Origin of the sequence: Hyunsoonleella sp. 2307UL5-6, from assembly GCF_047345485.1 — a bacterium.
Classification (GTDB): domain Bacteria; phylum Bacteroidota; class Bacteroidia; order Flavobacteriales; family Flavobacteriaceae; genus Jejuia.
The window spans coordinates 8698-124040 of sequence record NZ_JBLFEN010000002.1 but is presented as its reverse complement, the minus strand read 5'-3'; the positions used below and the strand labels follow the sequence as shown (position 1 = coordinate 124040).

Below are 115343 nucleotides of genomic sequence, written 5' to 3'. Positions count from 1 at the left end.
TTTGCGCATTGATAAGTATTTGATGAATTATATTGAAAATATTGCCCGTAGCAAAATACAAAATGCAGCTAAAAGTGACGGTGTTTTGGTTAACGGCGTACCTGTAAAATCTAATTATAAGGTTAGACCAAATGACGAGATACGCGTATTATTTACTCACCCAACGTACGAGGCATTATTGGTTGGTGAAGATATTCCATTGGATATTGTTTTTGAAGACGACCACTTACTTGTAGTTAATAAACCTGCTGGTATGGTAGTGCATCCAGGGCATGGTAATTACTCTGGTACTTTAATAAATGGTTTGATATATAGGTTTGATAATTTGCCAAATAACTCTAGCGAACGTCCTGGACTGGTGCATCGTATAGATAAAGATACCAGCGGTTTATTGGTAGTTGCCAAAACGGAACAAGCTATGGCACACCTGTCTTTACAGTTTGCTGAAAAAACGAGTGAACGCGAATATTTGGCTATTGTTTGGGGGAATGTTGAAGCCGAAGAAGGTACCATAGAAGGAAACATTGGTCGCCATCCTAAAAACCGATTGCAAAATACAGTATTTCTTGATGATGAGGCGGAAAAAGGCAAACCTGCTGTTACGCATTATAAAGTATTAGAGCGTTTGGGCTACGTTACCTTGGTGTCCTGCAAGTTAGAAACAGGGCGTACGCATCAAATACGTGTGCACATGAAACACATTGGACATACGCTTTTTAATGACGAACGTTATGGCGGTAACACTATATTAAAAGGCACCACATTTACCAAGTACAAACAGTTTGTAGATAATTGTTTTAAGGTGCTGCCAAGGCAGGCGTTGCATGCTAAAACTTTGGGTTTTGTACACCCAAAAACGAGTGAGTTTATGCGTTTTGAAACACCTGTACCTAATGATATTGTGCAATGTCTCGAAAAGTGGCGTAACTACTCCAAGCATCAAGAACTTTAGGGTATTTAAATAAATTTAATATCGTAATAAATCGTATCACTTAGTGCGATTTTATTTTTGATGAATCATTCAAAGCTATCTATCTTATTAAAGCAATTTTATTAAGTAATTGTAGCTATTATTAATTCTTATACTCATAACCACGGCCAGGTGTATAAGGCGCACCTGCTTTAACAAGTTTTTCTTCTAATTGCTTAATATCTGAATTAAAAATAACCTCTACGTTTCGTTTTAGTGCTGTAATCGCCGTTTCTGCAATAGTATAACTATCTCTGTGTGTTTTTGTGGGTGCTGATGTTGAATATTTTTGCTCACGAGTTATTTTTCCAATTCGTGTTGCTGGACTTACAGGTTGAGCTATATCTAGTCTACTTTTTACTGGATCTCCATAAAGAGATATGTTGATAGATTTAAGTTTACGTTCAATATTCAACACTTGTTTTGAAAGTTCAGCATAAGGTAACTCAGATCGTTTAATGGCCGCTTTTATATATTTTAATTTTGTATTGGCTTCACTTATAATTTGCTCGCATGCTTTTAAATCAGCTCCAAGTTGCGCTACCTTTTTTTGAAACGCTACTTTTTCAGCTCTATTTTCAGCAGGCATTACCGTATTTTTTAAGCTTTCAACTTCAAATGAAACTGAGCTTGCTAATGTGCTTAGTTCCCCATTTTTAAATATAGCCATTTCTACAGTATAGGTTCCAGGTTCTACGAGTGTTCCTTCATCTTTAGAGGACCATGGGTTATAGAATTTTGATGTATTTAAGTTGATTGGGTTTTGAAGGGTGTATCGTAAATTCCAATGGAATCGTTGTAGCCCTTTTTTAGGTGTTTTAAATACTTTTTTAACGACTTGTCCGTCGCTATTTTTAATAGTAAAAACTAATGAAGGTGCTTGTTCGTCCTTTTCAGATTTTAAAGTATCATAATCAGGATAAGACACGTTTTTTCTGTTTTCAATAAGTGCTTTTTCTTCTTTCGTTCGTTTTTCTTTTAAAGATGTATACGTGTCATTGAAGTAATACGTAATCATAGCTTCGGGGCCTAAATTTGTGGCAGAATAAAAATTATCACCTTGAAAGGCTTTTCCTGGTAATCCTAGTGGTAAACTTTTTTCCCAGGATAAAGCTTTACGAATAGGATATATTTTAGCTACTTGTAATGGCGCTTCATTTTCAATCTCACGAAGAGAAGAGTAATCATCCAAAATATAAAATCCTCTACCAAAAGTACCAAGTACTAAATCATTTTCTCGTTCTTGTATTGCAATATCCCTAACCGCTATAGTTGGTAAGCCTGCACCTAATTTTTTCCAGCGTTGGCCTTTATTAGGAGAGAAGAACGCGCCATATTCGGTGCCACAGAATATTAAATTCTTATCAACATGATCTTCTTCAATAGCATAAATACTTCCCTTTTCGGGAAGATTAGAGCTTATAGACTTCCATGTTTTTCCTTTATCACTCGATTTAAAAATATAAGGCTTAAAATCGCCATATTTATGATGATTAAATGCCACATACATTACATTAACATCATGTTTAGAAAGGTATACGCTATTTACATAAGATTGTTCAGGTGCACCAGAAATATTAGTTATGGCTCGCCAAGTGGTTCCGCCATTTTCGGTAATTTGTATTAAGCCATCATCCGTACCAATAGCAATAAGATTTTCATCAATTGGCGATTCAGATAAGGCTACAATAGTGCCATAAAGCGATGTAGAACCGTTTTTTGCAACAGCATCCACACTAAGAATACGATCAAAAACTTTAAGTGTATTCCTGTCAATTTGTTGGGTTAAATCATCACTAATCACCTGCCAACTATTACCATAATCATCAGATTTAAATACTTTATTTGCCGCAAAATATAAACGTCCTGTAGCATGTTTGCTCACCGCTAAAGGCGCATCCCAATTAAAACGATAGCTATTTTCATTCTCGCGTTCAGTAGGTTGAATACCCACTTTTTCACCGCTTTTTTTATCGTAGCGCACTAAAAATCCATATTGCGATTGTGCATACACTATATTCGGATTTTCAGGGTCAACCTGCGATTCAAACCCATCACCACCGTTAGTAATAAACCAATCAGCATTTGTAATGCCATGTCCTGTAAGCACTCTTGAGGGACCACCAATACTAAAATTGTCTTGTGTACCGCCGTATATGTTGTAAAACGGATAATCATTATCTACAGCTACTTTGTAAAATTGTGTTATCGGAATATTTTCTTTAAAATCCCATGATTTGGCAGCATCAAAAGTTTCATACATGCCACCATCGCAACCCACCAGCCAATGCTTATTATTGGTTGGGTCTATCCACATACAGTGATTATCTACGTGCTTAGTAACTTCGCCCACTTTATTAAAAGTTTTACCACCATCATGGCTTACAGACATCCATGTATCCATAGAATAAATGGTGTTTTCATCTACTGGGTCTGCTATAATTTCTTGGTAGTAATTGCCACTCGTTATGTGTTTTCCTCTTTTTTCCCAACTAGCACCTCTATTTGTCGATGCAAAAAAACCGCCCTTCCCATCAGCTGCTTCTACAATGGCGTATATAATTTCTGGATTTGCAGGCGAAATTGCTAGCCCAATGCGTCCTAATTCGGTTTTTGGTAATCCAGAATTAATGGCCATCCATGTAGCACCACCATCGGTGCTTTTGTGCATTCCAGAACCTGGGCCACCGCCAACATAGGTAAACACATGCCTTCTACGTTGCAGTGTTGATGCATAAAGTATGTCAGGATTTCTAGGATCCATTTGTATGTCGTTAACGCCAGTGTGTTCATCTACAGTAAGTATAGCATTCCATGTTTTGCCACCATCTGTAGTTTTATACAAACCTCGTTCTCCTCCTTTATTCCACAAAGGGCCAATAGCTGCAACATAAACAATGTTAGAATCCTCTGGGTGTACAATAATACGCCCTATATGTTCAGACGTTTTTAGCCCCATGTTTTGCCATGTTTTACCGCCATCTAGAGACTTGTAAATGCCATCACCATAAGACACAGAACGTTGATTGTTGTTTTCTCCAGTGCCTACCCAAATCACATTAGAATTGTTGGGGTCCATAGTAATACAACCAATGGAGTAGGAGCCTTCACCATCAAAAATTGGAGTGTATTCCACACCAGAATTTATAGTTTTCCAAACACCTCCCGCGGAAGACGCTACGTAATATTCAAATGGATTATTCGGATTTACAGCAATATCTGAAATTCTACCCGAAGTAAATGCAGGTCCAATACTGCGCCATTTAAGCCCATCAATAGAAATGTTATCTAAAGGCTGCTTATCCTCTTCTTTGTTTTTCTGAGCTTGACCATACTGCAATCCAAATAATACGAATGCAAATACTAGAACATTTAGGTTTTTCATTGAAGTGTTTTTTGTTTTCTGTGAAGTATTTAGGCGTTAAAATCAACATTAATAGTGTGATTTTAGTTTTCGTAACATTTTAAATATTCCACAAAATTGAGAAATTATTCGATTTTGATGAACTATCATCAACGATAAGGCGAATTTCGTTAATTTTTATGATAATGCCAAGGGTTTGCAAGAATACAAAATCTGTTTTATTGAAGAAAATCAGAAGAACTTTAACTCAAGATACTTTTACCACTATTACATATGTTACTTAGAATTTAAACTTTATAATCTATACTTTGAGTAGGTCTTTTTTACGCTCATCTAGTTTTGTTATTTTACAGAGTGTAATTTTTTTTAGAATTAAATGTTAATGCAGCATTTTTGGAATCGAACTAAAAAAGTATTTCATTGAAAACCTAAAAGATGTGAATTGTTATTTTTTATTTAAAACAATACAGGCTTTTTTAAGAAAATCCAGTTCATTTGCAATCTTTTTCCTGTTTGTGAGGTATACCAAGTAAATCTAGGTGCTAAAAATGCGACTATTACACTACAAATCAAGCCTTTTGTTAGGCTGTCTAAATTTGGAAAGAATACATTTAAAATAATTCGAAATATTAAAAATAATATTAGGAATATACCATAGCTCAAAAGTCTGTCTTTAATTCGTATATTTAATTTTATCATATTTTCTAATATAAAAAATTCAAAATTTTTTAAAAAAAATATGACTTCAAAAATCCACTTAAAATTTGAACGTATAAATTTTAGGTGGATGTATAAGTATTCAGTTTGCCTAATACAACTACTATTTGTTTTTTATTGGGCAAGTATTTAATCCAAAAATGGAGTAAATAGGGCAAAAACTAATCAGACTTGTTACTACAAATATTACTGATAATGCCAATAAAACAATACCAAGAGTTCCAGAGATAACATTTGTAAAATATAAAATTCCCACGATTACTGCGATTAGTATTCTAACAATTTTGTCGGTATTTCCCATGTTTTTTTTCATAGCTATAAATTTTATGATTTAATAGTGATGTGTTCAAAAAGTAATACAATACCATAAACTATGGCTAAACATAATATACATGCTCCAAAAAGTTTATAATACTGCACTTTTTTCATTTCATAACAAAATTAGCTACTCTAATACTTGTGTGCAGTGACCCAAGTCACAATCATAGAATTTTTATGCCATCTGTATTTTGAGAAATCTTTCCTTCGTTTTCCAGTTTTTTTATCACTCTACTAATTACCTCTCTAGCAGTACCTAATTCGTTAGCTATTTGGCCATGGGTAATTTTTATAACGCTATTGTGTTTTAATTTGGCTTTTCGTATTAAATGTTCATAAAGTCTTTTATCCATTTTATCTACAAGTACATGCTGTATAGTATCTAATAAATCGGTGTATCTTAAGTCGTATTGATTGTAAAATAAATCGTTTAATTCCGTATATTCTTTTAACCATTTTGGTAAACTTTCAACCGGTATTAAAAGTATTTTAGAGTCTTCTTCTGTTATAGCAAAAATTTTACTTGGTGTGTTTTTTAATGATGCTGAAAAAGACATGATACAGCTTTGTTGTGGTTGTATGTAATAGAGTAACAACTCCTTTTCATCAAATTTTGAAAACACTTTTACAAGCCCACTGATAATTATTGGTATTACTTTAATGTATTGCTCTTCTCTTATAATTTGTGTGCCTTTTGGGATATCTTTCACCGTAGACTTAGAGAGTAACTCATCTACAAGTTGTGGACTTAAAAAAGATAAGAAGTGTCGTATCGTTTCCATACAGTATTCAGTATTATAAAATTTGTATTGTTTTCAAAAGTTCTTGAATCCCAAACTCAGGACTAGTAAACACTTCCTTTTTAAAATCGGTTAAATAATCTTTAGCACCTTCCATAGAAGCCTGTGCTAAAAACATCACATCAACTTGCGATTCTAATTTTGAGATGTTTTTAGCTATGTTTTTAGTGTAGTCTTCAAAATTGCTAGCTTCAAAATAAGGCCAGAACTCAGAACAATCACAATCAATTATATCAATAGATTTTTGTTTTTCCAGCGCTATTTTCAACAATAAATCCTCACTCACAACTTTTGTTGAATTTGCGGTAAAGGCAAGACCTATTTTGGTGTAATTCTCAACTAAATGCGTAATTATGGGTTTGTCAATTCTTTGTACATCAGTATGCTTATCACTCTCACTACCAAAAGTTGAACAAGTACAAATGATTAATGAAGGATTAGTTTGTCTTATTGCTTCTATTTCTTTATTAAACTGCGTAGTGTTCGTCTTTCCAGTTGAAAGCGCGTCATCTAAAATGGTCTTGTTTACAAAATGTTTAGTCTCAATATTAGGGTTGAATTGTTTTACTAAGGCTTCAAAACGTTCTATATGAACTTTATTAGTGTGTAAAAATGCAATCATAATAATAGTATGTTTTGTAATAGTTAAAAATGATGTAAATACAAATAGTTATAAGTTTGGATTATATCTTCATTATAAATAATAGTAGACTAACATCATAATTACTAAAAATGAGTTGTAAATTTGTGTTCGTATTGAATTAACGTAAATTAAATAAAAAATAAAATGAAGTTAGTTATTTCTCCTGCAAAATCTTTAGACTTTGATACAGAATTGCCAACATCACAACATACAACGCCCAAGTTTTTAAAACAATCAGCGCGTTTAAATACCTTGCTTAAAAAAAAATCTGCTAAAAATTTATCACAACTTATGAGTATTTCCGATGCTTTGGGGCAGTTAAATTATGAGCGCAATCAATCGTGGGAATTGCCTTTTACAGCTGATAATGCAAGACCAGCAGTTTATGCTTTTAATGGTGATGTTTACAGAGGTTTGGACGCTTACACTATTCCAGAAGATAAATTAGATACTTTGCAAAATACGGTTCGTATACTTTCAGGTTTATATGGTATTTTAAAACCAACAGATTTAATACAGCCTTATCGCTTAGAAATGGGAACAAAGTTGCCTGTTGGTACTAAAAAGAATTTGTATGAGTTTTGGAAAAACGATATTACTAAAGCTTTGAATGAAGAACTTAAAGATGATGAGTTGTTTTTAAATTTAGCGAGTAATGAGTATTTTAAAGCTATAGATAAAAAAGTACTAAAAGTACCAATTATTACTGCCAATTTTAAAGATTTTAAAAATGGGAAGTATAAGGTGATTTCATTTTTTGCTAAAGCTGCTCGCGGCGCAATGGCGCGATACATTATTGATACTAACGCACAAACGATTGAAGATTTAAAAGGTTTTAACTATATGGATTATGGTTTTAGTGAAGAAATGTCTACAGAAACAGATTTAGTTTTTACAAGATAAACCATTAAATAGTAATAAAAATAAAAATCACACCATTGGTGTGATTTTTTTTAGGGTAATTAAACTTATGCCTAGTTTTTAGTTTGCTGACTTTTTATAGTTTTTTTACCGATATCAAAGTTATTAGTGATAATATCTGTTTTTCCAGTAGGGTTTGTTGGATTTGTTTGTTCCTTAGTTATTTTAAATTTCTTTTTGTCTTTAATAATTCCCATATTTTTATTTTATCATAATATAACAAATAGTAAGAGGTTTTTATATTAATACTTTCTTAAAGTATTTTAATAAAATCTTAATGTTTATAATAAACTAGAATATCATGCTCAATTAAGTCTTAAAGTACCTTATTTTTAATTAAGTTTATGTTTCTAATAAAAAAAAATAAAATATGTGGTATTACATTGTCATTGCATTACAAGGATTTTGCATTTATCATGCTATAAAAAACAGACGTCCGTACTACTGGATTTTTATTATATTTTTCTTGTCGCTTTTGGGTTGTATTATCTATTTTATTACTCAGGTATATAATAAACGCGATGCCGAAAAAATTACTTCAGAACTTACCAACATTATTAATCCTACAAAAAAGATTAAAGATTTAGAGAAACAGTTAGCGTTTACAGATACCTATCAAAACAGAGTTAATCTTGCAGATGCACATTTAGAAAATAAAGATTATCAAAATGCCATACTACATTATAAAGAGGCTTTAGATGGTAATTTTCAAAATGATTTTTATGTGATTAAAAATATGATTGAAGCGTATCACTTTATAACGGATTATAAAAGTGTTGTGATTTATGGAGAACAAATAGTATCGCATCCAGAATTTAAAAAATCAAGAACACAATTTTTATACGGATTAGCACTCGAAAAAGAAGGTGATTTGGTAGAAGCTGAAAACCATTTAAGAGCTATAGATATCAGGTTTTCATTTTATGAAGAACGTTTAACTTTTGCTAAGTTCTTATTAAATATCAACAAGAAAGAAGAAGCAAAAGAAATTTTAGAAGCCTTAATTTCAGAAGGAGCGCACATGACAAAACCAAATAAAAAGCTGTATGGTAATACTATTGTAGACGCTAAAAAACAATTAGAAACGTTATAATTATTTTACTTTAGCCTTTTTATCTACACTTATTTTTTGCTCAACACTTGGTTTCTTTTTAATGCGTGGGCGTCTTGTACCAAAAGTACCTCTGTTAATTTTGCCTCGTTTTGTTTTTTTATCACCTTTTCCCATTATTTCTTTTTACATTTAAATATTAAATTTAATATACCTTTTTTATTACTAAAAATCAAGTTTTTTGTTCAAACATAAACACCCGTTTCCACCATTCATTCAAAAGGACACTAGAAAATTAATCGTCGGTACATTACCACCTCCAAGATTTTCAACAGGAGAACTTTTGGAGAAAGACGTTAATTTTTGCTATGGTAGTTGTTACAATTCCCTTTGGTTATTTATTGATAAAATTCACAACCTAAACTTGCACTATGATAATTCTGATGAAGCCATTGAAGAGCGAAAGTCATTTTTAATTAAAAATAAAATAGGAGTTTGTGATATAGTAGATAGTTGTGAGCGCAATAAAATTGATGCTTCCGATTTAGGAATGAAAAACATCATACTCAGAGACATAATTAATTATTTAAAACAATATCCCAATATAGATACACTTTTATTTACTGGTGGTAATAGCAAAAACGGACCAGAATATTTCTTTAGAAAACATCTTAAAACCTATAATTTAAAGTTGCAACTAGTTTCGAATGAAGTTCCTAGAGTTCATAAATTTCACTTAGATGATAGGATTATAAAAACAGTATCCTTAACCTCACCATCTAGCTCTGCCAACAGAGCTATAGGAAGTAATCCATTATACAAACAATTAAAAGCGAATAATTCAGACTTTAATACGTTTGATTTTCGTGTAATGCAGTATCGAGAATTCTTTTAATGAAATTGATGAGTTACTAACTTTCTAGTAAACACCTCTAATATGTTCATGAACTTTTTCATCATAAAAACGTTTTAAATCTTGTACTAACTGTTCCGGAAGTGCTGGTAAACTGCTTGTTTTAGCGTTTTGAATCACATGTTTTGTAGCGCTAGCCCCAGGAATAATAGTTGTTACTTCTTTATGGTCTAAAATCCATAGAAGTGATAATTCAGCTAAAGACATACCATCGGGACAAAAGGTTTTTAATTCTTCAGATAATGCAACGCCCCTTTCAAAAGGTAAGCCTGCAAACGTTTCACCTACATTAAAGGCGTCTCCATCTTTGTTGTAATTTCTATGATCATCTTCTGGAAATTGCGTATTAGCATTAAATTTGCCACTAAGTAAACCACTAGCAAGGGGCAATCTCACAATAATACCAACTCCTTTTTCAGCCGCTTGTGGTAATAATTCCTCAACTAATTTTTGTCTAAAAATATTAAAGATAACTTGTAGAGATTGCAGTTCCTCTTGTTCTAAACAGATAAGGCCTTGGTCTACACTTTCTACACTTGCTCCAAAATGCGCTATTTTGCCTTCTTGTTTTAGCGTTCTTAACCAATCAAAAATAGCACCGTTTTTAAGTACTTCGGTAGGTATACAATGTAATTGCAACAAATCCAAACAATCTACACCTAATCTTTTAAGTGATTTTTCTACGCAGCTTTTTAATGTGTCTTCTGTGTAGTTATTGGGATAAACATTGCCAGTTCTTCCAAACTTTGTAGCTACTTTTACATTATGAGACGATGCTTTTAAAAAGTCGCCAATTAAGGTTTCACTTCTGCCATCTCCATATACATCAGCTGTGTCAAAAAAATCAATTCCATGAGTTACAGCTTCATCAAGAATATCAAATGCTTTTGTTTTATCTATTTCTTTGCCCCAATCTGCGCCTAATTGCCAACATCCTAAACCAACTTCGCTTATTTTAAATCCGTTATTCCCTAATAATCTGTGTTTCATAATGTGTTTTTGTTTTTACAAATTTAAGTATTCAAAAAATAATCTTAAAATTAGATGTACCTTCGTGCCTTAATAGAAGAAAGAGGTAAAATACAATATGTTTTGTTATCTCAAACGTCCCATACGGATCTTCGTAAACAAAATATATGTCATTTCAATCTTTAGGCTTATCCGAAGCCTTACTAAAAGCGGTTAGCAAAAAAGGATATACAACCCCAAGTCCTATTCAACAAAAAGCAATTCCACCAGTTTTAGAAGGTAAAGATGTGTTAGCATCAGCCCAAACCGGTACAGGGAAAACAGCAGGGTTTACATTACCTTTATTGCATTTACTTTCTGAAAACCCAAAAGAAAAGTATAGACCTATTCGTGCATTAATTTTAACGCCAACTCGGGAGTTAGCGGCACAGGTTTACGCCAATGTTAGGGAGTATAGTGAGTTTTTAAATTTACGTTCGGCGGTTATTTTTGGTGGTGTAAACCAAAAACCACAGGTAGCAACTCTACGACAAGGTATTGATGTTTTAGTGGCCACACCAGGGCGATTATTAGATTTACAAAACCAAGGACTACTATCTATAAAACGCGTAGAAATTTTTGTTTTAGATGAAGCAGATCGTATGCTAGATATGGGTTTTCTTAGGGATATTCAAAAGGTGATTAAATCTATGCCTGATAAACGTCAAAATTTGATGTTTTCAGCTACTTTTTCAAAAGACATAAAAAAGTTGGCACATGGTATTTTAAACCACCCAGTTCAAGTAGAAGCTACTCCAGAGAATACTACTGTTGAGGCGATTTCTCAAAAAGTATATCGTGTAGCTAAAGCTAAAAAAACGGGTTTAATTATAAAGTTAATTTCAGAAGGTAATTGGAAACAAGTTTTAGTATTTACACGTACAAAACATGGTGCTAATAGGCTTTGCGAAAAAATGGTAAAATCTGGTATTACAGCAGCTGCCATTCATGGTAATAAAAGTCAGGGTGCTAGAACAAAGGCTTTGGCAGGTTTTAAAAGTGGAAACATTAGAGTTTTAGTTGCTACTGATATTGCAGCAAGAGGTATAGATATTCCATTATTACCACATGTTATTAATTTTGAATTGCCTAATATTTCTGAGGATTATGTACACAGAATTGGTAGAACTGGTAGGGCAGGAGCTAATGGACAAGCTTTATCTTTAGTAACTGCTGATGAAACCTCTTTTTTGAGAGGTATTGAAAAACTGATAGGTGAAAAAATTGAAGTAGAGATTGTTGAAGGTTTTGAACCCGATCCAAATGCATCTACCGAACCCATTAAGCAGGGTCAAGGCCGTAATAGACGAAATTCAAGAAATTCTAATAGAAATTCGAATAACTCTAAACGCCCTAAACGTAATAACAATAGGCGCAATTAAGTGGTATGCAGAAGCTTTTAAAAGAAAAAATTATTGACGTTTGTAATAAAAAAATTGCTGCAAAGGGCGAAAATGTAGGACTCTCATTTTACGCCTTTTTTAAAAACAAGAATGACAATCCAGAATTATTAATGGAAGTTGCTGCGTGGTGGATTAAAACACACAAATTAAATCATTTTGAAAAGGCTATAAAAATAAAAAACCTAGTTGAACAACTATAATGGAAACACAACCAAATAATCCATTACATGGCATTAAGTTAGAGCAAATAATTAACGACTTGGTGGCACATTATGGTTGGGAATATATGGGCTATATCATAAAAATCAAGTGTTTTACTGATAATCCATCTGTAAAATCAAGTTTAAAATTTCTACGACGCACACCTTGGGCAAGAACCAAGGTAGAAACAATGTATTTAAAAATGTTGAAAAGTAAAAAAGCTTAAACCAATATTAAAGTGATACAGGCTTAATGTTTTTAACTAAAAATACATAATCTTGATAATCGCCGTTTTTAGCTTCCTCAAAACAAACTAAGTATTGGTTTTCAACTAGATTACCTTCAACATCTTTTACAGCATAAATTCTACATGCGTGAGCAGCATGTTTTTTGAATAATTTCTTATTCCAGATATCTTCAGAATAGGCATCATGCGACGGACTTGTGGTGTAAAATCCAAATGCTATATCCTTTGGATCAAACGTTTTGTTACCGCTTTTAAGTGCAGGAAATAAGGTTTGGTGTTCAGGATATAATTTTGAATTTGCTAGTATATCAACTTCATACTTTACAGGTAAAGTATCTGTAATTATGTAATACCCATAAGGCAATTCAAAAGGAGGACTGTATCTTGCCACAGGTATCACTTCAACTAAACCAGAATTAGCTTTTCTAAAAAGTGTTTGTGGTATTTCATCACCTTGTAGTTCAGGTTTTATGTTGTTTGCCAGCGTTGTCCAGCCTAAATTTATATCAAAATTTAATGTTTTCACCACATCAAAAAGGGGTGGTTCATTTTTACCTTCTAATGCTTTAGTACTTAAACCTCTTAACGGAAATATAATTTTTGATTTAGAATTATGATGAACGATAAGGTCCGCTTCGGCAATACCAATAAAATTTTCATCAGGCACAAAATGTAGTAAAATTTTAGGATTTGAATCTTTCTCAATAGTTTCTGGTAGTGTAGTTTCAACTTTAAAAAAGGTTTTATTAACTCCCGTTATTTCTAATGAAACCTCATTTAGTTTATCGGTTGGGTTACTCAAAATGATAGATTGTGCTTTGCTCTTTTGTCCTTTAATAGCCGAAAAAACAGCACCATCATTTTTTATAATTATAGTACCTTTTTCACTTTTGTTGCAGGCAAATAAAATAATGGCGAATAGCCCAAATACTAACTCTTTTGGCAGTTTCATAAATGTGTCTTATTAATTAAGATTAAGATTACAATGAAAGTAAATTTAAAAATTAGAAATTACTACCAGAAAAGACTTTTATTTTAAAATGATAAAAATTATTTACAAAATAGATTGTATAGATATTGCGATAATATCAATCTAATAATGGTTTTCCTATATCATCAATTTCATTATCCAATTCAGGATTTTTAGGATCTGAACCGTATTTGTTTGAGCCAACATCACCATTTTGAACAGTAAATACTATAAGAATAATCCCTCCAATGTAGGGAATTAAAGAGAGTAGATAATACCACCCACTTTTACCTGTATCATGAAGTCTTCTAACAGTAACGCCAAGTGCAGGTATAAATGTTGCTAGTACATATATAATCAAAGGAATAATTCCGAAACCAGAATCTAACTCAGCACCCAACATGCCACCTATAAACGCTAGTATGAATATGATAATAATATGAAAAAGATTGAACATCCAGTACTCCTGTCGTCTTGCTCTACCGCTAAAATTTGCATAATTGTCTTTAATTACTTTTAAATACCAATTCATGAGTTAAAGTTTGTTTTAAAATTTACAAGCAATAAATATCTATTTAATAATTGAATCAACAAAACCGTTTATCGATTTCACACCATGTTTTGTTACATGTTTCACAAAAGCACTCCCAATAATAGCACCTTTAGCATATTTCGTTGCCTGCGTAAACGTCTCATTATTACTAATCCCAAAGCCAATAACTTGTGGGTTTTTTAAGCCCATATTGCCTATGCGTTCAAAATATGCAGTTTGCTCATCACCAAAGCCAGATTTTGCACCCGTAGTACTAGCGCTACTCACCATATATATAAATCCGTTTGATATAGAATCAATATATCTAATGCGCTCATCACTCGTCTGTGGCGTAATTAAAAACACATTAATTAAACCATATTTTTCAAAAATAGCTTGATATTCATTGTGATACACATCCACAGGTAAATCCGGAATAATCAACCCATCAATACCCAATTCTTTGCATTTTTTACAAAACGCCTCCATGCCATATTGAAACATCGGGTTAAAATACCCCATAATAATTAACGGAATAGAAACCGTTTCTCTAATTCCTTCCAATTGCGTGAACAATACTTCGGTTGTCATCCCATTTTTTAAAGCCGCCGTAGAACTATCCTGTATGGTTGGGCCATCTGCCAATGGGTCGCTAAAAGGTAAGCCTATTTCAATCATATCCACACCGTTTGTTTCTAAATTTTTTATGGTAACAACGGTATCATCAATGTTTGGGTAACCCGCTGTAAAGTAGATTGACAATAGTTTTTTGTCTTCATTAAGTTTTTCAACAATTCTATTCATTTTTTTTAGTTTTTATGGCGTTCCCTTCGCTTCATACCTACAAGGTTTTTTAATGAAACCTTGCAGGAAACGCTTCGGTCGGGCTATCCGCTATATCTTTTTATCGTGCCTCAAAAAAGGATGCCGCTTCTATCCCTAACGCGCCACTGTTATGTGCTTAATCGTATGTTAAAAAAAAGACCTCACAGGTTTTTAAAACCTGTGAGGTCTAAAAAATTAAATTTTAAAATAATCAATATAATTCTGTAAATCCTTATCACCACGACCCGATAAACTCATTACCACCACGTCGTCTGGCTTAAAGGTTTTATGCTTAAAAATGGCAAAGGCATGCGAGGTTTCAATCGCAGGAATTATACCTTCTAATTTCGATAATTCTAAGCCAGCTTCCATGGCATCACTATCGGTAATAGACAAAAATTCTGCGCGCCCCGTTTTTGATAAATGCGCGTGCATAGGGCCAACACCAGGATAATCTAAACCTGCCGAAATAGAGTAAGGCTCTGTAATTTGTCCGTCTTTTGTTTGCATTAATAGGGTTTTACAACCATGGATAATACCTTCTTTGCCTAAAACAGAAGTTGCTGCACTTTCACCAGAATCTATACCTAATCCTGCAGCTTCAACTGCAATAATACCTACATCTGGTTCGTGTAAATAGTGATAATACGTACCCGCGGCATTACTACCACCACCAATACATGCCACAACATAATCTGGGTTTTCACGTCCTTCTTGTTCTTTTAATTGCCATTTAATTTCTTCTGAAATTACTGCCTGAAAACGCGTTACCATATCAGGGTACGGGTGTGGTCCAATAGCAGAACCAATAATATAATGTGTGTCTACTGGATTATTAATCCAATCGCGAATAGCTTCGTTTGTAGCGTCTTTTAGTGTACGGCTCCCAGATAATGCGGGTACAACTTTAGCACCCAACATTTTCATTCTGGCTACGTTTGGTGCTTGTCGTGCAATATCAATTTCGCCCATGTACACAATACATTCCATACCCATTAAAGCACAAACAGTTGCTGTGGCTACACCGTGTTGTCCTGCTCCAGTTTCGGCAATAATTCTCGTTTTACCTAAACGTTGCGCCATTAAAATTTGCCCTATCGTGTTGTTAATTTTATGAGCGCCCGTATGGTTTAAATCTTCGCGTTTTAAGTAAATTTTAGTATTGTATTTTTCTGATAGGCGCTTCGCAAAATACAATGGTGAAGGTCTGCCTACATAATCTTTTAATAGCTGATCGAATTCCTTTTGAAAATCGGGTTCTGCCATCACTTTTAAATAGTTTTGGCGTAACTCTTCTACATTAGGGTATAACATTTCTGGGATAAATGCACCACCAAATTCGCCATAATAGCCTTTGTCGTCTACATTATAATTCATCGTTTTTTTATTATGTAATTTATTAATGAATTCTCTTAAAATCGAACTGTTTTTTAATCCAGGTTCTGTTTCAAATTTACTATTTACATCAATAGCATAACAGTATTTTGAAGCATTACTGTCTTTAAATTTTTTAATAGCATCCATTTGGTCTAGCCCTATACCGCCGCTTAAAAAAAATGGTTTTGTTGATGGGTAATCGTTTAAAAGACTCCAATCAAACGTATAACCATTACCACCAGGAAGCTTGCCTTTTGTGTCGAATAAATAGTAGTCACATACGTTTTCAAAGGGCTCTAAAACCTCAAAATTAAAGCCTTCTTTAACTGAAAACACTTTAATAATTTCAATAGGTCTAGAAATTAAACTCGTAGATTTTAGTATGCTACAAAAATAAGGAGCTTCTTCGCCATGTAGTTGTACGGCGTCTAGTTTAAATTCGTTTACCTTTTTAACAATGGTGTTTATGTCAGCATTAACAAAAACCCCTGTTTTCTTTATGTGTTCTGGAATCTCAGGAATTTTAGTATCAAAGTGCCTTGGTGTTTTTTCGTAGAATATAAAACCAAGATAATCAGGTTGCAATCCTGCAATAGTCTCAATATTGTCTTGGTATTTCATACCACAAACTTTAAGTCGAAGTCCTTTAGAAGGCTTCTCTGATGGAGCGGTAATTGTTTGTGTACTTTTTTTTTCTTCGTTTTTCATAGTCTTTGCTTTTTACATGTTGAGTAAAAGTGCACCTTCTTTGAAGGTGCTATATGAGGTCTTTTATAAACGCTGTTGCACTTGCTCCTGGGTTTTCAGTTTTCATAAAGTTTTCTCCAATTAAAAAACCTTGATAGCCGTATGGTTGTAATACTTTAATAGCTTCAATACTACTTATGCCACTTTCAGACACTTTTACAAAATCATCAGGAATTAGTTTGCTTAAACTTTTACTAGTTTCTAAACTCACTTCAAAGGTTTTTAAATTTCTGTTGTTTACACCCAGCATGTCTAAACTTGGCATTACCGATTTATGTAATTCGTCTTCGTTATGAACTTCTAACAATACATCTAAATTTAGGGTTTTAGCAAATTCAGAAAATTGTTTTATTTCGTCTCTAGTTAGTATCGTAGCAATTAGAAGAATAACGTCGGCGCCATACGCTTTTGCTTCTAAGATTTGATATTCGTCAATAATAAATTCTTTTCTTAAAAGTGGTAAGTTACAGCTTGCCCTTGCGGTTAATACATCGTCAAGAGAACCTCCAAAATATTTGCCATCTGTTAAAACAGACATACCGCAAACACCTGCATTTTCATAACCTTTGGCAACATCTTGAACATTTAACCCGTTGTTGATTACCGATTTTGAAGGGGAACGTCTTTTGTGTTCTGCAATAATTCCGGATGTGCTGTTGCGTAAGTTGTTGGCTAAAGAAATAGTTGGTCTTTCAAATAAAACAGATTGTTCTAATTGAGATACAGGGATTAGACTTTTTCTGAGTTCAACTTCCTTCCGTTTATCTAATGTTATTTTATCTAAAATATTCATTTTTTTATATTTATATCAGTAAGCAACTGAAAACTGCGACTGTGACTGTCAACTCTTTTTTATTTACTCAATTCAATCAACGTGTCTAAACTCGTTTTAGCTTTTCCAGAAAATAAACTGTCTTTTGCTAATTCAAAACCTTCTTGATGTGAAATTTCTTTTGAAGTAGCAATCGCTAGTCCTGCATTGGCACAAACCACATTATTTTGTGCTTCTGTACCTTTTCCACTAATAATATCAACAAATATTTTGGCTGCATCTTCAACAGTATCACCTCCAAAAATAGCGTCTTGTTTTATTGTGTTTAAACCTAAATCTTCTGGGGAAAATAATTTTTCAGAATGATTGGATACAATTTTTGCTTTTCCTGTTAATGATATTTCGTCATAACCATCTAAGGCATAAACAATGCTATAATTATGTCCTGAATTTTGGTGAATGAAACTGTAAAGTCTTAAAACCTCTAAATTAAAGACACCATGTACATGATGTTTTGGAAATGAAGGATTAACTAAAGGACCCAACATATTGAAAAAAGTCTTTACGCCTAATTCTCTTCTAATAGGCGCAACGTTTTTCATGGCAGGATGAAATAATGGCGCATGTAATATGCAAATCCCTGCTTCGTCTAAACAGCGTTTCAAAAAGTTCTCATCGTTGGAGAATTTTACCCCTAAATTTTCCATAACATTAGAAGATCCAGAAGTAGAGGAGACCCCATAATTTCCGTGCTTGGAGACATGTACTCCCGCACCTGCTGTGATAAACGAAGATAGTGTTGATATATTAAAGGTGTTTTTACCATCACCACCAGTACCTACAATGTCTACAGCGTTAAAATCACTTAAATCTATTGGTAAACAAAGTTCTAAAAGGGCATTTCTAAAGCCTGTTAGTTCTTCAATGGTAATACTACGCATCATGTATACAGAAAGGAAACATGCTATTTGACTTGGATTGTACATATCGTTTGATATGTTAACAATTACTTGTTTAGCTTCCTCAGTTGAGATGGTTTCGTGATTTATTAATCTGTTTAAAATGTCTTTCATATCCTCTCGCAACCCTCTCCAAAGGAGAGGGTTTTTTTATTCACAATTATTTTAAGCCCCTTTAGGGTTTGGGGAATTCACCCAATTCTCCAAAATCTTTTTACCATCTGGTGTTAAAACAGATTCAGGGTGATATTGTACACCTCTAACGTCATATTCTTTGTGTCTTAAAGACATCACTTGCCCGTTTGCATCAAAAGATGTTGCCTCCAAACTTTCGGGTAAATTTGGGTTGACGACCCAAGAATGGTAACGCCCCACTTCAATATTTTTTTGTAAATCTTTAAAAATATATTCATCATTAACACTAATGGTAACATTTGTTGCAACACCATGATACACATCGTTAAGATTTACTAAGGTACCACCAAACACTTCGCCAATGGCTTGCTGCCCTAAGCAAACCCCAAAAATACTTTTGGTAGCTGCGTATTTTTTAATGATGGCTTTTAATAAACCTGCTTCATCTGGAATGCCTGGTCCTGGTGATAATACAATTTTATCAAAAGGCTCAACATCTTCCAACGTTAATTTATCGTTTCTGTAAACGGTTACATCACAGTTTAAATCTTCTAAATAATGTACAAGATTGTATGTAAAACTGTCGTAATTGTCTATAACTAATACTTTTTTCATATTTCTGTTCCTGCGAAAGCAGGAATCTTTTTAAGTTACACGTTCTTTTTTATTCTTGTTCATTTTGTCTTGATACATTGCTGAGTTTAAAGCATGCTTTAAACGAAAGTAGCAAGCGAAGCTGAACCAAAAAATCATATCAATCTGAGGAAATTGCTAAAGCACCATTCGCTCTCGAAACTACATACCTGATGCTGCGTATCGCACTTCCGTTTCTTCGCTCATTATTTCTGCAGATTGATGATTCCGATTCTATCGGAATTCAGGACTTGACCTTTTGCTATGTTCTTTTTTATTTCCAAATTATTTTTATTTTTCCTAACTCCTAACTCCTAACTCCTAACTCCTAACTCCTAACTCCTAACTCCTAACTCCTAACTCCTAACTCCTACATCAAAAAAGTAAGAGTAGAGTTCCTCCCCTTTGGGAAGAATAGGAGGGGCTGTTCTTTATATGTCTTCTGCTAATTTAATAGCCTTCGTTAATGCGCCTAACTTATTATAAACTTCTTGTAATTCGTTTTCTTTATTAGATTTTGAAACTAAACCAGCACCTGCTTGCCAGAAAAGTTTGTAATCTTTACTTAAGAACGTGCGAATCATAATAGCGTGATTAAAATTACCCTCAAAATCCATAAAGCCAATGGCACCTCCGTAAAATGCGCGACTTGTTTTTTCGTAATCTTCTATAAGTTGCATTGCTCTGTGTTTTGGAGCGCCGCTCAATGTACCCGCAGGAAAAGTGTCTGCCACCACTTGCATGGTTGAGGTTGTATCGTGTTTTTGTCCTGTTACCTTACTCACTAAATGGATAACATGTGAAAAGAACTGCACCTCTCTATAAGTTACTACTTTTACATCGCTTCCATGACGACTTAAATCATTACGTGCTAAGTCAACCAGCATTACATGTTCGGCATTTTCTTTGTCGTCATTTTTTAGTTTTTCAGCTAAAATTTCGTCTTTATCTTCATCGCCTGTTCGTTTAAATGTTCCAGCAATTGGGTGAATTTCTGCCAAACCTTCATCTACAATAAGTTGTGCTTCAGGTGAACTTCCAAAGATTTTAAAATCGCCATAATCAAAATAAAATAAATAAGGCGATGGGTTTATGCTTCTTAAAGCGCGATAGATATTAAAATCGTCTCCAGTAAATTCTTGAGAAAATCGTCGAGATAACACTAACTGGAAAACATCTCCACGTTGGCAATGTTTTTTAGCTACATCTACATTTGCTCTAAATTCATCATCTGTTAAATTAGACATGATGTCTCCTTTAGCATTGAATTTATAAGATGCAAAGTTTTGAACATTAATCAGTTTATCAATTTCATGAATATTATTTTTTACACCTTCAAAACAATGGGCAAAAATATAGGCTTCGTTTTTAAAATGATTGATGGCGATGATATTTTGATACACCGCATAATACATATCTGGAATAACAACAGAATCGTCTTTCTTACTTATTTGAATATCTTCAAAATAGCGCACCGCATCATAAGCTGTGTAACCAAAAATTCCATTATTAATAAATTTGAAATTTTCTTCAGATTTGGTATCGAATTTTTTAGTGAAATTATAAATTTCATCTACAACATTTACACTATCTGTTATTGCAATAGATGTTGTACTACCGTCAGGAAAAGTCTCAGAAATCACTTCATTTTCAACCTTAATAGTAGCAATAGGATTGAAACAGATGTATGAGAAGTTTTTTTGACTTTTATGATAATCGCCACTCTCTAACAAAATACTGTTGGGGTATTTGTCACGTATTTTGTAATACACCGTAACAGGAGTAATAGTATCTGTTAAAATACGTTTGTGGTGTGTATAAAGGCTAAATTTTTTCATTTGTTTTATATAGAAAAAGGCTTGTCGTGAATGACAAGCCTTTTTGATATTTTAAGTTTTAAATATACTAGGATTTTACTTCACGAATGTTAGTTTCGAAAGCACCACCACCAAGTATTGTTTAAAATTGTTTTCATTTTTACTTTTATAATGCCAAATATAAAAATGAAAATATAATTACGCAATTGTTTACTGATTTTTTTACACAAAAAAACTACCATAAAAATATGGTAGCTTTTTGCAATTATTGAATAGTGAGAGAGTTAGTCTGCTATTAACCGTAATTTACTCAATAATCTAATCAGTTCGGTAGCCTCTTTATCAGATAAAGCACTAACCATTTCTACTTCTTTATTTTCAATCAATATATCGATATCACTTAAGAAGCTTAATCCCTCAGCTGTTATGCTGATATCGATTTTTCTTTTATTTTTTTTGTTAATTTGTTTTTCAACTAATCCTTTTTTTATAAGCTTATCAACTAATCTGGTAGTGTTACTCATCTTAGTAATCATTCTTTCCTGAACATCACTTAAAGAAGCTGCAACACCGTTTTGTCCTCTCAATATTCTCAATACATTAAATTGTTGTAATGAAACATCGCTAGGTTTTAGTGCTTTGTTTAATTCGGCATTTATAAGTCCGTTTGTATATAATACATTAACAATAACACTTTTAGGTAATGAAATATTAGCATTTATTTTTAAAATATCTTCTATGCGCATCACCACTGTTGTATATACAAATGTATGTAAAAGAAATGACTTCAGCTTGTTTTGTTTAAAAATTTGTTAAACAGTATTTTACTAAAGGTGTAATGTTTATTTTAGATTATAATTTTAATAATTATGAAATTACAAATCATATTATTAGCGTTTGTATTTATTACTGCTTGTAAAGACAATAAGGCACATATACAAGATAAAACTACGCTAGTTGAAGAACAACATCATCAAAATGATACTGTAGATTTAGAAATTTACGATTTTGAGGGTTTCAAAACATTCTTAGATAAAAAAGATAATAAAACTTATGTTATTAATTTTTGGGCCACATGGTGCGGTCCCTGTGTAAAAGAATTGCCTTATTTTGAGAAACTAAATAAAGATTATAAGAATGAAGGTGTTGAGGTTATTTTAGTAAGTTTAGATTTTCCACATGTATATGACTCAAAACTAAAGCCATTTATTGTAAAGAAAAATTTAAAAAGTAAAGTGATTGTTTTAAATGATGATAACGAAAATAAGTGGATAAATGAAATTGATAAATCTTGGTCTGGCTCAATACCAGCTACAATTATTTATAATAAAAACGAGCGCAAATTCTTTGAAAGATCTTTTACTTTTGAAGAGCTAGAAGCTGAAGTTAAACAATTAAAATAAAACGTAATGAAAAAAGTATTTAAATTAATTCCGTTGGTTGCATTAGTAATTTTTGTTAGTGCTTTTTCAAATATTTATGAAACACATGGTCATGGTTATGATGTAGGTGATGTTATTGAAGATTTTAAGTTAAAAAATATTGATGGTAAAATGGTCTCATTATCAAATTATAATGATGCTAAAGGTTTTATTATCACTTTCACATGCAATACTTGTCCGTTTTCTATAGCCTATGAAGATAGAATTACAGCACTAGATAAAAAATATGCACCATTAGGGTATCCTGTAATCGCTATTAATCCGAATAATCCAGATACTAAACCAGGCGATAGTTTTGGGGCAATGCAACAAAGAGCAAAAGAAAAAGGATTCACATTTCCGTATTTGGTAGATGAAGGTCAAAAAATATATCCGAAATTCGGAGCAACTAAAACACCTCATAATTATGTTATACAAAACACTAACAAAGGTATGGTTGTAAAATATATAGGTGCTATTGATGATAGTTCTAGAAATCCTAATGCGGTATCAGAAACATATCTAGAAGACGCAGTTGATGCTTTATTAGAAGAAAAAGACATAAAACTTACCAAAACAAAAGCCATTGGATGCTCTATTAAAGTATAGTGTTATTTAAATTATAGATTAAATCCGAAGTTGTAATACTTCGGATTTTTTTTCGTCTATATTTTAAGATGTTTAACTTTGCAATAAATTATATAATAAAATGGAAGATTTAGCACAAGACGATTGGGTACAACAATTAGAAAATGATAATAATGCAATAGTATTAGATGTAAGAACTGATGATGAGGTTGCAGATGGTATTATTCCTAATGCAATTCATTTAGATATTTATAAAGGACAAGAGTTTATTGATGCTTTAGAAGATCTAGATAAATCTAAAAGTTATTATGTATACTGTCGTTCTGGTAACCGTAGCGGACAAGCATGCCAGATTATGGAAGAATTAGGTTTTGAAAAGGCTTATAATTTAGAAGGCGGTATGTTGCAATGGACAGGTGATGTGGTTGACCTTTAATAGAAATAAATTTATGAAAAAGCTTCTTCTCTGTTTTGTAATTGGCATAACTGCTGTTGCTTGCGCAGGATATACCAATACGTATTCTACTAAACTAACACCAAAAATTTTTAACGAAAAAATAAGTAATGATACTGTACAATTAGTTGATGTAAGAACACCAGAGGAGTACAAAGAAAATCATATTCCAAGTGCAACAAACATCAATTATTTATCTGAAAATTTTAATAACAGTTTTAGTGTTTTAGATAAAACTAAACCCGTTTTTATTTATTGTCGTTCAGGAAAACGAAGTAATAAGAGTGCTGCAAAACTAAAAAAAGCTGGTTTTACAACTATTTATGAATTAGAAGGCGGTATATTGAATTGGACACGGCAAGGACTAGAAGTAAATAACTAAAACGGTTTTTTAAAATAGCTTAATTTATACATTTACAGTTTAATAATTATAATACAATACTTGTTGCTAAATAAATAAGATTAGGAGTAATTGAGTCTATAATTTTAAACTCTATTGTTTAAATCTGCTAATGTTTTTCTTTTGTCTTGTTTTTGGGTAATTCACCTTTTTTATTTTTTGAAGTATTCTTTATTCTTTAATTTTATACAAAGTTTTGAATAATCGTTTTTACGAATTTAAAATTTCATATAATTCTACCCTCAAAATTAAGAAAAATGGAAAATGGTTTACTCGTTTTAGGATTAATAGGAAGCCTCTTTCTATGTATTTATGGCTACGCATATGGATCTGTAGCTATAGAAAACATAAGATTAAAAAAGAAACAGCAAGAACTTGAGCATATTGAAAAATTAAATAAAGAAGAACGTTTAAAAAGACAAAAAGCTAGAGAAGAAAAGTTGTTAAAACTTAATAAGCGCAGTGAAGAAATAAGATTAGAACTTAATAGGTTAGAAAAAGTAAACTTACAAAGAGCGACTAAAGATCAACACAAAGTTGAATTGATGAAAGAGCGCATTATGAGCAAAAAACAAAAAGTTAGCTAAGGGTTAAATTCATAGTAGAATAAAAAATATAATAAAAAAACACTTCATTTGAAGTGTTTTTTGCGTTAAAACCTTTTTGAGGAAGCTCTTACAATTAGTTCTGGCTTTAAAATCATTTTGTTTAAAGTTACCTCTTTTTCAGGGTTTGCAATACGTTCTAAGAATGTTTTTGCAGCTAGTTCTCCTATTTTTTCACTGTGTTGTTCTATAGAAGAAATACCAGGATTAACAATAGCAGAAAATGGTTCGTTGCTAAAACCAACCAATGCTATGTCTTCCGGCACCCTAATATTCTCATCTTTTAAAACTTCTAAAGCGCCAAGAGCAGCATAATCGCTTGATACAAATACACCATCTGGTTTAAGAGGTAGATTTAATATTTTTTTCATGATCTCTTTGCCCTCTCGCTTACTTAATTTGCATTCGTAAATCAGTTCATCTTCTACATTTAGGTTGTGTTTTTTTAATGCATCAACATAACCTCTAATTCTGTTTTTGTATATTCTAGTATGACTAAATCCACTTATATGAGCTATACGTTTACAACCCTGTTCCACTAAATGATCAATAACAATTTGGCTACTCATATAATCATCAATTCCAACGTAATCAACATTTAAATCATTTTCACCTCTATCAAACATTACTAACGGAATACCTTTTTGTTTAATTTTATTGTAGTAATTTAATTTTATAGTTTCATTAGCCATTGATGCTATGATACCATCTACTTGAGTAAAAAGAAGTGCATCAATACTACGGCATTCTTTTTCAAAAGATTCGTTTGATTGAGAGATAATTACATTGTAACCTTCTACATTTAATATGTCTTCTATTTTTTCAATTATAGAAGAGAAAAAATTACTGTTAGCTCGGGGGATAATAACGCCAACAAGATTACTTTTTCCTTTTCTTAGGGCACTTGCTAAATGGTTAGGCTGGTAGTTTAAATTTTCAGCAACTTGTATAACTGCGTCTTTTGTTTGTTGGCTTATTCTAGGGTGGTTATTTAAAGCTTTAGAAACAGCAGAGGGTGTAATACCCAAAACGTTGGCAATATCTTTAATAGTTGTTTTTTTTTTATTTCCCAATTTTTATATATTTTTGTTCCAACGTTTGAACAAATATACTATATTTGTCCGAATTTAAAATAATACCAACTAAAAACACTTCGATTTACTCTGTATTTATTTGATTTATTTAGACTTATTTTTTAATTCTTTAAATAAGAGTTTGCAGTGTATATTTAGTTTTAATATGTTCAATCGATGGAACATTTAAAAAAAAGACAACTAATTTTAATTTAAAAAAATGGCACAAGTAGTAACATTTGGAGAAATTATGCTAAGATTAGCTCCACAAGGATTTTTAAGATTTTCACAAGCAAATAACTTTGATGTTGTTTACGGGGGTGGAGAATCTAACGTTGCAGTTTCTTTAGCAAATTATGGCGTAAATGTAGATTTTGTAACACGTTTACCAAAAAATGATATTGGTGAATGCGCTATGATGGAAATGCGTAAAAGAGGCGTTGGTGTAGATAAAATTGTTTATGGAGGCGATCGTTTAGGTATTTATTTTTTAGAAACAGGTGCTGTATCTAGAGGCTCAAAAGTAGTTTATGATCGTGCGCACTCTGCAATGGCAGAAATTGAGTCTGGAATGATAGATTGGGATAAAGTTTTTGATGGTGCTGAGTGGTTTCATTGGACGGGGATTACTCCAGCCATTTCGCAAGGGTCTGCAGATGTTTGTCTTGAAGCTGTTAAAGCAGCAAGCGCAAAGGGGCTTACAATTTCTACCGATTTAAATTATCGTGCTAAGCTTTGGAAATATTGTGACGATGCACATAGAGAAGCTGTTATGACCGAGTTAACCTCTTATTGTGATATAGTACTTGGGAATGAAGAAGATGCCGAAATGCATTTTGGAATTAAACCAGAAGGTATTAGTGTACAAACTGAAGGGCATAACGTAAAAGCAGAAGCTTTTTTATCAGTATGTGAGCAAATGATGAAAAAATTCCCTAGAGCTAAAAAGGTAATTACAACGTTAAGAGGTTCTATTTCAGCATCTCATAATACATGGGCAGGTGTTTTATACGATGGAAAAACATTGTTTCAAACTCGCCAATACCAAATAACTGATATTGTTGACCGCGTAGGCGGTGGAGATTCTTTTATGGGAGGTCTAATTTATGGATTGTTAGAATATCCAGATGACGATCAAAATGCTTTAGATTTTGCAGTAGCTGCATCTTGTTTAAAGCATACTATAAAAGGTGATGCTAATTTAGCAACCATAGATGAAGTTAAAAAATTAATGGGTGGAGACGCCTCTGGTAGAGTAGCAAGATAAATTAATGTTTATGCGTTTAACCGTTGAGTTGTTTATTCGACGCAACGATTAAACTAATAAACATATTAACATTTTATATAATGGCACAATTTACAAGATTAGAAGTTGCAGCAGCAATGAAAGAAACAGGTATGATTCCTTTATTCTTTAATCAAGATATAGAATTAAGTAAAAACGTTTTAAAAGCATGTTATGATGGTGGTGCGCGCCTTATGGAGTTTACAGCTCGTGGTGATTTTGCTCATGAAGTTTTTGGAGAATTAACAAAATATGCAATTGCAGAATTACCGGGTATGATAATGGGGGTTGGCTCTGTTACTGATGCGGGACAAGCATCGTTGTTTATGTCTTTAGGTGCTAATTTTGTTGTTACACCTGTATTAAGAGAGGACATAGCTATAGCGTGTAATAGAAAAAAAGTATTATGGTCTCCTGGTTGTGGTACATTAACCGAAATTACTAGAGCGGAAGAATTAGGGTGTGAAATTGTTAAATTATTTCCTGGAGATATTTACGGGCCTCAATTTGTTAAAGGCGTTAAAGGGCCTCAACCATGGACTTCTATCATGCCAACTGGTGGTGTTTCTCCTACTGAAGAAAACTTAAAAGGATGGTTTGATGCAGGAGTTACGTGTGTTGGTATGGGATCTAAATTAATTTCAAAAGAAATTATAGCAAATAAAGATTATACTAAATTAGAGCAAGATGTTAAAGCTGCTCTTGCCATAGTAAAAATGGTTAGAAAATAAATTTAGAATATAATATTTTCTTGATTTTTATAAAAAAAGAGCTATTGGTCACTATAAAAAAGTGGTTAATAGCTTTTTTTTGTATTACAAATGAAACTTTTCTATTTTGTGATCCTAATTTGTACTCTTTTAGAGTGCCTTTTATTTTAATTAAATCCCAAATTTAAAAAAAGTGAAACATTTTATATTCCTATTTGTATTATCCCTGATTTCTACGTTTTCTTTTTCTCAAGACGAAGTCGTTAAAACTAAATTTATAGAAAATGGACGCATCCGTAAGAGTATGGCTGCAAACTCCCAAGCAATTTTACCATTCAAAAGAAATCAAAAGTGTATAGTTTTAGAATATTCTGGTCAAAATACTTATAAAATTAAGTATGATGAAACATCTGGTTATGTAGGTGATGAATTTCTGGATATTACAGAAGATATGATGGATTTATTTTACGATTTTGAGGAACGTGAAATGGAAAAATTAATAGCTGAGGAAGAAATCCGAAAGCAAAAAATTCAAAGTATCATTAATAAAAAGGAAATAGGGAAGCAGGATTCAATTGCTAAAATTGAAGAAGCTAAACTGCAAAAAAAAATAGAATTACAGCGCGTAAAGGAGCTGAAAGAGAAGATGGTTAGAGATTCTATTGCTAAAATAGAAAATGAAAAAAAACTAAGAACATTAAAGCGTAAGCAGGACTCTATAGCCCAATTAGCAGCGATTAAAGCCAAAGCATTAGCGTTACAGCAGGACAAAGAGCGAGAGGGATTACTCGCGTTGGTAAACAAACGCAAACAAGATTCTATAGCAGATGCTGAGGTTAGAGTTCGAAAAGAATTGGAACGACAAAAAGAAATAGAGCGTAAACAATTAGAAGCTATTAAGGTACAGCGTAAGCAAGATTCATTAAAAAATGTTAAAGCCAATATAGTAAGGAAATTAGCAAATCAAAAAGAGTTAGAACGTAAGCGTTTAGAAGCATTAGTAGCGCAACGTAAACAAGACTCTATTTTAGAGTTTAAAGCAGCAGAAGCTAAAGTATTAGCACTTAAACAAGCGCAAGAGCAAAAAAGAATAATGGACCTTACAAACAAACGTAATCAAGATTCTATTGCAGTAGTCAAAGAAGCTGCAATAAATGAACTGGCGCGTAAACAAGAGTTAGAGGCTAAACGTAAGCAAGACTCTATACTACAATTAAAAGTTGCTAAAACCAAAGCACTGGGTCGCCAACAAGCCCTAAAAGAAAAGCGCAAACAAGACTCAATTAATAGTCAAAAACTAGAGGTAGAAGCTAAACGCAAGGTTGCATTAGAAAATGCTTTAGAAAAACAAAAACAAGAAGCTTTAATTGTTAAGAGAAAATTAGATTCAGTTTCAAAAGCTACAGCAAGAGAACAACAACTACTTGCTCGTAAATTAGAGTTAGCTAGACAGCAGCTATTAGAATTAAAAGAAAAAGGGAAAAAAGACTCAATTGCTAGAATAGAAGCCGGTAAGATGCGTGAGCAAAATACCGAATCCAACAAAAATAAAATAGTATCTGAAAATGAGGAACAAACAAAGAGCAAGATAACTATAAAAGAACAACTTAAATATAAAGATAGTTGTTATTATCAAATAAACGATTTTGATAAATTTTACAACGTTACTACCGTAAGAACCAATGAGTATGAAGTTGGCGCTAATTTTACAATAGAACTCTATAAACAAGCAGCAAGAAAAAATGTGTTTTTTAATCTTTCTAGAAGTTTGGGTTGTGCTAGTTACTTGCCAAATAAGCGTTCTAGTGTAACAATTACTTTAGAAAACGGGAAAACGGTGTCGTTTTATCATTCCTGGGATATTGATTGTGGTGATTTTAGTTTAAAAGCCAAATTAAATACTTCTAAAATATCAATTTTAAAGAGCTCTCCAATACAATCAATATCAATGAAAGGTACAGAAGGAACTTGGGAAATATTAAACGTGACCTATAAGGAGTTTTTTATAGATAGATTACAATGTATCGACTAGCAAGTTGCTCTTATATAACATGAAAAACCCTCAACTATTTTTTTATTTGGTTGAGGGTTCTTATTCAAAAATTATTTTGAAACTAATCTAAAATTTTAGGAACACCAGCATCTAATAATTTTTTTTCAAGTCTAGGAATTTCTGTTTCGATAAGCTTTATAAGCCGTGGCTTAATTTTATTAAAAAGTGTTTTAGCCATTTCTAAACTTTGCATTTGTGTTTTAGTAGGGCCGTAAGTAGTGGTAAAACCTCGTCCCGCTACAGATAATCGTGAGGCTATAGATTTTACGTCTTTTTCTTTTATTTCCTTTTTTGAAGCATTGCCATAAAGTAACTGCTTTAGTGTATAAACTTCTTGTTTTAGTTTATAAATATCAGTTTCTAAAGTACCAGGGTTTGTTTTAGCATATATAGTTGCTTTATTATAGGCATCTAGCTTTTTAGCTACTATATTAAATTTATTTAATTGTACCTCAAAATCTGTTTTAAAAGTTTTGTAGGCATCTGCATACGCCTCAATTTTGTGTTGATTTGGATTATTAAGGATATTTTGTCTAATTCTTACCACCTCAAAAGTTTGTGAGGTTGCTAAAGATTTAACAGCACCGTTTATTTTAGTATACATAGACACTGAATAAGTGCCTTCACTCGCAAATTGATTAAAATAGTAGTCGTTAGGGTTTTCTGGAATTTTATTCAATTCAACCGAAGATATATTAGGTGTTTTTAAGTTCCAAGCTACTCTATTAAACCCTTTTTTATATGGTGCGTTAATTTTTGTAATAAAATTATCATTACTATCCCTAACAACTAAAATAATTGAAGCACCTTCTTCATTAAGCTCTTCATCTAAAGCATTCCACCCCTGAAAAGGAATATTCTTATCTTCTTTTTTTAGTGCTTTTTCTAATTTTTGGCGTTTAGCTTTTAAGCTTAAAAAATTATCTGGTAAGTAATAAGTAAAAATAGCACCATATTCTGGGTTTTTTGATGTAAAAAAGGAACTGCCTTGGCTAGAAGTGCCACCACTTATAGGTTTGTATTGTAATGCTTTTTTAGGTTTGAATAAAGTTGCTTTTGATAATGCATCTGAATCTAAATTTCTAAGAGGACTGTAGTCGTCTAGAATGTAAAAACCACGTCCAAAAGAAGCAACTACCAAATCATTTTCTCGTTTTTGAATCGCTAAATCTCTAAATGAAATGGTTGGTAATCCTTCTGAAAACTTAGTCCATTTTTCGCCTTGATTTAAACTTACATAAATGCCATACTCAGTAGCCAAAAACATTAAATTTGGATCGATATGGTCTTGTACAATGCGCCAAACCATAGTGTTTTTAAGAATACCGTTTGTGATGGATTTCCAAGATTTTCCACCATTAGTAGTTTTAAGTAAATAAGGTGTGTAGTCTCCAAATTTATGGTTGTCTAATGCAATATATGCTGTGTTTAAATCGTATAAATCAGCTTTGATATCGTTAACAAAAGCAGATTGTGGTACGTTTGGCATACTATCAACCATAAGTTTTGTCCAGTTTACTCCACCGTTTTTAGTGTATTGAACTATACCATCATCTGTACCTGCGTATATTACATTTTCATCTAAAGGCGATTCTGCAAGCGAGGTAATAGTATTGTAGGTAGACATGGCATAAACATCCCAAGCAGCATCCCAGCTTTGTTGCTTACCCATAATAGGTAAGGCTAATCGTTCTTCATTTTTTGTTAGATCTTTTGAGATAGGTGTCCAGCTATCGCCTCTATCATCTGATCTCCAAACGCGTTGTGTACCAAAATATAGGCGTTTAGGGTTGTGGCTACTTACTAAAATTGGAGAGTCCCAATTATTACGTTCATAGGGTTCGTCAATACCTTCTTGCGGTTTTATATACACAGCCTCACCAGTTGTTCTATCTACTCTATGTAAATTACCTTGTTGAGATTGCGCATAAACAATATTAGGATTTCCTGATTCTGTTGCAGGTTGATGACCATCGCCTCCTAAAAGTACAAACCAATCAGAATTTGAAATTCCATTTGTTTTAAATGTTCTAGAGGGGCCACCTTGCGTATTGTTGTCTTGAGTACCACCAAAAATATTGTAAAAAGGCTCAGCATCATCTACAGCTAATTTATAAAATTGAGTTAATGGTAGGTTGTTTACAAATTTCCAAGATTTAGAATTATCAAACGATTCATATATGCCACCGTCTGTACCAATAAGCATATAATTTGGATCATCAGTTTTAAAAGTCAATGAATGATTATCTGAATGTTTGTCAGATTCATTCATAATATAAAATGTTTTACCGCCATCCTCAGAAACTTGTGCTCTTACATCCATTAAATAAAGTTTGTCAAAAATATGTGGAGATGCAATTAATTCTTGGTAGTAATGCGGCCCTGTAGCACCAGAAACTGTGTTAGACATTTTTGTCCAGCTTGCCCCCTTGTTACTTGACCTGTATATGCCACCAGTGCGTCTTTCTAATTCTATAGCAGCATAAATAACATCAGGATTTATTGGTGAAATGGCTAAACCAATTTTACCCATATCAGTTTTAGGAAGTCCTGTTTTTAATTTAGTCCAAGTTTCGCCACCGTCTATACTTTTATGAATGGCAGATCCTGAGCCTCCACCAAGATAAGCTGCAACATTTCTATGGCGCTGCCATGTAGCCGCATAAAGTGTTTTCTCGTCTCTAGGGTCTATAATCACATCTGTTACGCCTGTCCATTCATTATCACTTAAAACAAGCTTCCAAGTATCACCACCATCAATTGTTTTGTATAAGCCACGTTCACCACCAGAACTCCAAAGCGGTCCTTGAGCTGCAACCCAAATTTCATTAGAGTTTTTAGGGTTTACAATAATTTTAGAAATATGTTCAGATTTTTTTAAACCTTTGTTTTGCCAGGTTTTTCCACCATCTTTACTTGCGTAAATACCATGGCCAATACCAATATGTCTTCCACCAACATTTTCTCCCGTGCCAACCCATATAAAGTTTGAGTTGTTGGGGTCTATTGTTATACAGCCAGTTGAATAAAATGATTCTTTATCAGTAAGTGGTATCCAAGTGGTTCCAGAGTTTTCAGTTTTCCATACACCACCAGAGCCCACTGCAATATACCAATTACTAGTGTTATTGGGGTCTATAGCAATATCTGCAATACGACCCGACATAAAAGCGGGACCAATACTTCTAAATTTTAATCCTGATAACGTAGAATCTATTTTAGTTTCTGAAGTTTTTTGAGCAGTTACAGTAAAAGAAGCGCATAACATTAGTAGTAAAGTAATGCATAGTTTTGAATTAGTCATGTTTTGATTTTTTATCAAATTTAACTATTGACCTAAAATAACTTTCAATGTTTAATAAAAAAATAACATTTTGAAAGGACAATATTAAATTTTAAAGTAAACCTGTTAGTATATAGTTAAGAAGAGTGGCAAACTATTGTAATGAATTTTTATGATCCTTTTTAATTAAGTTAAAAGTTGTAGTATTTGCTTACTATATGGATGATTTACTGTTACTATGAAGTGAATTATTAAACTTATAAAGAAAGAGTATTAAATTTTTAATCTGTTTATATCAGATTTTATTGTATTTTCGAGTAATAATTTTTGTAAAAAAATATTTTAAATATAATGTTTTTTTCTTTCAAAAAAATATATAAATTTTCATTTGACGGTTTATTTTTGATTTAATCGATTATTTAATTTCAGAACTAATTTGTTTATTCAATAGATAACCGATTTTTTATTTTAGATAATTAAAATATTTCATAAAATATTTCTTTCAATAATTTCTTTGATTTTTATTTTAAAATACATAGCACATAAATTTTTTTATATGAATAATAATTACCTTTCAAAAAAAATAATTGATTTAAAGAGTTTAAGTTTTTTTTTAATAATCGTAGCCTTTTTATTTCAAGGAATCTCTGCAAAAGCTCAAAACTGTTCTCCTAATGCGGGGCCAGATTTAATTATTTGTGCATCAGATGCTTTAATCCTTTCAGGTTCTGTTTCTAGTCCTGGAGGTAGTCCTTTTACAGGATCTCAATGGGTGCAAATTAGCGGGCCTTCTGTTATTATTGATAATCCTAATGCGCTTACTACAACAGTTACAGGTTATATAGGTGGTAATACTTACGGATTTAGATTAATTGGTAATTGTGCTATAGGTGGCGATAATCAAGATGATATGTTGGCTACTGTACGACCTTTAACTGAAGCTACTATAAGTAATGGAGATATAATTTCTTGTCCATCTAACGGAACCATAGTTTTAAATGGTAGTGCCCCTCAATTCGGAGAAAGTGTTAGTTGGACTACATCTGGAGCTGCAGGTGTTATTTTTAGTGTAGATGATCAAAATGTAACATCTATTACATTACCAGAAACCAGTTGTGGTGTATCTACAGTAAGATATACTATAACTAACGAGGATGCTTTGGGGCCTAACCTAGATTGTGTTTCTTTTGCAGAAATTACAGTTACTAATAGTGGCGGAGAACAAGTTGTAGACGCTGGTCCAGATCAAAATTTAAACCAATGTTACACAGCTACGCAGTCAACAAACCTTTCTGGAAGTTCTGGAGGATGCGGCTTAAACGGCCAACAAGGTACTTGGTCATTTGTAAGTGGCCCATCATCTCCTACCATAGCATCACCAAACAATGCAAATACTTCTGTGTCGCCATTGCAGGCAGGAACATATCAGTTTAGATGGAGTGTAAGTGGGCCATGTGTTAATGGTAGTGATACGGTAACAATAGTTGTACCAGATCCTACACAAGATGTTACCCAATCTAATATAAGTAATAATAATATAGTTTTTTGTGATCCTACCATATCGCAAACCACTTTAGTTGGTCCAGAACCTACATTTGCAGGAGAAGAAGTTTTATGGGAGTACAATGGATCAGATCTAGATATTGTTCTAGATGATCCTACAAACCCAACAACTTTGGTCTCAGGTCTAGATAATGGAAACGACCCATATACGTTTACATATACCATTACAAACCCGAATACATCAACAGTTGATATGCCGGCATGTAATTCAGTTGGATCAGTAACGGTTAGATATAGTAATGCTACTCCATCTATAACGGCAAATATGGGTGATGATATTATTGGGGAGTGTAATGTGTTTCAAATACCAATACCAATTCAAACTTCGGGAGGTACTAGTACAGTTTACAGTATAGTTAGTGGTCCTGTAGACAATTTAAATGCGCCTCAAGAGGTTACCTACCCAACGGCTTTCCAAGGTTTTGATTTTGGAAGCTTTTCTGGTGGTGTTTTTACTTTAGATTTTTTAGACCATTTTGGCTTAACGAGCGTAGCTCAACTTCCTACAGGTACTTATACGATAGCTTTTAGAAGAGAAACTACAGGTAATTTGCTAACTGAATGTACAGACGCGACTAGCACTATTAATGTTACTATAACACGAAGTGCCACCTCACCATCTGCTGGAGGAGATGTTGTTTTAGATTGTAATTATGATGATACTTTAGGTGCCAATTTATCAGGTAACCCAATAACCGTAGGAACATCTATTTGGTCGCAAATTGGAGGGCCTGCAACGACAACTATTAGTGACCCTTTTGCGCAAAGTATAAATATTACTGGTATTACAGTTCCTGGTTTATATACATATAGGTATAATGTAACAGGTGGTCCTTCTGTAGGATGTCAAGCAACACCAGATGATGTCACCATTAGGCTTAACGCAACAACTATTGATACACCTGCAATAAGTACACCAACTCCAGCGAATATCTGTTTTGGTTCAAGTTTTCAAGTTGATGCCAATACGCCTTCTGCTGGTCAAATAGGAACTTGGTCAATTAGTCCTGCTGGTCCTACTTTTATTGATGTTAATGATCCTAGTACCCAAATAGAAAATTTAGCAGCAAATGAAACATATACCGTAACGTGGACAATTGCTTTAGAAAACGCTGTGGGCGCAACGTGTCCTACACCAGAAAGTACAACGATTACTATAAATACTAATAATACGCAGGGGCCGCAAAATGTAGATGCAGGAGCAGATGATTGTCAGGATGCTAGTAGTTTATCTTATGTCTTATCAGGTAGTCTTCCTGTAGCACCAGATGAAACTGGTGTTTGGTCAAGTCCTGATGCAGGTGTAGTCTTTACACCATCAGCAAATAGTAATGATGCAACAGTAACAGTACCATCAGTAGGTTCATATGTTTTAACTTGGACAGTAACTAATGGTGTTAATGGATGCCAATCTGTTTCTGATACTGTAGAAATAACTATAGCAGATAATCCAATATCAAACGCAGGACCAGATCAAACAGATTGTGCTTCGACATTTACAATGGATGCTAATGATCCACTTCCTTCGGGAACAACAGGGCAATGGATTTTAAATGAAGGTCCAGGTGGATTTACCTTTGTAGATGATACTGATCCTGATACTGATGTGACTTTTACATTTTCAGGAACTTATGTTTTTGATTGGGTAGTAACTCGTGGAAGTGGAAACTGTCCTAGTGGAACGGCAACTAGTAGTGTTACTTTAAATGTTGGTATCCCTACAAGTATTCCAAATGTTTTAGAAGATGATATAAATGTATGTAATGCAACTACAACAATACTTCAAGCAGACCCAGTAGGCAATCCTGCTGAAGAAATAGGGTATTGGACTGTAGAGTCAGGGTCACCTAGTGTTCCAACGTTTTCAGATGTAAATAGTCCAACAGTGACTGTTTCTAATTTAGTAACTGGTACGTATAATTTTAAATGGAATATAGTGGGGAGTCCACTTTGTGCTCCACCTTTATCTGCCGACGTAGAAGTAGAAGTGGCAGCTCCAGCAACAGCAGGAATGGACCAGCAATTATGTGCAGCTACAAGTGTTTTATTAGAAGGAACAACAGGTTCTACAGGAACTTGGACACAAACCTCTACTACTGGTACAAATTCTATAATAACAACTACAGGTCCAAATACAGCAAACGCTACTATAACACCCGGAACAGAGTATGTTTTTCAATATGAACCAGATGATGTTACTTTTAATACCAACACAGGATCTGGACCGGCATCCTGTGATCCTGGAGTAAGCTCAGTAACTATAGGTACAATTCCTCAACCACCAGAACCTAATGCAGGTCCAGATCAACAAAAATGTTTAGACGATCCTGTCGCTAATGAGGTTAGTCTTGCAGGGTCAGATCCTTCTTTAATTCCTGGAACTCCTGCAGTTACTGGTCGATGGGAAATTGTATTTCCTGTTGGCGGAGGAGGTGCAAGTTTAACAGATGATACGCAGTTTGACACTACTATGAATATTGTAAATCCAGGATTGTATATACTAGAATGGACTTATACTAGAGGGGCTTGTATAAAGTTAGCCGATGTAGTTAGGATTGAAGCTTTTGAAGCACCAAGTGATGCTATTGCAGGAGCAGACCAACCAAATGCATGTCAGTTTGATGCCCAGTTAAATGCAACACCACCAGCAATAGGAATTGGGGAATGGTCTTTTGCAAATCCAGGTGATGATCCATCTGGAGGTGTTATTGTAATTGATAGTCCTAATTCTCCAACAACAACATTGTCAAATGCACCTGATAATATTAACACACCCTATATACTTACATGGACAGTGTCTAACGGAGGGCCTTTCCCATTAAGCCCAGGTTCACTTTGTGACCCCAAAATGGATACAGTAGAAATTACGTTTCCTGATGCAAGACCTTCGCCGGCAATAGCAGGATTAGATCAAGATATTTGTGCAAGTCAAACAACAATGAATGCATCGCCACTAGCCGAAGGCACCGGGACTTGGAGTCAAGTTTCAGGCCCGAGCGCTGCAACCATACTGTCACCAAATTTTGAAAATACTACCATAACAAATTTAATTATGGGAGCTTATGTTTTTGAATGGTCTGTAACAAATGGAGGTTGTACGTTAACAGATACAGTAAGAGTTGTTGTTAATGAGCAATTAGTAAATGTAGATGCTGGACCAGATCAGCAAGTTGCAGTATCAAGCTCTGTTAGTATGAATGCAACTCCAGCAGGATCTGGAGTTACTGGAACTTGGAGTCAGGTTTCAGGGCCATCAACAGCAAATTTTATCGATCCAAATTCTGAGACTACGCAAGTATCAGGCTTAACTCTAGGAACTTACGAATTTCAATGGACACTTTCAAACGGTGTCTGTACTGATATTGCCGATACTATGATTTTAGAAGTTGTTGGTATTTCAGATTTAGAACTTACTAAAACAGTAACACCGGCATCAGTTAATGTTGGTGATACAGTAACATTTCAAATCGATATTTTTAATAATGATGCGGATCCTTTAAATATGGATGCCACAGGTGTTACAATTGAAGATGTATTACCAACAGGTTATAGTTTAGTGCCAGGTACAGTTTCTAATTCAGGCAGTTTTGATGCTGGTACGCAAACCTTAACTTGGTCTAATTTAAATATATCTAATGGTGCTACTTTAAGTTTAACATTTGATGCTACAGTTAATGCTTCAGGGTCTTACTTAAATACATCACAGATTACAGATAGTACTAATATTGATCCAGATAGTGATACTGATAATGACGATGGCGACCAAAGTGAAGATGATGAAGATAGTGCTACAATAACAGTACAATCAGCAGATTTATCGGTTCAAAAAGTAGTGTCACCAACCAACGTTAGTATTGGTGATACAGTTACTTTCACAATAACCGTGTCTAACGCAGGAGCAGATACCGCTACAAATGTTGAGGTGTTAGATCAATTACCTAGCGGATATACATATCAAAGTGATGATGCTGGTGGAAATTATAATCCAACTACTGGAGTTTGGACAACCGGGTCAGTTACAACTGCTACAGATCAAGTGCTAAATATAACAGCAATAGTAAATGCCCCAACAGGTACTTCAAATGAATATTTAAATACAGCTGAAATTACAAATAGTGACCAAGCAGATCCAAACAGTACACCAAATAATGATAATGGAGATCAAAGTGAAGATGATGAGGATAATGCTGAAATAATATTAGAGCTTGCAGATTTACAGATAACAAAATCTGTTTTACCTCTTTCAGGTTCAGTAGGCGACACAGTTACATTCTCAATTTTCTTAGAGAATTTTGGTCCTGGTGACGCTACTGGTGTTGCTATTGAAGATTTGCTACCATCAGGTTTTGATTTAGTTCCAGGAACAATTTCAAATTCTGGGGTATTTGTTGTAGGTAATAATTCTATAGTTTGGAATGACTTAGCTTTAGGTAATGGTTTATCTAGAACATTAACTTATGATGCGGTTGTAAATGATACAGGAAATTATACAAATAGTGTTCAAATTACGGCGAGTGATTTAGATGATCCAGACAGTGATCCAACAACAGATGATACAGTGGATGAAGATAATGATGATGGTGATAACGACCCAACAACAGGAGGTGATGATGACGATGAAGACACAGTAACATTTGTAATTGAAGAAGCGGATTTAAACTTGGTTAAAACCATAGCACCTACAAGCGCAACTGTTGGGGATACAGTAACGTTTACGATTACAGTTGATAACGATGGCGGGAATGATGCTACCAATGTAGAAGTTGTAGATCAATTACCAGCTGGTTTTACTTATATAAGCGATGATGCTTTAGGTGATTATGATTCAGCCACAGGTTTATGGACTATTGCCACTATTGGAAACGGTAGTGCAGCAACACTAAACATTACAGCTACAGTTAATGCACCAACAGGAACGGTTGGTGAATACAATAATAGTGCTGAAATAACTTCTAGTGATCAATCCGATCCTGATAGTACACCAGACAATGATGATGGTGACCAAAGTGAAGATGATGAGGATAATGCAGAACTTACTATTGATACGGCCGACTTAAGCATCTCCAAAGCAGTAAGCAACGCCACACCAAATGTAGGCGATGTAGTGACGTTCACGATTACATTAAGCAATGCAGGCACAGTAACAGCTACAGGCGTAGCAGTACAAGATGTGGTGCCAGCAGGTTACAGTGCGATAGCAAACATTAGTGGCGCAGGTACAGAAACAGTAACGAACCAAGTAGATTGGTCGGGATTAACCGTATCAGTAGGAGTAGATACGTTAACCTTGACTTTTGATGCTACAGTAGATGCCCCAACAGGCGCAGCGAACGAGTACATTAATGGTGTAGAGATTACGGCATCAGACCAGTTTGATCCAGACAGTGATCCAACAAGCGATGCAGATACGGACGACAATGGCGATGGCATCCCAGACGATGACGAAGCCGAAGTAGGCGTAACGATTCAACAGGCCGATTTAAGCATAGCCAAAGCGATAGATAACACCAGTCCAAACGTAGGCGATACGGTAACCTTCACATTAACGGTTACCAATGCAGGCCCAGATATAGCCACAGGTGTAGCGATAGAAGATATCTTACCAAACGGATACACCTTAGTAACAGTAAACGATGGCGGCGTGCAATCAGGTAACACCGCAACCTGGACAGGTTTAACCGTAGCAGCAAATAACGGCACTACAGTAGTAACGTACGAAGCCACAATAAACGCCCCAGGCGCAGGTATAAGCTATACAAATAGCACGCAGATTACGGCCTCAGATCAATATGATCCAGACAGTGATCCAACCACAGATAACACAGTAGATGAAGACGGTGATGGCAATGGTGATGACGATGATGAAGATACATTGACTATAGCCCCAGTACAAGCCGATTTAAGTATAGCAAAAGGTTTAGCCTCAGGTAGTGCCACACCAAACGTAGGAGATACTCTAGTGTTTGAATTAGTAATTACTAACGAGGGGCCAGATGCAGCCACAGGCGTATCAGTAGAAGATGTATTACCAATCGGTTACACTTTAGGCACTGTAAATAATGCAGGAACAGGCGTAGGCAATACAGCCACATGGACAGGATTAAGTGTGCCATCAAACGGGAGTATCACGGTAACTTACGAAGCTACAGTGAATGCCCCAACAGGAGCAGTAGACGAGTACCTTAATAGTGTACAGATTACTGCAAGCGATCAGTTCGATCCAGACAGTGATCCAACCTCGGATAATACAATAGATGAAGATGGTGATTTAGATGGCGATGACGATGATGAAGATACCTTCAATATTACGCCACAAACAGCAGACCTATCACTAGACAAAACAGTAGCCGATACCAACGGTGCACCAGTAAACGTAGGCGATGTACTTACGTTCAGTATCGCAATAAGCAATGCAGGAACAACAGCAGCCACAGGCGTAAGCATTGACGATGTATTACCAATAGGTTACAGCTTAGTAGCTGGTAGTATCGACAATGGCGGTGTGTTCAATACAGGAGCAACCACCATCACATGGAGCGGACTTAACGTACCATTAGCAGGCACAACAGTAAGCTACCAAGTTACAGTCAATGCCCCAACAGGAGCAGCGGGCGAATACAGAAACGTAGCAGAAGTCACTGATAGCGATCAATTTGATCCAAATAGTGATCCAGACAATGATGATGGCGACCAGAGTGAAGATGATGAAGATGCAGAAGAAGTAACTCCAGCACAAGCCGATTTAGTATTAGCTAAAGGCATAGCGGCAACAAGCAGTGCGACACCAAATGTAGGAGATACAGTAACATTTGAAGTAACGCTAACTAATAACGGACCAGACGAAGCGACCAATGTAAGCGCCAGTGATGTTGTACCATCAGGTTACAGTAGTATTACTAATATAGACAACGGCGGCATAGCGACAGGCAACCAGATCGATTGGACGATAGCAAGTATCGCAAACGGCACAAGCATCACCTTAAGTTACGAGGTAACGGTAAATGCCCCAACAGGAGCAGCAGGTGAGTACAGTAATGTGGCAGAAGTTACAGGTAGCGATCAGTTCGATCCAACCAGTACGCCAGATAATGATGATGGTGACCAGAGTGAAGATGACGAAGATAGTTTCACTATCACACCACAAACCTCAGACTTAAGCATCTCCAAAGCAGTAAGCAACGCCACACCAAATGTAGGCGATGTAGTGACGTTCACAATCACATTAAGCAATGCAGGCACAGTAACAGCTACAGGCGTAGCAGTACAAGATGTGGTGCCAGCAGGTTACAGTGCGATAGCAAACATTAGCGGAACAGGGACAGAAACAGTAACGAACCAATTAGATTGGGCGGGACTAACCGTACCAGTAGGCACAGATACGCTAACCTTAACCTTTGATGCTACAGTAGACGCCCCAACGGGAGCAGCGAACGAGTACATTAATGGTGTAGAGATTACGGCATCAGACCAGTTTGATCCAGACAGTGATCCAACAAGCGATGCAGATACGGACGACAATGGCGATGGCATTCCAGACGATGACGAAGCTGAAGTAGGCGTAACGATTCAACAGGCCGATTTAAGCATAGCCAAAGCAATAGATAACACCAGTCCAAACGTAGGCGATACGGTAACCTTCACATTAACGGTTACCAATGCAGGCCCAGATATAGCCACAGGTGTAGCGATAGAAGATATCTTACCAAACGGATACACCTTAGTAACAGTAAACGATGGCGGCGTGCAATCAGGTAACACCGCAACCTGGACAGGTTTAACCGTAGCAGCAAATAACGGCACTACAGTAGTAACGTACGAAGCCACAATAAACGCCCCAGGCGCAGGTATAAGCTATACAAATAGCACGCAGATTACGGCCTCAGATCAATATGATCCAGACAGTGATCCAACCACAGATAACACAGTAGATGAAGACGGTGATGGCAATGGTGATGACGATGATGAAGATGAATTAACCATAGTCCCAGCACAAGCCGATTTAAGTATCGCCAAAGGTTTAGCCTCAGGTAGTGCCACGCCAAACGTAGGAGATACTCTAGTGTTTGAATTAGTAATTACTAATGACGGACCAGATGCAGCCACAGGCGTATCAGTAGAAGATATATTACCAATCGGTTACACTTTAGGTACTGTAAATAATGCAGGCACAGGCGCAGGCAATACAGCCACATGGACAGGATTAAGTGTACCATCAAACGGTAGCATCACGGTAACTTACGAAGCTACAGTAAACGCCCCAACGGGAGCAGCAGACGAGTACCTTAATAGTGTACAGATTACCGGTAGCGATCAGTTTGATCCAGACAGTGATCCAACGACAAATAATACAATAGATGAAGATGGTGATTTAGATGGCGATGACGATGATGAAGATACCTTCAACATTACGCCACAAACAGCAGACCTATCACTAGACAAAACAGTAGCCGATACCAACGGTGCACCAGTAAACGTAGGCGATGTACTTACGTTCAGCATCGCAATAAGCAATGCCGGAACAACAGCAGCCACAGGTGTAAGCATTGACGATATATTACCAATAGGTTACAGCTTAGTAGCTGGTAGTATCGACAATGGCGGAGTGTTCAATACAGGAGCAACCACTATCACATGGAGCGGACTTAACGTACCATTAGCAGGCACAACAGTAAGCTACCAAGTTACAGTCAATGCCCCAACAGGAGCAGCAGGCGAATACAGAAACGTAGCAGAAGTAACAGCAAGCGATCAGTTCGATCCAAACAGTGATCCAGACAATGATGATGGCGACCAGAGTGAAGATGATGAAGATGCAGAAGAAGTAACCCCAGCACAAGCCGATTTAGTATTAGCTAAAGGTATAGCAGCAACAAGTAGTGCGACACCAAATGTAGGAGATACAGTAACCTTTGAAGTAACGCTAACTAACAATGGTCCAGACGAAGCGACCAATGTAAGCGCCAGTGATGTTGTACCATCAGGTTACAGCAGTATTACTAATATAGACAACGGCGGCGTAGCAACAGGCAACCAGATCGATTGGACGATAGCAAGTATCGCAAACGGCACAAGCATCACCTTAAGTTACGAGGTAACTGTTAATGCCCCAACAGGAGCAGCAGGCGAGTACAGTAATGTAGCAGAAGTTACAGGCAGCGATCAGTTCGATCCAACCAGTACCCCAGATAATGATGATGGTGACCAGAGTGAAGATGACGAAGATAGTTTCACTATCACACCACAAACCTCAGACTTAAGTATCTCAAAAGCAGTAAGCAACGCCACGCCAAATGTAGGCGATGTAGTGACGTTCACAATCACATTAAGCAATGCGGGAACAGTAACAGCCACAGGCGTAGCAGTACAAGATGTGGTGCCAGCAGGTTACAGTGCGATAACAAACATAAGCAGTACAGGGACAGAAACAGTAACGAACCAAGTAGATTGGACGGGATTAACCGTACCAGTAGGAGTAGATACGTTAACCTTGACTTTTGATGCTACGGTAGATGCCCCAACTGGAGCAGCGAACGAGTATATCAATGGTGTAGAGATCACGTCCTCAGACCAGTTTGATCCAGACAGTGATCCAACAAGCGATGCAGATACGGACGATAATGGCGATGGCATCCCAGACGATGACGAAGCCGAAGTAGGCGTAACGATTCAACAGGCCGATTTAAGCATAGCCAAAGCGATAGATAACACCAGTCCAAACGTAGGCGATACAGTAACGTTCACGTTAACAGTAACCAACGCAGGTCCAGATATAGCCACAGGTGTAGCGATAGAAGATATCCTACCAAACGGTTACACCTTAGTAACAGTAAACGATGGCGGCGTGCAATCAGGTAACACCGCAACCTGGACAGGTTTAACCGTAGCAGCCAACAACGGCACTACAGTAGTAACGTATGAAGCCACAGTAAACGCCCCAGGGGCAGGTATAAGCTATACAAATAGCACGCAGATTACGGCCTCAGATCAATATGATCCAGATAGTGATCCAACCACAGACAACACAGTAGATGAAGACGGTGATGGCAATGGTGATGACGATGATGAAGATGAATTAACCATAGTCCCAGCACAGGCTGATTTATCATTAACTAAAATAGTTGTTGATGGCGATACTACGCCACTAGTAGGCTCTGAAATCACATTTGAAATTAGAGTGTTTAACGATGGTCCTCAAGACGCTACAGGAGTTGAAGTACTAGATTTATTACCATCAGGTTACGACTTTGTATTGTATAGTTCTACATCAGGAGTATATGATGAAACGACAGGACTATGGACTTTAGGAACTGTACTTTCAGGAGAATCAGAAACATTATTAATTGATGTTTTAGTTAATGCAACAGGAGACTATTTAAATATAGCGGAAGTAACAGTTTCGGATGTATTCGATATAGATTCAGTGCCAAATAATGATGATGGCGATCAAAGTGAAGATGATGAAGATAATGCTATTGTAACACCAGTAGAATCGGTTTCAGATCTTTCACTTGAAAAAGTTGTGGTAGATGGAGATTTAACACCATTAATTGGTTCGGAAATCACATTCCAAATTACAGTAACTAATGATGGTCCTGAGGATGCAACAGGAGTTCAAGTCACAGACTTGTTGCCTTCTGGATATGACTTTGTACTGTTTAGTTCTACTGCTGGTTCTTATAATGAAACAACTGGATTATGGAATATAGGTAATATAGCTAACGGCGCATCAGAAACCTTACTTATAGATGTATTGGTTAATGCTACAGGTGATTATCTGAATATAGCACAAGTCACTTCATCTGATACAACAGATTCAGATTCAACGCCAAATAATGATGATGGTGATCAAAGTGAAGATGATGAAGATAATGCGATTGTAACACCAGTTGAATCAGTTGCAGATTTATCCTTAACTAAGGATGTTGTTGATGGAGACACAAATCCTTTAGTAGGATCAGAAATCACATTTATTATAACCGTAACAAATGATGGGCCAGAGGATGCAACAGGTGTTGAAGTCACTGATTTATTACCATCAGGTTTTGATTTTGTGTTGTTCAGTTCAACATCAGGTACGTATGATGAAACCACAGGAATTTGGAATGTTGGCAATATTGCTAATGGTGTAACTGAAACTTTATTAATTGATGCGTTGGTGAATGGTAGCGGTGATTATTTAAATATCGCTCAAATATCAGCATCTGATGTTGTAGATAATGATTCTACACCAAACAATGATGACGGCGATCAAAGTGAAGATGATGAAGCTAATGTATTAGTGACACCAGTTGATGCTATGGCAGATTTGTCCTTAGAGAAAACAGTTGTAGATAATGAGATTATGCCTAACGTTGGCGACGAAATCACATTCCAAATTACAGTAAGTAATGCGGGGCCTGATGCAGCTACAGGTGTAGAAGTTATCGATTTATTACCTCAAGGTTTCGACTTTGTGAGATTTAGTGCAACATCAGGAATTTATGATGAAGTAACTGGATTATGGACGGTTGGAACAGTACCAAATGCAAGTTCGCAAAGTTTATTCATTGATGTCATTATTAATGAACCTACAGGGACAGCAGGAGAATATTTAAATGTTTCTGAAATTACAGCAAGTGATGTGATGGACCCTAACAGTGCTCCAAATAATGATGATGGTAACCAAAGTGAGGATGATGAGGATAGTATTTTGGTGATGACAGAAACTGCGGATTTAAGTTTAACTAAGTCTGTAAGTAATATGAATGCTAATGTTGGCGATATAGTAACCTTCACACTTCAAATAAACAATGCAGGAGTTGATGGGGCAACAGGTGTAGCTTTAGAAGATATACTACCAATTGGTTACAGTAATATCACTAACATTAGTAATGGTGGAGAGCTTATTGGGAATATCATAACATGGTCTGGATTAGATGTGCCGTTAACGGGATTAACAATTACTTATGATGCTACAGTAAATATGCCAACACTGCAAGCAGGCGAATATTTAAATATTGCTCAGATAACTGGTAGCGATCAATTTGATCCTAATAGTGAGCCTGATAACGATGACGGCGATCAAAGTGAAGACGATGAGGATAGTGCATTTATAAATACGCCAATTGTTGACTTAGCTGTTACAAAAGAAGTAAACAACGGTAATCCGTCTATAGGTGAAGAGATTATATTTACTATTTCGGTGTCTAATCAAGGAGGTATAAATGCAACGTCTGTAGAAATACTGGACGTTTTACCAAGCGGTTACGAGTTTGTTTCAGCATTAGCATCTTCTGGAAGTTATACAGAGGCTTCAGGATTGTGGATTATTCCTGAAGTACCAGCAGGAGCTACTGAAACATTACAAATTACTGTAGAAGTAGTGGATGTTAATGATTATGTTAATATAGCCTCACTTCAATTCTTAGATCAAATAGATTCAAATGAAAACAATGATACAGATGAAGCTACTATAGATCCACAATGTTTACATGTTTTCAATGAATTCTCACCTAACGGAAATGGTAAAAACGAATTCTTCGTGATTGATTGTATAAATAATTACCCAAATAACGAACTTCAAATTTATAACAGATGGGGTAACGTGGTTTACATCAAAGAAGGTTATGATAACACATTTGACGGCATATCTAATGGTAGAGCAGTGGTAAATAAAAACAAGAAGTTACCTGTAGGTACATATTATTATATTCTTGATTTAGGTGACGGATCTGAACCAAGAGCAGGATGGCTATACATAGTAAGATAATTTAAGAACACAGTATATTTTAAAACACAAGAATTTAAAGATGAACTTAAAATTTAAAATAGTATTTGGTCTAGCTTTGGCGTTTGCATGTTGCCATGTAAACGCTCAGCAAGACCCTCAATACACAGACTATATGTTTAATACATTAACTGTAAATTCTGCCTATGCTGGTTCTAGAGGTCACTTAACGGCCACAGGTTTGTATAGAACGCAATGGGTAGGGCTAGACGGTGCACCAGAAACCCAAAATTTTAGTATTGAATCTCCAGTAGGAAAAAATGTGGGATTAGGGGTTGTTTTGGTAAACGATAGATTAGGACCATCAGACGAGTTTTTCTTAGATGCTAACTTTTCATACACCATTAATTTGAATTATGGGAGTAAGTTGTCCTTCGGAATAAAAGGAGGTTTAAGATTCTTGAATGTAGATTGGTCTAGAGGATCATTCCAAGAGCAAGAAGATGTATTTCAACAAAATATTGATAACAGATTTTTACCAACTGTAGGTGCTGGTGTGTATTGGCATAACGATAATAGTTACCTCGGGCTTTCAGTACCCAACTTTTTAACAACTGAACATTACGATGGCGTACAAAACGCTATAGCTGCAGAGCGTTTACACTATTTCTTAATAGGAGGTAAGGTGTTTGATTTAAGCCCAAGAATAAAACTAAAACCAGCCTTTTTAGGTAAGTTCGTTGTGGGCGCACCAATAATTGTAGATTTATCTGCCAATGTAATGTTTGATGATGTGTTTAGACTAGGATTAGCTTACCGTTGGGATGACTCGGTAAGTGGTTTAATAGGGTTTCAATTAGGACCTAAATTAATGCTAGGTTATGCTTACGATGCTACCACAACACGCCTGAATAATTTTAACTCTGGAACACATGAGATTATGTTACGTTTCGAACTTAGATCTAGAGAAAAACAATTAAAATCACCACGATTCTTTTAAATATGAGCTACATGAAAAATATAATTACACTCTTATTTTTAGCTACTGCCAGCATCACACTAGCACAAACTTCAAATGAAAAAGCTGATAGGTTGTTTGATAGAATGTGGTATAAAGACGCCTCTTCTTTGTATGAGTTAGAGCTTAAAAAAGCCGAAAGGAAAAATAAAGGCTTCAATGTTACAAGCGATTCTACGTATGTAAACCTACTGAAAAGAGCAGGCGATTCTTATTATTTTAATACAGATATGGAAAACGCTCACAGATGGTATGATAAATTAGTTTCAGACTTTTATGCTGATGTTGATGCCGAATATATTTTTAGATATGCACATACACTACAAGGTATTGGTAAGTATAGAGAAGCAAAACGCTGGATGAAAGAGTTTTCTAAAAGAACAGAGAATGAAGATGACCGTTCGCCAAAATTTAGTCAGAAGAACATAACGGTTGAAGATATTTTAGATATAGAACCACGATTTGTACTTAAAAATGTATCAACCAATACAAAGTATTCAGATTTTGGACCCATGTATTATAAAGATAAATTGGTGTATTCATCAGCAGTAGATAGTTCTACATTTCATACTAGAATTTACCATTGGAATGAGCAGCCCTTTTTAAATATGTATTTAGGTGAGCTAAATTCAATAGAATCAGATTTAAAACTAATCGATGAGTTTTCAGATAAATTAAACACGCGTTATCATGAAGCTACATTAGCATTCTCGCCAGATGAAACCAAAATGTATTTTACAAGAAATAATTATAATGGCGATTTAGGACGTGATGGTAAAGGCACAAATCACTTAAAACTGTACAGTGCAGAATTGCGCAATAATGCGGATAGTATACCTACATGGCAAAATGTAAAAGAGTTGCCATTTAATAGTGAAGATTACTCGGTAGGGCATCCAACGGTAAGTAAAGATGGAAAGTTATTATACTTTGTTTCAGATATGCCAGGTTCTATTGGTGCAACCGATATTTTTGTTGTAGATATATTGGAAGTTAATTCAAGCACAGCACAAGATAGTACATTTACAGGCTATTCTAGACCAAGAAATTTAGGCGATAAGGTAAATACTGCAGGACGGGAAATGTTTCCATACATTACCAATAATGCATTGTATTTTGCTTCGGATGGTCACTTAGGATTAGGAGGACTAGACGTATATGAAAGTAGGTTGTTTGATGAACAATTTCAGAATCCTGTTAATCTTGGAGCACCTCTTAATAGTAAACTTGACGATTTTGGATTTATTGTTAATGAAGAAAAAGATAGAGGATTTGTATGCTCAAACCGATTAACGGGTAAGGGCGACGATGATATTTACTCTTTTGTGCGTTTACCTGCACCAGATGGTCTATTATGTGAACAAGCCATACGTGGATATGTATCAAACACCATTACGGGTGAGCGTGTTTCTGATGTAAAAATGACGCTGTTTTCAGAGTCTGGAGAAACATTAGAAACCACTATAACCAATGTAGCTGGCGCGTACAAATTTAATACTGTTTTAGATTGTGCCACAAAATTTAAAGTTACTGCCGATAAAACGGGTTACGAGCCTAAAAATAAACCAGTAGTTACGTTAAATGAAAACGGAGAAACTGTTGTGGCATTAGGTATGGAAACACTTGATGAACTTATTGTTGAGGAAAACGGACTCTTAAAAATTAAAATTGGTATTATTTATTTTGATTTAGATAAGTCTTTCATACGAAATGATGCAGCTATAGAGCTTAATAAAATTGTGTTGCTCATGACACAATATCCTAAAATGGTGATTACAATTGAATCGCATACGGATGCAAGAAACTCGGATGCATATAACTTAAGCTTGTCTGATAGAAGAGCAAAATCCACTCGAGAATATATTGTAAGCCAAGGTGTAAATGCTAGTAGAATTGATAGTGCTACTGGTTATGGCGAATCTCAATTGATAAATAATTGTGCAGATGGTGTAAGTTGTACCGAAGCGGAGCATCAACTTAACAGACGCTCTGAATTTATTATTGTAAAAATGTAGCTTTTAAAACGGTAAATCGCTCAATTAACGTATGTAGATAAAACCAAATATGAATTAGAACATTCGGTAAATAAGAAACAGGCATTTATGCCTGTTCCTTATTTTAGATACTTATGTATTTTTTCTAGTAAACTAATTTTATCAAAAGGTTTAGGTATTACATCATTTGCACCAGCTTGCTTAAAACGCTTTATATCTGCTTTAAACACTTCAGAAGACACTACTACAATAGGTGTTTTTTTATATATTTTTGAGAGTTTACGTATAGATGTTGTTAAATCCATAGCGCTATACCCCTCAACAGTATTAGATAATAATATTAAATCTACATCTTTATCGATAAGATTGGGGATAAGATCTTTACCTTTTGATATGATATTTAAATAAAAATCACCCGCATTGGCTAGTATTTTCAATATAGATAATTGAATCAATTCAGAATCTTCAACCAATACTATATTTTTCTTATTATCATGGTTAGCTTCTAAATTTTCTATTAGCTTTTCCTTTAAACTTTTGTTATATCTCGTAATTTTAAAATTAACGTTACAGATAAATTTACTGCCTTTGCCTAATGCACTTTCAACAGCAATATTACCATTCATTTTTAAAATTAAATGTTCAACAATAGATAAACCTAAACCAATACCACTATTGTTTTTTATATCAGTAGACAATGTTTTGAATCTAGAAAAAATAGATTCATGATGCTCTGGAGCAATTCCTATACCTGTATCATTAACCACAATCTGTAAATTGGCTTTATTAGCTCTTTCGTAATTTAAAGTTATTTTAAGTTCAATTATCCCCTTGTTGGTGAATTTAATAGCGTTGTTGAGTAAATTTCCTATAATTTGTTTCAGCCTATAAGAATCACCGAGTAAAAATTCAGGGAGTTTAGGATCTAGAATAATATTAAATTCAAGATTTTTTTTCGTGGCAAGATGGCTGTAACCTTCAGTAATCTCATTTAAAAGCTGCTTTAAATTGAAAACTTTATCAATTAAAATTAGTTTATTAGATTCAATTTTCGAGGTATCTAAAATATCTTCAATTCTATGTTTTAAGTCTTTATTAGCAGATTTTATAATATTAATATAGTTTTTTTGTTCAGCACTTATATCGCTATCTATTAGTAAATCACTAAAAATTATTGATGCGGTAATGGGGTTTCTTAATTGATGACTAAAATTGGCTATAAAGTTGTTTTTAAACGTCTCTTTTTCTAATAAATACTTATTCTTAAGCTCTAAAACTTGAGAGTTGATTACAGATTCATTTCTGGTTTGAGCTATAAGTTGATAATTATTATAATGCTTAGTTAAGTCTTCTATTATAATAAGGTTAGCGTTATCTTTTTCTGTATGAATGGTAACATCAGCAATTATTGAAATGGCGCCTATATTCAAATTTACACACGAAAATTCAAAGCACTCATTTCTAATTGTCAATATATTTGTGAGTACTTCAAAAAAAGGATGAGTATTTTGAATTTTGAGAGACGGCTTAATAGTAAATAACGTATTGTCAGTCTCTGTAATATTTCCAAAATTATCAGTTAAAATGTACTGAAAATTATTTTTATAGTATTTTTTTTTAAAGCTGTTTAACATGTAATGAAACTCTTAAATTAACGCTTTAGCTAATTTAGAAAAAAGAGTTTCAACTCTACTACCAGATTTAGCGCTTACAAAAAAATCGACATGAGGTTTAAAAACATCGCTGTATTGACTTAAATATTGTTTGTTTACCAAGTCCATTTTATTGCCTACTACTTTTACGGGCGTTTTTGGATAGTTTTCGTTTAAAAAATCTAATTCAGATTTTAAGTTTTCAAAAGTTACGGGTCTAGATAAATCAAACACATAAATAAAACCATGAGTTCCTAATAAGTAAGATGAGCGTGTTTTTTTAATATCATCTTGCCCTTCTAAATCCCAAATAATTAGAGAAACAGATGTGTTGTTATCTGTAATGTCGATAGTTTTTTTCGATATGTGAACACCAATAGTTACCTTATAATCCTCAGAAAATGTATTTTCTACAAAACGCCTTATTAACGAGGTTTTACCAACCCCGAAATGCCCAATTAAAACAATTTTTTTAGATAGTGTCATGCTTAAAAAAATCTTCTAGTTTTTGCGTAAGTACTATTTTATCATCTAAAACATCAACCACTTTTTGTTTGCTTACAAAATTAAGAATTTTGTTTTCTAATTTATCTTTAAAAATCACGTTATAGGCTCCAGATACCACCACAGCTACATAAAATGAAGAGAAGTTTTGTAGATGTATATGATACAAATCATATTCTATATATTGTAGGTTTTGGCTTTCCTTTTTAAAAGCATCTTCAACAAAGCTTTTTATGGCTGTTAGCATTCCAGCAACCATATCTTCATCTGCCATTTTATCTTTTGAGTGTTCTGCTAGCACAAGTCCAGAACCTTTTTCGATAATAATAACTTGTTCTATTTTTGTGTTGGTTTGTTCTTGTAAAATCAAATCAGATTCTTCTACACCCGAAGCTTTAGATTTTGCTTTTCTAAAAAAGCGCTTAAAAGAAAAGGTGTTATTTACTTGTGTATTAATTTTTTCTGAGAGTAATTTCATTTCATGTTGTACATAGCGCTTAACCATTTTTCCAAGTATCGGAAAAAGCGCTTCAACAACAGCATCTTTAGAATTTTTTATTTCCTCTTTTAAAGCTTCGGTAATTGTAGGGCCAAGTGTATTTGGCATTTCTTTTATAAAAGTCTTTAATTTTTCATCAATTATAGGATCAACCTTTGTTGATAAAAGCTTTGGCTCATTAACCGTAGTTTCTAGAATTTTAATTTTTTTCTCAATAGAAGATGCAAATTCTCGCTCATCAGTAAGCAAGATATCCTTAATGATACTTAATTTTTCATCTTGGTTCATCGCAATTTATAAGTTAATCGCTTAATTTTTCTCCCATTTTTATAAATAACTCACTTAATAATTTACGATTCACTTTTTTATCGTCAATAGTATCTAGTTTGTCGTTTATAGAGTTTTCAAGATCAGTAATTCTTATGTTTATATCAGTACTAAGAGAGTCAATATTTTGCAGAAGCTCAGATTCTACAGTACTAATTAAATTTTGTAATTCTTCCTTTTTAGCTAAAATATCAGCTTTTAGTGCTTCAAATTCAGAATTATATTCTTGAATATTCTCACCAAAAATAAGCTCTTTTATGGCGTCAATTTTAGAAGTAGCCTCTTTAGAGGTTCCATTTAAATGTGCTTTTGGTTCTTGAGTTGCTTCTTTTTTCATTTTGTAGGGAGTGTTAGCTTGTATTACAAAAGTAGGTTAAAAAAGGATATATATGTTAAAATATTGACTTTTTTGATCCTCATATTGATTTTTTTTTTTAACTCAAAAAAAAAAACCAACTAAATATTAGTCAGGTTTTTGTGGAGTCGGAGACAACGACCATAATTTCAACTTTATAGTGTTCACAGGGCTTTTAAAAGGTGCTATATTTAGAGGTAACGGAATTGGTCTCGATTTAACAAACTTTAACATTTGGGTTGTCCGAATTTCTCAAAATTCATCAAAATGGCACAAATTTTATTTTTTCGATTTGTAATTTACGTTTCGCGAATTGCAAATTAGTCTTTAAATAATAACAATCTTGTTAAAATAGAAAAGTAAAGATTTTCTTGATTCTATATGCAATTAAATATAAAAGTGCGGGTTCAATTAATATTATATGTAATTACATATAGTTTATTTAATTTACACTTTTGCTTTCAATTCATAAGCTTTATTAACCGGGTAGTTTTATATACCCTTAAAGGTATATTTAATAATTATTATTATAAATTATACCTAATGAGGTATAAAATTATTATATTGCATCATCTTACACCTTTATGGGTATAATTATGAAAGATTGGAATCGACATAACGCTATTGCTGACTTCGTTAGAATAAGTAGAAAAGAAAGTAAAATGACACAGTTAGAGTTGTCTGACCTGACTGGTGTTGGACTTCGCTTTGTGCGAGACCTAGAGCAAGGAAAACCAAATTTAATGACCGATAAAGTAAATCAAGTATTACTATTTTTTGGTCATACATTAACACCAACACCTATAAGCGATGAGACAAGGAGAAATTTGGGTGAGTAACCAAAAAGCAGGAATGCTTACTGAAAATGACGAAGGTTATTTATTTCAATATGATAAAACCTATTTATCATTGAAAAATGCAACACCTGTATCATTAACATTTCCGTTGCAGGAAGACCCTTTCGTATCAGATATTTTATTTCCATTTTTTGACGGACTAATTCCAGAAGGATGGTTGCTAGATATTGCACAGAAAAACTGGAAACTTAACCCAAGAGATCGCATGGGATTATTACTAACCACCTGTCGTGATTGCATAGGTAACATAAGTATTATAGAAAATGAGTAGTTGTTTAGCTTGTCATAAACCATTAGCATCAGGAGATCATCAGTATCACCCTGCTTGTCTTGCTCGTTTCTGGGAAAGTGATACACCTGTATTTCAATTAGACTATGACGTGTCACAAATAAATGAGCTTGCTGAAGAAAACGTTGCACAGCGTATTATAGTAACAGGTGTGCAGCCTAAATTATCAATGGGCTTTACAAAAACAGCTACTGAAGAACGTTTAACCATAGTTGGCGCTTTAAACGGGAGATATATTTTAAAACCACCTTATTCTACTTATCCACAAATGCCAGAACTAGAAGCCTTGTGTATGCTAATGACCCAAGCCTGTGGCATTGATACCGTTCCTTTTTTATTACTGCCTTTAAAAGGTGGAGAGTTGGCTTATATAACGAGACGTATAGATCGCAATGCGCAAGGCGATAAGTTTGCTATGGAAGATGCGTGTCAATTTAATGAGCGACTAACAGAACATAAATATCGTGGTTCTTATGAGCAAATCGCTAAAGGTATTATCGCCTACTCTAAAAACCCTATAAAGGACGTTGTTCACTTTTACGAACAAGTGATTATTTCTTTCTTAATAGGAAATAATGATATGCACCTAAAGAATTTTTCGCTTATTGCAAAAGAACCCAATGCATACGAACTCGCACCAGCTTACGATATGATTTCAGCAGAATTATTATTGCCAGACGATTTAGAAGATTTGGCATTGAATCTTAATGGAAAGAAGCGAAAGTTAAAACGAAACGATTTTAATGAAGCTATGTTAAAAGCACATATACCAGAAAAAGCAATTGAAAATCTTTGGAAGCGTATTGAAAAAGGGATGCAGGAATGGTCTGGATTGATTGACTATAGTTTTCTTTCGCAACATCAGAAAGAGAATTTTAGGAGTTTGATTCATATTAAAATGGAAAAACTTGAGATAAAATTATAATTTTTTTCAATATAATTTTCTTCCGAAGGTTTTAAATTTAGCCGATTCAAGCAAACGTAAAATCAAAATTAAAACTTGGTATAATTATATAGAAGATAGATCAAGATATGTTTAGTGAGACCTGTTTTAAAATTCAAAAAAGATTACCAATTCGGTCACCTTTTATATGGTTTTAAATGATATTATTTGATATCAAATAAAACAAAAAACCCTGTAAATCATATGACTACAGGGTTTTAATACTCTAAAAGTGGAGTCGGAGAGAATCGAACTCTCGTCCAAACAAGTAACCAAAGAGCTTTCTACACGTTTAGTCTTTTCTTAGTTTTTAGATGATAAGCTGGTTAAAGACAACCCACTCACCACTTAGCTTCTTTAGTTTCAAAAAGGCAACAAAGCACCACCTTTTCTATATTAACATTTACGATGCCTCAAAATAGAACGCCGTTAATCAAGGCTTTCCGGAGACATAAAGCTTTCCCGCCTTGCGGGACTAGGCCAATCCTACTATAATTCAGATTATGCAGCTAAAGCGTAGTTATTCTCGCCGTTTAAAATTTGGTCTAGCCTTTTACGTGTTTCAATGCCATTACACGACGTGCTTACCGTTCAATTAATCTCGCTGTCAAAACCAGTCGACCCCGTTATCAATTAAATTTATCATTTCGAGTAATTCCAATTTTTGTCGGAATTGTATCGAGAAGTTGGGCGTTACCCACAAGGGGTCGGGCTTTCCGCTATATCTTTTGCAAAAAAGCAAAAGGATGCCGCTGCAATCCCTAACGCAGGGGCAAATTTATCAATTTCTTTGTAAAACCTGCCAAAATTTGTGTTTTTTTAAAAGTGCTGTTTCACAACAAATAATAACTCAAAAGCTGTACCACAAGTAATTTATGTAACAAACCAGACAAATTTTCGCAAAAAATTAATAATTTTAAAATAAAAATATGATACAAATAGGCACACAAGTTAAATGGAAACGGCACCGCAACAGGAAAAGTTAAAGAAACCTACACTAAAAAAGTTACTAAAACCATAAAGGGAAACGATGTAACTAGAAACGGTGAATCAGGGAATAAAGCACTTTATATTGAACAAGATGATGGTGATTATGTTTTAAAATCTGAAAGTGAAGTTGAAAATGTAGACTAGTATTATTTTTTTTGAAATGTTAAATTAGTAAACATCCAATAGCCTAAACTCAAAAAGAGCCCAAATAAAAAAGTAAATAACCAAACGTCTATGTTTTGAAAGGGTTTTAGTATAATATTAAAAATATCTACAAAAAGGTACTTTGGGTTACTTAAAATCTCCCAAGAGTTATAGCGTAAAAACCGCCCAAGATACACGCCAAAGCCATTTAGTAAACAAATAGTAAAAATAACGTATGTTATCTTAGTATGATTTAAGTAAGATTTTAAAATAGCCATCATATCAGAAACTGAAAGAAAAAACAATAATAAACCATTGCCAGCAAATGATAGGATAACTAAAATATCTAACCATAACGAGGCAGTGGTGCTTATTTTTAAATGCAATAAATCTGTAATAATATATGGCGCATTGGGTAAAAAAAGCAGCCAAACCCCAAAACAAAGTACCAACCATAATTTATTAGGTTTGGGGATGCTTACCAAATATGTGGTTATGGTGTAGGGAATGACTGCTAAAAATAAATTCCAAACCAAAAACAAGTAAAAGTAGGAGTGTGTTAATTTCATTCTAATCATTAAAATGAGAATGCTAAAAAGTATCGAAACTGTTAAAACAGATATAGTTTTAAAACGATTTGATAAAAGGTTTTTAATAGTTTCCATGTGGTATTAATTTTAAGTCTATAAACAAAACTGCTATTGCGCCAAAAGCATAAGCCATTACATCTGTAAAATGAAACGTGCTTCCTAAAAGTAAAATAGCAATGCTATTATTTTCCATACCAAGTAGGCTAAGTATATTAAGTAGTTGGAGCAACTCGATACATAGGGCAAAAAGAAATACAGCTATTGCTAATTTTATTGCTTTTATTTTAAAAAAACTTTTAAAAAAACAATAGATTAAAATAACTACTAAAAAGTCACCAACGGTATGACGAATAAAACCTGTTTTTAGGTATATGGCTATAAGTACTTCTGTTATAAAAAGTAGAATTGTTAGTAGTAAGTAGGTTTTGTTGTGTATTAACGTCATATAAATTTTATTAAAATTCTAAAGTATAAAAGTGCCACAGGAATATTGAGTAGTACTATACCGATTGTTTTAAAGATTATAATTTTATGTGTTTTTGTATTTAATAATAAAAAAATAAGAGCTAAGAGACTCAAAATATTTACAATTGTAGCTATCGCAATAAACGCCACTCCAGGTCTTATAAGAGTATTTGACAATGTGTACATTTGTAAGGCAAACAAAATTGTGCCAATTATAAAGCTTACAGCTGCAATAGCTTTGCTAGTTGTTATTATATTTTTCATAGTAGTCTTTTGCGTTAGCGATTAAAACAATATTCTTTTTTTGAGGTACCATGAAAGATAAAGTGAATAGTGCAACCTCGCTTTTTTTAGCGAGGGAAACCTGCCTACCTACTTTAAGAAGGTAGGCGGGCATCCTAAAAAACTAATTAATAAACTAACCGTTGTTCCAATCTATTTTTCGAGATACAAACATGACGATGGCTAGAATTAGGAATAAACCAATACTACCTACTAGTAGTGCATAATTTTCTAACTGTATGATAACGTAGATAAATGTATATAACGCACTTAGGGACGCACCAATAAATAGCGGGAACTTAAATGTTTTTAATATAGATTTTGAATAAAGTGTAATGAGTGCAATGACTGATATACCAGCTACCAAATAGGCTTTTAAAAAATTACTGTGCTCTGATATAGAAACTAATAATGTGTAAAACATAGTTAAAGCGAGCCCTATCATAAGATACTGAAACGGATGAATGTTTATTTTACTTAGTGTTTGGATAAGGAAAAACACTAAAAATGTAAGACCAATAACCAGAAAACCATATTTAGCTGAGCGTTCGCTTTTTTGATACTCGTCTACCATAACCATAAATTTGGTACCAAATGCAAATTGATTAAGATTTGGGATTTTTTTAAGGTGTTGTTGAGAAAATGCTCTGTTAATATACAGTACTTTCCAATCTGCTTTAAAACCTTTTTTAGAGATGCTTTTAGTTTCATCATTAGGCAGGTAGTTCCCAATAAAACTGGGGTCTGCCCAATTAGAAGACATCTCCATTTTAGTAGTCTTACCTATAGGAATTAATTCTAGTTTTGTGCTTCCATTAAATTTTATAGAGAATGTAAAATCTGTTTTTTTAGTTTTAAATGCGTCGCTTCCATTTATAAAACTAGATTCTAAAATATCGAGGTTACTATTATTGTTTTGGTTAAAGTTAGTTTCAAAACTATAGGCTTTATTATTTAGTTTTATTTGCACTTCACTTTTTATACCTTTTAAATTGGATGTTTTAATTACAATACTTGCTTTATCCCAAATAATATCTTCTGATTTTATGCCTTTAGAAGTTAAATCTACAGGGATATACTGCCCGTTAAAATCCATTTGTGTTGTAAACACTGCAGACTCAAAGTTACCTCGTTTTAAGGTTTTTGAGTTTACATCTACCTTAGCATTAAGATGTTCAGGAAATATGTAAGCATATTTTTTATGGATTTGTGTTTCCTTAAAATAGGTTTTGGTCTTTTCGTTATATGTTTTAGTTTCGGTGTAAGTTTTATAAGGTAATTTTATCATAGGGCCATATACTAACACATTATTACCCCATTTTTGGTTAATTTCATTTACCACATCTTGTTGTCTAAAAGCACGCTCATTAATTAGATTATTAATAAAGGATAGTGGAATAAGTAATATAATAACAAGAAAGCCCACCATGAGCATTCTTGCTGTAATAGAGGTTTTTAACCATTGACTAAATTTATTTTGTTGCGGTGGTAGGTGTTGTATTTCCATTTTTTTAGAGTTTTTAATATTTAAACTAGATTGGTAATAGTATTTTGATTATATCTGTGTGTGTTTTTAATAATTTTTTCTGATTTTTTGAATTCATCAAATACAGATTTATAGAAAAAAGAAAAGGAAAATCCACCATTGAGTAATACATCTTTATGGTATAACCATACTATCATTATTGTTGCAATCATTAAAATTTTGTGAAACAGCCTACTGTATATTTTACTTATTAATGATTTGTTACTATAGAAATGACTAAGGGTGTAAGATTGAAAATTAATGTGCATATCTTCATCTTGTAAAATTTGATTACATATTGCTTTTAGTGTTTTTGAATTGGTACAATCTCTTAGCGCTATGTAGTATATAGCTGCTATTATTTCAGCAGTTAAAAGCACAATAATTGAATTTTCAAGCGATGATAATTTTCGTAAATTTCTATAAACACCATCTATCCAATGTGATTTAATTTTGTCTATTTTATGAGTTTCCATGTATTTACCAAGTACTAGCGCATGTTTTTGTTCTTCTTTTATAAATAGTTTTATAGTTTGTAGGTAGGTTGTGTCACCTTGTTGTTTAGCATATTGAATAAGATGTTTGCCCTCAGAATTTTCACCCTTTTGAAATTGTTGGATAGAACTTGTAATTATGCTTATTTCTTTTGAAGTTAATTCAGAATGTACACACCATGTAATATGGTTAAATTGGTTTTGGTTAGTTTTAAAATGATTAAGCCAATAATTAAAATTACTAATGGATTTCGTAGATGTATGATTCATTTTATTTAATTTTAAAGTACTTTGAAATTCAAAGTATATTTATAAAAAAAATTATTTCTGTTTATTTATGATAGCTTCAAGGGCTTCAATATGTTTTTTAAATGCTGCTTTACCAAGTGTGGTGGTAGAGTAGCGGGTGTTTGGTTTTCTACCAATAAATTGTTTTTCAACTTTTATATATTCAGCTTTTTCAAGGGCTTTTGTATGGCTTGCTAAATTACCATCTGTAGCGCCTAAAAGTTCTTTCAACATATTAAAATCGGCATACTCGTTCACCATAAGTATAGACATGATGCCTAGTCTAATACGATGATCGAATAGCTTATTTATGTTGTTTATAATACTCAATTTATATCTTATATTTTATGTAATTTATGCTTAGAGATATCTTTGTATATATTGTAACATATATATGATATGCCAATTATAAATGGTAATTCAAATAACATTCCAATAAAAAATAAAAATGGTGACCCCATACCATTAGATCTTTCACCTCCGAAGGGAATTAGATAATATAATCTTCGTAAAAATTGAAAATAAATTAAACTTACCCATGGCATTATTAATATAACAGTTGCCCAAAAGAAATATTTATTTGTGTAATAATAAAACCCTAATATAAATAAAACTATTCCGTAGATTATTATTGATATTAAAAGATGAGTTGATTTTTGAAATAACAACGAAATGAATATTGTTATAATTCCTAATACAATTATAGAATTCTTTTTGTCTTCCATAAGTTTATTTCTTAACATCATATTTAAAATGCATCCAACTGCCATACACAATATGCATTACACCAAACCCTATAACCCAAAGCCAAAATCCGTATCCTGGTTTCCAAGCACCAATAAGCCCTAATACAATTTGGATATAACCTAAATACTGAATATCGCCAATACTGTATTTTGAGGCATTAACTAGCGCTAAACCATAAAAAATTAACATTAAGCCACCAGATTGCCCATATTTTCCTTGACCTAAAATGATTAAAATATAAAGTCCGCCAACAATAAGCGGTATCAAAAAATTAAACACTAAACGTCTAGAGGTATTGTCCCAAATTTTAGCACCATGTTTTTTAGCCTTTTTTGTTGTTAATAGTATGCCAGTACCAATACTTAATACAGCAACCATGCATAAAATTAGTATACAGGTATCAAAAACCCAACCATCTAGTTTTAATACACCATAGCTATAATCTGTAACTAACCAATATACAATTGCAGCACCTATTAGTGCATAAATACCAGCAAGTATACCAGATAATCCGCTTAGTGAAATAAATCTAGACGATTTATTCATCATATTTTTTATCTCACTAATGTCTTTTAAATAATCTTTTGACTCCATATAAAAGTACTTTGAAATACAAAGTAAATGAATTTAATTGGATAATTACTTATAAATTTTCACTAATTTTATGAAAACTATAATAAGATAATGAATCCTGCCGAAGAATACATATTAAAACAAGTAGAACCCTACAAATCTATCTTATTGCAATTGCAAGCTATTATTGAGGCAGTAATTCCTAATTCTGAGATGTTATACAAATGGCGCATTCCCTTTTTTTATAACAACGGAATTCCAATATGTTTCTTAAATCAATCTAAAGATTATGTAGATTTAGCTTTTTGGCATTTTGAAAGTATGGATAATTATACAGAGTGTTTTGTAGCTGGAACGAGAAAATCCGTCAGGTCTTTACGTTACAAATCTATTGCAGATATTGATGATACTATCATAATTTATGTTCTTAAAAAGCAACTAGAAGTAAATACAAATCCTTTTAAATTGATTTTAAAAGCAAGAAAAAAATAGTATCGTATATCTATTAAAAATTATTTTTTGAAAGCTATTTTTAATTATGTGACCCATCACAATACGGTGGGTTTTTAGTTTGTTTACAAGTGCACAAGTATGCTGTTTTATCTTCTTCAACTGTAAAAACCATTGATGGTGTTGCCTTTGCAGCTCTGTGAGATCCGTTACAAAATGGTTGATCGTCACTGTGGCCACAAGTACACCACGCATAGTTTTTATTTGCTTCTAATTCGCATGCTATAGGAGCATCGCCAGCTCGTTTGTTATTTTCCATGATTTTATAGTAAATGTTAGTGCCTAAAATACTATTATTTCAAACTATTTACAGTTTTTCTTATGGAAACTAAGTTAGTTAATAACGATTCTAAATTATTTAAGTGTAGCATATTTGCTCCATCACTTTTAGCAGTTGCAGGATCGAAATGTGTTTCTATAAATAAGCCATCTACATGATTTACTACACCAGCTCTAGCAATAGTTTCTATCATGTCTGGTCTGCCTCCTGTAACACCTGCTGATTGATTTGGTTGTTGTAAAGAGTGTGTTACATCTAAAACAGTAGGTGCAAATTTTCGCATAGTAGGAATGCCTCTAAAATCTACCACCATATCTTGGTATCCAAACATAGTACCTCTATCAGTAATCCAAGCCTTGTTACTACCAGCGTCTTTTACTTTTTGTACGGCGTGTTTCATGGCCTCGGGACTCATAAACTGGCCTTTTTTTAAATTCACTACTTTACCAGTTTCGGCAGCAGCTACAACTAAATCGGTTTGGCGTACTAAAAATGCAGGAATTTGTAATACATCTACATATTCAGCAGCTTTGGTTGCGTCTGTAACTTCATGAATATCAGTAACTGTAGGTACATCAAATGTTTCAGAAATTTTTCTCAGTATTTTTAATGCTTTTTTATCACCTATACCTGTAAAACTATCAATTCTGCTTCGATTTGCTTTTTTAAAACTCCCTTTAAATATATACGGAATCTCTAATTTGTCTGTAATGGAAATTACTTTTTCAGCAATACGTAATGCCATATCTTCACCTTCTATAGCACATGGGCCACACAGTAAAAAAAAATTATTAGAATTGGAATGTTTAATTTTTGGAACTTCGCTGAGATGCATTTAATTAAAATTTAACCACAAAGTTACATATTAAATGCGTACTTTTCTATAATTTCTTATAAGCCTAAATATCATTGAAAAATTAATAGCTATTAAAAGCCCAACAAAAATAATAAGCTGTTTGAATTTAGGTGAGATATGTAATAGATTAGTGGAGATTTTTAGTATCCCAAACCAAAACATTACTAAAAAAATTAGATACAAACTGTCTTTTAAACTTGATATTTTCATAGAAAAGAGGCTTTGTTAATTATACTATTTGAGAGGCATATGTGTTTTAATAAATAACGAAGATGTCATTCACAAATTTCATAGAATATTAATTATAACATATTTTTAACTATCTGACAAATAACACGTACCTTTGCACGCTTAAAATAAGGCACTATTATGGCTAATATTAAAAACATTGCAATTATTGCACACGTAGATCATGGTAAAACTACTTTGGTTGATAAGATTATGTATCACTGTCAGTTGTTTCGTGAGAACGAAAATACAGGCGATTTAATTCTTGATAATAACGATTTAGAACGTGAAAGAGGTATTACTATTACTTCTAAAAATGTTTCTGTAATTTATAAAGACACTAAAATTAATATTATAGATACACCTGGTCACGCCGATTTTGGTGGTGAAGTAGAGCGTGTTTTAAATATGGCAGATGGTGTACTACTTTTAGTAGATGCTTTTGAAGGGCCAATGCCGCAAACGCGTTTTGTATTACAAAAAGCCATTGATTTAGGTTTAAAACCATGTGTGGTAGTAAATAAAGTGGATAAAGAAAACTGTACCCCAGATGAGGTACACGAAAAGGTATTTGACTTGATGTTTGAGTTGGGTGCCGAAGAATGGCAATTGGATTTCCCAACTGTTTATGGTTCTGCAAAAAACAACTGGATGAGTGATGATTGGCAAAATGAAACTGAAAATATTGAGCCATTATTAGATATGGTTATTGAACATATTCCGGAGCCAAAAATTGAAGAAGGCACAACACAAATGTTAATTACGTCTTTAGATTTTTCGTCTTTTACAGGAAGAATTGCTATTGGGCGTTTAACGCGTGGTGAGTTGAAAGTAAACCAGAATATTTCATTAGTAAAAAGAGATAAATCTATAGTAAAATCTAAAATTAAAGAACTACACACGTTTGAAGGTTTAGGACGCAAAAAGGTTGAAGAAGTTAAAGCTGGAGATATTTGTGCTATTGTAGGGTTAGAAGGTTTTGAGATTGGTGATACGGTTGCCGACTGGGAAAATCCTGAAGGTTTAAAAACCATAGCTATAGATGAGCCTACTATGAGTATGTTATTTACTATTAATGATTCACCGTTTTTTGGAAAAGATGGTAAATATGTAACCTCTAGACATATAAAAGACCGTTTAACTAAAGAATTAGAAAAAAACTTAGCACTACGTGTTGAAGAAACTGATAGTGCCGATAAATTTATGGTTTTTGGTCGTGGTGTATTACATTTATCTGTATTAATAGAAACCATGCGTCGTGAAGGCTACGAACTACAAATAGGGCAACCACAAGTAATTATTAAAAATATTGATGGTGTAAAATGCGAGCCTGTTGAAGAGATGACGATTGATTTACCCGAAACAGTATCTGGTAAAGCTATAGAAATGGTAACAATGCGAAAAGGAGAAATGCTTAGTATGGAAGCCAAAGGCGAACGCATGGTTTGCGAATTCATAGTACCATCTAGAGGAATTATTGGGTTACGTAACCAATTATTAACGGCTACTGCAGGTGAAGCTATTATGGCGCACCGCTTTAAAGAATATCAGCCATTAAAAGGCGGTATTCCTGAACGTCAAAATGGCTCTTTAGTATCTATGGAAAAAGGACAAGCAATTCCTTATTCTATCGATAAGCTACAAGATAGAGGTAAGTTTTTTGTGGATCCAGGAGAAGATATTTATGAAGGACAAGTAATTGGTGAGAACTCTCGTGGAGATGATATGACGGTTAACGTTACTAAAACCAAAAAATTAAGTAATGTACGTTCATCAGGAGCCGATGATAAAGCCAAAATTGTACCCGCAATTAAATTCTCTTTAGAAGAAGCATTAGAATACATACAAAAAGATGAATATGTAGAGGTTACACCAAACCATTTGCGTTTAAGAAAGATTTACTTAACAGAAGTAGAACGCAAGCGTAATAAGTCTATTTAATAATACAATTTTAAATGACATTTTTAGGTATTGAAACGGTAGAATGGTTAGGATATATAGCTATGGCTACCGTTTTAGTATCTTTTTTAATGAAATCTATCATTAAATTAAGACTTGTAAACGCTTTAGGTTGCTTACTTTTTGTAGCTTACGGTATATATTTACAACCCATTTCTAAGCCGATAATATTAACTAATATTGCCATTTTAGTTATTAATTTATACTATATTTTTAAAAAGAAATAAGTATCTAATTAATAACAATATTTCTCTAAAGTTTCGTTTTGTATATTTGAGGGCTATGTAACAGGGCTACAGAGTAGCTTTTAGTTATTACAGTTTAAATACCGTCTCTTGAAAAACTTAATTAGTTATATTAATAGTAAAGTATTAGTAAAAGTAGCTTCTTTAAAAACTGCTGCAGTATTTACTAGGATTATTGCGGGTTTGTTAACCTCTAAAGCTATAGCTGTTATTATTGGTGCAGAAGGACTAGCATTAGTCGGTAATTTAAGAAATTTTGTTGCCTCTGCTCAAACATTAGCTACATTAGGTTTTTATAAAGGTATCGTTAAGTATGTAAATGATTTTAAGGAAGATTTAGTTAAGCTAAGTAAAACACTTTCTACGGTATATTACTTTGGGTTTATAACAACAATTTTAGTATCCTTTTTCTGTTATTTTAAAGCAGAAACTATTAATGAGCTTATTTTTCCAACATACAATAATTACGTGTATGTGATTAAAATTTTTGCAATAGTATTGCCTTTTTATGCTTTAAATATGTTTAGTTTTTCTATAATGAATGGCTTCTCAAAGTATAAAATTCTTATCATTATAAATATAATAGGCCAAGTTTTAAGTTTATGTGTGGCGCTTTTATTGATATATCAAAAAAACTTAGACGGGGCTTTAATTTCAGTAGCTATTTCTGAGTCTCTCATTTTTTTAATAACCCTTGTTGGAATTATTAATAGAAAAAGTTTAATACCCTTAATTCATGTAAATCAAGTAAGTATATCGTATTTTAAAAAACTTAGTTCTTACAGTGGTATGGCTTTATTTTCGGCGGTAATATTACCACTGGTTATTTTAGCTATTAGGTCTCATATTATAGATACAATTGGATATAAAGACGCAGGTTTTTGGGAAGCCATGTTAAGAATATCTAAGTACTACTTAATGTTTGTAAGCGCATTGTTAGGGTTTTATGTTATTCCCAGATTTGCGGAGATAAATGATGTTAGTGAGTTTAAAAAAGAGGTGTTTTCGCTCTACAAAAAAATAATTCCATATTTTGCATTAGGGTTATTACTTATTTATTTACTCCGACCATTTATTGTTAGAATAGTTTTTACAGAAGAGTTCGACCCTGTTACAGATTTGTTTATGTGGCAAATTCTAGGAGATTTTGTTAAAGTACTATCAATGATTATTGCTTATCAGTTTTTAGCAAAAAAAATGTTTTGGCACTATATCATCACAGAAGCCTTTTTAGTTATAATTTTATATACAACTAGCATCTATTTTATAAAAATATATGGTGTTAAAGGCGCTGTAATAGGTCACTTTGTTAGTTATTTGATGTATTATGGTGTTATCTTACTTATTTTCGGCAGCTCACTTTTTGGAGTGGAGTCTGATAAAACTATTAAATAGTGCTTAAAAAGTTTTTAGAAAACTCATTTATTAAAGTTGTTTCCTATAATAGCTTTGTTGTTGTGGGTAAGGTTATAGCATCCTTTATAGTTTCAAAAGTTAGTGCTATTTATTTAGGGCCAAGTGGTTATGCAGTTATTGGAAATTTACGAAATTTATTGCAAGGTGTATTTGGTATTACAGCAGTTGGTTTTGGTAGTGGTGTAGTAAAGTATGTAGCTGAAAGTAAAAGGGATAGAAAACAACTTAATGTTGTCATTACATCTGCTATTACGTTAAGCTTTTGCTTGTCCTTACTTGTAAGTATAGTATTATTTGTTTGTTCTGGTTATATAAGTAAAAAGGTATTGTTAAGTAGCGAATGGACTTTCGTTATTAAATACCTTGCTTTTTTATTACCTATGGCTTCATTAAGTTTTCTAGTAGTTTATATAGCAAACGGTCTTCAAAACTATAAACTATATACTAAACTTGTAACTGTTACTAACATTTTAAACGCATTAGCTACAGTTTTGCTTATATACTTCTTTAATTTAGAAGGTGCACTTCTAGCAGCTTTTACCGTACCTGCTTTAAGTTTTATATCTAGTTTAGCGTTTAAGGAGGTTAGAGTTTTACTTGGGAATATATTTGATTATTTGAACAATATATCTTTTAATATTCTTAAATCTATGGGTACTTATGTGGCTATGGCTACATACTCAGCTGTATTAATAAGTGTTTCCTATTTTTTTATTAGAACCAAAATAATAGCTTTTTCTAATGCAGATACTGCTGGTTTATGGGAAGCAATGAATAAAATTTCATCATTTTATATGATGTTTTTTTCCTCATTATTTACATTGTATTTACTGCCTCAATTAGCTAAAAACAAGACGGTTTTAGGGTATCAAAAAATAATGAAATCCTATTTTAAGTATATAATACCACTTACAGTAATACTATTTTTGGTACTATTTTTTTTAAAAGGTAGTATTATAACTTTATTTTTAACATCTGAATTTGAAAAGATCGAACAATTTTTTTATTTACAACTAACAGGTGATTTTATAAAGATAATAGCATTTTCTTTAGCTTATCAGTTTCATGCAAAAAAAATGGTAAAGCTTTATATTATTTCAGATACAGTACTATATGTTACTTATTATTTGATAAGCTTTTACTTAATAGATACATATGCTATTCAGGGTGTATTTTATGCCTATATAATTAGCGTGTTTTTATATTTATTAGTTGTTGTTTTAGCGTTATATTTTAATAATCTTAAATATTTGAAGGTTAATGTTTAAAAACATATCATTTTTAGTCTTACCATTAATATTAAAATATCTCTTTTTAGTTAGTTTTATTGATTGGGTATTGTTAGATATTCAAGATGTTTTAGAAGATGTTCTATTTTTTGTTGTAATCCTATTAATATTTTACAGCAGAATTACAAAAAAGCAGTTGGTTAAAGATGTTGTTTGCCTCTTATATCTGTTTTATTTGGTGTTAGAAACAACCTCTTATATTGCAGTTTCTTCAAATTTTTCATCGTCTTTTATGTATCTTTTATTAGAGTCTAATACTGATGAAATTACTGAGTTTACAACTGCCTATTTTAGTTTTCCAATACTTTTATTCATTATAATATTTACACTATTATTTTTTAAAATCAGAAAAGTTACAGTTAAAAATTATACTCGCTATAGTAGTATAGTTACGGTTTTAAGTGTTTTTTTGATCATTATCGTATTAAAATTTTCTGGTTTAATTGAAAGTAATGCCTACCATAATGCTATAAGGGGCACATATGGTTATATAGATTTACAGCGTAGTATTAAGTTTAATAATGACATAAAAAATACAGATATAACTATAACTAGTAATAATGAGGTTTTAGTTGTGGTTTTAGGCGAATCTACAGCCAGAAATCGTATGCAACTTTATGGGTATAATAGGGAAAACACACCAAAATTAAATGAAATAAAGGATAATTTGTACACATACAACAATGTAATTTCAACCGATGTTTTTACTTTAAAAGCAGTACCTAAAATTATAACATCTATAGATATTAATCCTTCAAAAGAAGACGCAACACATTTAGTAGAGGTTTTTAATGCAGCAGGATACGATACCTATTGGCTCTCTAATCAAAGGCCAATAAGCTATCACGATAATGCCATTAGTAAAATAGCGTCATCTAGTAAATGGTTTAAATTTTACAATCATTTAAAAGATAAGCATGCACTAGTTTTAGATGAAGTATTACTCCCTGATTATGAAACTATATTAAAAACACCAGGAAAGAAAGTTATTTTTACTAGACTTATAGGGACACATTTTGATTACAATAAGAGATATCCACCGAGTTTTAGTAAATTTAAAGGCAATTCTGAGTCTTTATCTAAAGAAGAAAATATAAACAATTACTATGATAATGCAGTACTTTATAATGATTACATCGTATCAAGATTAATAGAATTATTGCAACAACAGAAACAAAAAAGTGCGTTACTTTATATTTCAGATCATGGAGAGAACGTTTATGATGGCACTGATTTTTTTGGGCGTTCTGAAGAAATTTTAACAAAAAGCATGTTTGAAATTCCATTTATACTATGGACTTCAGATAATTTTGAATACCCAAACGACTTTGTGTTTAAACCAAGCAGGAAGTTTATGGCAGATCATACTTATGAGAGTATAGGGCATATATTTGGTGTTCAGCATAAAACTATGAATACAGAAAAGAGTGTTTTTAGTAAATCGTTTAAAACAAGAAAAAGGCTAGTTATAGGTAAAATTGATTTTGACACATATTTTAAAGTAAATAATGAGTAAAAAAATATGTTTATTGGTGTCTAGCTTAAGCTCTGGTGGTGCCGAAAAGGTAGCGGCAAATTTGTCTATAGCTCTTGAAAAACGAGGATACAGTATTACCATTGTTTCCATGCAAAATCATATAACATATAATTATAGTGGAAGGTTATATAATTTTGGAGTAGTAAAAGAAGAATTTGGTAAGTTAAAAGCCTTTGTAAAGTTTATAAAGTTTTTTAAACAAAATGAATTCGACTGTGTTATAGATCATCGTTTGCGTGATGTTTACTTAAAAGAACTGGTGTTTTCTAAAATAGTTTTTAAGCACTTAAATGTTATTTATTGTATTCACAATTATCATTTACACTACTATTTTTCATTTTTAAATATAATATGGCTTGCTAAATTACCTCATGTAAAACGTGGTAGCTTTGTAACAGTTAGCAATAGTATTAGAGACCGTTTGTATAAAAAACTCAGTATTACAGGTAAAACTATCTATAACTTTATTGATACTACCCAATTATTAAAATACTCACATAGTATTAGTACTGATAATTCCTATATAATTGGTATCGGTAGATTAACTGATGTAAAACAGTTTGATGTTTTAATTGAGTGTTATCAACAGTCAAAATTGCCCAAACAGAACATTAAACTTTTTATTGTTGGAGATGGCCCTGAACAGTCTAAGTTGAAAGGGTTGATTAATAATTCAGAATTTAAAAATCGTATTAAAATAATGCCATTTACTAATGAGCCCTATCCGCTAATACAAAATGCAAAGGCTTTAGTATTATCTAGTAAGTTTGAGGGTTTTCCTATGGTGTTGCTTGAAGCACTAAACCTTGGTACGCCACTAATAGCTTACAACTGTAATAGTGGGCCAAATGAAATTATTAAACATAATTTAAATGGTATTTTGGTAGAAAATCAAAATAAAAAGGCATTAGTAGCTGCATTAAATAGGCTATTGGATGACGCATTTTACAATAAGATAAAAGCAAATACATCACTTGGCTTGGAAATATTTTCAGAAGAGGCTATCATTCAAGAGTGGGAAACAACTTTTGTAAACCATAAGTAAATATGTTTAGAATAATAAAATAGTGGTGTTGGCATTATAAACTTAATTTTTTGGATTAAGTTTAGATTAGAAATAGAAACTTTATCCTTAAATATCTTAACTAGTTTTTTGTTTCTTTCCATTTTATATAACATTATAAGTTTAAAATGAACAAAATCTATATAGGGCTTCAGTGTTTTATAATTCTCTTTGGTTAAGTATTTTGAGTAATCTGGTATTTTGCGCTCTATTTTATTATTAGGAGCGGTTAATTGGTTTTCAAGACCTTTAAGGTAATATACTTTGCTAGCATTATAATGTACCAACTTATATTTACTAAAGCACCTTATAGAAAAATCTTCTTCTTCTCCGTAGTTTATATGTTCATTATAATAGCCAATGGTGTCAAATACTTCCTTTTTGATGACTAAACTGCTATTAGAAAAAAAATTTTTTTTGAAAGTAAAATAATTTGAAGTTGATATTACTTGATCGACATCAAAGGGTTGTGCATTTAAATTTGGTGTTTGCCAAGGTCTTAGAATAGCTGAAGCTGTAGTATAAACACTTTCTGTTGGGTTAATTGTAATTAGTTTTTTTATGGTCTGTAAATAATCTTCACACCATAAATCATCTGCATCTAAAAACGCAATATAATTGTGTTTAGAAGCTCTAATACCGGAATTTCTGGCAGCAGATAGTCCGAGATTCTTTTGATGTATAATTGAAACAAAATCAGACTTTAAATTAGTTACAACAGTTACGCTATTATCTGTACAACCGTCATTTACAACTATAATTTCAAAATTTTGGTAAGATTGTGCCAATACGCTTTTAAGAGTGTTTTCTATATAATCTTCTTTGTTGTAAAGTGGTATAACTACAGAAAAAAAAAGTGTATCAAACATTATAAAGTAGTTGTTTTGTCTTTATAGCAAATGTATAAAAGTTTGTACAGTTGCAATACATGAATATTTGGAGACGTACTCAATAAATTTTTTTTAATGGTAGTGCTAAAATGTTTAAATAGAAATACCATGAACATATTAAGTTTTACTTTTTTTAATTTTTCAAAAACATACAATAATTTTTGAGTTTGTTTAGGTATCTTAGTATGTTTTATAATCCAAAGTAAAGTTGTTACAGCTTCTTCTGTTTTATGCAAATAGGTTTGATTATTTTCTAACCCAAGATGATACACTTCATTATTTAAGTGTAAAACTTTAATATTATGTTGTTTTAAAAGAGCCGCAAAATAGTTATCTAAACCGTAGCTTTTTCTTTTGATTTTAGAATTAATAGCATTAAAAACCTCTTTTTTAATCAAAAAATTTGCTGAAATAATAAGCTGGTATGGTTTTTTATTACGCTTACTAGCATCAACTTCTTCAAATTTTTTTCCATATTTCCATCTAAGCATATTGTTTTGATTTGGTGGCTCATCAACATATGCGAAACCTCCAAAAAATGCATCGTAACCAGATGAAATTTTATTTAAATATAATGCTATAAAAGATTTTGATTTTGGGAGTACATCTGCATCTAAAAATAACAACCAATCAAATGTAGCTTGGTTACATAATTGTTGTCTAGCCTGAGTTCTACCTACATTTACATGCGTATCTATTATCTTTGTGTAAGTTAGTTTTTCAACAGTATCTCTGTTTTCCATTATGTACGCGTTGGATGCGTCATTGAAACAAATAATTTCAAAATCAATTCCAGCATTTGTTGCTTGATGATGCAATTCGGTAACTAATTGAGAGATGCCGTAATTATAAACGGGTATTAGTATAGAGAGCATTATTTGCTTAGTATTAAAATAGTCTCGGGTTTAAAGCCATAATATAAACTATTTTCATCACTTATAAAGTTTTTTTCTTCAACCGAAAAACCAGAATGTTTAAGTCTCTCTATTAAACCCTCTATTGAATAGATTCTAACATGATCAAACTGTCCAAAATGTTTAATTCTATCCTTGGGCGACGTAATGCTATAATCTTCATATATAGCACCCTCTTTGTAAGGGGTTTGAATGTATATCGTTCCATTGGGTTTTAACACTCTGTAAAGTTCACCCATTGCTTTTTTATCATCAATAATGTGCTCTAAAATATGATAACAAATAATAGTGTCAAATTGTGCTGCAGGCTGCTCAATATTAGTAATATCAAACTTATAATCAGCCAAAAAATCATTCCCAAAATTTGTGCCGAAATATGTAATACTTTTAATTTTATTTAAATTTCGGTAAAGACTTCGGGACGGTGAAAAATGTAACACATTACCTTTAAGTCTGTTAGTATTAAGTAAATGCCAAAGCCTTCTGTTTCTAGATAAACTCCCGCAAAAAGCACACATGAGGTCTGTGTTTTCTAATGCAATAAAACGGCTTGACTCTTTATTACAAACATTACATTTATGAGATTTTCCTTTGTAAAATGCGCCATAAAAAGAACGAAAGAATAATTCGTTTTTAAAAAGGAATTTTTTTGGAATGCAGGCTTTTACTGTTTTTTTAATTAGGTTATACATTTACTATCCTTTTCGTTGCACCACCTCATATACCTGGTTTTCATCGCATTTTAGCGTTTTGCTAGGGTATTTTAAAAGCAACGCATAATCGTGTGTAGCCATAAGTATTGTGTTGCCATTTTTATTAATATCTTGTAGCACTTGCATTACTTCTATACTGGTTTGTGGGTCTAAATTTCCTGTAGGCTCATCTGCTAAAATAAGTTCAGGATTATTTAATAATGCTCTTGCAATAGCTACACGTTGCTGCTCGCCACCAGAAAGCTCATGCGGGAATTTAAATCCTTTGGTTTTCATACCAACTTTAGTTAATACCTCTTCTACACGTTGGTTAATTTTATCTTTGTCTTTCCATCCGGTAGCTTTTAAAACAAAAATGAGATTATCATTTATAGTGCGGTCTATCAATAGTTTAAAATCTTGAAATACCACACCTAGTTTTCGTCTTAAATACGGAATGTCTCTTTCTTTTAAAGTTTTTAGGTTGTAATCCACAATAGCACCTTCACCATCTTTTAAAGGCAAATCGCCATAAAGCGTTTTCATAAAACTACTTTTTCCTGTGCCTGTTTTTCCTATTAGATACACAAACTCTCCTTTATGTATTTCAACATTTACACCAGAAAGCACTAAACTTTCACCTTGGTAAATAGAGGCGTCTTTTAAATGTAAAATAGTTTCTGGCATGTAAAAAAAATTTGTAATTACAAGTTTAAAGCTTAAAGTTTAATGGCGCAAACCCTTAACAGTTTTTCTTTTTATTTATTGTTTTTTCTTAAATATTTCACCTTTATTTTTTGATGTTGTTTAACATTTAGTACTCAAAATATAATTCTAGCATAATTGTTGCGTTATAGATTAAGAAAATATACAAAATGTATATTTTGGTTTTAAAGTAATTAGTTGTTCTCTTAAAATGAGAATCTAAAACCTTTGTTTATCTTTGAATTTCATCAAACAAAAATAGATACTAAATGCATCTTAAACGTTTTATTTTAATCTTAACGCTATGCTTAGGATTACAAGTATTTGCCCAACAATCTGCGGTATATACCAATAGTTTAGCCGATTTTCAAAAGGCATTGAGCCTTTATAATAATCAACAATATCAGGCTGCAAAGTCGCTGTTTTCACAAATCAAAAAAACTACAGATAAAGCGGGTGTTAAGGGAGAATGTGCCTATTATATTGCCAATTGTGCGGTGCGCTTAAATCAGCAAAATGCAGATCAATTAATTACAGATTTTGTAGAAGATTATCCTACCAGTACAAAGCGAAATACAGCGTTTGTAGATGTAGCAGATTATTATTTTACAAATGGAAAATACGCGTATGCTAGAAAATGGTATGCTAAGGTTGATGAAGGTGCGCTATCTAGAAAAGAACGTCAAAAATTTTATTTTAATAATGGCTATACAGCGTTTGTAACCAAGCAGTATAAAGATGCCAAAACGTATTTAACTAAGGTTGAAAACTCTTCTGAATATGGATCGCAAGCCAAATATTATATTGGTTTTATGGCTTATGAAGGTGATGATTACGATAGTGCTAATGCGTATTTTGAGCAAGTTGAAGACCAAGAGCGCTACAAAGAGAAATTATCATATTATCAAGCCGATTTAAATTTTAAATTAGGTAAATTTGAAAAAGCCATAGCCTTGGCCAAAGATAGATTAGACACTAGTGATGCTGATGAAATATCAGAATTATCTAAAATAATAGGCGAAAGTTATTTTAATTTAGAGCAGTATGCAGAGGCTATTCCGTTTTTACAAGCTTACAATGGTAAAAAAGGCAAACGCCAAAAAAAGGCAAAGTGGAATAATACCGATTTTTACCAATTAGGGTACGCCCATTACAAACAAGGTGATTATAATAAAGCGATCTCAGAATTTAATAAAATTATTGGAGGCACCAATAGTATTGCGCAAAATGCCTACTATCACTTAGGCGAAAGTTACATCAATCTAGATAAAAAACAAGAGGCTTTAAATGCTTTTAGAAATGCATCTCAAATGGATTTCGATTTAAAACTTCAGGAAGATGCTTGGTTAAACTATGCTAAGATTAGTTACGAGATTGGTAATCCCTATCAATCTGTACCACAAGTATTGGCCGGTTACTTAGGTAAATATCCAAAAACGTCTTATAAAGTAGAGATTGAAACACTATTAATTGATTCCTACATCACTTCAAAAAATTATGAAGAAGCGCTTAATCTTCTAGAAAATAAAAAAAGTTTTGAAAATAAAGCTGCTTACCAAAAAGTAGCATTTTATAGAGGTTTAGAATTGTATAATGATACGCAATATATAGAGGCTGAACAATTATTTGATACATCTTTAAACCAAGCTATAGATGCAAGTTTTATTGCGAGAGCCACGTTTTGGAAAGCAGAAACCGATTATAATTTAACCAATTATGAAGATGCTTTAGTTGGCTTTAAGCAATTTATCCAACAATCTGCAGGAATAGATGTGCCAGAACTAAATAACATAGATTATAATTTAGCATACACGTATTTTAAGTTGAAAAATTACAATCAAGCCTCAAATTATTTTGATCAATTTATAGCAAAACGTAGTGATGATAAGGTTAGATTAAATGATGCTTATCTAAGATTGGGCGATGGGTATTTTGTATCAAGTCAATACAATAAAGCGATAAGTGCTTATGAAAACGCTGTGAAAATGAATGCCATAGAATCTGATTATGCGTTCTTTCAAAAAGCCATAAGTACAGGTTATGCAGGAAATTCTTCAAAAAAAATAAAAGAATTAGAACGCTTTATTGGCGAATATCCAACATCTAAATTACGAGACGATGCTTTATACGAACTAGGAAATTCTTATGTAAAAGCAAACCAAACGAATAAAGCTATGGCGCGCTACAATAAATTAAACTCAGAATTTAAAATGAGTTCGTTTGTACCAAAATCATTGTTGCGTCAAGGATTAATTCATTATAATGCTAGTAAAAACGAAGCTGCGTTAGTGAAATTTAAACGTGTAGCTAGTGCATATCAAGGCACTCCAGAAGCGGTGCAAGCAGTGTCTACAGCACGATTGATTTATATAGATTTAGGACGTGTAAACGAATATGCCGCTTGGGTTAAACAATTAGATTATGTTGAGGTAACCGATGCAGATTTAGATAATACTGCTTACCAAGCTGCAGAAAAACAGTATTTAGAAGGTAGTACCGATGCCGCGATACAGCAGTTTAATAATTACCTTAATAGTTTTCCTAATGGCATCCATAGTTTGCAGTCGCATTTCTATTTAGCACAATTATATTACAAGAAAGATTTAATTGCTAATGCGGCACCGCATTATAAATTTGTGGTGGAAGCGTCTCAAAGCGAATTTACAGAAGAAGCATTATTAAGACTATCACAATACCATTTAGAAAATAAAAACTGGAATGAAGCTATACCGTTATTACAGCGTTTAGAAGTGGAAGCAAATTTTCCTCAAAATGTGATTTTTGCACAATCTAATTTAATGAAAGCCAATTATCAATTAGAAGATTTTGATAACGCTGTAACATACGCAGAAAAGGTATTAAAAAGTGCAAAACTAGATAATAAAATTAGGAGTGATGCGCATATTATCATTGCACGATCTGCAATAAAAACGGGTGATGAAGCCAAAGCAAAATTAGCTTATAGAAATGTACAACAGGTGGCAACAGGCAAAACTGCCGCAGAGGCACTATATTACGATGCTTATTTTAAACATAAAGATGGCGATTATAAAGCCTCTAACACATCAGCACAAAAACTAGCAAAAGATTATTCTGGTTATAAATATTATGGCGCGAAAGGGCTAGTGGTTATGGCTAAGAATTTTTATGCCTTAGATGATGCATATCAAGCCACATATATTTTAGAAAGTGTCATTGATAATTTCACGCAATTTACCGATGTTATTGATGAAGCAAAAACCGAATTAAAACAGATAAAGCAAGAAGAAGCCAAAACAAATGCATCAATTGCGCCACAGGATTAAAAATAGTTAACAGCTTTAAAATTCAGAAATCAAAAATTGTTAATCGTCAATCTTAAATCAAAAAACACATGCGAAAGCACATACAGCATATAATATTACTTTTAGTTACACTAAACACTCTAGTTTCATTCGCTCAGAAAAAAACTAATGATACTATAAATACAGGAGTTATAGATGTCGTTAAGCCTTATGCACCATCCATTTCAGATGCCTTTAAGGTTAAAGAAGTACCATCAACTAACGATGATGAGGCTATCAAGAAAAAGGATATTAAATACAATATTTTTTCATTTCCTGTAGCCTCTACATTTACACCAGCAAAAGGGAAAGCAGCGACTGTAGAAAAGGCAAAACCAGTAAAATTATTTGATAATTATGCCACATTAGCTGTAGGTTCTTTTACTACAATTGTAGGCGAAGTATATTTAAACCACGCCATTAATAGAACCGAAAGTGTTGGTGGTTATCTTAGTCATCATTCCTCGGGTGGTGGTATAGAAGGCGTTCAGCTTGATGATAATTTTTTAAATACCACGTTACATGCTAATTATACATCTCAGCTTCGCGATTTAGCGTGGACGGTGCAAGGTGGGTTTCAACACCAACGTTTTAATTGGTATGGTGTGCCTCAATCTCAAATAGCAACAGCATTAAACGATGGTGTAAACCCAGAGCATACCTTTTCAAATGCACATTTTGGCGGCGATATAACTTTTCAAGATACCTATATCAATTCTGGGAGTTTCTATTTTAGACGCTTTTTTGACGATCAAGGCTCTGGAGAAAATCGTTTTGTAGCAAAAGCAAAAGTAGATATTCCTGTAAATGGAGAAGAGGTATCTACCGCTGTTACTATTGATTATTTAGGTGGTACGTTCGATAGGGGCTTTACTACTACAAACGAGGTAGAATACGGGAATATTACCGTAGGTATTTCACCCTCATACCAATTACGTCAAGACGATTTAACTGTAAATCTCGGCGCATCAATTAACTATTTAAACGATAGAGCTACTGGCGATAATACATTATTTATCTATCCAAATATTACAGCAACTTATAGATTAGTAAACGATGTGCTTATTGCGTTTGGAGGTATAACAGGTGTTTTAATTCAAAATTCGTATTACGATTTTGCAACCGAAAATCCTTTTGTATCACCAACGCTTTTTGTACAGCCAACAGACCAACAATACAATGCCTACGCAGGGTTAAAAGGTAAGTTGTCTAGTAATATGAGTTACAGTATTAACGGCCTCTATAAATCTGATAGGAATAAAGCGCTTTTCAGAAATAATGAGATTACCCTAAGGCAAAATCAACCGTATTCTTATGGAAACTCGTTTGGTATTGTGTATGACGATATTAAAACCTTTGGAGTAGCAGGCGCTTTAAATGTAGACGTTAACAGAAATTTTACCCTTGGTATAAAAGCAGAATATTTTACATATAACACAACCAATGAGGCCGAAGCATGGAATTTACCAGATATTGTGGGTTCTTTGTTTTTAGACTATCAAATAGACGAACATTGGTTTGCAGGTGCAAATTTAATATACACAGGCGAGCGTAAAGATCAGTTTTTCTTAAACGATGGTGTTACTGCTACAACACCGTTTACGCAAACTTTAGATAGCTTTTTTGATGCCAATGCACACGTGGGATATCACATAAACGATCAAATATCTGTGTTTGCAAAAGCCAATAATATAGCTAATAATGAGTATCAACGCTGGCAAAATTTCCCAGTACAAGGCATTCAGTTTCTAGCAGGTGCTACCTTTAAGTTTGATTTTTAAATACACTTTTTTTACCATTCCCGCTAAGTCGGAAATCTCATCAACCTAAACTCTCTTGTGCTGCATTTATTTTAGAATTTCAAGATCTCGTGCTGTCATACAGAACAACATGATGAATCTCTTTTTTTTTGGCGTTCCCCTATCGGGTCAGGCTTTCCGTTACAAGTCCTCGCACTTCCTTCGTCAGGCTGTGGGCTTTCCACTACAATCCTTAACGCGCTTATTTGCTAAATGTATTTTAAAATCAGGGAGACTTTTTTTTTCAGAGGTTCGTTTAACGTTGTTGTGTAAGGATAGTTGCGCGTTTAAGCCACTGACTTAGTAAAAATGGAACGAGCCAGAGGGAAATCCGCAGGATTTTCCGAGTAGGCAGGAACCAAGCAATTATTTTTATACAATGTTAGCAGCTTTAATTATTTTGAAAAGTACAAAAGTGCATATCCTTCGAATTCTTCTGTAATTTCCACTATCATTTCGGATTCTGTAAGCTTCTTTAAAGTCATATCTTTTAAAACGTATCCATCATTAGTGAATTTGATAATATTGTTTTCTGTATCCAATTCATATGTTCCATTAAAGGAACTAACAATGGAGTCCGAAGAAGCATTTATTACTACATTCTGATACTTTCCATCTTTTTCAAAAGTTAGGTTTTGTATTTGTTTGGCGGTATAGCCAGTACTTTTTTCGGTTTCAGTCCATTTTCCGTAAACTTCAGAGAAATCAATCTTATATTCGGATTTACAAGAGTTTATGAGAGTGGTAATTAAAATCAGTAGTACTATTTTAAAATTAGTCGATATCATTCTTAGGTTTTAGTCTATTTTGTTGTTTATTGCTGCCAACGTGCTATCGGATATACGTCCGTTTTGATGACTTATATCCGAAGTTAGGTGATTATTTTTACAAAGTCAAGCGAAATATATTAGTTTTCTATGTATTTTGTTCATACATAAATAACAAAGTTACTCTTAACTTAATTCTATGGTTTCTTGTATATTAAAACACCTAATTTGGTAACAATTACTGGTGAATAAAATCCGCGAGGGCTTTCGTAAATCATCTAAAACAAGCTGTAAATTGGATACTGTGTTATGTGTTGTTATTTTAAAATAGAGAATATCCAAATACTACTGATAATGTTTTATAGTCCGCAAACCAATTTGAATAATTACCTAACAAATGTCTGGGTGTTTGATGCCTTAACTCTATGCTGTATTTATCATTATACTTATAACCTAAACCAAAAGCCATATTATATGCTGTTGTAATTTCCAATGAATCAATTTGTGAATTATTTCTATTTAAATCATAAATTAAAGAAGCATTTATAAAAATTTTAGAATTATCACTTAAAAAGAAGTAATGTCTTACGCCAGTATGGAATTCAATAGAGCTATAATTAATAATTACATTTCCTAAACTTCCGTTAGTTGATTCTTCTACTATAAAACTTTGATAAGTTGGCTCAATTATAAGTGACCATTTATTTTTATTAAAAGGAAGAATAAATTCGGCTTCTATTCCAAAACCAAAACCTAGTTCGTTTTTAATATTAGTATTTTTATAATTAGATTCTAATGAAGAGATATTTAATCGAGGCCTGATATTCAAATTAAATAAATCTCTTTTTTTCTTTTTTTCAAAGTTGATGTATTCTTGATTATTACAGCTGTTATGCGCTACAAAAAAATTGACCAAATCTGATTTTCTGTACTTTAATTTTTCTATTCTGTTTTTTGTAATGTCAGAGCATTTCAAATTAGCCCATAGCTGGTTTCTAAATCTATTATTTATGCCAACTTCATATTCAGGAGTTATATAACTTTTAAATACTAATTGTTCAATGTTAGATTTTTCGATGCTGTAAAAATATCTTATTAAACTAGCATCAACGTAACTATATAAAGTAGATTTTCCTTCGACCAATACTTTTAAAAAGAGTTCTTCTTCTTGAAATGTAGGTCTTCTATCATTATCTAATTCATCAACTTTGTTACTAGACCTATCAATTTTCACCAAGCTTCTTACATATTTTGAAGCGTTAAGTATTGCAAATTCTTTAACTGATTTTATTGTTTTTTTAATTAATTCGCTATTTTCTGATAACTTATATTTGAATTCAGTTGGATTACTTTCCCAATCAAGATTTTTAATTAAGCAATTAACTTTTTGATTGTTATTGTCAATGTAATATCCGTTTTCAAAAGAAATTTGGGAGTAGCAATTAAAACTTAAAATTGTGGTTAAAAGAAATAGTAATTTTATTTTCATCATTATTTAATTTATTAATATCTAAGTTGTTTAGTTTTAATAACACATAACGTGTTATTGGATATACGTCCGTTTCAATACTGAAACAAAATTAAGCACTAATAACTTATATCTGATTTTTAAACGAATTTAGATGATTATTTTTACATAATTAAGCAAAATATATTAGTTTTCTGTATATTTTGTTTACACAGCAATAACAAAGCCACTCATAAATTAATCGCGCCAAATAATTAAACTATTCATAATTCTTTTTGAACAAACAATACATCTTAGTATTTGCTATAAAGTATTTATTGGGCGTTCCCCTATCGGGTCAGGCTTTCCGTTACAAGTCCTTGCTCTTCCTTCGTCAGGCTGTGGGCTACCTACCTGCTAGCAGACAGGTCCACTACAATCCTTAACGCGCTTATTTGCTAACTGTATTTTAAAAACAGGGAGACTGTTTTTTTTGGGGAGGTTTGTTTAACCGTCTGATTTATTAGTAGTTGCGTGAGTTAGCACTTAACTGTGCAAGTACGTTACAAGTTGGAAATTCTATAGGAATTTCTAAAGTAGCAGAGAACAAGCAATTACTTAGAGTCATCGTTGGGTGTAGTTATTTTTTTAGTTAAAGATTTTAAAAATTCGTCCGCTGTCATCACAGGTAATAACGATTTTTTAAAGTCCTTTCCATTTCTTGTTATTATGATTTCACATTCCGATTCTGTAGCACTAAAATATTGTAAAGCATCTTCAAAATCCTTTATCGAAGAATTAAGTCCCTTTTCAATCGTTTGTTCATCCAGAGAGCATATTTCACAGAGTATCTTAAACTTTCTTAATTTTCCCCTAGCAATTTCTCCATTCTCAAATTTTGATATAAAATAGTTTACTGTTGCGAATGAAATAGGTGAAACAACCATTGTTAATTTTTCCTTTTCCGCTAAAGTTGCAATTTTCGCAATCGGTTCATAAAATGGTTTTCGCTCTCCTAAAAAGTCTAGCATTACATTAGTATCTATAAAAATCCTTTTGCTCATTTATATTTTTCAATTAAATAATCAGAATATTCTTTTTTACAGTCCAAATTTGCTGGAATTTCAGTTCCTGTTGAGATGCTTTTCACGAAAGGTGAAATCTCAAATTCAGAGGTGTCATTTTCTGAAGTTAACGAATGTAAATAAGCCTCTACAATTCGGGATAAACTCATTTTTTTATTGGCAGCATATTCCTTGGCTTTTTCAATAATCCTTTGATTAAGCTTTAAAGTTAATTTTGTGTCCATAACAAATTATTTTATACGTACAAATATATTAAAATAATCCGTACAATTGGATTTAGCGATGATTTTTGTTGTGAGGTTTAATTACACCTAACATACTATTGAAGATAGTCCGTTTCAATACTGAAACAAAATTAAGCACAAATAACTTATATCTGATTTTTAAACGAATTTAGATGTTTATTTTTACATAATTAGGCAAAATATATTAGTTTTCTGTATATTTAGTTTTCGTAGTAATAACAAAGCCACTCATAAATTAATCGCGCCAAATAATTAAACTATTCATAATTCTTTTTGAACAAACAATACATCTTAGTATTTGCTATAAAGTATTTATTGGGCGTTCCCCTATCGGGTCAGGCTTTCCGTTACAAGTCCTTGCTCTTACTTCGTCAGGCTGTGGGCTACCTACCTGCTGGCAGACAGGTCCACTACAATCCTTAACGCGCTTATTTGCTAACTGTATTTTAAAAACAGGGAGACTGTTTTTTTGGGGAGGTTTGTTTAACGGTCTTGTATATGGCTCGTAGCGTGCAAATTATAAAATTATTTTCGGATGAAGCACGAGCCGAATTTTTTAATTTTTCTTATTAGCTTTTTTCTCAATAAGCCAAATTAAAAAATTTGGCGGACTAGCAAATATACCTTAACTTCGATTAAGCAACTAACAAGCTATGAGCTATATACGTTGTTGGCAGTAGGCTTTATTTTTTCGGATATATTATGTGATTTCGGTCATACCAAACCACATAAAAAACTCCTTTGTATAAAAATCCAACTGCACGTGCTTCTATTTTATATTGTAAGTCAAATTGGTAAAGTGTCGGAAGTTCATTTTCTGTCATTCCACGATAGCTTGGTGCTAATACTTTTAGAAAGTCAGAAGGATTTAAGCTAACTTTTTTGTCTAATAAGTTGATGGAATGAAATCTTAACGCTTTGGTCAAACGCATTCTTTCGTATGTGAAACTCGAAACTTTTTTTAAACCCTCTAAAAATCCCAATAAATCATCTCGGTCATTAGACTTTACATTAAAACACAATTCTGTTTCGTTAAGTGATAAATAGTCAAATGCAAAAATTGGCTTTAAATTTTTTACGGAATGAAAAGGTATTCCTTGCTCTCCGACTTTATATTTAGACAATGAATTTATTGCACTTTCGAGTTGATTTTTAGGGTCTGGAATATCAAATCCTTTTCTCTTACTCTTTTTAGCCATTTATGCAGTCAATTGTGCAGAATAAAATTCTTTCATTCTGTCTTTTGGAATAACATTCGTGCATCTTTCGTGAGGTGGAAAACCTTGTCTTGCTTCAATCCAAGGTTGCTCACTATGTGTTAACATTTCAAGTTCAAATGAGCTTAAAGTTCCATACTTGTTTAAAACTGAATAGATAAGTTCAATTTGGTCTTCAGTCAAATCATTTTCTTTAGCGACTTTCTCAATTCTTTCTTCTGACGAGTCAAGCTCATCATTAATTACTTGAATATCATTATATCCAAACTGTTTTAAGTCTTGATATAATTCAGGAACAACGGGTCCGTGAACCCAAGCTTCAAAGTTCTCATCTATCAATTCAGAATTGAAATGAACTAAATGCCAAGCCTCAACATAGTAAACAAGTTTCTGTAATTTTTTTGGTGATACAGAAACTCCTTTGCTGTTAACGTAGTCAGTTATTATATGTCCTAATGCGGTCGCTTTCATTTTGCAAAAGTACTAAATATTAAAATCTTAACCTAAATTATTCAATTAGTAATGTTTTTCCAGCTTACTGCCAACGTGCTATCGGATATACGTCCGTTTTAATAACTTATATCCGAAGTTAAACGAAGTTAGGTGATTATTTTTACAAAGTCAAGCAAAATATATTAGTTTTCTGTATATTTTGTTTATTCAGAAATAACAAAACTATGTATAATTCAAACGTGCCAAATAATCAAAATGTCCCCCTTCCAAAACTAATTCACAATTAAGACCAACAGTTTTACAAGCCAGTTTTAAAGTTTTAAAATCTAAATACAACCACTTTATGGGTGTTTCTTTTTCGTTCTTATAAGATAAAAAATAGTCAAGTTCGCCATAGTATCCAGCATTCATGTCCATCCAATAGCCACCATCTTCATCTTCGTACATATATCTAATATCCGAGGAATCGATTAAAATTTGGCCGTTAGGGTTCAGCAAACGTTTCAAATGTTTTAAATATTTTGACACTTGTTTCATTTCCTGAAAAATACCCGTACCATTCATCAATAACAAAATGGTATCAAATGTATCAGTTTCATTTAAAAGCGATTTGGGTTCAGCATGTAAAACACCTCGTTTTTTAGCAACTGTAATGGCACCTTTAGAAACATCTATAGCTTTAACAGTATGCCCTTTGTGTTGCAAATACAAACTATGACTGCCAGCGCCACATCCCACATCAAGAATATTACCTTTTGCTAATTGTAGTGCTTGTTGTTCAATTTTGGGCATGTTTTTGAAATCACGAAATAAATAGGGTAGTGGTAATACATCTTCATCAGAAATATTTGTAGAGGTTATTATATCCTCAGAATAATTCCCATTGTGGTAATCTAGTAATGCATTTCCAAAAATATCTTTCATCTTGTTTCTAATGTCAGTTCGAGTGATTTCATTTTTATGAAATCGTATCGAGAACCTTTGCTTTAGTATAACTTCTCGACTCAAAATTACTAATTATGATGGTGAGAACGAAGTACTTGGTAATCTCCTCTTTTTATTCACCAAGCTACTTTACTAATTAAACGTCGTTCAGATATTTTCAATCAAAACATATTTTGATTTTCAATACTCTTGATAATGTCGAAAATTGGTATTTTTACCCAATGCAAGATATTATAAACAATCTCCCAAAGCAGGCCAAAGATAAGCATAACGAGAACAAAAAATTCTTTACAAAACTTAAAAAGAAATCGCCTAAAAATTTAGATTATGTAATGCAAGACTTGCACGACGAAGAATTTAAACGCACCGATTGTTTAGAATGCGCCAATTGTTGCAAGACTACAGGCCCATTATTTACAGATAAAGATATTGAACGTATTTCAAAATTTTTCAAACTAAAACCACAGCAATTTATTACCCAATATTTACGATTAGATGAGGAAAACGATTATGTGTTACAAAGCGTGCCTTGTACGTTTTTAGGTGCAGATAATTATTGCTCTATTTACGATGTGCGCCCAAAAGCGTGTAGAGAATTTCCGCATACCGACAGAAAAAAGTTTCAGCAAATTTCGAACTTAACATTGAAGAATGTGGCTATATGTCCTGCGGCTTTTAATATTGTTGAAGCGATGAAACAGCATATTAAGTTGTAATTTGTAATTTCAGTCTCAGTCTCAGTCTCAGTCTCAGTCTCATTGTATTTAGGAGAAAAAATGAGTGCTACATCAGTTGTTAAGGTTTAGTAATGGCCTTTTTTTAATGATGTTACACTTTTGCAAGAGATTTAAAGTTTTTTTATATTTAGAAAAAACAATTTTGGAAAATTTGCTAAATTATTTCGAAACTATTCCTTCGCATCACCGCGCCATAATTATTGTTGGTGGTCTTACTTTTTTTTTGCTTCTAGAAGGTATTATGCCACTATTTGGTAAACCTTATAAAAAATGGAAACATGCTATACCTAATATTTTCTTTACTATTACTACAATTGTTGTTAATTTACCATTGGCTTTTTTGTTACTAAAAGCGTCCGATTGGGTTACAGCGAATAACTTTGGTATTTTAAATTGGTTAACAGAAACACCATTGTGGTTGTATGTTATTATAGGGTTATTTCTTATGGATTTAGTTGGTGCATATTTACCACATTTGGTAGAACACAAAGTAAAACCATTGTGGATGGTGCATTTGGTTCACCATACCGATCATAATGTAGATACCACTACGGCAAACCGCCACCACCCGCTAGAAAGTATTATCCGTTATGCTTTTACGCTAATTGGCGTTTTTATTATTGGTACACCCATTGCTTTGGTAATGTTGTATCAATCTTTATCGGTTGTTGCTACACAATTTAATCATGCCAATATAAGTTTGCCAAAAAAATTAGACAAGATGCTAAGCTATATTATAGTATCTCCCGATATGCATAAAGTGCATCACCATTATAGGTTACCTTACACCGACTCAAATTACGGCAATATTTTCTCCATTTGGGATAGATTATTTGGTACATTTATGACATTAAATCCTGATAAAATTATATATGGTGTAGATGTATTTCCTGATGAAAAGAAGAATGGAAATATAACCGAATTATTAAAACAACCTTTTCAGAAATACGAGAAACCAACCATACATTCAGATACTTAATATAACGTTTTGAATGCTAGTTGCTTTTAGTAAAATCACTCTTATAATTTATTTTGAGTTTAGACGATGTGGTGAGTTTCTTTGTGTTTTAGTTAATAATTAAAGCTCTAATTATAAATTAAATACTGCGCTCTTATTTTCTTAAAAGCCTGCAAGTCCTCTTTCCAAGTTGCTTTAATAGCTTCCTCACTTAATCCAGCTACAATTTGCTGTTGCAATATGGTTGTGCCCGCATGCTTAGTGAAATTATCAGTATTAAAAAACTTAGATTTATCCATTGAATTTTCATAAGCTTTTATAATCCATTTTAAAGTCATTTCGCTACTAAGTTCCGCATCTTGCAAATCTTCACCATAACATAATGTATTTTGATGCTTTGGGTATTTAGCACCAAAATTAGCAATAGGTGTATACCTTAAACTCATAGTTTCTGGATTGAGAAACGGCGCGCCATATCTTTGAAACTGAAATTCCGTACCACGACCAGCATTTATAGTGGTGCCTTCAAATAAACCTAAACTTGGGTATAGTTTTATAGACTGGTCGTTAGGTAAATTAGGTGAAGGTCTTATAGGTAAACTATATGCAATGTAGTGCGAGTAATTTTTAATAGGTATCACAGTAATATCACATTGTAAACCATCAGCTAACCATTTCTTACCATTAATCATTTTAGCATATTCGCCAATAGTCATACCGTGTACAAGTGGTATCGGGTGCATGCCTAAAAAACTTTTATGTTTATTATTTAAAGTTGGTCCGTCTATATAATGCCCGTTTGGGTTAGGTCTATCAAAAATTATTACAGGAATCCCAGCTTCGGCGCAAGCTTCCATCACATTATGTAGCGTGGAAATGTAGGTGTAAAAGCGTACACCAACATCTTGAATATCAAACACCATAACATCCAAACCTTGTAAATGCGCTTGGGTTGGTTTTCTATGTTTCCCATGTAGCGAAATTATTGGTAGTTTTGTTTTAGTATCAATACCATCTTTAACCTGCTCTCCTGCATCAGCTTTTCCACGAAAACCATGTTCTGGCGCAAATACTTTTTTAATAGCAACCTTTAATTCTAAAAGCGAATCTACCAAATGCACGTAAGAGGTACTGCGATTAGCTTTTGGCGAGCTGGTAATCTCCTTAAAAATTACCGAAGTTTGGTTAGCCACAACTCCTACACGTTTACCTTTTAATAGTGGTAAATACAACTCAGTTTGGTTAGCGCCAACCGCAACAGTTGTATCTTCCTTAACTTGTTTTATGATGTTGTTATCAGAATTAAATGCAATAGTTTCTTTTTTAACTTTAGAAGCACAGGAAACCGTTACTAAAACAAATAATAAAACTGTATTTTTGAAAACATTAAATCGCATAGAGTAGTTTGAATTACGAGTATTTTATAGCTAAACGCATTATTGGTAGTAAAGCGTATAAAAGTAGCATATCGGCACCAATAATAAAAATTGGTATTGCGGCCATTGCTATTGGTATGGTGGTAATGATGATAGCTATTGCAACCGGTATCGGACTTCAAGAAAAAATTAGAGAAAAAGTGGTGGCGTTTAATGGGCATGCTACTATTACAAATTACGATAGTAATGCGTCTCAAGAAAGTATAGTGCCAATTTCTAAAACACAAGAATTTTATCCTGAGTTTAATACGGTAGAAGGTGTTACGCATATACAAGCGGTAGCTACAAAATTTGGAGTGATTAGAACTGAAACCGATTTTGAAGGTGCTATTTTAAAAGGTGTAGGAAACGATTATAATTGGCAGTATTTTGATGAGTTTTTAGTAGAAGGACGTTTACCGCTTTTTGAAAAAAAATGGAGTGAAGAGGTGTTAATCTCAGAGTATTTGGCCAACCGTTTGGGATTTAGTTTAGGCGATAAATTTCAGATGTATTTTTTAAAGGACGATACAGAGAAACCACCAAATATCATCAGTTTTAAAATTGTTGGGATATACAGTTCTGGATTTCAAGAATTTGATGCACAGTATCTTATTGGTAATTTAAAACATATACAACGTATCAATTCTTGGACAGAAGACCAAATTGGTAATTTTGAGGTGTTTATAGATGATTATGATGATATTGAGCGTATGGGTGTAGCTATTTTTCAAAATACACCGTCAACACTAAATACAGCAACTATTAACGAGAAGTTTTATTCTATAATTGAATGGGTAAAGATATTTGACAAAAATATTTACGGTATTATTGGTATTATGATATTAGTAGCAGGCATCAATATGATAACTGCCCTTTTAGTTTTGATATTAGAACGTACCCAAATGATTGGAATTTTAAAAGCCTTAGGAAGCTCTAATTGGAGTATTAGAAAGTTGTTTCTCTATAACGCGTCTTACTTGATAATTTTAGGCTTGTTTTGGGGTAATATTTTAGGTTTAGGTGTGTTGTTTGCTCAGAAGTATTTTAAGATTCTTAAAATGAACCCAGATGTATATTATGTTACCGAGGCACCTGTATATATTAATTGGAGTTATATTTTTGGCTTAAACATAGGTACGTTAGCACTGTGTTTAGTAATGCTTTTAATTCCTTCTTACATTATTACAAAAATTTCTCCAGTTAAGGCGATTCGGTTTGAGTAGTGTCGTTTTTTTATTTTGAAGACTAATTTTTTATTCTATTTAGTTTTACAGGTTTTATTATAGTGATTAATAAATTTGACTAGATTAGATAAGTTTATTTTTTTTAGTTCCAAATCGTTAATTAATTCAGGGCAGTCTTTAAAATAATCTTTAGATTTTTTTAAGAATCGTTTATTGTTTTCTACTTTTATTAATGTAGTACTGTTTTCTTTCAAAATATAATGTTGAACTATGAGATTATATGCTTTACTAAAGCTACTTAAATCAGAATATCTAGGGCTAACTGTAATGCTATTCCCATTGGAAAGAACATGGTTTTGAGAAGTATTTACAGGTTTTGTAGCTGAATAGTTTAAGTTAGTTTTAGATAATTTTTCTCTTGTTGTTTCTCTATCATAATCAGAATAAAACAAATCTGATCCATTTCTTTTTGAAGCTACATAAATACTGATGTTGTCTTTATAGATTAATTCTACGAAAATTTTGAATTTATTATAATTATGATTTAAATACTGAAATGTTCTACTATTTGTAGAATCAGGATTAGTAATAATTAAATCTATTTCTTTATAATTGATTTTTTTACTTTTTCCTTTTTTTTCTTTTTTAAGTCTTGGATAGAATTCAGAACTTGCAAGCCATAAAAAACCGATATCTGAAGAACCGTTTTTGTAAATAATTTTACTTTTAATAGCAGGGGTTCCTCTTAATGGTAGATGTTGAGAATAACTTTTGAAGGTAATTATAGCCAAGAGAAAAAATGTAATTTTATTCATTTCTGTTTGTTTTACTTTGTTTTTAGCTGTATGATTTTCAGTAACTAAAAGCTATTCACTATCTATTTATTTTCAAGATAACTATTTTTTATAAATTGATATTTCTAAAATTAAAAAAACGTAAACGTATACAGCTAAAACAAATAGTGATAAGTTTTGATTTAGTAAAGATTGTTTTTAGATACGTTCTTATCTTTTTCGAAGGACTTTTTCAATTTCTCTAATTCCGATTTTTTTTCAAACGTATTCATTTGTGTATTTCCTTTAATTTTATGTTTAAGAGAATCATAGTGCTTTTTAAGAAATTCCAAATGGTCATTTTTTCCGAAAGCATGTAACCTTAATTCTTGCATAGTTTTAAATTTAAAATTTGTTTCTCAATAAATGGCATCTTTAATGATATAAAGCTACAATTTTACATAGTTCTATCACAAAATATTTCAAATTCTATCTGGCCAAATATCAGGCAATTCACCGCTAAAACCCATTTTAGGTAGTGTATCAATCTGTGTCATTTCTAAGGTGCTCAATTCAAAATCAAATAGGTCTATGTTTTCTTTTATTCTATGGGTTGTATTGGATTTTGGTATCACAATTATCTTATGCTGTATGACCCATCTTAAACAAACTTGTGCTACAGATGTATTATGCTTTTTTGCTATATCTTTAAGAATGGTGTTTTTTAATATTTTACCTCTAGCCAGAGGAGACCAAGCCTCAACAGTAATAGTTTTAAAGTTACAAAAATTTACTAACTCTTGTTGCCGATACCCAGGGTGAAATTCTATTTGATTTACGGCAGGCACCACATTAGCAGTTTGTAACAAAGCCTCTAAATGTTGCTTAAAAAAATTACTAACACCTATAGATTTTATCTTACCTTCTGCTTGTAATTCTTCCATGGCTCGCCAAGTATCGGTATTGGCTTGTTGCCAGTTTTCATAGTTTTTAGCATTTGCAGGCCAATGTATCAAGTATAAATCGATGTACTCAAGGTTTAGTTTTTGTAGCGATCTTGCAAATTCTTTTTTAGTAGAGGCATAACCTAAATTTTCGCGCCATAGTTTTGTAGTAATGTAAAGTTGTTCTCTAGGAACGTTACTAGCTTTTATCCCTTTTCCAACCGCATCTTCATTTCCATATATAGCCGCTGTATCAATTAAGCGATATCCATTTTCTATGGCGGCGGTTACCGATTGTATACCTTCTTGAGCAGTACATTTGTACGTACCAAAACCTACCAAAGGGATGCTGTGGCCGTCATTTAGGGTTAAATATTTCATTAGTTTTCTTTTTAGTTGAGGTTATTTTTTTCATTCACTAAAATAATTTTATGATCTTAAAAGTTTTCGATATTATTTTTTGTGGCTTAAATAACTAAAACAGATATACCTATTAATTTTAATCTAAAAAAAAGTGCCGTGACATAAATTATCAGTTATCATCAATATCACTAATATGATGCTCAAATGCTTTTACCGAAATTTGTATTTCTAAAATTAAAAGCGATAGAGACGCAATAAGTAATAGTAATGCGATACCAAAACTCCAAACGGCAATTGTTTGTTGCTCTATATAAATTAAAAACATGGTAATTACACATAGTAAAAGACTACTAATGCCTAAAATTTGCATAGATCGTGTAAGATACACGCGTCTTTTTATATTTTGTATTTGTGCAACAAGTGTTGGGTCTTTACTTATTAAATATTTATCGTATAAGTTTCTAACAACGGCGGTGTAAGCTATAAACCTATTGGTGTAGGCTAGCATTATTAAAGATATTGCCGAAAACAGTAATGCTGGTGTGGTAAGCGTTAATTCTTCCATATTTTTTTTAATGTGTAGCCAAAGTTAGTCAACTTTTTATATTTTAGGCTGGTGCAAGAAGACTTTCTACATTATATCTGGAAACATAAAATGTTTCATCAAACCGATTTAAAAACGGTAAATCAAGAAGTTATTAAAATTAACACAGTTGGTACGCATAATTTTAATGCTGGCCCAGATTTTTTTAATGCAAAACTTAGTATTGGCGAGCAACTTTGGGCGGGTAATGTTGAGATACATATAAAATCATCAGATTGGTTTTTACACAATCATGAACAAGATAAGGCTTATGATAACGTAATTCTGCATGTGGTTTGGGAGCATAATACTGAGGTGTTTAGGCAAGATAATTCTGTAATCCCAACTTTAGAATTAAAAGCATACATACCGTCAGAAGCTTTAGCAAATTATAATAAGCTTTTTAATGCGAATCAAAATTGGATTAATTGCGAAACCGATTTCGCTGGTGTTGATGATTTTACCATATCGCATTGGTTAGAGCGTTTGTATTTTGAGCGTTTAGAACGAAAATCTAAAGATGTTTTTACGCTTTTAGAAACCTCAAAAAACAATTGGGAAGCCGTATTATTTAAAATGCTTGCTAAAAGTTTTGGACTAAAAGTTAATGGAGATGCTTTTTTGAGTGTAGCAAATTCATTCGATTTTACAATTTTAAGAAAATCTCAGTCAAAACTAAATACTATTGAAGCATTGTTATTTGGGCAATCAAGGCTATTAGAAGCAACAGTTGAAGATCCCTATTATGTGACGCTTCAAAATGAATATCAGTTTTTAAAACAAAAATTTAGTTTAGATAATTCTCTTGTGGTATCGCCATCGTTTTTTAGATTACGCCCTAATAATTTCCCAACCATCAGGTTATCGCAATTGGCTAATGTATATCATAATCATCAAAATTTATTTTCAAAAGTAATTGCTGCACCATTAATAGAAGATATTTATCATTTGTTTTTAGTAGCAACTTCAGAATTTTGGATGTCGCACTACACGTTTTCAAAAACAACTAAAACCTTTAAAAAATCAATTTCAAAAGCATTTATAAATTTATTAATAATTAATACTATTATACCTGTAAAATTTAGCTATGCCAAGTTTCAGGGTAAATCTATTGATGCTGATATTTTAAATATTATTGAACAATTGCCTTCAGAAAAAAATAATATTATAGATAAATTTAATGCGCTTAAAAAAGTGTCAACGCAAGCACTACAATCTCAGGCACTACTTCAGCTTAAAAATGAATATTGTAATAAAAATAAATGTTTAAAATGTGCTATTGGTAACAAACTTTTAGCAAACTAAACTTTTAAAAGAATAAACTAAAGATTAACTTGCACTTATGAATATTTTTTACAGGATTTTACTGTATTTACAAAAACACGGATATCATGTATGTCAACGTATTGCTGATAGATTTGGTATTCGCGCAAAGATAGTACGGACCTCGTTTATGTACATCACTTTTGTAACGGTAGGTTTTGGTTTTGCACTGTATATGTTTTTGGCGTTCTGGATGCGTATTAAAGATCTTATTTATACTAAACGCTCTTCGGTTTTCGATTTATAATAGCCTATGAATCCTATAGTAAGACTTTTTAGATCTAGAATATACACAGCACTTATACTACTAGTTTTTATTTTGTTAATCGGTGTGTTTGGTTACCGATTTATATCAGAATACTCATGGGTTGATGCCTTATACATGACAGTAATAACAATGACAACTGTTGGCTTTGGTGAGGTTACTCCGTTGGATAATGAATCTAAAATATTTACTATATTCTTAATTTTAGCAAGTGTTATTATTGTAGGTTATGCCTTGTCTATAATTACAGAATATATATTAAGTAAAAATGATTTTGAAGGATTAAAATATAAAAAGATGCAAAAGAAAATAGATGGTTTTAAGGATCATGTTGTCATTTGTGGCTATGGTAGAAATGGTAAACAAGCTGCGAGAAAGTTAGAAGCGCATAACAAATCGTACGTTGTAATTGAAAAAGATAAAGAGGTTGAAGAGCGCTTGCAGTATGACGATGTACCTTATGTAATAGGTAATGCAAATGAAGATGAAACCCTACTTTTAGCAGGTGTAGATAGAGCTTCAAACTTTATAACCGCACTTCCTAGTGATGCGGATAACTTATTTGTTGTTCTTTCAACAAGGCAATTAAATAGTAGTATAAACATAATAAGTAGAGCATCTCAAGAATCGTCTTATAAAAAATTAAAGTTTGCTGGAGCAAATAATGTGATTTTGCCCGATAAAATTGGTGGAGATCATATGGCATCCTTAGTAGTAGTGCCAGGTTTAATGGAGTTTATTGATAATTTGGCTATTGTAGGTAATGCTAATATTAATATAGAAGAGGTTGCAGTTGAAAAACTGTTTAATACTAATAGTAAAGCTACACGCACCATAAAAGATTTAGATTTACGTAAAAAAACAGGCTGTACAGTTATAGGTTATAAAGACGAAAACGGAGAGTATACCGTTAACCCTGAAGCCGAATTACATTTAGCACCAAATTCTAAAATTATAGTATTGGGCAGGCCCGAGCAAATAGAGGTGCTGAATTCAGAATATGATATTGAATTAGAAGAATAATCACATTTAGCATAATATGTTTTAAAAAATGATTTTTTTTTAGCATCTTGCTGTCTTCTTATGCACATTTTTCAATAAAACACTAACACTTTTTAACTATGAAGAAATATCTTCTTTCAATTTTTACACTAACATTACCTATAGCAACTTTTGCTCAAGAAGCAGAAAAAGGCATTGACCAAATTATAGATGAAAAATTTGGAAATGCCACAGGATGGTTTGTAGATGCTGTGTTTTATCAAATACCTTTTACCGATACAGTAAGTGTTTATTGGGTGTTGTTTCCTTTAATTATTGGTGCTATATATTTTACCATATATTTTAATTTTATAAATTTTAGTGGTTTCTTAACCTCTATAAACATTGTACGTGGTAAGTATGATGATTTAGAAGGAAGAGAAAATCATAAAGTTGAAAAGGGAAAAACATCATTTGTAGACGACGAAGATAACCCAGATACTATAAGAGTTGAAGGGCATGATGGAGAAGTGTCACACTTTCAAGCATTAACCGCTGCTTTATCAGCAACAGTAGGTTTAGGTAATATTGCAGGTGTAGCAATAGCAGTATCAATTGGTGGTGCAGGTGCAACGTTTTGGATGATAATTGCTGGATTTCTTGGTATGGCTTCTAAATTTGTAGAATGTACACTTGGTGTAAAATATAGAGATATTGCAGAAGATGGTACAGTGTATGGCGGACCAATGTATTACTTAACCAAAGGGCTAAAGTCTAAAGGTATGGGTGGTTTAGGTAAAGTGTTGGCGGTATTATTTGCAATTTTTGTGATAGGAGGTTCTTTTGGTGGTGGTAACATGTTTCAAGTAAATCAAGCATTTCAATTAGTAGAAAATATAACAGGAGGAGAACAATCCTTTTTACATGGCTATGGGTGGGCTTTTGGTTTGGTTATGGCAATTTTAGTAGGCATCGTTATTATTGGTGGTATTAAAAAAATAGCTAAAGTAACCGATAAAATTGTACCATTTATGGTAGCTATTTATGTAGCTGCTGCGCTATATGTAATACTGTCTAACTTTAGTTTAATTGGTACTGCTTTTGCTGCAATTTGGAATGGTGCATTTAGTCCAGAAGGTATCGCAGGTGGAGCAGTTGGTGTTTTAATACAAGGGTTTAGGCGTGCAGCATTTTCTAATGAAGCTGGTATAGGTTCGGCATCTATTGCGCACTCAGCAGTAAAAACAAAATATGCTGCTAGTGAAGGCATGGTAGCGCTTCTGGAACCATTTATTGATACGGTAGTAGTGTGTACTATGACGGCAGTGGTATTAATTATCACAGGATTTGTAGATCCGTTAAATCCACCAGCAAATGATGCGCAAGCCATTTTACTTACCTCTAGTGCATTTGAGTCTTCAATCTCATGGTTTCCTTATGTGTTAACAGTTGCAGTAGTGTTATTTGCATTTAGCTCTATGATTTCATGGTCGTATTACGGCTTCCAAGGATGGACGTATTTATTCGGAAGATCTAAAAAAACCGAATATACTTATAAAGTCATCTTTTGTATTTTTGTAATTGTTGGTGCAGCAGCTAGTTTAGGCTCAGTTATCGGTTTTTCCGATGCTATGGTATTTGCTATGATGGTGCCCAATATGGTTGGCCTTATATTACTCGCGCCTAAAGTTAAGCAAGAACTTAAAAAATATATGGAGGCTATAAAAAGTCTTAAAGCATAAATTATTATGCGTAATTTTAAATCCCATTTTCTATTCACTAAAGAACAACGAAATGGGATTTTTTTATTGTTATTTATCATTGTTGTATTGCAATGTATTTATTTTTTTGTTGATTTTTCTTCGGAAGATGTATTAGTAAATCAAGAGAGATTAGCGCAATACGAAAAAGAAATAGACTCATTAAAAGCGCTTAAAATAGCGCAAAGTAAACCTGGAGTCTATCCATTTAATCCAAATTATATTACCGACTATAAAGGATCTACTTTAGGAATGACTACTACAGAGATTGATAAGTTGTTAGCCTTCAGAAAAAAGAATAAATGGATTAATTCTTCTAAACAATTTCAGGATGTTACAGGTGTTTCAGATAGTCTTTTAGCACAAATCTCACCATATTTTAAATTTCCTGATTGGGTTACAAACCCCAAGCCAAAATCATCTTACACTAAAACATACCGTACTTCACCAAAAACGTACATTCAGAAAAAAGATTTAAATACAGCTACAGCACGTCAATTACAAGGTGTTAACGGTATTGGTAAAAAATTATCAGAACGTATTGTAAAATACCGAGATAAATTTAAAGGTGGCTTTATTGCCGATGTGCAGTTGCAAGATGTTTATGGCTTATCCCCAGAAGTTATCTTAAAAATTAAAGAGGATTTTACGGTTAAAACACCTAGAGCAATTAAAACGCTAAATATAAATATGGCAACAGTTGATGATTTGGTGTCTATTCATCATATTGACTATGAAATAGCATACAACATCATAGAATATCGTAATCTGCATGAAAGTTTTAAAAATTTAGATGAATTATCAAAAGTAAAAGACTTCCCCACAAACAAATTAGAGATAATTCAATTATCTTTGCACATTCAATAAATGATTACATTAAATTTTCCTATTCTTTACAAACCAAACAGGATTTTAATGTTTATTTAAAAATTAATGTATGACACGTATGTACTTCACTGAAGAGCATAATCTCTTTAGAAAAAGTTTACAAGATTTTCTTAAAAAAGAAGTAGTTCCACATATTGATGATTGGGAAAAATCAGGAAAAATAGATAAATCTGTTTGGTTAAAATTTGGTGAAATGGGGTTCTTCGGAATCAATTATCCAGAAGCATATGGCGGATTGAATTTAGACTTGTTTTATACCGTAATTCTATTAGAAGAACTTCAAAAGGTTAATTCTGGTGGATTTGCAGCAGCCGTTTGGGCGCATGTATATTTAGCCATGACGCATTTAAATGCTGAAGGCGATGAAACAATAAAACAAAATTACCTTGCGCCTAGTATAACAGGTGAAAAAATAGGATGCCTCTGTATTACAGAACCCTTTGGCGGTAGTGATGTTGCAGGTATGAGAACCACTGCGGTAAAAAAAGGAGATACTTACGTTATAAATGGCTCAAAAACATTTATTACTAATGGCGTTTATAGCGATTATTTAATTATAGCCGCAAAAACACATCCAGAATTAGGTAATAAAGGGATAAGCATACTTTTAGTAGATAGAGATACCCCTGGCGTATCTGCAACCAAACTAGATAAGTTAGGTTGGAGGGCTTCAGATACTGGCGAAATAGCATTTGATAATGTAACTATACCAGCTAGCAATTTAATGGGAGAAGAAAATAAGGGGTTTGCTTACATTATGCAACATTTTGCTTCAGAGCGATTAATAATGGGAATAAACGCCCATGCTCGTGCAGAATATGCCTTAGAATATGCTATGCAATACATGAGCGAGCGTACAGCTTTTGGTAGAACTATTGATAAATTTCAAGCGTTGCGCCATACCTTATCAGAACTACATGCCGATTTAGAGATAAATAAAGCCTACAACTATGCTGTAGCTAATGCACTAGATAAAGGCGAATATGTTGTAAAAGAAGCCACAATTTCTAAATTGAAATCCACTAAAATGGCTGATGAGGTCATTTACCAATGCTTACAATTTTTAGGTGGTTATGGTTATATGGAAGAATACCCAATGGCACGTTTATTAAGAGATAGTAGGTTAGGACCAATAGGAGGTGGAACATCGGAGATACTTAAGGAAATCTTAGCAAAAATTATTATTGATAAAAAGGAATACAAACCTTCAACATAAACTATTTTAGAGTCACATTTCGTGTGTTTGATTTTTTATTAAAATTGCACTAACATGAAGAGCGGTTTAAAGTTGAGTATTGCTGGTAGGTTATAAAAAGTAGGTTGGACTTTTGTTCATGCATTCTTATTTTTAATTAAAGAATTCATAAGTGTAAATACTACGTCATATTTTTTGTTTTTAGAATTCCTATTAAGTATTAAACCACAATCTTTTAACAATATGTGCTTAATGGAAGGTGTTTTAAATTAATAAAAAAGGTTGTCGCTGTAATACATAACGTGAGTTTGTATGCTGAGTTCTTTTTCAAAATAATAAAATCCTGCACATTGTAGGATTTTTCTTTGTTATAATATTTAATAAAAGGTTGTATATTTATATAATACAAAGCGTTTTGTACTATAAATATAAATTACAGCTTTACGTTAGTTCGAGTCTTTCCGGTGGCATAGAGATTGTATAGATAACAATATAAGCATTTAAATGACCTTTAAAGCCTTTACAGACTATCTTCTTCTAGAAAAAAATTATTCTAAGCTTACTGTAAAAGCATACCAATCAGATATAGAGTCTTTTCAAAATTTTATAACTAATCATTACAAATCAAAATCTATTACAAATGTAAACTACCCACAAATACGAACATGGATTGTAAGTTTGGTAGAAACTGGATTAACCAATAGAACTATAAATAGAAAAATATCATCTTTAAATACATATTACAAGTTTTTACTAAAAGTTGGAGATATCAGTCAAAATCCATTATCAAAACATAGGGCATTAAAAACGAGTAAAAAAGTTCAGATACCATTTTCAGAACAGGAAATAAAAACAGTTTTAGATGATCTTAATTTTGATAATTCCTTTGAAGGCTTAAGAAACAAACTTATTATAGAGTTATTTTATTCTACAGGTATACGGCGTATTGAACTTGTGGAGTTAAAAACATCAAGTATTGATATTTTCGCAAAAACTGTAAAAGTACTTGGAAAAAGAAATAAAGAGCGTATTGTGCCGTTATTAAATTCAGTAAAAGAAACTTTGAAAAAATATTTAGAAGCGCGAAATAATTTAACAATAATAACGGATTCAGGTCATCTTCTATTAACCAAAAAAGGCGTTAAAATATACGAAACACTTGTTTACAGAATTATAAATGATTATTTTAGTCAGGCTTCTGCGAAAGTAAAAAAGAGTCCACACATATTAAGGCACTCTTTTGCTACACATTTATTAAATCAGGGAGCAGACCTAAACGCTGTTAAAGAGCTTCTTGGTCATACAAGTTTAGCAGCAACTCAAGTATATACTCATAATAGTATAACTGAGCTTAAAAAAGTGCATTTAAAGGCGCATCCCAGAAGTAAAAAATAAAGTCTTTAAATTTAAAAATAAACCACGATATATAGCGTTGCGGTTTTAGTAAAAGTTGTTATTCTCGAGACGTCGGGAATCTTGTTGTCTAACCAAAATAGTGATAGAATTAAATACACTAATCTAAAATTGTGTCATTTTGGGCATAAATTTAAAAAGGTATAACTATGTTACTATTATTAAATCAAACCAAATGAAAGTAAACACACAATCTATTAATTTTAATGCAGATAGAAAATTAATTGATTTCATTCAAAAGCGAATGGATAAATTAGAAATGTATTATGATAAGGTTATAAAATCTGACGTGTATTTGAAAGTAGAAAACACTAGTGATAAAGAAAATAAAATTTTTGAAGCTAGAGTAAGTGTTCCAGGAGATAGCCTAATAGTAAAAAAACAATGCAAAACCTTTGAGGAGGGTGCAGATAATGCAGTTGCATCGTTACAAAGACAGTTAAAAAAGCGAAAAGAAAAATTAAGAGCATATTCTTGATAATTTTTTTAAAAAAATGTTTTGAATAACTAAAAATATATATACATTTGCAGTCCGTTAGAAATAACGGGCTTTTTTTATGTGTTAAAAGCGTAAAAACGCCGATGTAGCTCAGCTGGCTAGAGCAGCTGATTTGTAATCAGCAGGTCGTGGGTTCGAGTCCCTCCATCGGCTCTTAAGCAGTTCTTTTTAAAGCGTGAATTTTAAAAAGAAAAGTTCTTTAAAATATTGAAAATAGTAATTGGGGAGATACTCAAGCGGCCAACGAGGACAGACTGTAAATCTGTTGGTTTTCACCTTCGCAGGTTCGAATCCTGCTCTCCCCACAATAATTTTAAATAAAATAGTAGCTGTTAAAAATTTATTTTTTAAAACTGTTTTTTAAAATTATTTGGATTGGATATCTAGTCCAGGATAATCACGCACAGCGAGATATCCTAATTAAAACCAAGCAAACATTACAGTTTGCAAAATTGCGGGAGTAGCTCAGTTGGTAGAGCGTCAGCCTTCCAAGCTGAATGTCGCCAGTTCGAACCTGGTCTCCCGCTCAAAATACCCTTGAGGTATGTAGCTTTCGTAAGACTATATTATAGTTAACGTAAACAACAAAAGCCGACGTAGCTCAGGGGTAGAGCGTTTCCTTGGTAAGGAAGAGGCCACGGGTTCAAATCCCGTCGTTGGCTCAAAAATAAAATAGAGTACACTAATATTATTATATAACTAAGATTTAAATTATTTAAAAACATGGCAAAGGCAACTTTCGATCGTTCAAAACCACACTTAAACATTGGTACTATTGGACACGTAGATCACGGTAAAACAACTTTAACTGCTGCTATTACTAAAGTATTAGCTGATGCAGGTTTATCAGAAGCAAAAGATTTCGATCAAATCGATAACGCTCCAGAAGAAAAAGAAAGAGGTATTACAATTAATACATCTCACGTAGAATATCAAACAGCAAATCGTCACTATGCACACGTTGATTGTCCAGGTCACGCGGATTACGTTAAGAACATGGTAACTGGTGCTGCTCAGATGGATGGAGCTATCTTAGTTGTTGCTGCAACTGATGGGCCAATGCCACAAACACGTGAGCATATTTTATTAGGTCGTCAGGTAGGAATTCCTCGTATCGTTGTTTTCTTAAACAAAGTTGATATGGTGGATGACGAAGAGCTTTTAGAATTAGTTGATATGGAAGTTAGAGATTTATTAAACTTCTACGAATATGATGGTGATAATGGTCCTGTAATTTCAGGTTCTGCTTTAGGTGCACTTAACGGTGAGCAAAAGTGGGTTGATACTGTTATGGAATTAATGACTGCTTGTGATGAGTGGATTGAAGAGCCTGTTCGTGATATGGATAAGCCTTTTTTAATGCCTATTGAAGATGTGTTTTCTATTACTGGTCGTGGTACTGTTGCAACTGGTAGAATAGAAACTGGTGTAGCAAATACAGGAGATCCTGTTGAGATTATCGGTATGGGAGCTGAGAAATTAACTTCTACTATTACTGGTATTGAAATGTTTCGTCAAATATTAGATAGAGGTGAAGCTGGAGATAACGCTGGTATATTACTAAGAGGTATTGAGAAAGCTCAAATCTCAAGAGGTATGGTTATTACTAAACCAGGTTCAGTAACACCACATGCTAAATTTAAAGCTGAGGTTTATATCCTTAAAAAAGAAGAAGGTGGACGTCATACTCCATTCCATAATAACTACCGTCCGCAGTTTTACGTTCGTACAACTGACGTAACAGGAAACATTGCGCTTCCTGATGGTGTTGAAATGGTAATGCCTGGAGATAACTTAACAATTACTGTTGAGTTAATTCAACCAATTGCAATGAATATTGGTCTACGTTTCGCTATACGCGAAGGTGGTAGAACTGTAGGTGCAGGTCAGGTAACTGAAATTTTAGACTAAACACTAGTTTAATATATAAAAAAGGACTCAAGGTATTACGCCATAGGCGTAATGCCTTTTGACTTATATTTACGGGTTTAGCTCAGTTGGTAGAGCACTGGTCTCCAAAACCAGTTGTCGGGAGTTCGAGCCTCTCAACCCGTGCAAGAATTAAGAGTATTAAACTACTCATGAATTTAAATAGGATAATAAGTCCTAGAAAAATAAATCTTATGGCTGGAATTATAACATACATAAAAGAATCTTTTGAAGAACTAAAGAATAATGTGACGTGGCCTACGTGGGCAGAAGCACAGCGTTTAACAGTTATAGTAGCAGTGTTTTCTATTATATTCTCTTTAGTAATATGGGGTTTAGATATTTATTTTTCTGAATTAATTACAGGTGATTTATTTAAAGCCTCAACGTATTCAGAATATCTTAAAACTGGTTTCTTTGGTGTATTACGTATAGTTTGGTTTGTTTTATTAACTGGTGGTATTTTTTATGGACTTTCTTCTTTTTTAAGCAAGAATAAATAATAGATTTTATGTCTGAAGTAAGCGAAAAAAAGTGGTACGTTGTTAGAGCTGTAAGTGGTCAAGAAAATAAAATTAAAACTTATATTGAGAATGAGATAGCTCGATTAGGTTTGCAGGATTACGTCGATCAAGTATTAGTTCCTACAGAAAAAGTGATTCAAATACGTAATGGAAAAAAAATTCAGAAAGAGAAAGTATTTTTCCCTGGATATATAATGGTACAAGCTAATTTAACTGGAGAAGTACCTCACATTATAAAGGGTATAACAAATGTTATTGGTTTTTTAGGAGAAACAAAAGGAGGAGATCCTGTACCGCTAAGACAGTCTGAGGTAAATAGAATGTTAGGTAAAGTTGATGAATTAGCTGTAGATGAAAATATACATGTCGCTATTCCATTTACAAGAGGAGAAACTGTAAAAGTAATAGATGGTCCATTCAACGGGTTTGATGGTACTATTGAAAATATAAATGAAGAAAAGCGTAAGCTAGAGGTAATGGTAAAGATTTTCGGAAGAAAAACACCATTAGAATTAAGCTATATGCAAGTAGAAAAAATTTAATAATTGTTACATATCCAGATAAGTTTAGTGCTTCCAAACTAATCTTATCAAATTTAAATTTTAAAAAATGGCAAAAGAGTTAGGTAAAGTAGTTAAGCTACAAGTTAGGGGAGGTGCAGCGAATCCATCGCCACCGGTTGGACCCGCTCTAGGTGCTGCTGGAGTAAACATTATGGAGTTCTGTAAGCAATTTAATGCTAGAACTCAAGATAAAGCTGGTAAAGTATTGCCAGTTGTTATTTCTGTTTACAAGGACAAGTCTTTCGATTTCGTAATCAAGACGCCTCCAGCTGCAGTACAATTATTAGAAGCGGCCAAGGTGAAAAAGGGTTCTGGAGAACCAAACCGAAAAAAAGTAGCTAAAGTGTCTTGGGATCAAGTTAAAACCATCGCAGAAGACAAAATGGTAGATTTAAATGCATTTACTGTTCAGTCTGCTATGAAAATGGTTGCAGGTACTGCAAGATCAATGGGAATAACTGTAACTGGGAAATTCCCTTCTTAATCTATTAAAGACATTAGAAAATGGCAAGATTAACAAAAAAGCAAAAAGAGGCTTTAGCGAAAATAGAAAAAGGTAAACTGTATTCTGTTGATGAAGCATCTGCATTAATTAAAGAAATTACCAATACAAAATTTGATGCATCTGTAGATTTAGCAGTGCGCTTAGGAGTAGATCCAAGAAAAGCAAATCAAATGGTAAGAGGTGTAGTGTCTCTTCCTCATGGTACTGGTAAAGATATGAAAGTATTAGCATTAGTAACACCTGATAAAGAAGCCGAAGCTAAAGAAGCTGGAGCAGACTATGTTGGTTTAGATGAATACCTTGATAAAATTAAAGGAGGCTGGACAGACGTAGATGTTATAGTTACTATGCCAAGTGTAATGGGTAAATTAGGGCCGTTAGGTCGAGTATTAGGTCCTCGCGGTTTAATGCCTAACCCAAAAACTGGTACTGTAACTATGGATGTTGCAAAAGCTGTAAGTGAAGTAAAAGCTGGTAAAATTGACTTTAAAGTTGATAAAACAGGTATTGTTCATGCTGCTATTGGTAAAGCATCATTTAGTGCTGATAAAATTGCGGGTAACGCAAATGAATTATTAACAACATTAATGAAACTAAAACCGACAACAGCTAAAGGGGTTTATGTAAAAAGCATTTTTATGTCTTCTACAATGAGTCCAAGTTTAGCTATTGATCCTAAAATTGGTTAATTAAGTTAGAACTTTAAATTATGACAAGAGAAGAAAAATCGCAAGTAATTCAAGACTTAACTGCACAATTAGCTGATAATGCAAATATCTATTTAACCGATATTTCAGGATTGAATGCAGGAACTACTTCAGACTTACGTCGTGCTTGTTTTAAAGCAAACATAAGTATGGCTGTTGTTAAGAACACATTACTTGAAAAAGCAATGGATGCTTCAGATAGAGAATTTGGAGATCTTCCTTCGGTTTTAAAAGGTAACACCTCAGTAATGTATTCTGAAACTGGTAATGCACCAGCTAAAGTAATTAAAGCTTTTAGAAAAAAATCAGAAAAGCCTCTATTAAAAGGTGCTTTTATTGAAGAAGCTGTTTACATTGGTGATGACCAGTTAGATATGTTGGTAGATATCAAATCTAAAGAAGAATTGATAGGAGAGATTGTAACATTACTTCAATCTCCTGCTAAAAATGTTATTTCTGCACTTAAATCAGGTGGTGGAACTCTAGCAGGTATCATTAAAACATTATCCGAGAAAGAAGGATAAATAAATAAGTACGCACTTTATTACAATTATATTATTATTAAAAAATTATTAAAACGATAGAAAAATGGCAGATTTAAAAGATTTCGCAGAACAATTAGTTAACTTAACTGTAAAAGAAGTTAATGAGTTAGCTACTATATTAAAAGATGAGTATGGTATTGAGCCTGCTGCTGCAGCTGTTGCTGTTGCTGCTGGTGGTGGTGCTGCTGGTGGAGACGCTGCAGAAGAGCAAACTGAATTTGATGTAATTCTTAAAGCCGCTGGTGGTTCTAAATTAGCAGTTGTAAAGTTAGTTAAGGAATTAACTGGTTTAGGTTTAAAAGAAGCTAAAGGTCTTGTAGATGATGCACCTTCAGCAATTAAAGAAGGTGTTGCTAAAGACGAAGCTGAAGCTCTTAAAGGTCAATTAGAAGAGGCTGGAGCTGAGGTTGAGCTTAAGTAAGCTTAATTACTCAACAATACAAAGGTTTAGGTTTATCCCGCGAATGCGGGATATCGCCTAGACCATTTTGCGTATATAACGATATACTCAAATAAATTGAAAAAACAGCCTGTTTAGTAGGTTTAATAATTGGCTGTTTCTCTAGTGTTTAAAAGCGCTATCAAAATATTTTTTAATCAAAATTCCGTCCATTGATGTTGTCAACACAAGCTGAAAGATTAAATTTCTCCTCTATTGTAAATAGAACAGAATATCCAGATTTCTTGGATATTCAGATTAAATCCTTCCAGGATTTTTTCCAATTAGAAACAAAATCTGAAGAAAGAGGTGATGAAGGATTATACAATACCTTCATGGAAAACTTTCCAATTACAGATTCTCGTAATCAATTCGTATTAGAATTTTTAGATTACTTTGTTGATCCACCAAGATATGCTATTGAAGAGTGTATCGAAAGAGGATTAACGTATAGCGTTCCGCTAAAAGCAAGGTTAAAGTTATACTGTACAGATCCTGAACATGAAGATTTTGAAACCATAGTTCAAGATGTATACTTAGGAACGATACCTTACATGACCCCAAGTGGTACTTTTGTTATCAACGGTGCAGAACGTGTTGTGGTGTCTCAATTACACCGTTCACCAGGGGTTTTCTTTGGTCAGTCTTTCCATGCTAATGGCACAAAATTATATTCAGCAAGGGTAATTCCTTTCAAAGGATCTTGGATTGAGTTTGCTACAGATATTAATCAGGTAATGTATGCTTACATTGATAGAAAGAAAAAATTACCTGTTACTACGTTATTTCGTGCTATCGGTTTTGAGCGTGATAAAGACATTTTAGAAATTTTTGATTTAGCTGAAGAAGCTAAAGTATCAAAAACAGGATTGAAAAAATACTTAGGACGTAAATTGGCTGCACGTGTTCTAAATACATGGCATGAAGATTTTGTTGATGAAGATACAGGCGAAGTTGTATCTATTGAGCGTAATGAGATTGTGCTTGATCGTGATACAGTTTTAGATAAAGAAAATATTGAAGAAATTCTTGAAGCTGGTGTAAAAACCATTTTATTACATAAAGAAAGTAATGAGCAAGGTGATTATGCCATTATTCATAATACGCTTCAAAAAGATCCAACAAACTCTGAAAAAGAAGCTGTTGAGCATATTTATAGACAATTACGTAATGCAGAACCGCCAGATGAGGAAACTGCACGTGGTATTATAGACAAGTTATTCTTTTCAGACCAACGTTATTCTTTAGGAGAAGTAGGTCGTTATAGAATGAATAAAAAATTAGGTTTAGATATCGGCATGGATAAGCAAGTGCTTACCAAAGAAGATATAATTACCATTATAAAATATTTAATTGAGCTTATTAACTCTAAAGCAGAGATTGATGATATTGATCACTTATCAAACCGTCGTGTTCGTACAGTAGGTGAGCAATTATCTTCTCAGTTTGGTGTTGGTTTAGCACGTATGGCACGTACCATTCGTGAGCGTATGAATGTACGTGACAACGAGGTATTTACACCCATAGATTTAATTAATGCGAAGACCTTATCTTCTGTAATTAATTCTTTCTTTGGTACTAACCAGTTATCTCAATTTATGGATCAAACCAATCCATTGGCGGAGATTACACACAAACGTCGTTTATCAGCTTTAGGACCTGGAGGTTTATCAAGAGAACGCGCAGGTTTTGAGGTGCGTGATGTACACTATACACACTATGGACGTTTATGTCCTATAGAAACACCTGAAGGACCAAATATTGGTTTAATTTCATCTCTTTCAGTATTTGCGAAAGTAAATTCTATGGGATTCATTGAAACGCCATACAGAAAGGTAGAATCAGGTGTCGTAGATATTAAAAATGCACCTACATATTTAAGTGCAGAAGAAGAAGAAGAAAAATTAATTGCTCAAGCAACCGTTCAAGTTGATGATAGCGGTAAAATTTTACATGATAAGGTTATTGCACGTATGGAAGGTGACTTCCCTGTAATTGATCCAAATGAATTACATTATACGGATGTTGCACCAAATCAAATTTCATCTATTTCGGCATCATTAATTCCATTCTTAGAACATGATGATGCAAACCGTGCATTAATGGGATCTAACATGATGCGTCAAGCAGTACCATTATTAAGAGTAGATGCACCAATAGTTGGAACAGGTTTAGAGCGTCAAGTAGCTTCAGATTCTAGAGTATTAATCAATGCCGAAGGCTCAGGTGAAGTATTATATGTTGATGCTAATGAAATTAAAATTAGATACGACCGTACTGATGATGAAGCTAAAGTAAGTTTTGATAGTGATATCAAAACATACCCATTAGTAAAATTTAGAAAAACGAATCAAGGTACTTCTATCAACCTAAAACCAATTGTTGTAAAAGGAGATAAAGTATCTAAAGGTGAAGTATTATGTGAAGGGTATGCCACTCAAAAAGGTGAGCTAGCACTTGGTAGAAATATGAAAGTAGCCTTTATGCCTTGGAAAGGGTATAACTTTGAGGATGCAATTGTGATTTCTGAAAAAGTGGTTCGCGAAGATATCTTTACCTCTATTCATATTGATGAGTATTCTCTTGATGTAAGAGATACAAAATTAGGTAATGAAGAATTAACTAATGATATTCCAAATGTTTCTGAAGAAGCAACAAAAGACTTAGATGAATACGGAATGATTCGTGTTGGTGCTGAAGTAAAACCTGGTGATATTTTAATTGGTAAGATTACACCAAAAGGTGAATCTGATCCAACACCGGAAGAAAAATTACTACGCGCTATATTTGGAGATAAAGCAGGAGATGTTAAGGATGCTTCTTTAAAAGCGTCGCCTTCATTAAATGGTGTTGTAATTGATAAGAAATTATTTGCTAGAGCAGTAAAAGATAAGCGTAAGAGAGCACAAGATAAAGATGATATTTTAGCTCTAGAAGCTCAGTATGATAGAAAATTTGACGAGTTACAAGACGTATTAGTCGAAAAGCTATTTTCTATTGTAAATGGAAAAACTGCTCAAGGTATCTTTAATGATTTAGGTGAAGAAGTACTGCCAAAAGGTAAAAAATTCACATTAAAGATGTTAAATGCTGTTGATGATTATGCACATTTAGTATCAGGAAAATGGACGACTGACGATCATACTAATAAATTAGTTTCAGAATTAATCCACAATTACAAGATTAAAGAGAACGATTTACAAGGGGCGCTACGTCGTGAGAAATTTACTATTTCCGTTGGTGATGAATTACCAGCAGGTATTATAAAACTAGCTAAAGTTTATATTGCTAAAAAACGTAAACTTAAGGTTGGTGATAAAATGGCAGGACGCCACGGTAACAAAGGTATTGTAGCACGTATTGTACGTCAAGAGGATATGCCATTCTTAGAAGATGGAACGCCTGTTGATATTGTATTAAACCCATTAGGTGTACCATCACGTATGAATATTGGGCAGATATATGAAACTGTATTAGGATGGGCAGGTCAAAAATTAGATCGTAAATATGCGACACCAATTTTTGACGGTGCTACTATAGATCAAATCAACGGATTTACAGATGAAGCTGGAATCCCAAGATACGGGCATACCTATTTATATGATGGTGGAACAGGAGAGCGTTTCGATCAACCAGCAACTGTTGGTGTGATTTACATGCTTAAACTAGGACACATGGTGGATGATAAAATGCACGCACGTTCTATTGGACCTTACTCATTAATTACGCAACAACCGCTTGGTGGTAAAGCACAATTTGGTGGCCAGCGTTTTGGTGAGATGGAAGTTTGGGCACTTGAGGCTTACGGAGCATCAAGTACCTTACGTGAAATCTTAACTGTAAAATCTGATGATGTAATTGGTAGAGCCAAAACTTACGAAAGTATTGTTAAAGGGGAGCCAATGCCAGATCCAGGTTTACCAGAATCTTTTAATGTATTAATGCATGAATTAAAAGGTTTAGGTTTAGACATCAGATTAGAGGAGTAGTTAATTAATTAAATTCATTTCAACCATATATTATGGCAAGAAAACAAGATAAAAATACAGTTAAGAGATTTAATAAAATCTCAATTGGTTTAGCATCACCAGAGTCTATTTTAGCAGAGTCTAGAGGTGAAGTTTTAAAACCAGAAACTATCAATTATCGAACACACAAACCAGAACGTGATGGTTTGTTTTGTGAGCGTATTTTTGGTCCTGTAAAGGATTATGAGTGTGCTTGTGGTAAATATAAAAGAATACGTTACAAAGGTATTGTATGTGACCGTTGTGGTGTAGAGGTAACAGAAAAGAAAGTACGTCGTGATCGCGTAGGGCATATTAATTTAGTTGTTCCTGTGGCTCATATATGGTATTTCCGTTCTTTACCAAACAAAATTGGTTATTTATTAGGCTTACCATCTAAGAAATTAGATATGATTATTTACTACGAACGTTATGTTGTAATTCAACCAGGTGAGGCTAAAAATGAAGAAGGAGAACCATTACAAAAAATGGATTTCCTTACCGAAGAAGAGTACTTAAATATAGCTGAAGCTTTACCACAAGAAAATCAGTATTTAGAAGATTCAGATCCTAATAAGTTTATCGCTAAAATGGGAGCTGAGTGTTTAATTGATTTATTAGCGCGTATCGATTTAGAAGGATTATCTTATGAATTACGCCATAAAGCAAATACTGAAACGTCTAAGCAACGAAAAACAGAAGCTTTAAAGCGTTTACAAGTTGTTGAAGCTTTAAAAGAATCAAATAACAACAGAGAGAATCGTCCAGAATGGATGATTATGAAGGTTGTGCCAATTATTCCACCAGAATTACGCCCATTAGTGCCGTTAGATGGTGGTCGTTTTGCAACATCAGATTTAAATGATTTATACCGTCGTGTAATTATTCGTAATAACCGTTTGAAAAGATTGGTTGAAATAAAAGCACCAGAAGTTATTTTACGTAATGAAAAACGTATGTTACAAGAATCTGTTGATTCATTATTTGATAACACACGTAAATCATCAGCAGTAAAAACAGATTCTAACAGACCGTTAAAATCATTATCAGATTCACTTAAAGGTAAGCAAGGGCGTTTCCGTCAAAACTTACTAGGTAAGCGTGTTGATTATTCTGCACGTTCTGTAATTGTTGTTGGTCCAGAATTAAAATTATTTGAATGTGGATTGCCAAAAAATATGGCAGCAGAACTATACAAGCCTTTCGTAATTAGAAAACTAATTGAAAGAGGGATTGTAAAAACTGTAAAATCTGCAAAGAAAATTATAGATAAAAGAGAGCCAGTAGTTTGGGATATCTTGGAAAATGTACTTAAAGGACATCCAGTATTACTAAACCGTGCGCCTACTTTACACCGTTTGGGTATACAAGCGTTCCAACCAAAATTAATTGAAGGTAAAGCAATCCAGTTACACCCACTAGTGTGTACAGCATTTAATGCGGATTTTGATGGTGACCAAATGGCAGTGCATTTACCATTAGGGCCTGAAGCTATTTTAGAGTGTCAGATGTTAATGTTAGCATCTCATAATATCTTAAATCCAGCTAATGGATCTCCAGTTACCGTACCTTCTCAGGATATGGTACTTGGGTTATATTATATGACCAAAGAGCGTAAATCTACACCAGAATTACCAATTAAGGGTGAAGGTTTAACATTCTACTCTCCAGAAGAGGTAGAAATTGCTTTTAATGAGAAAAGAGTAGATTTAAATGCTGGTATTAAAGTAAGAACTATTGATATTAACGAAGATGGTAAGTTAGACAGAATGATTGTTGAAACTACTGTTGGGCGTGTACTTTTTAACCAAAACGTGCCTCAAGCAGCAGGATATATCAATCAAGTTTTAACTAAAAAATCTTTAAGAGATATTATACATGGTATTCTTAAGGTTACTTCTGTTCCTGAAACAGCAGAATTCTTAGATGCTATTAGAACTTTAGGTTTCAAATTTGCATTTCAAGGTGGATTATCATTTAGTTTAGGTGATATTATCATCCCACCAGAAAAGCAGGGTATGATTGATAAAGCCAATGGTTTAGTTGATGGTATTACCGGAAACTATAACATGGGACTTATCACTAATAACGAACGTTATAATCAAGTAATTGATATATGGACATCTACAAATGCTGAATTGACAGAATTGTCTATGAAGCGTATTAGAGAAGACCAACAAGGATTCAACTCAGTGTTTATGATGCTTGATTCTGGAGCTCGTGGATCTAAAGAACAGATTCGTCAGCTTACTGGTATGCGTGGCTTAATGGCAAAACCTAAAAAATCTAATGCAGGTGGTGGTGAGATTATTGAAAATCCAATTCTTTCAAACTTTAAAGAAGGGCTTTCAATTTTAGAATACTTTATTTCTACGCACGGTGCACGTAAAGGTCTTGCAGATACCGCTCTTAAAACTGCAGATGCAGGATACTTAACACGTCGTTTGGTTGATGTATCTCAAGATGTTATTGTTAATAGTGTTGATTGTGGTACTTTAAGAGGTGTTGAAGTTGCACCATTAAAGAAAAACGATGAAGTTGTAGAAACTTTAGAAGAAAGAATTGTTGGTCGTGTAGCATTAAATGATACATACAATCCTTTAACTGATGAGTTGCTAGTAGCAGCAGGACAGTTAATTGATGACCCTATCGCAAAATCGATAGAAGAGTCGCCAATAGAGACCTTAGAAGTACGTTCACCATTAAGTTGTGAAGCTACTAAAGGTATATGTGCAAAATGTTACGGACGTAATTTAGCTACCGGTAAAATGGTACAAAGAGGTGAAGCCGTAGGTGTTGTAGCAGCCCAATCTATTGGAGAACCTGGTACTCAGTTAACCCTACGTACGTTCCACGTTGGTGGTATTGCAGGTAACATTTCAGAAGATAATAAACTTGCGGTTAAGTTTGATGGTATTGCAGAAATTGAGGATTTAAAAACTGTAAAAGGTGAAGATTCTGAAGGCAATATTGCAGATATCGTAATATCAAGAACATCAGAAGTAAAACTTGTTGATAAGAAAACAGGTATTACTTTAAGTACAAATAATATCCCTTATGGTTCTACCATTTTTGTTAAAAATGGTCAAGAACTTAAGAAAGGTGATGTAGTTTGTCAATGGGATCCATATAATGGTGTAATTATTTCAGAATTTGCTGGTAAAGTGAAGTATGAAAACATTGAGCAAGGTGTTACCTACCAAGTAGAGATAGATGAACAAACAGGATTCCAAGAAAAAGTAATTTCAGAATCTAGGAACAAAAAGTTAATACCAACACTTCATATTGAAGATGGAAAAGGAGAAACTATTCGTTCATACAACTTGCCAGTAGGTGCCCACTTAATGATTGACGATGGTGAGGATATTAAAGTTGGTAAAATTTTAGTTAAGATACCTCGTAAATCTGCAAAAGCAGGTGATATTACTGGTGGTCTTCCTCGTGTAACAGAATTATTTGAAGCGCGTAACCCATCAAACCCAGCGGTTGTAAGTGCAATTGATGGTGTGGTATCTTTTGGTAAAATTAAGAGAGGTAATCGTGAGATTATTGTAGAATCTAAATTAGGCGATATTAAAAAGTACTTAGTGAAACTATCTAATCAAATTCTTGTACAAGAAAATGATTATGTAAAAGCAGGTATGCCATTATCTGATGGTTCTATTACACCAAATGATATTTTAAATATTAAAGGGCCTTCAGCGGTTCAGCAATATTTGGTAAACGAAGTTCAGGAAGTATATCGTTTACAAGGTGTGAAAATTAATGATAAGCACTTTGAGGTTGTAGTAAGACAGATGATGCGTAAAGTTAGAATTATAGATTCTGGTGACACTATCTTCTTAGAAGATCAATTGGCACATAAAGATGATTTTATTATTGAAAATGATGAGATTTTCGGTATGAAAGTTATTGAAGATGCTGGCGAGTCTACAAATTTAAAAGCAGGTCAAATTATTTCACCTCGAGAATTAAGAGATGAAAATTCTATTTTACGTAGAGAAGATAAAAAACTTGTTGAAGCAAGAGATGCAAAACCAGCTACGGCAACACCTATATTACAAGGTATTACCAGAGCTTCGCTTCAAACTAAATCATTTATATCTGCAGCATCGTTCCAAGAAACAACAAAAGTGTTGAACGAAGCAGCGGTTGCAGGAAAAGTAGATACTTTAGAAGGACTTAAAGAAAATGTAATTGTTGGTCATAGAATTCCAGCAGGTACAGGTATGAGAAATTATACTGATATTATTGTAGGTTCTAAAGAAGAATTTGATGAAATGATGCAGGTAAAACAAGAAATGAATTTTAACTAAAAAAAACCCAGATTTCGTAAGCCGAAGGCGCAGCGAATTCTGATGGTTGATTTTTTTCCGAACTTGTTTCGGGATCTTCATCTTTTTGAAAAATAATATTAAAAACAAAAGCCTTCAGACAATAAAACTGAAGGCTTTTTTATTAAAATAATGAGATTATGGCAGACGAAAAAGACAAACAAAAACAAGGACAAGGGCAAATTAATATAGAGTTAGATGAGAAAGTAGCTGAGGGCACTTATTCAAACTTGGCAATTATTAATCATTCTGTATCAGAATTTGTAGTAGACTTTGTAAATATTATGCCTGGTGTTCCTAAGAATAAAGTAAAATCAAGAATTATACTAACACCGCAACATGCTAAGAGACTATTAAAAGCGTTAGGTGATAATGTGTCTAGGTTTGAAAATGCCCATGGTGAAATTAAAGATTACGAACAACCACCGATGCCATTGAATTTTGGACCAACAGGTCAAGCCTAATTTAAATTTATCTTATTAATATTACTTATTCTTAGGTGTTCGAAATGTTTTTTTCGAACAACCACCGATGCCATTGAATTTTGGACCAACAGGTCAAGCCTAATTTAAATTTATCTTATTAATATTACTTATTCTTAGGTGTTCGAAATGTTTTTTTCGAACAACCACCGATGCCAT

99 protein-coding genes, 5 tRNA genes, 1 other RNA gene and 1 pseudogene (1 of these 106 running past the window's edge) are annotated in these 115343 nt (G+C 33.1%); 57 read left to right on the top strand and 49 right to left on the bottom strand.

Annotated features, from left to right (window positions below; all coding sequences use genetic code 11):
* A protein-coding gene (locus ACKGJY_RS04020) for an RluA family pseudouridine synthase (RefSeq protein ID WP_413972566.1) crosses the window boundary here: on the top strand, window positions 1-952 show its 3' portion. Its footprint begins 83 nt before the window's first position; the window shows 952 of its 1035 coding nt (coding positions 84-1035); the start codon falls outside the window, past its left edge; the stop codon is at window positions 950-952.
* Between the two features lie 121 nt (window positions 953-1073).
* Here ACKGJY_RS04020 and ACKGJY_RS04015 read toward each other — a convergent pair whose 3' ends face one another.
* The 4 genes from ACKGJY_RS04015 to ACKGJY_RS04000 form a co-directional block, all read right to left on the bottom strand.
* Entirely contained in the window at window positions 1074-4355 is a 3282-nt protein-coding gene (locus tag ACKGJY_RS04015; protein ID WP_413972565.1) for a glycosyl hydrolase, read from the bottom strand.
* 799 nt (window positions 4356-5154) lie between these two features.
* Window positions 5155-5364, bottom strand: coding sequence for a DUF2892 domain-containing protein (locus ACKGJY_RS04010; RefSeq protein ID WP_413972564.1), 210 nt, complete (start codon window positions 5362-5364; stop codon window positions 5155-5157).
* A gap of 169 nt (window positions 5365-5533) precedes the next feature.
* Window positions 5534-6151: a Crp/Fnr family transcriptional regulator gene (locus ACKGJY_RS04005; protein WP_413972563.1), complete on the bottom strand. Its 618-nt coding sequence runs from the start codon at window positions 6149-6151 to the stop codon at window positions 5534-5536.
* A gap of 13 nt (window positions 6152-6164) precedes the next feature.
* Window positions 6165-6791, bottom strand: coding sequence for a hypothetical protein (locus ACKGJY_RS04000; RefSeq protein ID WP_413972562.1), 627 nt, complete (start codon window positions 6789-6791; stop codon window positions 6165-6167).
* 165 nt (window positions 6792-6956) lie between these two features.
* On the opposite strand from ACKGJY_RS04000, the gene yaaA reads away from it, so the two are divergent.
* Window positions 6957-7715 carry a peroxide stress protein YaaA gene (gene yaaA, locus ACKGJY_RS03995; RefSeq protein ID WP_413972561.1) on the top strand — a complete coding sequence of 253 codons (759 nt, stop codon included), beginning with the start codon at window positions 6957-6959 and terminating at the stop codon, window positions 7713-7715.
* A 71-nt stretch (window positions 7716-7786) separates the two neighbouring features.
* On the opposite strand, the gene ACKGJY_RS03990 is transcribed toward yaaA, so the two are convergent.
* Window positions 7787-7930, bottom strand: a complete 144-nt coding sequence (locus tag ACKGJY_RS03990; RefSeq protein WP_413972560.1) for a hypothetical protein — start codon at window positions 7928-7930, stop codon at window positions 7787-7789.
* 173 nt (window positions 7931-8103) lie between these two features.
* On the opposite strand from ACKGJY_RS03990, the gene ACKGJY_RS03985 reads away from it, so the two are divergent.
* Window positions 8104-8826, top strand: a complete 723-nt coding sequence (locus ACKGJY_RS03985) for a hypothetical protein (RefSeq protein ID WP_413972559.1) — start codon at window positions 8104-8106, stop codon at window positions 8824-8826.
* On the opposite strand, the gene ACKGJY_RS03980 is transcribed toward ACKGJY_RS03985, so the two are convergent.
* Window positions 8827-8961, bottom strand: coding sequence for a 30S ribosomal protein THX (locus ACKGJY_RS03980; protein WP_413972558.1), 135 nt, complete (start codon window positions 8959-8961; stop codon window positions 8827-8829). It lies immediately after the preceding gene.
* Window positions 8962-9025: 64 nt separating this feature from the next.
* Between ACKGJY_RS03980 and ACKGJY_RS03975 the strand changes: the two genes are divergently transcribed.
* Window positions 9026-9679, top strand: a complete 654-nt coding sequence (locus ACKGJY_RS03975; protein WP_413972557.1) for a uracil-DNA glycosylase family protein — start codon at window positions 9026-9028, stop codon at window positions 9677-9679.
* A 24-nt stretch (window positions 9680-9703) separates the two neighbouring features.
* On the opposite strand, the gene ACKGJY_RS03970 is transcribed toward ACKGJY_RS03975, so the two are convergent.
* A complete protein-coding gene (locus ACKGJY_RS03970; RefSeq protein WP_413972556.1) occupies window positions 9704-10687 on the bottom strand; it encodes an aldo/keto reductase in 984 nt (327 codons plus the stop codon).
* A gap of 146 nt (window positions 10688-10833) precedes the next feature.
* Here ACKGJY_RS03970 and ACKGJY_RS03965 point away from each other — a divergent pair, with 146 nt between their 5' ends.
* The 3 genes from ACKGJY_RS03965 to ACKGJY_RS03955 are packed head-to-tail and all read left to right on the top strand — an operon-like array spanning window position 10834 to window position 12535.
* A complete protein-coding gene (locus tag ACKGJY_RS03965) occupies window positions 10834-12087 on the top strand; it encodes a DEAD/DEAH box helicase (RefSeq protein ID WP_413972555.1) in 1254 nt (417 codons plus the stop codon).
* 5 nt (window positions 12088-12092) lie between these two features.
* Window positions 12093-12308 (top strand): DUF6500 family protein, encoded by a 216-nt coding sequence (locus ACKGJY_RS03960; protein ID WP_413972554.1) that lies wholly within the window; start codon window positions 12093-12095, stop codon window positions 12306-12308.
* Window positions 12308-12535 (top strand): VF530 family DNA-binding protein, encoded by a 228-nt coding sequence (locus tag ACKGJY_RS03955; RefSeq protein ID WP_413972553.1) that lies wholly within the window; start codon window positions 12308-12310, stop codon window positions 12533-12535. The genes ACKGJY_RS03960 and ACKGJY_RS03955 overlap by 1 nt, the downstream gene beginning before the upstream one ends.
* Before the next feature lie 7 nt (window positions 12536-12542).
* On the opposite strand, the gene ACKGJY_RS03950 is transcribed toward ACKGJY_RS03955, so the two are convergent.
* The 10 genes and pseudogenes from ACKGJY_RS03950 to ACKGJY_RS03905 form a co-directional block, all read right to left on the bottom strand.
* Window positions 12543-13508 (bottom strand): hypothetical protein, encoded by a 966-nt coding sequence (locus ACKGJY_RS03950; RefSeq protein WP_413972552.1) that lies wholly within the window; start codon window positions 13506-13508, stop codon window positions 12543-12545.
* Between the two features lie 136 nt (window positions 13509-13644).
* Window positions 13645-14058: a DUF805 domain-containing protein gene (locus tag ACKGJY_RS03945; protein WP_413972551.1), complete on the bottom strand. Its 414-nt coding sequence runs from the start codon at window positions 14056-14058 to the stop codon at window positions 13645-13647.
* A gap of 39 nt (window positions 14059-14097) precedes the next feature.
* Window positions 14098-14862: a tryptophan synthase subunit alpha gene (gene trpA, locus ACKGJY_RS03940; protein WP_413972550.1), complete on the bottom strand. Its 765-nt coding sequence runs from the start codon at window positions 14860-14862 to the stop codon at window positions 14098-14100.
* Between the two features lie 216 nt (window positions 14863-15078).
* The gene (gene trpB / locus ACKGJY_RS03935; RefSeq protein WP_413972995.1) at window positions 15079-16260 is read right to left on the bottom strand and encodes a tryptophan synthase subunit beta; all 1182 of its coding nucleotides are present in this window, start codon (window positions 16258-16260) and stop codon (window positions 15079-15081) included.
* Between the two features lie 33 nt (window positions 16261-16293).
* A pseudogene (locus tag ACKGJY_RS03930) lies at window positions 16294-16881 on the bottom strand (phosphoribosylanthranilate isomerase); the annotation flags it as partial.
* 136 nt (window positions 16882-17017) lie between these two features.
* A complete protein-coding gene (gene trpC, locus ACKGJY_RS03925) occupies window positions 17018-17800 on the bottom strand; it encodes an indole-3-glycerol phosphate synthase TrpC (protein WP_413972549.1) in 783 nt (260 codons plus the stop codon).
* A 59-nt stretch (window positions 17801-17859) separates the two neighbouring features.
* A complete protein-coding gene (gene trpD, locus ACKGJY_RS03920; protein WP_413972548.1) occupies window positions 17860-18852 on the bottom strand; it encodes an anthranilate phosphoribosyltransferase in 993 nt (330 codons plus the stop codon).
* A 51-nt stretch (window positions 18853-18903) separates the two neighbouring features.
* A complete protein-coding gene (locus ACKGJY_RS03915; RefSeq protein ID WP_413972547.1) occupies window positions 18904-19488 on the bottom strand; it encodes an anthranilate synthase component II in 585 nt (194 codons plus the stop codon).
* Window positions 19489-19937: 449 nt separating this feature from the next.
* Window positions 19938-21344: an anthranilate synthase component I family protein gene (locus tag ACKGJY_RS03910; RefSeq protein WP_413972546.1), complete on the bottom strand. Its 1407-nt coding sequence runs from the start codon at window positions 21342-21344 to the stop codon at window positions 19938-19940.
* Window positions 21345-21607: 263 nt separating this feature from the next.
* On the bottom strand, window positions 21608-22069 hold the full coding sequence (locus tag ACKGJY_RS03905; protein WP_413972545.1) for a MarR family winged helix-turn-helix transcriptional regulator: 462 nt from the start codon (window positions 22067-22069) through the stop codon (window positions 21608-21610).
* 123 nt (window positions 22070-22192) lie between these two features.
* On the opposite strand from ACKGJY_RS03905, the gene ACKGJY_RS03900 reads away from it, so the two are divergent.
* From ACKGJY_RS03900 to ACKGJY_RS03880, 5 genes are all read left to right on the top strand, one after another.
* Complete coding sequence (locus ACKGJY_RS03900; protein WP_413972544.1) at window positions 22193-22726, top strand: TlpA family protein disulfide reductase; 534 nt, start codon at window positions 22193-22195, stop codon at window positions 22724-22726.
* A gap of 6 nt (window positions 22727-22732) precedes the next feature.
* Window positions 22733-23353 carry a thioredoxin family protein gene (locus ACKGJY_RS03895; RefSeq protein WP_413972543.1) on the top strand — a complete coding sequence of 207 codons (621 nt, stop codon included), beginning with the start codon at window positions 22733-22735 and terminating at the stop codon, window positions 23351-23353.
* Window positions 23354-23453: 100 nt separating this feature from the next.
* Window positions 23454-23768 carry a rhodanese-like domain-containing protein gene (locus ACKGJY_RS03890; protein ID WP_413972542.1) on the top strand — a complete coding sequence of 105 codons (315 nt, stop codon included), beginning with the start codon at window positions 23454-23456 and terminating at the stop codon, window positions 23766-23768.
* 13 nt (window positions 23769-23781) lie between these two features.
* Complete coding sequence (locus ACKGJY_RS03885; protein WP_413972541.1) at window positions 23782-24168, top strand: rhodanese-like domain-containing protein; 387 nt, start codon at window positions 23782-23784, stop codon at window positions 24166-24168.
* Between the two features lie 275 nt (window positions 24169-24443).
* Window positions 24444-24773 carry a hypothetical protein gene (locus ACKGJY_RS03880; protein WP_413972540.1) on the top strand — a complete coding sequence of 110 codons (330 nt, stop codon included), beginning with the start codon at window positions 24444-24446 and terminating at the stop codon, window positions 24771-24773.
* A gap of 65 nt (window positions 24774-24838) precedes the next feature.
* On the opposite strand, the gene ACKGJY_RS03875 is transcribed toward ACKGJY_RS03880, so the two are convergent.
* Window positions 24839-25864, bottom strand: a complete 1026-nt coding sequence (locus ACKGJY_RS03875) for a LacI family DNA-binding transcriptional regulator (RefSeq protein ID WP_413972539.1) — start codon at window positions 25862-25864, stop codon at window positions 24839-24841.
* 220 nt (window positions 25865-26084) lie between these two features.
* Here ACKGJY_RS03875 and ACKGJY_RS03870 point away from each other — a divergent pair, with 220 nt between their 5' ends.
* The 3 genes from ACKGJY_RS03870 to ACKGJY_RS03860 all read left to right on the top strand — a co-directional run bounded on the left by ACKGJY_RS03870 (window position 26085) and on the right by ACKGJY_RS03860 (window position 29891).
* On the top strand, window positions 26085-27131 hold the full coding sequence (locus tag ACKGJY_RS03870; RefSeq protein WP_413972538.1) for a PfkB family carbohydrate kinase: 1047 nt from the start codon (window positions 26085-26087) through the stop codon (window positions 27129-27131).
* Between the two features lie 80 nt (window positions 27132-27211).
* Complete coding sequence (locus ACKGJY_RS03865; RefSeq protein ID WP_413972537.1) at window positions 27212-27880, top strand: bifunctional 4-hydroxy-2-oxoglutarate aldolase/2-dehydro-3-deoxy-phosphogluconate aldolase; 669 nt, start codon at window positions 27212-27214, stop codon at window positions 27878-27880.
* A gap of 172 nt (window positions 27881-28052) precedes the next feature.
* Window positions 28053-29891 carry a hypothetical protein gene (locus tag ACKGJY_RS03860; RefSeq protein WP_413972536.1) on the top strand — a complete coding sequence of 613 codons (1839 nt, stop codon included), beginning with the start codon at window positions 28053-28055 and terminating at the stop codon, window positions 29889-29891.
* Window positions 29892-29973: 82 nt separating this feature from the next.
* Here ACKGJY_RS03860 and ACKGJY_RS03855 read toward each other — a convergent pair whose 3' ends face one another.
* Window positions 29974-33216, bottom strand: a complete 3243-nt coding sequence (locus ACKGJY_RS03855; RefSeq protein ID WP_413972535.1) for a VPS10 domain-containing protein — start codon at window positions 33214-33216, stop codon at window positions 29974-29976.
* Between the two features lie 535 nt (window positions 33217-33751).
* Between ACKGJY_RS03855 and ACKGJY_RS03850 the strand changes: the two genes are divergently transcribed.
* The 3 genes from ACKGJY_RS03850 to ACKGJY_RS03840 are packed head-to-tail and all read left to right on the top strand — an operon-like array spanning window position 33752 to window position 50497.
* Window positions 33752-47506 (top strand): PKD domain-containing protein, encoded by a 13755-nt coding sequence (locus ACKGJY_RS03850; protein ID WP_413972534.1) that lies wholly within the window; start codon window positions 33752-33754, stop codon window positions 47504-47506.
* 40 nt (window positions 47507-47546) lie between these two features.
* The gene (locus tag ACKGJY_RS03845) at window positions 47547-48464 is read left to right on the top strand and encodes a type IX secretion system membrane protein PorP/SprF (RefSeq protein WP_413972533.1); all 918 of its coding nucleotides are present in this window, start codon (window positions 47547-47549) and stop codon (window positions 48462-48464) included.
* An 11-nt stretch (window positions 48465-48475) separates the two neighbouring features.
* Window positions 48476-50497, top strand: a complete 2022-nt coding sequence (locus tag ACKGJY_RS03840; RefSeq protein WP_413972532.1) for an OmpA family protein — start codon at window positions 48476-48478, stop codon at window positions 50495-50497.
* 98 nt (window positions 50498-50595) lie between these two features.
* Here the strand turns inward: ACKGJY_RS03840 and ACKGJY_RS03835 are convergent, their stop codons facing one another.
* The 4 genes from ACKGJY_RS03835 to ACKGJY_RS03820 all read right to left on the bottom strand — a co-directional run bounded on the left by ACKGJY_RS03835 (window position 50596) and on the right by ACKGJY_RS03820 (window position 53795).
* Window positions 50596-51906 (bottom strand): hybrid sensor histidine kinase/response regulator, encoded by a 1311-nt coding sequence (locus tag ACKGJY_RS03835; protein WP_413972531.1) that lies wholly within the window; start codon window positions 51904-51906, stop codon window positions 50596-50598.
* Between the two features lie 216 nt (window positions 51907-52122).
* Complete coding sequence (locus ACKGJY_RS03830) at window positions 52123-52614, bottom strand: Rab family GTPase (protein ID WP_413972530.1); 492 nt, start codon at window positions 52612-52614, stop codon at window positions 52123-52125.
* On the bottom strand, window positions 52601-53419 hold the full coding sequence (locus tag ACKGJY_RS03825; protein ID WP_413972529.1) for a cell envelope biogenesis protein OmpA: 819 nt from the start codon (window positions 53417-53419) through the stop codon (window positions 52601-52603). Before ACKGJY_RS03825 ends, ACKGJY_RS03830 begins: the two co-directional genes overlap by 14 nt.
* Before the next feature lie 13 nt (window positions 53420-53432).
* Complete coding sequence (locus ACKGJY_RS03820) at window positions 53433-53795, bottom strand: fructose 1,6-bisphosphatase (protein WP_413972528.1); 363 nt, start codon at window positions 53793-53795, stop codon at window positions 53433-53435.
* A gap of 614 nt (window positions 53796-54409) precedes the next feature.
* On the opposite strand from ACKGJY_RS03820, the gene ACKGJY_RS03815 reads away from it, so the two are divergent.
* Genes ACKGJY_RS03815 through ACKGJY_RS03805 form a run of 3 tightly spaced genes read left to right on the top strand, consistent with a single transcriptional unit; the run spans window position 54410 to window position 55884 of the window.
* A complete protein-coding gene (locus ACKGJY_RS03815) occupies window positions 54410-54652 on the top strand; it encodes a transcriptional regulator (RefSeq protein WP_413972527.1) in 243 nt (80 codons plus the stop codon).
* Complete coding sequence (locus tag ACKGJY_RS03810; protein ID WP_413972526.1) at window positions 54624-54941, top strand: HipA N-terminal domain-containing protein; 318 nt, start codon at window positions 54624-54626, stop codon at window positions 54939-54941. Before ACKGJY_RS03815 ends, ACKGJY_RS03810 begins: the two co-directional genes overlap by 29 nt.
* A complete protein-coding gene (locus ACKGJY_RS03805) occupies window positions 54934-55884 on the top strand; it encodes a HipA domain-containing protein (RefSeq protein ID WP_413972525.1) in 951 nt (316 codons plus the stop codon). Before ACKGJY_RS03810 ends, ACKGJY_RS03805 begins: the two co-directional genes overlap by 8 nt.
* Before the next feature lie 248 nt (window positions 55885-56132).
* Here ACKGJY_RS03805 and ssrA read toward each other — a convergent pair.
* Window positions 56133-56527, bottom strand: a transfer-messenger RNA (tmRNA) gene (gene ssrA / locus ACKGJY_RS03800).
* A 392-nt stretch (window positions 56528-56919) separates the two neighbouring features.
* Here ssrA and ACKGJY_RS03795 point away from each other — a divergent pair.
* Entirely contained in the window at window positions 56920-57036 is a 117-nt protein-coding gene (locus tag ACKGJY_RS03795) for an HVA1 family protein (protein ID WP_413972994.1), read from the top strand.
* A gap of 2 nt (window positions 57037-57038) precedes the next feature.
* Here the strand turns inward: ACKGJY_RS03795 and ACKGJY_RS03790 are convergent, their stop codons facing one another.
* The 7 genes from ACKGJY_RS03790 to ACKGJY_RS03760 all read right to left on the bottom strand — a co-directional run bounded on the left by ACKGJY_RS03790 (window position 57039) and on the right by ACKGJY_RS03760 (window position 62021).
* Window positions 57039-57701 (bottom strand): DUF1361 domain-containing protein, encoded by a 663-nt coding sequence (locus tag ACKGJY_RS03790; protein WP_413972524.1) that lies wholly within the window; start codon window positions 57699-57701, stop codon window positions 57039-57041.
* Window positions 57688-58071, bottom strand: coding sequence for a DUF2809 domain-containing protein (locus tag ACKGJY_RS03785; protein ID WP_413972523.1), 384 nt, complete (start codon window positions 58069-58071; stop codon window positions 57688-57690). Before ACKGJY_RS03785 ends, ACKGJY_RS03790 begins: the two co-directional genes overlap by 14 nt.
* Window positions 58068-58355, bottom strand: coding sequence for a hypothetical protein (locus tag ACKGJY_RS03780; protein WP_413972522.1), 288 nt, complete (start codon window positions 58353-58355; stop codon window positions 58068-58070). Before ACKGJY_RS03780 ends, ACKGJY_RS03785 begins: the two co-directional genes overlap by 4 nt.
* 154 nt (window positions 58356-58509) lie before the next feature.
* Window positions 58510-59880, bottom strand: coding sequence for a cell envelope integrity protein CreD (gene creD / locus ACKGJY_RS03775; RefSeq protein WP_413972521.1), 1371 nt, complete (start codon window positions 59878-59880; stop codon window positions 58510-58512).
* Window positions 59881-59900: 20 nt separating this feature from the next.
* A complete protein-coding gene (locus tag ACKGJY_RS03770) occupies window positions 59901-60662 on the bottom strand; it encodes a ferritin-like domain-containing protein (protein ID WP_413972520.1) in 762 nt (253 codons plus the stop codon).
* Between the two features lie 51 nt (window positions 60663-60713).
* Window positions 60714-61010 (bottom strand): winged helix-turn-helix domain-containing protein, encoded by a 297-nt coding sequence (locus ACKGJY_RS03765; protein WP_413972519.1) that lies wholly within the window; start codon window positions 61008-61010, stop codon window positions 60714-60716.
* Window positions 61011-61409: 399 nt separating this feature from the next.
* Window positions 61410-62021: a hypothetical protein gene (locus ACKGJY_RS03760; protein WP_413972518.1), complete on the bottom strand. Its 612-nt coding sequence runs from the start codon at window positions 62019-62021 to the stop codon at window positions 61410-61412.
* 90 nt (window positions 62022-62111) lie between these two features.
* On the opposite strand from ACKGJY_RS03760, the gene ACKGJY_RS03755 reads away from it, so the two are divergent.
* Window positions 62112-62492 carry a DUF1801 domain-containing protein gene (locus ACKGJY_RS03755; protein WP_413972517.1) on the top strand — a complete coding sequence of 127 codons (381 nt, stop codon included), beginning with the start codon at window positions 62112-62114 and terminating at the stop codon, window positions 62490-62492.
* 40 nt (window positions 62493-62532) lie between these two features.
* Here ACKGJY_RS03755 and ACKGJY_RS03750 read toward each other — a convergent pair whose 3' ends face one another.
* Window positions 62533-62769: a CDGSH iron-sulfur domain-containing protein gene (locus tag ACKGJY_RS03750; RefSeq protein ID WP_413972516.1), complete on the bottom strand. Its 237-nt coding sequence runs from the start codon at window positions 62767-62769 to the stop codon at window positions 62533-62535.
* Between the two features lie 34 nt (window positions 62770-62803).
* Complete coding sequence (gene kdsA / locus ACKGJY_RS03745) at window positions 62804-63625, bottom strand: 3-deoxy-8-phosphooctulonate synthase (protein WP_413972515.1); 822 nt, start codon at window positions 63623-63625, stop codon at window positions 62804-62806.
* Between the two features lie 390 nt (window positions 63626-64015).
* Here kdsA and typA point away from each other — a divergent pair, with 390 nt between their 5' ends.
* The 6 genes from typA (at window position 64016) to ACKGJY_RS03715 (ending at window position 71365) form a co-directional block, all read left to right on the top strand.
* Window positions 64016-65815, top strand: a complete 1800-nt coding sequence (gene typA, locus ACKGJY_RS03740; protein ID WP_413972514.1) for a translational GTPase TypA — start codon at window positions 64016-64018, stop codon at window positions 65813-65815.
* A gap of 14 nt (window positions 65816-65829) precedes the next feature.
* Window positions 65830-66060: a uroporphyrinogen decarboxylase gene (locus tag ACKGJY_RS03735; protein ID WP_413972513.1), complete on the top strand. Its 231-nt coding sequence runs from the start codon at window positions 65830-65832 to the stop codon at window positions 66058-66060.
* A gap of 108 nt (window positions 66061-66168) precedes the next feature.
* A complete protein-coding gene (locus ACKGJY_RS03730) occupies window positions 66169-67473 on the top strand; it encodes an O-antigen translocase (protein WP_413972512.1) in 1305 nt (434 codons plus the stop codon).
* The gene (locus ACKGJY_RS03725; RefSeq protein ID WP_413972511.1) at window positions 67473-68762 is read left to right on the top strand and encodes an O-antigen translocase; all 1290 of its coding nucleotides are present in this window, start codon (window positions 67473-67475) and stop codon (window positions 68760-68762) included. The genes ACKGJY_RS03730 and ACKGJY_RS03725 overlap by 1 nt, the downstream gene beginning before the upstream one ends.
* Window positions 68755-70299, top strand: coding sequence for a phosphoethanolamine transferase (locus ACKGJY_RS03720; protein ID WP_413972510.1), 1545 nt, complete (start codon window positions 68755-68757; stop codon window positions 70297-70299). Before ACKGJY_RS03725 ends, ACKGJY_RS03720 begins: the two co-directional genes overlap by 8 nt.
* On the top strand, window positions 70292-71365 hold the full coding sequence (locus ACKGJY_RS03715; protein WP_413972509.1) for a glycosyltransferase: 1074 nt from the start codon (window positions 70292-70294) through the stop codon (window positions 71363-71365). Before ACKGJY_RS03720 ends, ACKGJY_RS03715 begins: the two co-directional genes overlap by 8 nt.
* Here the strand turns inward: ACKGJY_RS03715 and ACKGJY_RS03710 are convergent.
* From ACKGJY_RS03710 to ACKGJY_RS03695, 4 genes are read right to left on the bottom strand one after another with little or no spacing between them, the layout of a single operon-like run.
* A complete protein-coding gene (locus tag ACKGJY_RS03710; protein WP_413972508.1) occupies window positions 71329-72252 on the bottom strand; it encodes a glycosyltransferase family 2 protein in 924 nt (307 codons plus the stop codon). The genes ACKGJY_RS03715 and ACKGJY_RS03710 overlap by 37 nt on opposite strands.
* Window positions 72252-73148: a glycosyltransferase family 2 protein gene (locus tag ACKGJY_RS03705; RefSeq protein ID WP_413972507.1), complete on the bottom strand. Its 897-nt coding sequence runs from the start codon at window positions 73146-73148 to the stop codon at window positions 72252-72254. Before ACKGJY_RS03705 ends, ACKGJY_RS03710 begins: the two co-directional genes overlap by 1 nt.
* Window positions 73148-73879: a class I SAM-dependent methyltransferase gene (locus ACKGJY_RS03700; protein WP_413972506.1), complete on the bottom strand. Its 732-nt coding sequence runs from the start codon at window positions 73877-73879 to the stop codon at window positions 73148-73150. Before ACKGJY_RS03700 ends, ACKGJY_RS03705 begins: the two co-directional genes overlap by 1 nt.
* A 3-nt stretch (window positions 73880-73882) precedes the next feature.
* Complete coding sequence (locus ACKGJY_RS03695) at window positions 73883-74566, bottom strand: cell division ATP-binding protein FtsE (protein WP_413972505.1); 684 nt, start codon at window positions 74564-74566, stop codon at window positions 73883-73885.
* Window positions 74567-74853: 287 nt separating this feature from the next.
* On the opposite strand from ACKGJY_RS03695, the gene ACKGJY_RS03690 reads away from it, so the two are divergent.
* Together ACKGJY_RS03690 and ACKGJY_RS03685 are read left to right on the top strand one after the other, a co-directional pair.
* On the top strand, window positions 74854-77889 hold the full coding sequence (locus tag ACKGJY_RS03690) for a tetratricopeptide repeat protein (RefSeq protein WP_413972504.1): 3036 nt from the start codon (window positions 74854-74856) through the stop codon (window positions 77887-77889).
* Between the two features lie 68 nt (window positions 77890-77957).
* Window positions 77958-79688: a TonB-dependent receptor gene (locus ACKGJY_RS03685; RefSeq protein WP_413972503.1), complete on the top strand. Its 1731-nt coding sequence runs from the start codon at window positions 77958-77960 to the stop codon at window positions 79686-79688.
* A gap of 413 nt (window positions 79689-80101) precedes the next feature.
* Here ACKGJY_RS03685 and ACKGJY_RS03680 read toward each other — a convergent pair whose 3' ends face one another.
* From ACKGJY_RS03680 to ACKGJY_RS03650, 7 genes are all read right to left on the bottom strand, one after another.
* Entirely contained in the window at window positions 80102-80494 is a 393-nt protein-coding gene (locus ACKGJY_RS03680; protein WP_413972502.1) for a hypothetical protein, read from the bottom strand.
* A gap of 301 nt (window positions 80495-80795) precedes the next feature.
* A complete protein-coding gene (locus ACKGJY_RS03675) occupies window positions 80796-81965 on the bottom strand; it encodes a tRNA modification GTPase (protein WP_413972501.1) in 1170 nt (389 codons plus the stop codon).
* Between the two features lie 569 nt (window positions 81966-82534).
* Window positions 82535-82984, bottom strand: a complete 450-nt coding sequence (locus tag ACKGJY_RS03670) for a type II toxin-antitoxin system VapC family toxin (RefSeq protein WP_413972500.1) — start codon at window positions 82982-82984, stop codon at window positions 82535-82537.
* On the bottom strand, window positions 82981-83229 hold the full coding sequence (locus tag ACKGJY_RS03665) for a DUF6364 family protein (protein WP_413972499.1): 249 nt from the start codon (window positions 83227-83229) through the stop codon (window positions 82981-82983). The genes ACKGJY_RS03670 and ACKGJY_RS03665 overlap by 4 nt, the downstream gene beginning before the upstream one ends.
* A gap of 704 nt (window positions 83230-83933) precedes the next feature.
* Window positions 83934-84449, bottom strand: a complete 516-nt coding sequence (locus tag ACKGJY_RS03660) for a hypothetical protein (protein WP_413972498.1) — start codon at window positions 84447-84449, stop codon at window positions 83934-83936.
* Window positions 84450-84938: a Panacea domain-containing protein gene (locus tag ACKGJY_RS03655; RefSeq protein ID WP_413972497.1), complete on the bottom strand. Its 489-nt coding sequence runs from the start codon at window positions 84936-84938 to the stop codon at window positions 84450-84452.
* A gap of 204 nt (window positions 84939-85142) precedes the next feature.
* On the bottom strand, window positions 85143-85844 hold the full coding sequence (locus tag ACKGJY_RS03650) for a class I SAM-dependent methyltransferase (RefSeq protein WP_413972496.1): 702 nt from the start codon (window positions 85842-85844) through the stop codon (window positions 85143-85145).
* A 242-nt stretch (window positions 85845-86086) separates the two neighbouring features.
* Here ACKGJY_RS03650 and ACKGJY_RS03645 point away from each other — a divergent pair, with 242 nt between their 5' ends.
* Window positions 86087-86581, top strand: a complete 495-nt coding sequence (locus tag ACKGJY_RS03645) for a YkgJ family cysteine cluster protein (protein WP_413972495.1) — start codon at window positions 86087-86089, stop codon at window positions 86579-86581.
* Window positions 86582-86744: 163 nt separating this feature from the next.
* Entirely contained in the window at window positions 86745-87581 is an 837-nt protein-coding gene (locus ACKGJY_RS03640; RefSeq protein WP_413972494.1) for a sterol desaturase family protein, read from the top strand.
* 107 nt (window positions 87582-87688) lie between these two features.
* Here ACKGJY_RS03640 and ACKGJY_RS03635 read toward each other — a convergent pair whose 3' ends face one another.
* On the bottom strand, window positions 87689-88957 hold the full coding sequence (locus ACKGJY_RS03635) for an exo-beta-N-acetylmuramidase NamZ domain-containing protein (protein WP_413972493.1): 1269 nt from the start codon (window positions 88955-88957) through the stop codon (window positions 87689-87691).
* Between the two features lie 8 nt (window positions 88958-88965).
* Here ACKGJY_RS03635 and ACKGJY_RS03630 point away from each other — a divergent pair, with 8 nt between their 5' ends.
* Window positions 88966-90201 carry an ABC transporter permease gene (locus ACKGJY_RS03630; protein WP_413972492.1) on the top strand — a complete coding sequence of 412 codons (1236 nt, stop codon included), beginning with the start codon at window positions 88966-88968 and terminating at the stop codon, window positions 90199-90201.
* A gap of 35 nt (window positions 90202-90236) precedes the next feature.
* Here the strand turns inward: ACKGJY_RS03630 and ACKGJY_RS03625 are convergent, their stop codons facing one another.
* The 4 genes from ACKGJY_RS03625 to ACKGJY_RS03610 all read right to left on the bottom strand — a co-directional run bounded on the left by ACKGJY_RS03625 (window position 90237) and on the right by ACKGJY_RS03610 (window position 92807).
* Window positions 90237-90977, bottom strand: a complete 741-nt coding sequence (locus ACKGJY_RS03625) for a hypothetical protein (RefSeq protein WP_413972491.1) — start codon at window positions 90975-90977, stop codon at window positions 90237-90239.
* 161 nt (window positions 90978-91138) lie between these two features.
* Window positions 91139-91330 carry a hypothetical protein gene (locus tag ACKGJY_RS03620; RefSeq protein WP_413972490.1) on the bottom strand — a complete coding sequence of 64 codons (192 nt, stop codon included), beginning with the start codon at window positions 91328-91330 and terminating at the stop codon, window positions 91139-91141.
* Window positions 91331-91417: 87 nt separating this feature from the next.
* Window positions 91418-92260 carry an aldo/keto reductase gene (locus ACKGJY_RS03615; protein WP_413972489.1) on the bottom strand — a complete coding sequence of 281 codons (843 nt, stop codon included), beginning with the start codon at window positions 92258-92260 and terminating at the stop codon, window positions 91418-91420.
* A 151-nt stretch (window positions 92261-92411) separates the two neighbouring features.
* The gene (locus ACKGJY_RS03610; protein WP_413972488.1) at window positions 92412-92807 is read right to left on the bottom strand and encodes a DUF2721 domain-containing protein; all 396 of its coding nucleotides are present in this window, start codon (window positions 92805-92807) and stop codon (window positions 92412-92414) included.
* Window positions 92808-92858: 51 nt separating this feature from the next.
* On the opposite strand from ACKGJY_RS03610, the gene ACKGJY_RS03605 reads away from it, so the two are divergent.
* From ACKGJY_RS03605 to ACKGJY_RS03495, 23 genes are all read left to right on the top strand, one after another.
* A complete protein-coding gene (locus tag ACKGJY_RS03605; protein WP_413972487.1) occupies window positions 92859-94130 on the top strand; it encodes a DUF2851 family protein in 1272 nt (423 codons plus the stop codon).
* A 37-nt stretch (window positions 94131-94167) separates the two neighbouring features.
* Window positions 94168-94395 carry a PspC domain-containing protein gene (locus ACKGJY_RS03600; protein ID WP_413972486.1) on the top strand — a complete coding sequence of 76 codons (228 nt, stop codon included), beginning with the start codon at window positions 94168-94170 and terminating at the stop codon, window positions 94393-94395.
* 6 nt (window positions 94396-94401) lie between these two features.
* Complete coding sequence (locus ACKGJY_RS03595) at window positions 94402-95436, top strand: potassium channel family protein (RefSeq protein WP_413972485.1); 1035 nt, start codon at window positions 94402-94404, stop codon at window positions 95434-95436.
* A 98-nt stretch (window positions 95437-95534) separates the two neighbouring features.
* Window positions 95535-97136, top strand: coding sequence for an alanine/glycine:cation symporter family protein (locus ACKGJY_RS03590; RefSeq protein ID WP_413972484.1), 1602 nt, complete (start codon window positions 95535-95537; stop codon window positions 97134-97136).
* Between the two features lie 6 nt (window positions 97137-97142).
* Window positions 97143-98021 carry a ComEA family DNA-binding protein gene (locus ACKGJY_RS03585; protein ID WP_413972483.1) on the top strand — a complete coding sequence of 293 codons (879 nt, stop codon included), beginning with the start codon at window positions 97143-97145 and terminating at the stop codon, window positions 98019-98021.
* A gap of 70 nt (window positions 98022-98091) precedes the next feature.
* Complete coding sequence (locus ACKGJY_RS03580; RefSeq protein ID WP_413972482.1) at window positions 98092-99258, top strand: acyl-CoA dehydrogenase family protein; 1167 nt, start codon at window positions 98092-98094, stop codon at window positions 99256-99258.
* Between the two features lie 483 nt (window positions 99259-99741).
* Window positions 99742-100632: a tyrosine-type recombinase/integrase gene (locus ACKGJY_RS03575; RefSeq protein ID WP_413972481.1), complete on the top strand. Its 891-nt coding sequence runs from the start codon at window positions 99742-99744 to the stop codon at window positions 100630-100632.
* A 193-nt stretch (window positions 100633-100825) separates the two neighbouring features.
* Entirely contained in the window at window positions 100826-101128 is a 303-nt protein-coding gene (gene hpf / locus ACKGJY_RS03570; protein WP_413972480.1) for a ribosome hibernation-promoting factor, HPF/YfiA family, read from the top strand.
* A 100-nt stretch (window positions 101129-101228) separates the two neighbouring features.
* Window positions 101229-101302, top strand: a tRNA-Thr gene (locus ACKGJY_RS03565).
* Between the two features lie 69 nt (window positions 101303-101371).
* Window positions 101372-101454: transfer RNA gene (locus ACKGJY_RS03560), tRNA-Tyr, on the top strand.
* A 149-nt stretch (window positions 101455-101603) separates the two neighbouring features.
* Window positions 101604-101676, top strand: a tRNA-Gly gene (locus tag ACKGJY_RS03555).
* A gap of 63 nt (window positions 101677-101739) precedes the next feature.
* A tRNA-Thr gene (locus ACKGJY_RS03550) sits at window positions 101740-101811 on the top strand.
* 61 nt (window positions 101812-101872) lie between these two features.
* Window positions 101873-103060: an elongation factor Tu gene (tuf, locus tag ACKGJY_RS03545; RefSeq protein ID WP_413972479.1), complete on the top strand. Its 1188-nt coding sequence runs from the start codon at window positions 101873-101875 to the stop codon at window positions 103058-103060.
* Window positions 103061-103131: 71 nt separating this feature from the next.
* Window positions 103132-103204: transfer RNA gene (locus tag ACKGJY_RS03540), tRNA-Trp, on the top strand.
* A gap of 68 nt (window positions 103205-103272) precedes the next feature.
* Window positions 103273-103581 (top strand): preprotein translocase subunit SecE, encoded by a 309-nt coding sequence (secE, locus tag ACKGJY_RS03535; RefSeq protein WP_413972478.1) that lies wholly within the window; start codon window positions 103273-103275, stop codon window positions 103579-103581.
* An 8-nt stretch (window positions 103582-103589) separates the two neighbouring features.
* On the top strand, window positions 103590-104144 hold the full coding sequence (gene nusG / locus ACKGJY_RS03530) for a transcription termination/antitermination protein NusG (RefSeq protein WP_413972477.1): 555 nt from the start codon (window positions 103590-103592) through the stop codon (window positions 104142-104144).
* A gap of 67 nt (window positions 104145-104211) precedes the next feature.
* Entirely contained in the window at window positions 104212-104649 is a 438-nt protein-coding gene (gene rplK, locus ACKGJY_RS03525) for a 50S ribosomal protein L11 (RefSeq protein WP_413972476.1), read from the top strand.
* Window positions 104650-104669: 20 nt separating this feature from the next.
* A complete protein-coding gene (gene rplA, locus ACKGJY_RS03520) occupies window positions 104670-105359 on the top strand; it encodes a 50S ribosomal protein L1 (RefSeq protein ID WP_413972475.1) in 690 nt (229 codons plus the stop codon).
* 20 nt (window positions 105360-105379) lie between these two features.
* Window positions 105380-105901 (top strand): 50S ribosomal protein L10, encoded by a 522-nt coding sequence (gene rplJ, locus ACKGJY_RS03515; RefSeq protein ID WP_413972474.1) that lies wholly within the window; start codon window positions 105380-105382, stop codon window positions 105899-105901.
* 64 nt (window positions 105902-105965) lie between these two features.
* Window positions 105966-106343, top strand: coding sequence for a 50S ribosomal protein L7/L12 (gene rplL / locus ACKGJY_RS03510; protein WP_413972473.1), 378 nt, complete (start codon window positions 105966-105968; stop codon window positions 106341-106343).
* A 194-nt stretch (window positions 106344-106537) separates the two neighbouring features.
* Entirely contained in the window at window positions 106538-110350 is a 3813-nt protein-coding gene (rpoB, locus tag ACKGJY_RS03505; protein WP_413972472.1) for a DNA-directed RNA polymerase subunit beta, read from the top strand.
* A 32-nt stretch (window positions 110351-110382) separates the two neighbouring features.
* Window positions 110383-114684, top strand: coding sequence for a DNA-directed RNA polymerase subunit beta' (gene rpoC / locus ACKGJY_RS03500; RefSeq protein WP_413972471.1), 4302 nt, complete (start codon window positions 110383-110385; stop codon window positions 114682-114684).
* Between the two features lie 158 nt (window positions 114685-114842).
* On the top strand, window positions 114843-115166 hold the full coding sequence (locus ACKGJY_RS03495) for a DUF3467 domain-containing protein (protein WP_413972470.1): 324 nt from the start codon (window positions 114843-114845) through the stop codon (window positions 115164-115166).
* Window positions 115167-115343 lie beyond the last annotated feature (177 nt).

What these genes read in the sequence shown, in the direction of transcription:
- ACKGJY_RS04015 (WP_413972565.1), bottom strand. Translation starts at nt 4,355, where the DNA reads ATGAAAAACCTAAATGTTCTAGTATTTGCATTCGTATTATTTGGATTG.
- ACKGJY_RS04010 (WP_413972564.1), bottom strand. Translation starts at nt 5,364, where the DNA reads ATGAAAAAAAACATGGGAAATACCGACAAAATTGTTAGAATACTAATC.
- ACKGJY_RS04005 (WP_413972563.1), bottom strand. Translation starts at nt 6,151, where the DNA reads ATGGAAACGATACGACACTTCTTATCTTTTTTAAGTCCACAACTTGTA.
- ACKGJY_RS04000 (WP_413972562.1), bottom strand. Translation starts at nt 6,791, where the DNA reads ATGATTGCATTTTTACACACTAATAAAGTTCATATAGAACGTTTTGAA.
- yaaA (WP_413972561.1), top strand. Translation starts at nt 6,957, where the DNA reads ATGAAGTTAGTTATTTCTCCTGCAAAATCTTTAGACTTTGATACAGAA.
- ACKGJY_RS03990 (WP_413972560.1), bottom strand. Translation starts at nt 7,930, where the DNA reads ATGGGAATTATTAAAGACAAAAAGAAATTTAAAATAACTAAGGAACAA.
- ACKGJY_RS03985 (WP_413972559.1), top strand. Translation starts at nt 8,104, where the DNA reads ATGTGGTATTACATTGTCATTGCATTACAAGGATTTTGCATTTATCAT.
- ACKGJY_RS03980 (WP_413972558.1), bottom strand. Translation starts at nt 8,961, where the DNA reads ATGGGAAAAGGTGATAAAAAAACAAAACGAGGCAAAATTAACAGAGGT.
- ACKGJY_RS03970 (WP_413972556.1), bottom strand. Translation starts at nt 10,687, where the DNA reads ATGAAACACAGATTATTAGGGAATAACGGATTTAAAATAAGCGAAGTT.
- ACKGJY_RS03965 (WP_413972555.1), top strand. Translation starts at nt 10,834, where the DNA reads ATGTCATTTCAATCTTTAGGCTTATCCGAAGCCTTACTAAAAGCGGTT.
- ACKGJY_RS03960 (WP_413972554.1), top strand. Translation starts at nt 12,093, where the DNA reads ATGCAGAAGCTTTTAAAAGAAAAAATTATTGACGTTTGTAATAAAAAA.
- ACKGJY_RS03955 (WP_413972553.1), top strand. Translation starts at nt 12,308, where the DNA reads ATGGAAACACAACCAAATAATCCATTACATGGCATTAAGTTAGAGCAA.
- ACKGJY_RS03950 (WP_413972552.1), bottom strand. Translation starts at nt 13,508, where the DNA reads ATGAAACTGCCAAAAGAGTTAGTATTTGGGCTATTCGCCATTATTTTA.
- ACKGJY_RS03945 (WP_413972551.1), bottom strand. Translation starts at nt 14,058, where the DNA reads ATGAATTGGTATTTAAAAGTAATTAAAGACAATTATGCAAATTTTAGC.
- trpA (WP_413972550.1), bottom strand. Translation starts at nt 14,862, where the DNA reads ATGAATAGAATTGTTGAAAAACTTAATGAAGACAAAAAACTATTGTCA.
- trpB (WP_413972995.1), bottom strand. Translation starts at nt 16,260, where the DNA reads ATGAATTATAATGTAGACGACAAAGGCTATTATGGCGAATTTGGTGGT.
- trpC (WP_413972549.1), bottom strand. Translation starts at nt 17,800, where the DNA reads ATGAATATTTTAGATAAAATAACATTAGATAAACGGAAGGAAGTTGAA.
- trpD (WP_413972548.1), bottom strand. Translation starts at nt 18,852, where the DNA reads ATGAAAGACATTTTAAACAGATTAATAAATCACGAAACCATCTCAACT.
- ACKGJY_RS03915 (WP_413972547.1), bottom strand. Translation starts at nt 19,488, where the DNA reads ATGAAAAAAGTATTAGTTATAGACAATTACGACAGTTTTACATACAAT.
- ACKGJY_RS03910 (WP_413972546.1), bottom strand. Translation starts at nt 21,344, where the DNA reads ATGAAAAAATTTAGCCTTTATACACACCACAAACGTATTTTAACAGAT.
- ACKGJY_RS03905 (WP_413972545.1), bottom strand. Translation starts at nt 22,069, where the DNA reads ATGCGCATAGAAGATATTTTAAAAATAAATGCTAATATTTCATTACCT.
- ACKGJY_RS03900 (WP_413972544.1), top strand. Translation starts at nt 22,193, where the DNA reads ATGAAATTACAAATCATATTATTAGCGTTTGTATTTATTACTGCTTGT.
- ACKGJY_RS03895 (WP_413972543.1), top strand. Translation starts at nt 22,733, where the DNA reads ATGAAAAAAGTATTTAAATTAATTCCGTTGGTTGCATTAGTAATTTTT.
- ACKGJY_RS03890 (WP_413972542.1), top strand. Translation starts at nt 23,454, where the DNA reads ATGGAAGATTTAGCACAAGACGATTGGGTACAACAATTAGAAAATGAT.
- ACKGJY_RS03885 (WP_413972541.1), top strand. Translation starts at nt 23,782, where the DNA reads ATGAAAAAGCTTCTTCTCTGTTTTGTAATTGGCATAACTGCTGTTGCT.
- ACKGJY_RS03880 (WP_413972540.1), top strand. Translation starts at nt 24,444, where the DNA reads ATGGAAAATGGTTTACTCGTTTTAGGATTAATAGGAAGCCTCTTTCTA.
- ACKGJY_RS03870 (WP_413972538.1), top strand. Translation starts at nt 26,085, where the DNA reads ATGGCACAAGTAGTAACATTTGGAGAAATTATGCTAAGATTAGCTCCA.
- ACKGJY_RS03865 (WP_413972537.1), top strand. Translation starts at nt 27,212, where the DNA reads ATGGCACAATTTACAAGATTAGAAGTTGCAGCAGCAATGAAAGAAACA.
- ACKGJY_RS03855 (WP_413972535.1), bottom strand. Translation starts at nt 33,216, where the DNA reads ATGACTAATTCAAAACTATGCATTACTTTACTACTAATGTTATGCGCT.
- ACKGJY_RS03850 (WP_413972534.1), top strand. Translation starts at nt 33,752, where the DNA reads ATGAATAATAATTACCTTTCAAAAAAAATAATTGATTTAAAGAGTTTA.
- ACKGJY_RS03845 (WP_413972533.1), top strand. Translation starts at nt 47,547, where the DNA reads ATGAACTTAAAATTTAAAATAGTATTTGGTCTAGCTTTGGCGTTTGCA.
- ACKGJY_RS03840 (WP_413972532.1), top strand. Translation starts at nt 48,476, where the DNA reads ATGAAAAATATAATTACACTCTTATTTTTAGCTACTGCCAGCATCACA.
- ACKGJY_RS03830 (WP_413972530.1), bottom strand. Translation starts at nt 52,614, where the DNA reads ATGACACTATCTAAAAAAATTGTTTTAATTGGGCATTTCGGGGTTGGT.
- ACKGJY_RS03825 (WP_413972529.1), bottom strand. Translation starts at nt 53,419, where the DNA reads ATGAACCAAGATGAAAAATTAAGTATCATTAAGGATATCTTGCTTACT.
- ACKGJY_RS03820 (WP_413972528.1), bottom strand. Translation starts at nt 53,795, where the DNA reads ATGAAAAAAGAAGCAACTCAAGAACCAAAAGCACATTTAAATGGAACC.
- ACKGJY_RS03815 (WP_413972527.1), top strand. Translation starts at nt 54,410, where the DNA reads ATGAAAGATTGGAATCGACATAACGCTATTGCTGACTTCGTTAGAATA.
- ACKGJY_RS03810 (WP_413972526.1), top strand. Translation starts at nt 54,624, where the DNA reads ATGAGACAAGGAGAAATTTGGGTGAGTAACCAAAAAGCAGGAATGCTT.
- ACKGJY_RS03805 (WP_413972525.1), top strand. Translation starts at nt 54,934, where the DNA reads ATGAGTAGTTGTTTAGCTTGTCATAAACCATTAGCATCAGGAGATCAT.
- ACKGJY_RS03790 (WP_413972524.1), bottom strand. Translation starts at nt 57,701, where the DNA reads ATGGAAACTATTAAAAACCTTTTATCAAATCGTTTTAAAACTATATCT.
- ACKGJY_RS03785 (WP_413972523.1), bottom strand. Translation starts at nt 58,071, where the DNA reads ATGACGTTAATACACAACAAAACCTACTTACTACTAACAATTCTACTT.
- ACKGJY_RS03780 (WP_413972522.1), bottom strand. Translation starts at nt 58,355, where the DNA reads ATGAAAAATATAATAACAACTAGCAAAGCTATTGCAGCTGTAAGCTTT.
- creD (WP_413972521.1), bottom strand. Translation starts at nt 59,880, where the DNA reads ATGGAAATACAACACCTACCACCGCAACAAAATAAATTTAGTCAATGG.
- ACKGJY_RS03770 (WP_413972520.1), bottom strand. Translation starts at nt 60,662, where the DNA reads ATGAATCATACATCTACGAAATCCATTAGTAATTTTAATTATTGGCTT.
- ACKGJY_RS03760 (WP_413972518.1), bottom strand. Translation starts at nt 62,021, where the DNA reads ATGGAGTCAAAAGATTATTTAAAAGACATTAGTGAGATAAAAAATATG.
- ACKGJY_RS03755 (WP_413972517.1), top strand. Translation starts at nt 62,112, where the DNA reads ATGAATCCTGCCGAAGAATACATATTAAAACAAGTAGAACCCTACAAA.
- ACKGJY_RS03750 (WP_413972516.1), bottom strand. Translation starts at nt 62,769, where the DNA reads ATGGAAAATAACAAACGAGCTGGCGATGCTCCTATAGCATGCGAATTA.
- kdsA (WP_413972515.1), bottom strand. Translation starts at nt 63,625, where the DNA reads ATGCATCTCAGCGAAGTTCCAAAAATTAAACATTCCAATTCTAATAAT.
- typA (WP_413972514.1), top strand. Translation starts at nt 64,016, where the DNA reads ATGGCTAATATTAAAAACATTGCAATTATTGCACACGTAGATCATGGT.
- ACKGJY_RS03735 (WP_413972513.1), top strand. Translation starts at nt 65,830, where the DNA reads ATGACATTTTTAGGTATTGAAACGGTAGAATGGTTAGGATATATAGCT.
- ACKGJY_RS03720 (WP_413972510.1), top strand. Translation starts at nt 68,755, where the DNA reads ATGTTTAAAAACATATCATTTTTAGTCTTACCATTAATATTAAAATAT.
- ACKGJY_RS03715 (WP_413972509.1), top strand. Translation starts at nt 70,292, where the DNA reads ATGAGTAAAAAAATATGTTTATTGGTGTCTAGCTTAAGCTCTGGTGGT.
- ACKGJY_RS03710 (WP_413972508.1), bottom strand. Translation starts at nt 72,252, where the DNA reads ATGTTTGATACACTTTTTTTTTCTGTAGTTATACCACTTTACAACAAA.
- ACKGJY_RS03705 (WP_413972507.1), bottom strand. Translation starts at nt 73,148, where the DNA reads ATGCTCTCTATACTAATACCCGTTTATAATTACGGCATCTCTCAATTA.
- ACKGJY_RS03700 (WP_413972506.1), bottom strand. Translation starts at nt 73,879, where the DNA reads ATGTATAACCTAATTAAAAAAACAGTAAAAGCCTGCATTCCAAAAAAA.
- ACKGJY_RS03695 (WP_413972505.1), bottom strand. Translation starts at nt 74,566, where the DNA reads ATGCCAGAAACTATTTTACATTTAAAAGACGCCTCTATTTACCAAGGT.
- ACKGJY_RS03690 (WP_413972504.1), top strand. Translation starts at nt 74,854, where the DNA reads ATGCATCTTAAACGTTTTATTTTAATCTTAACGCTATGCTTAGGATTA.
- ACKGJY_RS03685 (WP_413972503.1), top strand. Translation starts at nt 77,958, where the DNA reads ATGCGAAAGCACATACAGCATATAATATTACTTTTAGTTACACTAAAC.
- ACKGJY_RS03680 (WP_413972502.1), bottom strand. Translation starts at nt 80,494, where the DNA reads ATGATATCGACTAATTTTAAAATAGTACTACTGATTTTAATTACCACT.
- ACKGJY_RS03675 (WP_413972501.1), bottom strand. Translation starts at nt 81,965, where the DNA reads ATGATGAAAATAAAATTACTATTTCTTTTAACCACAATTTTAAGTTTT.
- ACKGJY_RS03670 (WP_413972500.1), bottom strand. Translation starts at nt 82,984, where the DNA reads ATGAGCAAAAGGATTTTTATAGATACTAATGTAATGCTAGACTTTTTA.
- ACKGJY_RS03665 (WP_413972499.1), bottom strand. Translation starts at nt 83,229, where the DNA reads ATGGACACAAAATTAACTTTAAAGCTTAATCAAAGGATTATTGAAAAA.
- ACKGJY_RS03660 (WP_413972498.1), bottom strand. Translation starts at nt 84,449, where the DNA reads ATGGCTAAAAAGAGTAAGAGAAAAGGATTTGATATTCCAGACCCTAAA.
- ACKGJY_RS03655 (WP_413972497.1), bottom strand. Translation starts at nt 84,938, where the DNA reads ATGAAAGCGACCGCATTAGGACATATAATAACTGACTACGTTAACAGC.
- ACKGJY_RS03650 (WP_413972496.1), bottom strand. Translation starts at nt 85,844, where the DNA reads ATGAAAGATATTTTTGGAAATGCATTACTAGATTACCACAATGGGAAT.
- ACKGJY_RS03645 (WP_413972495.1), top strand. Translation starts at nt 86,087, where the DNA reads ATGCAAGATATTATAAACAATCTCCCAAAGCAGGCCAAAGATAAGCAT.
- ACKGJY_RS03635 (WP_413972493.1), bottom strand. Translation starts at nt 88,957, where the DNA reads ATGCGATTTAATGTTTTCAAAAATACAGTTTTATTATTTGTTTTAGTA.
- ACKGJY_RS03625 (WP_413972491.1), bottom strand. Translation starts at nt 90,977, where the DNA reads ATGAATAAAATTACATTTTTTCTCTTGGCTATAATTACCTTCAAAAGT.
- ACKGJY_RS03620 (WP_413972490.1), bottom strand. Translation starts at nt 91,330, where the DNA reads ATGCAAGAATTAAGGTTACATGCTTTCGGAAAAAATGACCATTTGGAA.
- ACKGJY_RS03615 (WP_413972489.1), bottom strand. Translation starts at nt 92,260, where the DNA reads ATGAAATATTTAACCCTAAATGACGGCCACAGCATCCCTTTGGTAGGT.
- ACKGJY_RS03610 (WP_413972488.1), bottom strand. Translation starts at nt 92,807, where the DNA reads ATGGAAGAATTAACGCTTACCACACCAGCATTACTGTTTTCGGCAATA.
- ACKGJY_RS03600 (WP_413972486.1), top strand. Translation starts at nt 94,168, where the DNA reads ATGAATATTTTTTACAGGATTTTACTGTATTTACAAAAACACGGATAT.
- ACKGJY_RS03595 (WP_413972485.1), top strand. Translation starts at nt 94,402, where the DNA reads ATGAATCCTATAGTAAGACTTTTTAGATCTAGAATATACACAGCACTT.
- ACKGJY_RS03590 (WP_413972484.1), top strand. Translation starts at nt 95,535, where the DNA reads ATGAAGAAATATCTTCTTTCAATTTTTACACTAACATTACCTATAGCA.
- ACKGJY_RS03585 (WP_413972483.1), top strand. Translation starts at nt 97,143, where the DNA reads ATGCGTAATTTTAAATCCCATTTTCTATTCACTAAAGAACAACGAAAT.
- ACKGJY_RS03580 (WP_413972482.1), top strand. Translation starts at nt 98,092, where the DNA reads ATGACACGTATGTACTTCACTGAAGAGCATAATCTCTTTAGAAAAAGT.
- ACKGJY_RS03575 (WP_413972481.1), top strand. Translation starts at nt 99,742, where the DNA reads ATGACCTTTAAAGCCTTTACAGACTATCTTCTTCTAGAAAAAAATTAT.
- hpf (WP_413972480.1), top strand. Translation starts at nt 100,826, where the DNA reads ATGAAAGTAAACACACAATCTATTAATTTTAATGCAGATAGAAAATTA.
- tuf (WP_413972479.1), top strand. Translation starts at nt 101,873, where the DNA reads ATGGCAAAGGCAACTTTCGATCGTTCAAAACCACACTTAAACATTGGT.
- secE (WP_413972478.1), top strand. Translation starts at nt 103,273, where the DNA reads ATGGCTGGAATTATAACATACATAAAAGAATCTTTTGAAGAACTAAAG.
- nusG (WP_413972477.1), top strand. Translation starts at nt 103,590, where the DNA reads ATGTCTGAAGTAAGCGAAAAAAAGTGGTACGTTGTTAGAGCTGTAAGT.
- rplK (WP_413972476.1), top strand. Translation starts at nt 104,212, where the DNA reads ATGGCAAAAGAGTTAGGTAAAGTAGTTAAGCTACAAGTTAGGGGAGGT.
- rplA (WP_413972475.1), top strand. Translation starts at nt 104,670, where the DNA reads ATGGCAAGATTAACAAAAAAGCAAAAAGAGGCTTTAGCGAAAATAGAA.
- rplJ (WP_413972474.1), top strand. Translation starts at nt 105,380, where the DNA reads ATGACAAGAGAAGAAAAATCGCAAGTAATTCAAGACTTAACTGCACAA.
- rplL (WP_413972473.1), top strand. Translation starts at nt 105,966, where the DNA reads ATGGCAGATTTAAAAGATTTCGCAGAACAATTAGTTAACTTAACTGTA.
- rpoB (WP_413972472.1), top strand. Translation starts at nt 106,538, where the DNA reads ATGTTGTCAACACAAGCTGAAAGATTAAATTTCTCCTCTATTGTAAAT.
- rpoC (WP_413972471.1), top strand. Translation starts at nt 110,383, where the DNA reads ATGGCAAGAAAACAAGATAAAAATACAGTTAAGAGATTTAATAAAATC.
- ACKGJY_RS03495 (WP_413972470.1), top strand. Translation starts at nt 114,843, where the DNA reads ATGGCAGACGAAAAAGACAAACAAAAACAAGGACAAGGGCAAATTAAT.